The sequence below is a fragment of the Chryseobacterium sp. RLHN22 genome (assembly GCF_051011795.1).
In the GTDB taxonomy this organism is placed as follows: domain Bacteria; phylum Bacteroidota; class Bacteroidia; order Flavobacteriales; family Weeksellaceae; genus Chryseobacterium; species Chryseobacterium zhengzhouense.
Genome location: NZ_JBPCHW010000016.1, coordinates 1 through 104,341, shown reverse-complemented (window position 1 = coordinate 104,341; position 104,341 = coordinate 1). Strand labels below are relative to the sequence as shown.

Sequence of the window (104,341 nt, the reverse complement as noted above, 5' to 3'; positions counted from 1 at the left end):
AATGAGGTAAAATCCATTTTTCCAGTTTATCTTTGCTTATGAGTTCCAGATTTTAGTTCTTTTTTTTTGCAACTCTAAATTGCTAATTTTCTGGAAACTCTTTTTCTAAAAAAGTTTAAACAGGCTTTTTATCATGAATTCAGTTTTTTTTAAATAAAACATGATATATAATTTATTTTAAACTCCTCCTCAAAATTTCAGAAACCTTTTCAATTTCCTCTAACGTATTAAAATAATGAGGTGAAAGCCGTACTGCTCCGTCAACCTTTTTGTCTGTAAAATCAATCAGTGCAGAATGTTTATAGCTTGCAGAAAAGAAAACATTATTTTCTTTTAAAACAGTTTGGATATTCTCCAAATCATTATCCTGACCGCAAAAAGTAACGATAGCGCTTAAGTTTTTTCCGATATCTAAAACCTTAAAACCACTTTCAGCTAAATTTATTCGAAGTGTTTCGGCTAATTTTTTGTTATAATCTTCAATCTGATCTAAACCTATTGCATTGGCATATTTTACCGCTTCCATCATTCCTAAAACAGCTGCATAAGAAACTTCCCAATGCTCAAATCTCTTTGCAGTTTTAAACAATTCATAGTTATCGTATTCAGACCAATGCGCTCCTCTCATATCCAGCAAAACAGGAGCATAATCCTGTTCTAAAACTCTGTCTGACACATACAAAAATCCGCTTCCTCTCGGCCCTCTCATAAATTTTCTTCCGGTTGCAGTTAAAAAATCACAGCCTATTTTTTCAACATCAACAACCATTTGTCCAACTGACTGACAACAATCCGCCAAATATAAAACATCATATTGACGACAAATTTTTCCGACACTTCCAACATCCTGAATCAATCCTGAGTTTGTCGGAATATGTGTAACCGCAACCAGTTTTGGCTGATGTTGTTTAATTGAATTTTCAAGATCTTCTAAGTCAAGCTCGTTATCTTCCAGTTTTTTAATCCTGATAATTTTTACATTCAACCGTTTTTGAAGTGAAATAAAGGTAATCTGATTGGAAATATAATCATCAACTGTCGTAATAATCACATCTCCTTCTTTAAAAATAATGCTCGAAAGTGCCTTTGCAAATGCTTCTGTAGCACTTGTCATGAAAGCAATATTGAAAGGTTTGCAATTGATTAGTTCCGCTGTTTCTAAATAAAAATTTTCAAGTAATTCTGCATTTCTGTTGGCAATTTCATATCCTCCGAACTGTTCTTCCTGCTGAAGATAATCAATCATCGAATCTACCACAACATTGGGCATTAACGATGAACCTGCATTGTTAAAGAATAATTTTCCATCTGATAAACCTCTTATTTCCTGTCTTATTTTATCTGTATTCATTTTCTATTTCTAATGATTATATTTAAGTATAGAATCTGCGTTATCTGCAAAATCTGCGAGAGATAAAATTAAAATAAGTTCATACAGATTTTGCGATAGCGCAGATATACATTGAGATTTCAATTGACAATTTTATACAAAAAATCCCGAATTTGAAATATCGGGATTTATCTATTTCTAAATTTGTTTTATTTAATCTAAAACGCTCCAACCTCTTTTCGGATTGGTATTTGAAGAAACTTCCTGTTCGTTGACAATGATATTTTCTTTTCTCTGGCCAATGTAATCAAGCTCGCTCAGTTTTGAGAAAATATTTTCCAGACTTTTCAGCATCAGACTGATGTGTAAAAGCGGTTCGCCTGAATTGTGATGGTCGTAGTTTGTTTCTGCAACAGTTGAAAGCTGATTCAATAAGGTATGCGGTGCAATTTCACTCCATTCTAAGCTGTAATTCAGCATTTCTTCCAATTCTCCGGGAACTAAAATCTGAGTTGAATTGTACATTCTCAACGCTAATTTCGCAAAAGTTTCAATTAAAAAAACCGGTGGTTGATACGGAATGATATTCCTGAACTGAAAATACATATCTCCGAAAGTATTGACCAAAACATTACACAAAGCTTTTACATTCAATGCCAAAGAAGTGTTCTGATTTTTATGGGAAGCTTTCTGAATAATTTTAAATGCATATTGCTGTAAATTTCCAATCGATTTTGCAAATCCGTTGTAATAATCAATCAAAACCGGATGACTCTGAATTGACGTACAAGGCGGAATAAAATTGGTATTCACCTGCGCTATATTTCCTTTAAAGTCCACTTTTCCGACAACCAAATAATTTCCTCCGGAATAATTGCTGTTCAGTGAACTTACCGGAAGCAGTTCAATGTGATAATTTGAATGCGCATTCGGGTGTCTCGGCGGAATTTCTTCAGGGTCAATATCTCCGAAAGGTACTTTATCAAAGGGATTTACAGAAACCAAAATATAGTATTCACCATCCATTTGATTTTCATCAATATTTAAAGATTTAGCCAGAGATTTTACACTGACTCTTCGATCTTTTAATTCTAATCGATATCCCGCTAAAGTTACTGCACTACAATTTTTGATAAAAAGCTGTACATCATTGGTTGCCGTATTATGAACATCAAAAATGGTTTTATCAGTAAACTCGTTAGACAAAGGCAACAAACCATAATTATAATTGGTTATCGGTAAAGAGCTGGAGTCTCTTATCGTATCGATTAAAAAATTATCCTGATCATTAAGATGTCTCTGTGAGACTTTCATTCCATCAACCCAGTTGATAGCAAAATGTTTTATGGGCTGTATCATATTGTAATACTTTTATTTGTGATTTTGATTTTATTTTTTTCCTTCTTCTTCGTGCTGAATCACTCTCTTACAAATCACCACTTCGTTTTCTGAAATCGTGTTTGTCGTAATATCCTGATCGAAATCAATGTATTTTCTGAAACTGAAAAATGATTTCTTCGTATAGAAAATCCAGTAATAAGGTTGTCTCTGTTCATCTGTTAAATGAATAATTGATTTCGGATTTTTGTGATTGTAATCATCCACAACCCTGAAAAACCAGTCTCCGAAAGTTACTCCAGTTGGTAAAGTTTTAGCTTTAATTCTAAAACGATTTGCATCTTCAAGATTTTTACTCAATTCAACATTTAACACCATTAACCGATCAAAATCTACTCCATCAAAATCAGGCGGTTTCTGATCTGGAGAATATCTCCATGTTTTATAAATATCAACTGGGATACTGATAAACATGATATAACAATAATAGAAAACAAACGGTATGAAAAACGTAAGAACACTCGTTGCAGACATAACCGGATATCCTGTACCTCTACTGATCCATTCAAATATCAAAACAAAAAGATAAGCTCCAACCAATGCACAGGTAACAGATAAAACAGATTCAAACAAAATACTCTTTGTCTGTGATGTAAAGTGTTTTCTGAAAAAATTGTGCATTAAATTCACATGAATGATTCCGAAAATCAGATAAATAATCTGCGAAATTAAATACCAATATGGGTTGAATGAATTCCCATCAAAACCGAAAAATCCCGGCAGAGCCAGACACAAGCTGCAAAGAAGTACATAGATGATGATGACTTTAATCTTTATGGCAGGCTGACTTCTTCTGATGAGTCCCATTATAAACATCATGATAACAGCAAGAAGCGGCACCAGAATATACCTGAAAAATATACCTTTTACTGAAGAAATTTCCATTGATTTCTTTTAATATTTAGTTTGATTGATGAATTGTAAATATAATTAAAATATTTTACAGAAACGTAGAATAACCGAGCCTGTTTGCATTTCTTTGGTCGTCTTCCAGCACAAAAGAATAGTCTTTTTTTTCTGTGATAAAATTTTCTTCGATATCTACAGAAACAGGAAGGCAATAATCGTACAAAGCTTGCAAGACTTGCCGAAAAGGATTTCCCGGAATATAGTTTTTCACCTCATTATACGGAATCGGACCAATATTTACAATCCAGTTTCTTTCGCCATCCATGTGTTTTCCGCTTGCGATGTACGTGACTCCCAATCTTGAATTTCCCAAAAGAATAGAAGAATCATCTTCTTTCATCCTGTCGATTTCATTGGGTGTAAAAGTAATTTCCACAGGAACTTTTAGAAAAGCGGTCATACAACGTTCAAACCACCTTTTATCACCTCTGATATTGTGGAAAAACGGTAAAATATGAAGAAAAATATAAGCATTCTGCTTATCCAGCATTTTAATAATAGGCCACAGTTCGCTGAAAATATGGAGAAGAGAATCGGTTTCACTGGCCAAATCGAAGTCGTATTCTTTAAGCAAAGCACTGATTTCTGTAAAGAAAATTTCCAGTTCAAAAGGTCTGAAAAATTTTCTGGCATCTTCTTCCACTCTTTTCTGCTTACGGATTTCTTTTACAACGCTTTCTACATTCTTTCTTGAAGTATTGAGCGAAGGCGGATGAAAAAGTCCTTCCGGAAGATAATCGTAGATTCCTTCGCGATAAGTTTTGATGTTGAGAACTTCTTCGTCAAATCCTAAATAGTGGCTCGAAATACTTTTAATGTCTTTTAAATAAGCTCTATCGTTGATGCCTATTCTTTCAATAAAAATATTGCTTACAGATCGGTGATATTTCAAAAGATTTACGGCAACTGCTTCAGCTTTAAAGTCTGTCTGCAGCTTATTGTAATTCATTTCTATCGTGCTGTTGTCGTACATATTTATTTGTGTGATCTTATATTGGTATCGTAAAGATAAAATATCTCCGATTATTGAAAAAGAATTTAGTTTACTTTTTTTAGCTTAAAAATCTTTATCTGATCTAATTTACTGATTTTCTTTTGTATTAATCGTTATTAAATAAGTTGGTTTGTGATTTTACATAAAATTAACAGTGCAATAACCAATAAATCATCATTTTCAATCTTAATTTCGGTAAGGCTGACTTATCTTTGCAACTCGAAAATTAATTTAAGAAATGAAAAGTATTTATTCTAAAATTCTGCTTTTGGCATTCGTTGCAAGTTCGGTTTATTCGTACGCATGGGGATTAACGGGACACAGAGTGATTGCAGAAATTGCAGAAAACCATCTTTCTGGAAAAGCAAAAAGAGAGATCAGAAAAATGTTGGGGCAGGAAAGAATGGCATATTGGGCAAACTGGCCGGATTTTATTAAATCTGACACAACAGGAGTCTGGAAACAGGCTTCAGCCTGGCATTATGTAAATATTGATCCAAAGACGGATTTTACAGCATTTGAAAAAGATTTAAAAGCTCAGGCAGGATCAAATCTTTATTCTCAGATTAAAGTTTTGTCAAGTCAGATTAAAGATGAAAAAACTTCTGAAAAAGACAGAAAAATCGCTTTGATTTTCCTCATTCACATGATGGGAGATTTGGCACAGCCAATGCATACCGGAAGATCTGAAGATTTAGGCGGAAACAAAATCAATGTTACCTATTTTGGAGATAAGACCAATTTACACTCAGTTTGGGACGGAAAATTAGTAGATTCACAAAAATACAGCTATACGGAATATGCAAAACTTTTGGATATTAAAACGAAAGATGAAGTAAAGCAAATTCAGTCCGGAACATTGGAAAATTGGTTTTATGATTCTCACCAGATTGCCAATAAAATTTATGCCCAAACTCCGGATGGCTCAAAACTATCTTACGATTATCAGTATAAATTCAATGATATTATGGAAAGACAGCTTCTTTACGGAGGTTTAAGACTGGCGAAATTACTGAATGATTTGTTCTAAAAAAAGTGAATGGTCAATGGTGAATTTTAAAAGTTAATTTTTAATCATCACTAAAAATAGTAGAGCGGAACTTTGGTTTCGCTTTTTTGCTTTAACTATAATAATTTTTCACACACTTTGTCATGCTGAAAGCATCTCAACTTAGTATTAGAGATTCAAGTTTAGATCCTTACAGGATGACAAACTCTGTGGATATTTTATGAATGTTGAATTAAATTAAACCTAACAGGTTTTGAAAACCTGTTAGGTTTGAGCGTTGTTTGATTTATTTATTAGTAGGAAATTTATCATTGTAGATTGAAACTTCAGAAGTTTTAAAACCCCATCGTAACTAGCCCCGATAGTAACGACATCCTTTTTGGTGGCGGTCGGAACGAAGAGGAGACAGCTACCAAAAAGATACAGTGGATAGCGGGAAAAAGCTACAAATAAAAGATATAAAATTCTTAGTAAAAACCAATAACCCCTTTATCCTCAATATCAAGGGGAATAATTTACGACTATTTTTTGTGTTTTAAATTAAATAAATAAAAAATATTGTAACTGGTGTAACCTTTATATTGCTTCGAGCGTATAATATAATAGCAACTCTATTTTTGAGAACAGAATAAATGAGACAATTAAAAATAACCAAGCAGGTTACCAACAGGGAAACCGCTTCATTAGACAAGTATTTGCAGGAAATTGGTAAAGTAGAACTGATTACAGCAGATGAAGAAGTAGATTTGGCACAGAGAATCCGTGCGGGCGACAGAGCAGCACTGGAAAAATTAATTAAAGCCAACCTTCGTTTCGTAGTATCGGTATCAAAACAGTACCAAAATCAAGGTCTTTCTTTACCCGATTTGATTAATGAAGGTAACTTAGGACTTATGAAAGCGGCAAAAAGGTATGATGAAACAAGAGGTTTCAAATTCATCTCTTACGCGGTTTGGTGGATTCGTCAGTCAATTTTACAGGCTTTGGCAGAACAGTCGAGAATTGTAAGATTGCCGTTGAACAAGATTGGTTCCATCAATAAAATCAATAAAGCTTACGCTCACCTTGAGCAGGAAAACGAAAGACCACCTTCTCCGGAAGAATTGGCTGAAGTTCTTGACATGAGCGAGGAAGATATTAAAGAATCGATGAAAAACTCCGGAAGACACCTGTCTATGGATGCACCTTTGGTAGAAGGTGAAGATTCTAATCTTTATGATGTATTGCGTTCAGGAGAATCTCCAAGTCCGGATAAAGATCTAATGCTTGAATCTCTACAAATAGAGATCGAAAGAGCTTTAAATACTTTAACGCCGAGAGAGGCCGATTTGGTAAGATTATACTTCGGACTGAACGGAAAACACCCGATGACTTTAGAAGAAATCGGTGAAACTTTCGATCTTACAAGAGAGAGAGTTCGTCAGATCAAAGAAAAAGCGATCAAGAGATTGAAACACAATACCAGAAGTAAGATCTTAAAATCTTATTTAGGTAAATAATTTTAACGAATAATTTATAGGCGGAGCTTGATTTTCAGGCTCCGCTTTTTTATTTTTTGAACTATAAAGTATATTTATTAATCCTACGGATTTCACGGATTTGCACAGATGATTGTAATTATTTTTAATAGAAAAACTAAATACAGAATAAAAATCTGTGTAAATCTGTGAAATCCGTGGGAATTAAAAAAGGAACTCAAATTGAGTTCCTAAGTTTTAATAAGTCAAAGTAATTCCTGCCCCCCAGCCCATTTCATTATCATAATTTCCGGAAACAGACAAATATTTATGTAAAATATAACGCAATCCCGTATTGAATTCGCCATCAGAATTCACCGTAAAATTTCCTCTCAATCTACGGGAAAGAGGAATATCTTCTCTGCTGAATTCCAATAAAACTTTTCCGTTTTGATCAATACTTGCATCGGCAGTAATCAACATGGGCAGAACATACTGTGCCCCGACAATGAAAGCGGCTTTTGTTTTTGAGGCTTTTTGCTGTCCGAACCAGGTTTTCTTACCATGAAAATTCATTCCCATATCTTCCGCCATTTGTCGTTCCATAATTTCATGGTTTTTCTGAATTCTGAAACCTGCATAAGGCAATGCCCACTGGAATTTTCCTAAGAATCTTCCAACTTTAAAATTTCCATCAAAATGATTGAAATCCCAATTCGAATGAAACTCATTCAGGTTTGCCCATCTCGGCCCGAACATCGTCATTGTCTCTGCATGCAGCTTATTACTATTGATGTCAAGCATTGCCATCGAGCTGATCATTCTGTTGTCTTTCAAAAAGTTTTTCCAGGCTAACTTTCTGTTCGGCAGCTGAGGATTCGGTCTTGAGTTTTCATAGCTGAAAATTCTTCCCATTCCTGCCATCATATGATACAGAATATGGCAGTGGAAAAACCAGTCGCCATCCTGATTAGCAGCAAATTCAATGGTATTCGTTTCCATCGGCATAATATCAACCACATTTTTCAGCGGTGAATATTCTCCTTTAGAATTAATCAATCTAAAATCATGACCATGAAGGTGCATCGGATGGCGCATCATCGAATTATTATACATCGTAATCCGCAGAATCTCCCCTTTTTTAACCAAAATTTTATCCGTTTCTGTAACCGTTTTATTATCCAGCGTCCACAGATAATGGTTCATGTTACCTTCTAATCTGAAGTTTAATTCACGAACATTTTCCGTTGGAAGAATCGTTTTTTCAGGAGATTTTAAAATATTGTAAGACAATCTTTTAATCGATTTTTCCTCACCCATATTCATTTCGGAATGATTGGAATGGTCTTCTTCTTTTTCTTTTTCTTTCGTCTTAATTCCCATCATTTCGTTCATGTGTTTCATTGTCATTTTTCTTTGGCTTTCAGGAAGTTCAGGGTACATGACTTCATTCATATCCATCATCTGATTACTCATCGTCATGTTCATCGGCTTCATATTTCCGCTCATTTCCATCATTCCGTTCATCATTTTCATGCCTTCAAAAAGCTTTAATCTGGGTAAATTTGGAGCTTCAACTTTTTCACCTGAGCCTAACCAAAGCGAAGCGTGACCAATCCTGTCTTCCGAAGTAGCTCGGAATTCAAAACTTTTATTTTCAGGAATTGTGACTTCAATATCGTAGGTTTCAGAAACCCCGACAATAAGACGGTCAACTTCCACAGGGACAACATCATTCCCGTCATTACCGACAACTCTTATTTTTCCGCCTCCAAAATTCAGCCAGAAATAAGTTGATGAGCCTCCGTTTGCGACTCGTAGCCGAACTTTATCTCCCGCTTTTAATTGAGAATATTCGGAACTTGACTGTCCGTTAATGAGAAATTTATCGTAATAAACGTCGCTCACGTCCATGGCTTCCATTCTTTTCCATTCATTAAGAGCTTTTGTACCGAAATTTCCGGACTTTATCGCTTCCCAATAACTTTGTACTGCATTTTTTTTGATGGCATACCAATCTGTATTGGCCATGTGAAGACGTCTTGCAATCTGCATTGGATTTTCATCGCTCCAGTCACCTAACAAAACGGGAATTTCTTTAGTGTAATTTACTTTTGGCTCGCCATCTCTTTTATTAAAAACCAAAATTCCGTTCATTCCTATCTGCTCCTGCAAACCTTCGTGAGAATGATACCAATACGTTCCGTTTTGAGAAATTTTGAATTTATATAAATGTGTTTCTCCGGGTTTTACAGGCTTCGTCGTTAAATACGGAACTCCGTCATGTTCATTCGGTAAAATCACGCCATGCCAGTGAAAACCGGTGTTTTCCTTGAGCATATTGTGAAGATAAATTTCTGCGGTATCTCCTTCTGTAAAATATAAAGTCGGAGCCTGCAATTTTCCGTTAACAGCAATTGCACGGCGGCTTTTACCTGTAAAATTGACGATCGTATCTTTTACATATAAATCATAACGAACCGTTTTTCCGCCAAAACTTACTTTTCCATTTTCTGAATTTCTCTTTAAAACAGAACTTTTTGATTCTGGTTCAGATTGATTCTGAACCTTAGAATTATTCTCAACTTCCACCAAATCCATTCCACATTTCGGGCATTTTCCGGGTTTATCAGAAATCACTTCCGGATGCATTGGACAGGTAAATTTTTGAGCTTGAGACTGTGATTTAGGCTGAGATTTTAATTGTGTTAAAATTTTATCCTGAGTTTTATTTGCAGAATTTAATACAGACTTTGCAATAACCACTTTTTCATCTTTTCTCACCTTTTTGACATCATTCTTTTTCTCAATCTCAATCTTAGCCTTAACCTTATTCTTTATTTCTTTCGATCTTATCTCCGTTTTCTGTACAGATTTCACGTCCGGTTTCGCTACAACATTTGATTTTATGATAATCGTCTTTTTCCTCAAGGTCATCCCACATTTCGGGCAATCGCCCGGTTTTGAGGAAACCACTTCCGGATCCATCGGACACGTAAAATAGGTTTTTGTAGTTTGTGAAAAATTTAAAACAGAGAATAGAAGCATCAGAAATATTATTAGCTTTTTCATAATATTTCGAAGTTTTTTAAAGTTGTATAACTTGAATTTTAATGCTTTACATATTGAATTTGTCTAAACTCTTTTGAAGCTGTTTCCCGCTTTCCACTATATCTTTTGTTCCGCTTTGCTACACAAAAGGATGCCGTTGCAATCGGGGCTAAGGTTTTTGTCATTCATTAAAAATTTGGAAACTTCCATAACGCTTGTCATTATGTAGAAATCTAAATATGAATCTTTCCATACTGTTTTCTAATCCAAGCTATACAACTTAATATTTTAAATAAGATATAATTATTATTTGATTGTAGATTTCACGTTTCCACAAGAAAGCATAGATTTTCCGTAGTAAGGATTAATGATTTTAGGTTCGTCGCTTAGCCAGCTTCCGTCTGCCATCGGGCAATACTGAACGTAAATCGGATTTTCGGATAGCTTAAATTGTTTCGTTAGAGCAATCATATTATCAGAAAGGTTGAAAAAAGTTTCTCTTTGTGCGTTAATCGTTCTCGCTTCGGAAATAGCTGTCGCATCTTTTCTGAGAATATTTAAATTTCCTTCTGAAACCTGCTTATAATCAATTGCAGATGCCGTTTTGATGAATTCCGCAGCCGCTTTTGAAGTCTTATCTGCATCATCCGAGGCCAACGCTGATTTTATTGCAATATAGTTTTGATACAGTTTGGTAACCTGTGCATCTTTTTTAGACTGCGCTGAAATTGAAATAATTGAAAATAAAGAGAATACTGCTGTGATGATATATTTTTTCATTGTTTTAAATTTTAGAATTAATTTTATTGATTATTGACAGTCCTAATTTTAACGCAAAGAACTCAAAGATTTTCTTGAAATGATTGAAAATATTTTTAGTTCGCAAAGGCGTTTCACTCAGCAAAGAACATTACATTTCTTAATGGCTGGTTTTTAGGTCAGTTAAATTTTTAATTGTATCGCATAAAGCGACGAGGCGTGTCGTTTGTAATGATTTTAAAATCAAAACGACTGACAAATTTTAAATTCTAAAAGTACAATGATGAATAAAGATCGGAACCGACTGATTTTCCGGCGGCGCATTGATCTGAATCTGAATAAATTTTGCAGCTGAAAAAGATTGATCTGTAAAGAAAAATTCGTGTTTTGGAAGCTCGGAAATTTGTTGTACGAAATCAATTTTAAGAAAATCTGATTTTTGAGAATCATCAACTTTTATCAGTTTAATTTCTGTTTTGCAACAGTCTTTTTTGGTTTTCACACCGCATTTGCTGCAAATATCATCCATCTTCTGACTGACAGAAGCAAATTCATCCATGCAATAATGAACGCCGAATACCGCTCCGGAAGAAAAGCCGAAGTAGAAAACAGAGAACAGTATGGCAAGAATCTTTTTCATTACAAAGCAAAGTTAAAAATATATGGGGTATTCATGTTATAAAATTCTGTATAGTTTTTATAAAATTTTGGAAAACAAAAACTCCTGAAATGTCTCAGGAGTTTTTGTTTTATATCTTGTTTTATTTAATTCTAAATTCAAGTTTAACATTAAAGAAGCGCCCAGTTAAACGAACAGGAACCGGATACATGAAATTTGTATTGGCATCGGTAATCCATTGGTTGGCAACTGTGTTATTAATATTGAAAGCGTTGAAAACCTGAACCCCCAAAGTCAGTTCTTCAAAGTTGCTCAGGAAGCCGTAAGTTTGCTTTTTCTCTTTAGGATCTACGAATGCATAAGAAAGTCCTAAATCCACCCTCTTGTAAGAAGGCAAAGTTTTCTGATACTGATACGGATCTGTGAAAACTGGTGCTCCGTTTGGTAATCCCATTGCATAGGTTAATGTAAGATTTACGCGCATTTGAGGAAACCTCGGCATATAATCCTGATAGAACATCGCAAATCTTAACCTTTGATCTGTCGGTCTTGGAATATCTCCTCTTCCGTCAATATTTTCATAAACTCTTGCATAACTTGCAGAAAGCCAAGAATCTACTCCGGGAACAAATTCACCGAATAATCTTGTATCAATTCCGTAAGCATAACCTGAAGCATTATTTTTCCCGGAATAACGGATTCTTACATTATCCATATAATACGGAATAAGGTTATCCATTTTCTTGTAATATAATTCTGTCGTCAGTTTAAATGGTCTGTCCTCAAACTCAAATTCATATTCGTTAGCCAAAATTGCCTGAATTGAACGCTGAGACTTGATATTTGAATTAAAATTACCATTAAGATCTTTAATTTCTTTATAGAATGGCGCCTGATAATAAATACCACCCGAAAGTCTGAACCACATTTCAGAATCCCAGTCAGGTTTGATGGCAAACTGAGCTCTTGGTGAGAAAATTGTTTCATTATTAAAACTCCAGTGCGCTACTCTTGCACCACCATTCACTAAGACTTTGCTTGCTCCCCAGAAAAACTTCTGAGAATATTGTGCATAAGCCGATAACCTTGTTGGCTCAATATGATTATTTCCGGCAATACTGTAAAATAAATCCAAGTCTGAAGTATCCGGGAATCTGGGATCATCAATCGGTCTTGGTGTGCTGTAACCTGAAGAATCTACCAATTTCCATTCGTTTGTAAGATCTTTAAGGTTCTCTTTTTCATATTTAAAACCTAATTCAATATCCGTATTGACATTAGGTGAAAAACGAGTTCTGAACTGCGCTCCGTAAGTTCTTACAAATAAATCGTTTCTGGCATGTTCGATTTGCCCGCCCACATCATAGGAAGTGATCGGAGTTCCTGTAATCGGGTCAAAAGTCTGTAAAATATAGCTTGATGCAATTGAATAATATTCCCGTTCACGATTCTGATATGCAAAACTGTCTAAAGTAAATCTCCATTTATCCGAAGCTTTGTAGTTTGCAGAAACCGTTCCCATCATATTTTTATACTGGTCATTTTCTTTACCATTATAAAAAACTGAAAGATTGATTGGCTGATTTACCGTTCCGAAATCTACACTTCTTTCTTTCGGAACCATTTCATAATCATTTTTAGAGTAATATCCTATAAATGACAATGAAAGTTTGCTGTTCACATGATAATTCAGGTAAGACTGAAAATCGTAATAGACAGGATTAAAATCTGTATCTTCATTTAAAGTGTTAAGAACAAGATTGGTATTTCTGTATCTTCCTGAAAACAAAGCGGTAAATTTCTTATTTCCGTTTTCGTCTTCTTTTCCTGATGCAAAACCTGTTGTTAATCTGCCTCCGATCAAACTTGCTTCCCCTAAAAGTTCAAACTTTTTAGGTTCACGATAATAAATATTCAAAGCCGAAGACATTTTATCACCATATCTGGGTTCAAAACCTCCTGCTGAAAAGTTAACTGTAGAAACCATATCAGGGTTAATGATGCTTAAGCCTTCCTGCTGAGAATTCCTGATCAGGAAAGGTCTGTAAATTTCAATATCATTAATGTAGATAAGGTTTTCGTCATAGTTTCCACCACGTACCATATATTGTGAAGAGAGCTCGGTATTTGAGTTCACCGAAGGAAGTGTTTTAAGAAGTCCTTCAACACCGCCCGAAATACTCGAAACATTCTGGGCATCTTTAGCTGAAATTCTGACTGCGGTAACGTCGTTTGTTCTCCCGGTAACTTTTTTCTGGAAAACAACTTCCTCAATATCTTTAACCTTTGTAATGGTATCTCTTTTTCTTGACTGTGAGAATACCAAAACCGGTACTATAAGGCTTAGTGGTAAAACTAGTTTTTTCAAAAGGAATTTTTTAGAATTTCTAAAATTAAGTATTTTTTTAACAATTATAGTATAGATTCTCTAACTCTTGTGAGTTTTTGCAATAAATCTTCCAATAAATCTAATCTTAACATATTGGCTCCGTCAGAAAGTGCTGTTTCAGGTGTTGGATGCGTTTCGATGAAGATTCCGTCTGCTCCGACAGCAATTCCAGCTTTGGCTACGGTTTCGATAAGATCTGGTCTTCCTCCTGTAACTCCTGAGCTCTGATTTGGCTGTTGCAGAGAATGCGTGACATCTAAAATTACCGGAGCGTAGTTTCTCATGGTTGGGATTCCTCTGTAATCAACAATCAAATCGGTATATCCGAAAGAATTTCCTCTTTCAATGATGGCTACTTTTTCATTGTTTGAATCTGTCACTTTCTGCACCGCAAATTTCATTGATTCCGGAGAAAGAAATTGCCCTTTTTTCAACGTCACACATTTTCCGGTTTCTGCAGCAGCAACCAAAAGTTCTGTCTGACGCACCAAAAATGCAGGAATCTGAAGAACATCTACATATTGTGCAGCCAAAGCCGCATGTTCATTTTCATGAATATCTGTTGTAGTAGGAATATTGAAAGTTTCTCCAACTTTTTTAAGGATTTCCAGAGATTTCTCTTCACCAATTGTGGTAAAAGAGTCTACTCTGCTTCGGTTTGCTTTTTTGAAGCTACCTTTAAAAATATAGGGAATATTAAATTTATTGGTTAATTCAATTACTTTTTCAGCAATTCTTAATGCCATATCTTCGCCTTCGATGATGCATGGTCCTGCGATTAAGAAAAAGTTTTTTGAATCTTTGTGGTGTATGTTGTCTAAATATTGAATCATTGTTTTGTTTAAATTAAAAGTTCAGTAAAAATACTGAGAAAGTTTTATAATTGGAAATTATTTGGAGACTTAAAGAGAAACGATTCTAAGAATAAAAAATTGTTTTTTAGCCTTTAAAAAATTAAGATTGTTTGTTCCTTGTAATGACAATGGGAAACTAAAATTTCTTGAGAATCTTCTCAAAAGTATTAATATTTCTACTCGTAAACTGATCTTTCAGGCTTTTCTTGCCTAAAATCTTTCCAAAAGTAGAATCTAAAGTATTTCCTTTCGGAACCTGCCAATAAAATTGATTGCTAACAATCTCCGCTTTTTCGTTTTCGGTTTTAATAGAATTTTCAAATTCTTTCATCAGGGTGTTTTCTATATTTTCGTTTCCGACAAACGCGTAAGTATGAAAATCATCTTTTTTCTCAAATGGATTTTCAGTCCAGAATAATTCTGTTTCTTTTTCATTTTTAATAAAAAGAAAAGCCTCATAATTAAAATGCTCAGACATTGCTTTTTCTAAAATTACTTTCAATTCATCCGTTTTTTTATCCGAACTGAAAACAATATTTCCCGAAGCCAAAATTGAGATTACATTTTCCATTCCTGCATCTTTAAAAACCTGACAGACTTCTGCCATTTTCATATTGGTTCCTTTTACATTTACGCCGCGGAGAAAAGCACAGTATTTCATTAGGTTGAGGTTTAGATTGAGTTTGAGAGTTTGAGAGTTTTAGAATGAGTGAAATATACATAAAGTTGTAAACTTCCAGCATCAGACATCTATCATCCAGCCAAATTATTTTTTAATTCTTTCGTACAGATTATAGTCTGTTCCCGATGGTTTCAGTTTATAAATTTTTTCTAAAATCGGGTTATCATTTTTCAGATGATTTTTAATTCTGAATTCATTTAAAAGACGATAATTTGCCTTGTAATATTCTGCATCTTTTCCTTCAAATAGATTATTATAAGAAAGTAAATATTTGGGTTTTCTGTTTTTAACGGTATTTATCCAGTAATTCTTTTTGTCTTTCTTAATTTCTTCCTGAATCTGTTTATCGACCAAACCTACTTCATCAATTGTTTTTAACCCTGAAAAATACGGAATATAACCAGCCGGCTCAAGCAAAATCCATTGTTTTTTATCTTTTTCATACAGATTTAAAAATATTCCGATTGATCTTCTGTAATTCCATTCTCCGTTTCCTGTGGCAATAGAATGTAGTGTCTGGAAAGCTAACATCGGCAAAATATAGATGAGAATCAATAAAGCCAGCCAAAGATTTCTCTTTGCTTTCTGTTCGAGGACAAAAATCAGAACCGGTACGAAAAGTAGAATCTGCGGAACCCAATAATACCAATCGAAAAGGCTTTTTTGTGAAAGGAAAATAATCTGTTTACACCATGCAAAAAGGAAAATAATCCATAAAAAGTAATTTCTCTTTTCTCGTTGTCTGATTAAATAAATAAAACAAAGCAATTCAAAAAGCAAAATAACAATCGTTATTGGATTAAAATTTCCTGATAACTTCAGCATTCCCCAAAAATTCCCGTAATTTAGTTTAAAATATTCTATATTTTGTTGTGCTGTAAAGGTTTGATCGTAAGCTAATTTTTTAGCAACAATCGTATTATTTACTAGTTCGCCGAAATAAAACCAGTTAAATGAAACACAAACTGCAACTCCTAAAATTCCGCCCAAAATATAGCTCCATCTGATTTTTCTGTTCCAGAAAACATCCACTAAAAAGACAATTCCAAGAAAAATCACGGTATCTATTCTTGTAAATAAAATGAATACCGGAAGTAAAAGAAATGCCCATTTTTTTTCTTTTTTGAAACCATAATACAGCAAAGCCATTTCGAGAAAAAACAGAATTCCATATTCCATTCCGAGAATTGAAATCTTTATGGAGGGCGGTAAAATCCCAAACAGGAAAATAAAAATCGCTTTGTGCCAATTGTTCTTAAACAAAACATGAGAAAGAAATAAACTTCCAATCGTAAATAATGTCGTGTTAAAAATAAGCAACGGTTCTATGAAATTTTCTTTCCCAAAAATCAAATTGAAAATATAGGAAACAAAAACATACAAATGCGTTGTAGAAGCCGATATTTTTGTGTCTCCGTTGAAACCTATTACTCCATAATCCATTAGATTCTGAGCAACACGCCAAGTGATAAATGCATCCTCCTGAATATGGTGCGTCAATAAAAAATAAAGTTTTGCAATAATTGCAAAAAATACAGCGTAGATTGGGAGATTCTTGTTTTGAGATTCAGCCATTGTGCGTTTTTTAGTTGACAAATATAATTCTAAATTTCAGGAATATCAACATAAAAAAAACGGAACCGAAGTTCCGTTTAAGTATTGATTTTATTGGGTTGCTTTAATAATTGCGTTGGTAATCTGATCTTCTTTTTCTTTTGCGTAAGTAGAATCAAAAGGCTCCATCACATCAAATAAATATTGATAATAAGGGGTGATCTTCTGTACGTTTTCAGATTCTTTCATCGCTTTTTCTTTTCCTAATTGCTGAAGATCTTTAATAAATACATTAAACTTCTTATCAATCGGTTCAATAGATTTCACAAGGTAGGCATAAGCTTTGTTGTCTTGTCCAAGTTTTCTGTAAGCATCGGTAACAGAACTTACCACAAGTGAATATTCCATGGGTTTTGATCTCATCTGGCTTCCGGCAAAATGTTGTTCTGACTTACTTAATGAAAGATAATAATCGTATTCTTCAAAAATGCCTTTCTTCAGTACTTCTGCCAATTTCAGTCCTTTTTCTTCCTGGCCTGCAACAATGTATCCATACACCATAGAGCTTAACGAACGAGGGTCATTGTATTTTTCAGCAGGAATTTCTTTAGAAGCAAGATCCAATAGTTCAATTGCTTTTGCCTTTTGTCCTGATAATGCTAATGCTGCCGCCGCTCTGCTTGCCGAGCTTCTGTAGCTCATGATGTTTGAAGTGGCTGTTTCATCGAAATGTACATTCAGGTTCTTGAAGTTACCCCATCTGAAGTTTTTCACAACATTATAAAGCGAATTTGCATCTACTCTTCCCATTTCTCCGTCTGCACTTCTCGGCGTACGAATTGGAACCAATCTGTAGCTGAAACCATCAAACTGAAGATATTCTTCGAGATAGAAAATATTTTCTTTGTCGTAAACACCTCCCGAAGAGAAATTGATAGGTCTTTTCCAGTCGAAGTTTGCCAGAATATCAAACATCATCAAGTTGTTTTTATATAAAGTTCCTGCTTTATAGTTGACCACAATCTGATCAACTGTATTTGGAAGGTCTGAAGCATTGATAATTCCGGCTTTTACAGCATTTGCTTTATTTACAGGAATTACAAATTTATTTACAGGAAGGAAGTTGTATTTCTCATAACGTTCTTCGCCGAAGATCATTTTTAAAACTTCATCTTTTTCAGGAGATTTAATTTTAATAAAATCCATCGCTTCTTTTAATGTCATCGAATCCTGAGTGAGATATTTCTGGAACGGCGCTATCATCGATTCCGGAGCTCCAGCTTCCTGAAGATTTGCAATAATGTTTTTCCAGTCATTGTTTTTCATCAGATAAATCTGGTCGTTTACACCATCTCTGTAATCTTCGTGAGTAAGCTGACTAGGAATTGCATTTGCATTGTATGTTTTTCTTTTTACCTGATCGATGTTCCAAGGTGTAGAAAGCAATGTAAAGTTAACCACTTTCACATCATCACGGAATCTTTCGGTTTCCTGCATTGCCCAAACAGGATACGTATCGTTATCTCCATAAACGAATAGAATGTCTTCTTTTGGCAATGATTTCAATACTGAATAAGAATAATCATAAGCAGTATATCTGTTGCTTCTGTCATGAACATTATAATTCTGGAAGCCCATCATTAAAGGAACTCCCAATAAAATTGCTCCGAATGCGATATTTGCTCCATTTGATTTTACTTTAGATTGTAAAAACCAAAGAATTGCTGCTGCTCCTAAACCAATCCAGATGGCAAAAGCATAAAATGAACCCACCATTGCGTAATCTCTTTCTCTCGGTTCAAAAGGCTTTACTCCGGTATAGAAAATAATTCCGACACTTGTTAGAATAAATAAGGATAAGATGGCATAAAATCTTCCAAAATCTCTGCTAAACTGGAAATAGCAACCTAAAATTCCTAAAATTAAAGGTAAGAAGAAAAATGCAACCGTACTTTCATTTTTAAATTTCGCAGGCATCGCATCCTGATTTCCCCAAAGAGCATTATCGATTGGTGCAATTCCTGAAATCCAGTTTCCTCTTGTATTTTCACTATGTCCTTCAAGGTCGTTTTGTCTACCTACAAAGTTCCACATTAAATATCTAAGGAAATAATATCCGTTCTGGAAAGAGATAAAATAATCCATATTCTGCATAAAAGAAGGTTTTTGTACAGTAATAAGATTATAAGGTCTTACCTGAAGATAATCTGAAGCAGTGATTGATCCGTCTTCATATTTTGTTCTTAATTCATCAAAAATTTGCTTAGCCTCCGGACTATCTGCAACATCTTCATTTCCATAATTAAACTTAAAATCCGGTGCTCCGTACATAGAAATGTAATTGGCCATTACATCTTTATCATCGTTGAACATTCTAGGCATTAAGCTCACATGAGATTTATCGAAAACATAATTAAAACGCTCGCTTGTCTTTCTGTACGTTCCAGTTTTTTCGTCTTTTTCGTAAACTTCTCCTGTTTTAGTTGTTTTAAAGCTTCCGTCTTCGTTTTTTTGAATTCCGTTTGCATCAAGGAAGGCTGTATAGTTTTGTCCGTAAATTGTCGGCCAGTCTCCATACTGCTCTCTGTTGTAATAATCAAGCATACCGATTGCAGTATCCGGGTCATTAAGGTTCATTGGTGGATTTGCATTGGCTCTGATCGGAATAACCATCCAGCAAGAAAATCCGATTACCATATAAACAACCGATAATGCGACAGTCTGATAAATATTTCTTTTGGCTTGTCTTGCATATTTGATAATGAAATAGCAAAGCGCAACCATAATAATAAATCCGGCAATTGTTCCTGAGTGGAAAGGTAGACCCAAACCATTCACGAAGAATATTTCTAATTTTCCGAATAACGACATGATTACCGGGAAAATAATTTTAAATACGATAATTAAAATTCCTAATGTAATAAGGTTTGCAAAAAGGAAATTTTTCCAGGTGAATGTATAATTTCTTGCATAGTACACCAAGCAAACAGCAGGAATTGCCAACATACACATCATGTGAACACCTACAGAGAGTCCGAGAATAAAGAAAATGAGAATAATCCATCTTTCACTGTCTTTCTCCAAATATTCGTTTTCCCATTTGGTAATGAGCCAAACCAAAAGCGCGATAAACATCGATGCCATCGAATAAACTTCCCCCTCTACTGCAGAAAACCAGAATGTATCTGAAAATGTAAAACATAAAGAACCGATAACTCCTGCAAAAAGAATGGAGATCTCCTGATGCCTTGTGATTTCTTCAAAATCTTTGTTCAAAAGTCTTCTTACGAAATGAGTAATCGTCCAGAACAAAAACAAAATAGTAAATGCACTGAATAATGCTGACATGGCATTGATTACGATTGAATAATTTTCACCTTTTCCTAAAGCAAAAATGGCAGCTACTGCTCCCACAATCTGAAATAATGCAGCTCCCGGAGCGTGCGTTACTTCTAATTTTACTGCAGAAGAAATGTATTCACCGCAGTCCCAAAAACTAAAATTGGGTTCTATGGTCGATAAGTACGTGAAAAATGCAATAACGAAAGTCACCCATCCGAGAACGGTGTTCCATTGCCTAAAAGTCCAGTTTTTCATATAATAAAATCAATTATGCGAAAATAAGGTTTTTAGATTAGTTTATCTTGTTTTTAACAAAATTTAAAAATTTTGGCGTGCTTTTTGTCTGCTCCCGTAGGTTGGAAGTAAAAATAAATCACTTATTTACATAATTAGCGAACTTATAATTGACTAAAAGTTCAAAAATTATTTATTTTTTTGTATTTTTGCGGACAGATTTTTATTGAAAAATAACAAATAATGAGTAATGTTTACGATAATATTCTTGGCTTGATTGGGAGCACTCCTTTGGTAAAACTTAATACCGTAACAAAAGAAATTCCTGCAACCATTTATGCCAAGTTAGAATCATATAATCCTGGACATTCCACTAAAGATAGAATCGCACTTCATATTATAGAAAACGCTGAGAAAAAAGGTTTATTAAAGGAAGATTCTGTAGTTGTAGAAACCACTTCCGGAAATACAGGTTTTTCACTGGCCATGGTTTGTATCATTAAAGGATACAAATGTATTTTGGCAGTGAGCGACAAAACAAAACCTGAGAAAATTGCTTATCTTAAAGCTCTTGGTGCTACCGTTTATGTATGTCCTGCGAATGTACCTGCGAATGACCCAAGATCATATTATGAGGTAGCAAAAAGAATTGCTGCTGAAACTCCTAATTCGGTGTATATCAATCAGTATTTCAACGAGTTGAATATTGATGCGCATTATCAGACGACAGGTCCTGAAATTTGGGAACAGACACAAGGTAAAATAACACACCTTTTTGCTTGTACAGGTACAGGTGGAACTTTATCGGGTTCTGCAAAATTTCTGAAAGAAAAAAATCCTGATATCAAAATCATCGGCGTAGATGCAGACGGATCTATTCTGAAAAGCTACCACGAAACCGGAGAAATTCATAAAGAAGATGTACATCCTTATCAGATCGAAGGAATGGGAAAAAATTTAATTCCTTCTGCTCTTCTATTTGATAAAATCGATGAGTTTGTAAGAGTAAATGACGAAATGTCTGCTTACAGAACCAGAGAAATTGCTTTGAAAGAAGCAATTATGGGTGGTTACACAACCGGAGCTGTTACTCAGGGATTAATGCAGTATGCCAATTCTCATCAGTTTAACGAAAACGATCTTGTTGTTTTGATCTATCCAGACCATGGTTCAAGATACATCACCAAAGTCTACAGTGATAAATGGATGGCTGAACAAGGTTTCGTCAACAATTGTTTTCACAATTACGATGAAGTTTTCAAAACAGAAATCATCAAATAAAATTTTAATAAAGATACAAAGCAAGCCTTTTTTGTCATTCACAAAAGGCTTTTTTACTTAAAAATTACGAATATAATGTTGGATATTTTTGAAAGAATAAAAGAAAATCCAGGACCTCTGGGACAGTTTGCAGATTACGGTGAGGGATATTTTATTTTCCCTAAATTAGAAGGACCTATCGGGCCGAGAATGCAGTTTCAAGGGAGGGAAGTGATTTTCTGGAGTGCCAATGACTATTTGGGGATGTGTAATCATCCTGAAGTTTTGGAAGCAGATGCTAAAGCTGCAGCAGAATACGGAATGTATTATCCTATGGGAGCAAGAGCAATGTCGGGTGAAACGCATCAGCATTTGCAGCTGGAGAAAGAATTGGCAGAATTCGTACAAAAAGAATCAGCATATTTATTAAATTTCGGTTACCAAGGAATGGTTTCTACTATTGATGCTTTGGTAAGCAGAAATGATGTTATTGTTTATGATGTCGATTCTCACGCTTGCATCGTAGACGGTGTAAGGCTTCATGCTGGTAAGAGATTTACGTACAGACATAACGATATCGAAAGTCTTGAAAAAAATCTTCAGAGAGCAACAAAAGTAGCAGAAGAAACCGGAGGCGGTATTTTGGTAATTACTGAAGGGGTTTTCGGAATGAGAGGACAGCAAGGTAAAATCAAAGAAATTTGCGAATTAAAATCTAAATATCAATTCAGGCTTTTAGTTGATGATGCACACGGATTCGGAACACTTGGTGAAACAGGAGCCGGAGCCGGAGAAGAGCAAGGATGCCAGGATCAGATTGATGTTTATTTCTCAACTTTTGCAAAATCGATGGCTGGTTTCGGAGCGTTTATCGCGGGAGACAGAGAAATCATCAGATATTTGAAATTCAACTTAAGATCTCAGATTTTTGCTAAATCTTTAACAATGCCAATGGTAATCGGAGGCTTGAAAAGATTGGAATTGTTGAGAACAAGACCTGAAATCAAAGCTAAACTTTGGGAAAATACCAACAAACTACAAAACGGACTTAGAGAAAGAGGTTTCAATATCGGTGATACCAATACTTGTGTAACTCCAGTGATGATGCAGGGAACACCGGTTGAGGCAACTTTATTGGTAAAAGACCTAAGAGAAAACTATGGAATCTTCACATCTGTAGTGGTTTACCCTGTAATACCTAAAGGAATGATTTTACTAAGATTAATTCCTACCGCTTCTCACACCGATGAAGAAATCAACGAAACATTGGCTGCATTTGATGCGATTCACGATAAACTGAAAAGCGGATACTATAAAGAGCAGGAACAAAAATTACTATCAGAACAAGGTTTAAGTTTCAAAGAAATTTAAAAACTAGTCAATATTTTATATTTGCCACGAATGCACGAGTTTTATATTTGTGAATTCGTGGCAAAACTTTTCAAAATCAAAACAGCTTCTTCACGATTTCAGTAAATTTGCAAAAATTTTTCTTTTGAAAGACATTCTTCTCATCACTCCCCCTTTCACGCAGCTCAATACTCCTTATCCGGCGACAGCTTATATTAAAGGATTTTTAAATACCAAAAATATTTCAAGCTATCAAATCGATTTGGGAATTGATGTTATTTTAGAATTATTTTCAAAGAGCGGAATACAAAGAATTTTTGATAAAGAAATTGATGTACAGAATGTCGCAGAAAATTCACAACGAATTTTTGCTTTAAGAGAAGAATATTTAAAAACCATCGATCAAGTTATTTCATTTCTTCAGAATAAAAATCCGACATTGGCGAGACAGATTTGTTCGATGAATTTTCTTCCCGAAGCTTCCCGATTCAATCAGCTTGATGACATGGAATTCGCTTTCGGAAATATGGGACTTCAGGATAAGGCTAAACATCTGGCTACTTTATACTTAGAAGATTTATCTGATTATATTGTTGAAAACATAGATTCCGATTTCGGATTCAGCAGATATGCCGAAAGATTAGGAAAATCCGCCAATTCTTTTGATGAATTGTATCATAAATTACAAAGTGAGCAGACTTTTATAGATGATTTTACTTTAAAAATCTTACAGGAAAAATTAGAATTGGTTCAGCCAAAATTGGTTTGTTTTTCAATTCCGTTTCCAGGAAATCTATACTCAGCTTTTCGTTCGGCAAAATTTATTAAAGAAAACTATCCACACATCAAAACTGCGATGGGTGGTGGTTTTCCGAATACAGAATTAAGAGAAATTAAAGACCAAAGAGTTTTTGAATTTTTTGATTTTATAACTCTTGACGACGGCGAACTTCCCATTGAATTGGTTTATGAAAATGTCTGTCATTCTGAAGAAAATCAGGAATCACAGTTGAAAAGAACATTTGTTATTGAAAACCAGAAAGTTGTTTATAAAAATAATTCTACACGACACGATTACAAACAATCCGATATAGGAACTCCAGATTATACTGATTTACAATTAGATAAATACATTTCCGTTATAGAAATTGCCAATCCGATGCACAGTTTATGGAGCGACGGAAGATGGAATAAACTCACAATGGCGCATGGTTGCTATTGGGGAAAATGTACTTTCTGCGATATTTCTTTAGATTACATCAAAATTTATGAGCCCATTTCTGCCAAAATTTTGGTTGACCGAATGGAAGAACTCATCAAAACAACAGGCGAAACAGGATTTCATTTTGTGGATGAAGCTGCACCTCCCGCTTTGATGCGTGAAGTTGCTCTGGAAATTTTACGAAGAAATCTGGTTGTTACCTGGTGGACCAATATTCGTTTTGAAAAAAGCTTCACTCAGGATTTATGTTTTTTACTAAAACTTTCCGGCTGTGTTGCCGTTTCTGGCGGATTGGAAGTTGCGAGTGACCGATTGTTAAAATTAATTGACAAAGGCGTTTCAGTAGATCAGGTTGCAAAAGTGACAAGAAATTTTACCGAAGCAGGAATTATGGTTCATGCTTATCTCATGTATGGCTACCCGACTCAGACTGTTCAGGAAACAGTGGATTCTTTGGAAATGGTTCGACAGCTTTTTGAAATGGGAATTTTGCAAAGTGGTTTTTGGCATCAGTTTGCAATGACGGCACATTCACCTGTCGGACAAAATCCTGAAGAGTTTGGAGTAACTCCAATTTTACAGGAAATAAAGTTTGCCAATAATGATATCGACTTCACAGATAAAACCGGAATTGATCACGGAAAATTTAGTTTCGGTTTAAAGAAATCCCTTTTTAATTATATGCATGGAATTAATTTTGAAATTCCTCTGCAAGATTGGTTTGATTTTAAAATTCCAAAAACAACGATTCATCCTGATTATATTCATGACTGTCTTTTAGATGAAGACCAATTTAGCTTTAAAGGAAATTCAAAAATTATTTTTTTAGCTAAAAACGTAATCGCTGAGAATTACGTAAAAACAAAAAAACAAAACTCTTGGGCGTACACGAGAATTACGTTTCATTTAAAAACAAATATTGTTAAGATAGATTTAGAACAGGAAAAAGCAGATTGGCTGATAAAAATAATTTTAGAAAATACTTTTGAAAATCCGAAACGCATTACGCTTCAGCAACTTAAGGTTAATTTTGAAGAAAATTTTGATGATTTTGAATTGTTCTGGTTTTCAAAACCAATTCAGCAATTAAAAGAGAATGGAATTATTTTGAGTTTGTAAATTTTCAATTATCCTTCCTTTAATATAAAAATACCCGTCAAGTTTGTCATTCCGTAGGAATCTAGGCTTGAATTTTAGCGAAACGATACAGAGATTCCTACGGAATGACAAACGAAATGTAAATAATAAAACAAAAAAATCTCCTGAAAAATAATTTTCAGGAGATTTTCTTTTATAAGTTTTCGGCTAAAGCCAATTGAATTTATTTCCTTGTAAACGGGCTAAAGCCCGTTCCTATTGAATATTAAATTATAGAGATTTATTTTTATCTTTTTCAACCCCATCTTTTACAACTTCCCCAACTTCTACTTTTTCTCTGATTTTTATAAAATTCGGATCAAGAATCGCCATCCTTTCTGCAAGTGCTTTGTAAGTCGGAAATTTCAGAATTGAAGCTCGTCCCGACATTTCCCTGTATAAAGTAAAAACTTTACCACCTGCAGTGGTAATTCTTTTGGTCGTTGTACTGTATCGCCCAACCAACTTACTTTTAGCATCATACATTTCAATATCCACAAATGTTTTATCCGAAATGGTATCTTCAGAACCAAAACTTACGGGTAAATTTGTAAAATATCCAACCGGAATACCGTTGCTTAAAATTTCTCCAACATTGTTAACAGTAATATTCAGTTTATCAATTTTTGTTCGGATCGTATATGCTTCTTTCGTTTTGGTATCAAGTTTGCGCTTAGGCATATTTTTGAAAAGCTCATCTAAGTTTTTAATGTTGATTCCTCTTTCATCAATAATTTTCAAACCTTTGATACAGGTATAGACAGCCGATTTTTCATCTCCTGAAAATGCCGACGGAGAAATATAATCGATGTCTAAAGTTTTATCACGATTATAAACACGATTTAACTTGACATAACTATCCCGTACAGAATCCACTATGCTTTTATCAACAAACTCCATCGTAAAAATCGGAGTTTCCTTCAGATCCATAAAAGTATATTGACCAGATTTGCTTGTGATTTTTGCAACATGAATTCCGTCTAAACTTACAATGCCTCTTTTCGTTTTAATTAATTGAGCATTCAGAATGAAACTCAAAACTGTAAAGAACATGATTAAATTTCTTTTCATAAAATCAAATTTTTACAATGCATAAAAAAAGTGTAACAAAGTTACACTTTTCTTGAAAATATATTTAGCTATTCAATTTAACTATTCACAAAGGATGATTCCTTTATCATGATTAAATTCCACAACACCGCTTTTGATTGGGTAAGCAAAAACTTCGTTTTGATTTTCATTTTCTTTGGTAAAATTTTTAGCATACGCTTCGCCTACAGATTTTGTAAACAATTTTACTTTACCAAAAGATAATGAAGAAACAATTCCTGCGTGGTTTTTCATGATGTGAAATTCACCATTTTTTCCAGGCAATAATACTGAGTCTACTTCTCCTTCAAAAACTACGTATTCTGGTGTTAAAATTTTTATGTTCATAGAAACAAATTTGAAATTTGATGTTTGAAATTTGAAATTGCTGATCGAATCTCAAATTTCAAATCTCAAATTGTTAATTATTATGCGTTATCAGCTAACATTTTTTGTCCGGCTTCGATCGCTTCTTCGATCGTTCCTTTCAAATTGAAAGCAGCTTCCGGTAGGTGATCCAACTCACCATCCATAATCATAGTAAATCCTTTGATGGTATCTTTGATATCTACCAAAGATCCAGGAATACCTGTAAACTGCTCAGCAACGTGGAAAGGCTGAGACAAGAATCTCTGAACTTTTCTGGCTCTGTAAACTACTGATTTATCTTCTTCAGAAAGTTCTTCCATACCTAAGATTGCGATAATATCCTGCAACGCTTTGTATCTCTGAAGAATTTCTTTTACTCTCTGAGCACAGTTATAATGCTCTTCACCGATAATTTCAGGAGCCAAAATTCTTGACGTAGAAGCCAATGGATCTACCGCCGGGTAAATACCTAATGAAGCAATTTTTCTATCTAATACTGTTGTTGCATCTAAGTGAGCAAACGTTGTTGCAGGAGCCGGGTCAGTTAAGTCATCCGCAGGTACGTAAACTGCCTGTACTGAAGTAATTGATCCATTTTTAGTTGAAGTAATTCTTTCCTGCATCGCACCCATTTCAGAAGCAAGTGTCGGTTGGTAACCTACCGCAGAAGGCATACGACCCAAAAGTGCAGATACCTCAGAACCAGCCTGTGTAAAACGGAAAATGTTATCAACGAAGAAAAGTACGTCTCTACCTTGTCCTGTTTCACCACCATCTCTGTAGTACTCAGCTAAAGTAAGACCAGAAAGTGCTACTCTTGCCCTTGCTCCAGGTGGCTCGTTCATCTGTCCGAAAACGAATGCTGCTTTTGAATCTTTCATCGCTTCCAAATCTACTTTAGAAAGATCCCAACCTCCGTTTTCCATAGAGTGCATGAAATCGTCACCATATTTAATAATACCTGACTCTAACATCTCTCTCAAAAGGTCATTTCCTTCTCTCGTTCTTTCACCTACTCCGGCAAAAACTGAAAGACCTCCGTGCCCTTTTGCAATATTGTTAATCAACTCCTGGATCAATACCGTTTTACCCACACCTGCACCACCGAACAAACCGATTTTACCTCCTTTTGCATAAGGCTCAACTAAGTCGATTACTTTAATACCTGTAAATAAAACTTCTGCAGAAGTTGAAAGTTGATCAAATTTCGGAGCTTCTCTGTGAATAGGAAGACCTCCTTCCTTAGAAATATTCTGAAGCCCATCAATAGCGTCACCTACAACGTTGAAAAGTCTTCCGTTTACAGCATCACCAATTGGCATTGTAATTGGGTTACCATATCCGATAACTTCCTGACCTCTTGTAAGACCGTCAGTTGCGTCCATTGCGATACATCTTACTGTATCTTCACCAATATGCTGCTCTACTTCTAATACTACTTTTTCACCGTTTTCTTTTGTAATCTCCAACGCATCATAAATACTTGGAATAGCCTCTACATTTGTAAAAACTACGTCGATTACAGGACCAATAATTTGAGAAATTTTTCCTTTAATTTGGTTTGCCATTGCTAAATTTTTTCTTGGTGCAAATATAATGATTCTTGCTAAACCTGCAATTGCTAAAAAAAAGATTTTTATCATGCTTTTTTACTAATTTACCAATCTATAAGTTTATCAATTTACCAATAGATTTTTAGCAAAATATTTGATTTTGATACAATAATTGATTATCACATTGCTACATTTTTATATTGACACATGGGTTCATTGGTACATTGTTACATTATACCTATATTTGCAGTCAAAATTTTTTGTCTTGAAAGTTTTCAGAAATTTTAGCGATTATCATGCTGAGAAACCTTTAGCTTTATCTTTAGGAATGTTTGACGGGGTGCATCTTGGTCATAAAAGTATAATTGACGAGCTGATAAAAGTAAGTTCTAAAAATAATCTGGAGACTGCAATTCTTACTTTCTGGCCACATCCCAGATTTGTTTTTAATCCTAATGAAGATTTAAAGCTTCTCAATTCATTGGATGAAAAAACAGAGTTGATGGCGCAATACGCCATTCAAAACTTATTTTTAAAAGAATTTGACGAAGAGTTTCGAAATCTTACCGGAGAAGAGTTTGTGCGTCAGATTTTAGTTGATAAGTTAAATGTAAAATATTTAATCATCGGTTACGACCATTCTTTTGGTAAAAATAAAAGCGGAAATTTTGAATTGCTTCAAAAACTTTCAAAAGAACTGGATTTTGAAGTTGAACAAATGGAAGCGATTAATATTCACGAAAATAATATCAGCTCGACAAAAATCAGAAATGCTTTATTAAATGGAAATATTTTAGAAGCTAATGAAATGTTGGGTTACTCCTACTCCGTTTCCGGAACGGTTGTTCATGGGAAAAAATTAGGCAGAACAATTGGTTATCCAACCGCCAATATCGAAACTGAAAACCTGAAACTACTTCCTAAAAAAGGAGCTTACATTGTTGAAGTTTTTCTAAAAGATCAACAATACAAAGGTATGTTGAGTATAGGAACCAACCCAACTGTAAATGGGGAAAAATTAACCGTTGAAGTTTATATTCTTGATTTTGCTGGAGATATTTATGAGGAAAATATTACCGTAAAATTTAGAGATTTTCTTCACGAGGAAATTAAATTTGAAGGTATTGAAAAGCTTATTGAAAGATTGGATGAGGATAAAAGACTGACAGAAGGTTTTGAGTTTTAAAAATTTTTATTAATTCCCAAAACAATATGACGCGGAATTAACCTTTGTGTATATAAACTTTCACTAATATTAGATATCGAATATCGTTGAATACTATTCGAATTTAAAAGATTATTTCCCTGTATAAAAACACTCATATTATATTTTTTTGAAGTATAATTTGCTTTAATATCTAAAAACTGAGTTGTTTTCTGATCTGTATTTCCAAATTTATAGTATTCTAAAAACGATTCTATTCTCAATTGCGGATTAATGGTAAAATATAAATTAGCAAAACCTTTTTGATCCATATAATCATTAGAATTCACTTCAGAAGAAATAATATTGAATGCCCATTCATAACCCAATTCATAATTGATAAATTTTGTCCAGCCAGACTTCATTTCAAAACCGGCTTTCCAATTGGTAAATTTTGTTTTTATTAAGGGTTGATTACTCACACTGTTTTCATAATCTGATAACATATAAGAACCTAAAATACTCAATCTAGATTTCAAAAATTTCAAATATTTTCTCAATTCTAAATTTGAAGATAAATTACTGTTATTCTTCACCAAAATAGTTTGATTAAAAGTATAATTAGGATTAACAATCATATTATTTGACAGATAGTCTTCGCTTCTGAAAAAATTAATATTAAAATTCAGATATTGAGACATTTGCTCTCCAACGTTGTAACTAAAACCCAAATTATAATCTGGCAAAACAGTAAATGCGGTATTATTTTGTCTGAAATTCCGGTTTCCCTGATAAATATAATTGGTATAAACGTCATTGATAGAAATGGTTGAAAATTTTCTTTCTGCATTCAGATTAAAGTTCCCGGTTTTTCTGTTTTGGTATCCAATATTTGCAGAGGGAGAAATATAAAACCCATCTTGTTTATTTTGATTTAAATCAGAATGTATCATCTGACTTAATACAGTAAAACCATAACTCCATTTTTTACTTTTCTTACCATACTTGATTTGTCCGAAAACAGAATTCTGCAGATAATTTGTATTATTAATAAAATTTGATTGATTAAAGTTTACAATTTCATTGTTCAAATTAAAAACTTCAAGATTTGAATTTAGATAATCTTTTCTGAATTCATTTCCTAGTTGTAGCTCCAGACTATTTTCTTCAGCGTATTTTTTAAGATATGAAAATTTCAAACCTCCAAAATTCATTTTAGAATCGATGGTCTGATTTACTTTCTGGGCTTCTGGGTTATTAAGAATGTGAGAAAAAACGTTATTTTCATCAGTAAAATCATAAGGTCTGTTTTGGTAAATATATCTTGCTACCGCAACCAAAGCTTTAGAAGAATCGATTTTCTTGGTGAAAGTCAGCCTATTTTCGTTCGCAAAAAGCTCATTTTTTCCTACTTGATTATTCAGCTGTTCGTTGAATAAAAAAATATTATTATTATTTTCATTCAAGGATGAAATTTTATTGTAAAGTTGAATATTAGAATTATTTTTAAAATCTTTTGACAGTTCTAATTTTCCAACAATATTTCGGTTATTCTGTTTCCAAGTTTTGTCTTCGTTATTAACGAAATCCAAACCATCAAAATTGAATTTGTAGTATGAATTGATATAATTTCTGTTTTCTGTTTCGTTAAAAATGGTCACCAATTTTAGTTTCCAGTCAGTTTTAAAATTGTAGATATAATTAAGCGAAACTAATCTGTCATTATTAAAGTTGGTACGCTTATCATTAAACAGAAAATTTTTCTGATGAAGATTAACCGTAGAAAGTGTATTGATATTCGTTCCTACATTTTCGACATCATTTTCTGAACTCGGACTGATTAAATATTCCACACCATTCATTTCATTGAGCCCTAAATTATTGGCATTAAACAAAAGATAAACTTTCTTTTTCTTTGTAAAATTCATAACATTTAGCTTCCCTTGTCGCATATCTTCTTTGTAGCTTGTAGAAGCCAGCAATACATTACCAAACCATTTTCTTTTAGCGTCTTCTTTCAAGGTAAGATTTAAAGCAATACTTTCGGAATCTTCGATATTTTTTAAGAGTTTGTTCTTAGAATAATTTTTGAGAATCTGAATTTTATCTAATGGTTTTGAAGGCATACTTTGGGTAAGTGTTTGATATCCCCTTTCAAAAAGATCGTCGTTTTCTATCATCACTCTTGACACTTCTTTATTTCCAAATTTTATTTTACCATCACTAAGAACAGTAATTCCCGGAAGTTTCTTCAGAAGTTCTTCTACATTTTGCTCTGTTCCGTTGGAGAAATTTTTGGCGGAATATTCTACTATATCTTTTTTAATTTTTATGGGCGAAGTACGGTTTATCACAACTTCTTTAATTTCTTTTACTTTATCAGTCTCTAAAATAATAGTTTTAAAATCAAAGTTTTCACCTCTTTTAATTATAGAAACTGGAAACTTTTTAGAAATGTAACCTATCGCAGAAATCTGCAGATTAAACTGACCGAACTTATCGGTATTTAATAAAAAACTTCCGTCTTTATTGCTAAAGACGAAAGTAATAATGTTATCCTGTGAATCGGTAAGAATCACATTAGCTCGCAAAATTGGCCGCTTATTTTCAGATACAACTAACCCATTAATCTCCGTTTGTGCAGAAATTCTCAAAAATAATATAAAAAAGATTAACCATAATAATCTCATTAAGTCTGTTTACAAGCTTTGCAACCAAAAATTTAATAATTATAAAGCAAACAATAATTATTTGAATATTTATTCAATACTAAGTTCGAAACTAGCTGATCGTGGGGAGGGCATCTGGCCATGCGGTATGTTTTGGTTCATATTTGCTATTTGCTGGCTTTGCCATTCTTTAAGTTGTTCCGTATCAGCCTTAAAAACATCTAAATAAGAAACAGTTTCGGAATCATTTTCATTTATAAAGTATGATTCTAGCTTTTTAGGCAAAACATAATTTTTGTTCAACGAAATTTTAATTGCACTAAAATGAAAGTTTTTTTCAGAATCATAAGCTTCTAAAATAGCACCTGGTGTATCTTTCAGTTTCCAAGGAAAAATTGGATTTGGAATTTCTAATGTAAACCAAACCTCCCATTTTCTTCCTCTAATTTCTGCTGTAGCCTTATGACAATCGTACCCTAAAATATTTTTTGTCTCTTTTGTTGTGGTCCAAATAACTGGTGTTATTTTATCTACAGATAACTTATATTTTAGTCTTTCGGTTTTTCCAACAAATGAATTCTCTTGATAAAATAAATCTTTATTTCTATCATAATTCACTAGAAATTTTGGATGCTGTTTATGTGCTAAGTAGTTTAAATCTGCTTCTTTAACATCAATATCATCTGTTAACAAAGAGAGATTATTATTATCTGATGAAAAAGAAAATGATTTATAATTTTCTCCTAACCATAATAATTTATACTCTATACAATTTTGTAAAGTTACTTGTGAAAAGCAATTGAAACTTATAAAAAAAATAAATATTAAAATAATTTTTTTATTCATTTTATATAATAATTATTGATTATACTATCCTCCCGTTCCTGGTTCTGTTGGTTGAATAGAGTTGTATTTTTTTTCTGGACCAACCACCACAGTTACACGAGTTGTAATTCTTGTACCAGTTTGAACGCCTGAAGGACATTCTTGCCAAGTTGGCCATGAAGAAGCTCTTCCCTGAAGTGATCCGCATGTATCTACATAACTTGTTATTGTAGTATATTCACAAGCCCCCTTAGCTTTTTCTGAAACTTCTGATTTTTTTTCTTTTTTTTCTTTTAAATTATCAGAAGTTGTATTAGCCAAAGTAATCCCTGAAATTCCCGCTGTTAAAAACAGTCCTAAAATAATTTTTTTCATTGTAATAAATTTTTAAGTTAAAATTAAAATTTGTGTTTAAACTTTTTGCGCAATTCGGTTTGAACGCTTCAAAGAAAAATAAAAAAAATCGTACACACAATATTAATTATCACTTTTTATAGATAAATTTATTATGTTAAATAGCTTGTTTATGGTAGTTTACAAATATTTTTAATTCACTTCACTAAAATAATTCATATTTTTTCTCAGAAAATATTTATGATAAAATTTATTAATAGATAGTAAATATTTTAAGAATTTTCAATTTCTTCTTTCGCTTTTTTCGTCAGTGATTTAAAAACAAGATCATATGACTGATCGATCATTTTTAAAATCAAATCTCTTTTTAAGCCGTCTACTGAAACAGTATTCCAGTGTTTTTTATTCATGTGAAATGCACTTGTAATCTGATGATATTGTTCACGAAGCTCTAAACTCCATTCCGGATCGGTCTTTACATTGATGCTTAAAGGCTGTCTTTCCAATGACATCAACAAAAATATTTTTGTTCCAACTTTCATGACAAGCGTTTCGTTATCAAAAGGAAAGCTTTCGGTAACTCCTTTTTTCGCAAGACAGTAATCTAAAATTTCGTTGGCATCCATTTAGTATGAGTAATAAGTAATTGGTAATAAGTTATCCATGATGATTGATGAATTATAACTGATAATTGATAAAACATTTAGTCGAAACATCTTTTATCTTTTATCTTCAATAATTACCTCAAATTTAGTAAATTTAAGAAAGCAAAATATCATCTACAAACCACATTAATTATGAAAGCTCTCGTCATCGGCGCTACAGGTGCTACAGGAAAAGATTTGGTAAATCAGTTAGTAAACGATAAAGATTTTGATGAAGTGAATGTTTTTGTCAGAAAGCCTTTATCCATTCAAAATGAAAAGCTGAAAACCCATGTCGTCAATTTTGAAAATCCTGAAGAATGGAAAGATCTTGTAAAAGGTGATGTTGCATTTTCCTGTCTCGGAACAACTTTAAAAACAGCAGGTAGCAAGGAAGCACAGAGAAAGGTAGATTTTAATTACCAATATGAATTTGCAAAAGCTGCCAAAGAAAATAATGTAGATGATTATATATTGGTTTCTGCATACGGAGCAAACCCGAAATCTAAAATATTTTATTCTAAAATGAAAGGCGAACTTGAAGAAGCTGTAAAAAAATTACATTTTAACAAAATTACGATTTTCAAACCCGGAATGCTTGAGAGAAAAGATTCTGAAAGAACCGGTGAAGTTTTAGGAAGCAGAATCATCAAATTTGCCAATAAATTCGGGCTTTTTGAAAGCCAAAAACCTTTACCTACAGATATTTTGGCAAAAGCGATGATTAACTCTTCGAAGATCAAAAGCAATGGATATTCCAGTATAAAGCTGGGTAATATTTTCTGTTTTGCTGAAAAAAGTAATGATTAATTTAATAAAAAATCCGCTTCTTATTGAGGAAGCGGATTGTATATAAAAATAATTTTATTTATTATTTAGTAGCTGGTGCAGCTGCCTGAAGTGCAGCTTCTTTAGCTTTCAATTCTGCAACTTTAGCCTGATTTCTAAGCATTGCATAAATATCTTTTAAGACAGAAACTGCATCGATATTGTTAGGTTCTGCCTGATACCATTTTTCAGCATAAGGTAATGCTTTATTGAATCTTTCTTTTCTTGCTTCGATAAGCTCAGTTGCTTTATCAGGATTTGCTTTTCTAAGTCCGTTAATTTCTTCAACTGCTTTGGCATCATCACCAATTACAGTATAAACAAGATTCTGGTGTGCATTAGACATTTTAGGATTTAATTCCAAAGCTTTTGTAAAAGATGCAATCGCATCATTTACAGTTGCAGGATTTTTAGATTGTAAAACTCCTAAATTATACCAGTTAACAGCATCATTCGGATTTTTCGCCAATTGATCCTTCAGGTTTGTCATGAATTGGTCTGTTTTACCAGATGCATACAGAGCGCTTCCCTGATATTCTTTAAGTTTAGCATTATTAGGATACTTTGCCAAACCTTTTTCAATAATTGCCAAAGCTTCATCATTCTTTTTAGCATTCAAAAGCAATGTTGATAAAGTTTCATACAAATCCGGTTCTACACTCTTAGTCTGCTCAGTTTTGAAATCTGAGTAATCTTTTGAAGATGTTTTTTTCAGCAATTCCCAAGTTGCTTTATCATAGTTTGCTACCTGACCTGTTTTGTTATCTTTAGCTGTATAAGTAGTTTGAACTCCGGTGTATCCAGAATTAATAAGATCTGTATAGATTTTTATTGATTCATCAAGATTATTTGCCAATGCATAGCTCAGTCCTGAATAGTACATATACGTCTTATCATCCTGACCATTTGTTTTCAACAAATTATAAAGTTCTAAAAACTTTGGTGCTGCAACCGCATAGTTTTTAGCATTATATGCATCCATTGCTGCCTTATTAGTAGCCTCAACTTGAGCATTTACATCTTTTGCGTCCTTCTTTTGTGCGAAAGCAAAAGTCGATGCAACGATTGCTAAACCTAAAATTAGCTTTTTCATAATAAGAATTTTAATTAATTTAAATTATTCTTCAGAATCAGAATTTTCAGTTTCATCAACCGGATTTTCACTGTCTGAATTATTTTCTGTTTGTGGCGATGTATTTTCTTCAGTTGAAATATTTTCTATAGATTCTTCTCCTTCAATCACTTCTTCTTCTACATCCTTATCCATTTCAACTTTTGCGATAGCTGCAATTTCGTCATTCTTTTTAAGATTGATCATTCTTACACCTTGAGTATTTCTACCCATTACACGCATTTCATCCATATTCATTCTGATAGCAACACCGGATTTATTAATAATCATTAATCCGTCCTCATCAGTCACGTTTTGAATCGCAATCAAATTACCTGTTTTCTCAGTGATATTTAAGGTAATAACTCCCTTTCCACCTCTGTTTGTAATTCTGTAATCTTCTACTGCCGTTCTCTTACCGTAACCTTTTTCAGATACTACAAGAACCGTTTCACGCTCAACATCATTCACAACAATCATACCAATAACTTCATCATTATCCTCCATTGTTATTCCACGCACACCAATTGAACCTCTACCAACTTCTCTCACCTTTTCTTCAGGGAAACGAATACATTTACCATTCTTTGTGGCAATCATAATCTGAGATTCACCGTTGGTAAGATATGCACTTAGCAACTGGTCATTTTCACGAATTTCAATAGCGTTAATACCATTGACTCTCGGCCTTGAATAAGCTTCCAAAGAAGTTTTCTTGATGGTACCGTTCTTCGTAATCATCACCACACTCATCTGATTAATGTAATCTACATCTTTCAAATCATTGGTTCTGATGTATGCTTTAATCTTATCGTCCGGTTCAATGTTGATTAAGTTTTGTACTGCTCTTCCTTTTGCCGTTTTAGAACCTTCAGGAATTTCGAATACTCTTAGCCAATAACATTTTCCTTTTTCGGTGAAGAACAACATATATTGGTGATTCGTTGCAGACACAATGTACTCCAAGAAATCTGAGTCTCTCGTTGTAGCCGCTTTATTTCCTACACCACCTCTACTTTGAATTTTATATTCTGAAAGCAACGTTCTCTTCACATAACCCGCGTGAGAAATGGTGAGAACTACAGATTCGTTCGGAATAATGTCTTCAATAGACATTTCTCCTCCTGAATAGTCAATTTCAGTTCTTCTTTCGTCGCCATATTTTTCTTTTACTTCAAGCAATTCATCCTTGATAATTTGGAATCTTCGCGGTTCGTTTGATAAAATATCTTCCAAATCAGCAATTTCTTTCATAATTGCATCATATTCGTCACGGATTTTATCAAGCTCCATTCCTGTAAGACGGGCAAGACGTAAATCAAGAATAGCCTGAGCCTGGATTTCAGAAAGTTCAAATTCAGAAATTAAACCTTCTTTTGCAGCTTGTGGGTTTGAAGAATGACGGATAATTGAAATCGCTTTATCTAAAGCATCCTGAGTTCCGATCACTTTCATGAAACCTTCAAGAATATGAGCTCTTTCTTTGGCTTTTCTAAGCTCGTACTCCGTTCTTCTTACAATCACTTCATGTCTGTGTTCTACGAAGTGATGAATAATATCTTTAAGGTTCAGCTGTTCCGGTCTTCCATGTACCAATGCAATATTGTTTACACTGAAAGATGTCTGTAAAGCTGTATATTTATATAATAAGTTTAAAACAACATTAGGAATCGCATCATTTTTTAATTCATAAACGATACGAAGACCGCTCCTGTCAGACTCATCTCTGATTTCAAAAATACCGGGAATTTTTTCTTCCTTTACCAATTCGGCAGTTCGCGCAATCATTTCAGCTTTATTTACCTGATAAGGTACTTCTGAAACAATGATTGCATTTCTGTTGTGTACTTCTTCAAAACCAACTTTAGCTCTAAGAACTACTCTGCCTCTTCCTGTATGGAAAGCATCTCTTACTCCGTCATAACCGTAGATGATACCACCAGTCGGGAAATCCGGAGCGATGATGTGTTGCATGAGCTCATCAATCGTAATTTCCTTATTGTCAATATATGCACAGATAGCATCAATAGATTCTGAAAGATTGTGTGGCGCCATATTGGTTGCCATCCCTACTGCAATTCCTGAAGTTCCGTTTACTAAAAGATTGGGAATTTTGGAAGGAAGTACCGTAGGTTCCTGTAAACTGTCGTCAAAGTTATTCTGAAAATCTACTGTTTCTTTATCTAAATCTGATAAAACCTCATCGGAAATCTTTTTTAGTCTTGCTTCTGTGTAACGCATTGCTGCAGGTGGGTCACCATCCATTGAACCGAAGTTACCCTGCCCGTCAACCTGTGGATATCTTAAACTCCAGGATTGCGCCATTCTTACCATCGCATCGTAAACAGAAGAATCTCCGTGCGGATGATATTTACCCAAAACATCCCCAACGATTCTCGCAGACTTTAAATATTTTCTGTTTGAGAAAACCCCTAAACCATACATACCGTAAAGCACTCTTCGGTGTACAGGCTTCAGACCGTCTCTCACGTCCGGTAATGCTCTCGAAACAATAACCGACATCGAATAATCGATGTAAGATGATTTCATTTCATCAACAATGTTGATAGGAATTAATCTTTCTCCTTCTTTTTGCATATATAAGTTTTATTGTAATGATAATCAGACTTTTAAAATCATGTCTGAAAACTATTTATTTTGATTATTTAATAACGGGCTAATTTACAAAATTTTTGCCGATTTTTGCCTGAGAATTCAATCAAAATATCTTAAAAATATTAAAATATGAGTGTATTAAGCATTACCTTTCATTGTGTAAAAAACAATTTGGAAGAATGGGAAAAATATGTAGACGAAACGCTGATTCTGATGACCGAAAACCTGATGGACGTTAACAAATATATTTTGTCTGAAATTCACAGCGATTATATTGAAGAAGGAAAAAACTACAATCTCCTGCTTATTTTTGATGATGAAGAAAAACGCAGTGATTTTATAGATAGTGAATTACTTAATATTTCCGAAAGAATCGAAAAACAGTTCGGACAAAATGTAATGATCTTCAATACATTTCTCAATCCCAAGAAAACAAGAATGTAAAATAAAAGCTCCGATATGGAGCTTTTTTATGTTTAATGTCTGCCTCGATGGTGACCTTTGTGTTTTTTATGTCCATGACCGGGCTTATCATAATAATAAGCCTGCTTTTTAACCTGACCGGGAGCATAATGCCTTGCACTGCCACCATAAACTTTTTTCGCATGTCCCGGAGGAAGCCTTCTTCCGTGATGCTCATGTACAACACACGATAACAGAATAGTGCCCGCCACCACAATTATTGAAGTAATTTTTAATAACCCTCTCATAATCTTACTTTAAATTTTCAAATCTTATATTTACAATGATAATGCCAAAACAAAAAAATGAATTATGTTTTAGAAATAATACATCATCATAAATTTAATTTTATCATATTATTAAATTTAAATAAATCAAAAACTGTCTCAATAATGAGACAGCTTCTGTTTTTATAAGTTAACTACAATAACCGGTCTGCTTTGATAAACCCTTGGATGCTTATATCTTTTATAAGTATAGTGTCTGTACGGTCTTACCGGCTTATAATAATGTTTCTTGTAATGATGTCTTGGAGCTTTATAGTATACAACTTTATTATACTTCATTTTATGAGGTCCTCGGTGACCATGGTAATATCCTTTATGTGGACCATGATGACGTTTTTGTATAGGTGACGCCTGATAAAATGCAAAAGAAAAAATCAACAAAAACAGCCCGATTGCTTTAAATAATACTTTCATAATAATCAATTTCAAATTACAGAAAATTTTATCAAGACTAATGCCAATAATCTTTTATCATTGATTTTTTAATAGTTTTTATGATAATTTTATGCTTTTAAACAGCAATCTCAATAAATTATCTCCAAATAATAAAATTATATTATCTGTTTTGGTTTCTTGGATGGGCTTCTTTTAATTTTTCGATCTTTTTATCGTGACCGGGAGGCATCGGCCGACGACTTGATGTGGAAGACATGACGAAAACATTCCGATTAAAATGAAAGCTGCCATTGTATTTTTAATGAATTTCATAACGCTGCATTTAGGTTTATGAATTAAAATATACAATCAAAATGCCAATCATTATGTAATTTAAAATACATTTTTACTTCTTCGCTCCATAAAAATAAGATCTTTCCATTGACCATGGAGCTGAGCTACCTTTTCTCTTTTTCCAATAATTTTGAAACCATTTTTCTGGTGAAATCTTATAGCCATTTCATTTTCAGAAAAAAGATTGGATTCCAAAGTCCAAAAACCATGGCTTTCGCTGTCGACAATAAGTTTCTTCAGGAGCATTGTACCTAAACCTTTCCCGATATAATGATTGTCTAAATAAATACTTACTTCAGCAACGCCTTTAAAGAAATCTTTTTTGCTGATCATTTTTAAAGCGCACCAACCAACCACTTCACTCGCTTCATTCTCTAAAACCCATCTGCAGTCATTGTAATAACTGGAATTCCAGGCTTCAGCGCTTGGTAATTCTGTTTCCAGAGTCGCCATTCCGCTGTCGATTCCCTGCTTAAGAATTTCCAGTACTCTTATTTCATCCTCCGGAAGCATTTCTCTTATCTCGTAATTCATTTAATGATATTTTCTTTTACTTTTTCTTTTAATCCTCGAATAATGAGTCTGCTTATCTTTTTTGTCCTCAGAAATCACACTGATGTTTCCATCCACTTCAAGAATAGCAAGCTTCACGTTTTCCATGGTTTCCACACTATGTTCCCGGATGGCTTCATTCAGTTCATCAAAGGAAATTTTCACTTTTCTCAACGCAACCGGATCTTCCTTTCCATCTTTTACTAAAATTACAGGATCAGCTTCCATCAGGCTTGCAAAACTTCGATTCGAAAACATCAGTCTTTTCACAATAAAATTAGCTATGAAAAGTACCAAAGCTGCTATAATTCCGCCTTCCAAGGAAGTGTTTTGTCCGACCATTGCGTTTTGTACTGCATTAGAAATAAGAAGAAGTAACACAACATCTCCTGCATTGAGCTGTGAAAGCTGGTTTTTCCCAAACAGACGAATCGCAATCATCATAAAAAGATAAACGCAGATGGAACGCAAAACAACATCTAAAATGGGATTCACAACAATTAATATTTAAATCAAATTTATACAATTAGTATAAATAAAAAAACTGCTTTTTCAAGCAGTTTCATGGAGTAAATTATATAGTTTGTTTCTATTGAATTATCGGTTGCTGATGTCTACTCTTACAGGCATTACATAAGATGAAGCAAGCATATTTTCATTCAGTTTGCTTGGGTCAACTTTATATTGAAGATGAGATAAGACATTTTCAATTTCTTTGCTTACATTTTTGCAGTCTCCTTTTGAACGAACATTTACGATTTTACCATTTTCAGCAATATCAAATTTCACTTCAGAATTTACAACCCCTTGCTTATAATCCTGATTGGTAAAGTCGAAATTAGCAATGAGCAGATTTCTGATTTCATTAAAGGCATCATTTTTATTTAATAGAACTTCCTGGATCATGTTGCCAGAAGTAGTTTGAGCTTTCATATTGTTAACAACTGCTGTTAAACCGAAAATAAAAAGTGTTGCAACGAATATTTGAATTTTATTTTTCATAACTCTTTGGTTTTAAATATTATATTAAACTTAATTACTATTTCTTTACCAAAGATATATAAAATAATTTACAATAATTTTACATTGAGTTAACATTGAGTTAACATTAAAAATTAAAATACTGATTTTCAACAATTTAAATTTTTAAAATAATTGAAAAATTAACATTGGAATTGATTTTAAAGCATAAAAAAAGCTAAACATAAATTATTTAGCTAATATTTCATTACTTATAAGCCTTCAATTATTCTTTTGTTTTCTAATTCATTGATGATAAATTGAGCATCACTTTCACTGATATATTTATTTTCGTAGAGCCAATGTATCCTGCCAATCTGCACATGAACCGGAATCAAATTATCGACTTTATAGTAGGTTTTTAAATAATAATTCTTTTTGCTTTCTTTAATTTTCGAAATAAACGAATCAACTTCTATCATATCTTTTTTTGTATAGAAAAAGACAATTGGTTTTGTTGCTACCAAATTTTTTGAGCTTTCTTTTCTAAATTCATTATTACATAATCCTACAATCACTAATGCAGGAATCATTATTAAAGCAAAAACAAACACTCTCATTGATCCTGACAAATCAAAAGAATCGTTAATGATAATGTTTAGAAAAATACCGTTAAATAAAACAGATACCGCTATTCCTAAGAGTACAAGATCTTTAGTTTTTCTAAACACTATTTCATCATCCTGAATATCTGTAAAATAAACTCTGTATTCCTGCACTTCTTTAGCAAAATTATTTTTTACTAAAACTCCATCTTCCAGAATTTCAAAATATTTAGAATTTCTCCCGTTTTTTTGTTTTAAAATATTCATTTAAATAAAAGCTACAACTCCCTCTTCAAAAACTTCCCTGTCAAACTCTTCTTAGACTTTACAATTTCCTCAGGAGTTCCCTGCGCAACAATTTGTCCGCCGTGTTTTCCACCTTCCGGACCAACGTCGATAATGTGATCGGCCAATTTTATCACATCCATATTATGTTCAATAATGATGAATGAATTTCCTAATTCCACCAATTGATTAATAGCATCCATCAGTATTTTCACATCTTCAAAATGAAGTCCGGTTGTCGGTTCATCAAGAATGTATAAAGTATTTCCTGTTTGTCTTTTTGCCAGTTCCGTTGCCAGCTTGATACGTTGAGCTTCTCCTCCCGAAAGCGTTGTCGATTGCTGTCCCAACGTAATATATCCCAAACCGACATCCTGCAAAGTTTTCACTTTTGCAAAAATCTTTGGAATCGGCTGGAAAAATTCTACCGCTTCATCAATCGTCATATCCAACACATCGGAAATCGATTTTCCTTTGTAACGAACTTCCAATGTTTCTCTATTGAAACGCTTTCCGTTACAAGTTTCACAATGTACATAAACATCGGGTAAAAAATTCATTTCAATCACCTTTAAACCGCCTCCCTGACAAGTTTCACATCTTCCGCCTTTTACATTGAAAGAAAATCTTCCCGGTTTGTAACCACGGATTTTAGATTCTGGTAATTCTGCAAAAAGATTTCTGATATCCGTAAACATTCCTGTATACGTTGCAGGATTTGAACGTGGCGTTCTTCCAATCGGAGTCTGGTCTACATCTACGATTTTATCGATATGCTCAAGACCTTCAATTTTTTTGTAAGGCAAAGGCTCCTGAACGGCTCTGTAGAAATGTTTGTTCAGAATCGGGTACAAAGTTCCGTTGATCAAAGAAGATTTTCCGCTTCCTGAAATCCCTGAAACGACTACCAATTTTCCCAATGGAATATCAAGCGTTACATTTTTAAGGTTATTTCCTGTAGCGCCTTTTAATACGATATTTTTACCATTCCCTTTTCGTCTTTCTGCAGGAATTTCGATTTTTCTTTTTCCGTTGATGTATTGAGCGGTAATTGTATCAGCTTTTAATAAATCTTTCGGTTTTCCCTGCCAAAGAATTTCACCTCCGAATTTTCCGGCTCTCGGACCAATATCCAATACCTCATCGGCTTCCAGAATCATGTCTTTATCGTGCTCTACAACCAACACAGAGTTCCCGATATCACGAAGATTTTTTAATGAATTGATCAATCTTTCGTTGTCTCTTTGGTGCAATCCGATGCTTGGTTCATCCAGAATATAGAGAACATTCACTAACTGAGAACCGATCTGCGTTGCCAGACGAATCCTTTGAGATTCTCCTCCGGAAAGTGTTTTTGAACTTCTGCTCAAGCTTAAATAATCCAAACCAACATCCAGTAAAAACTGCAATCTGGTTTCGATTTCTTTTAAAATTTCGTGAGCAATAATTTTATTTTTTTCTGAAAATTTATCTTTAACATCAGCCAACCAATCTTTCAAATCAATTAAACTTAATGCATTCACCTCAGCAATATTTTTTCCGTCGATTTTAAAGCTTAAACTTCCCGGTTGAAGACGTGTTCCTTTACATTCAGGACAGGTTTCTTCTGTTGTGAAATGTCTTTCCAGCAAAATGGCTTCGTAAGATTCTCTTTCCTCAATTAGTTCTTCCATAAAAGGAATCAAACCATCAAAACTGATTTTGATTTTCTTGGTAATTCCTGCATATTTTAAATCTTTATTAAATTCTTTGTGACAACCGTTGTAGATATAATCCAAAGCTTCTTCCGGAATATCCTGAAAAGGAGTTGCTAAACCTAAACCAAAAATTTCAAGAATATTTTTAATCTGAGAAAGAATCCATTTATTAGACTTAATATCTTCCAAAGGCAGCAAACCTCCCTGATTGATTGATAATTTCGGATTTTCAACAAAATAATCGGTGTTGATTTTCTTAATAGTTCCTAAACCTTTACAGCTCGGACAGCTTCCTTTCGGAGAGTTGAACGAAAACGTATTCGGTTCCGGCAACGCCAATGAATGACCGGTTTCGGCATCCATTAAATTTTTAGAAAAATATTCAATCTCAGTACTTCCTAATTTTTGAATTCCAATTAAGCCTTCTCCCATTTCCATGGCTGTTCGCAACGATTTTTCCATTCTGGCTTCGGAGGCAGATTCGCCGATGATCCAACGGTCGATGACGATGTCGATGTCGTGGGTTTTGTAACGGTCAAGCTTCAAATCATATTCAATATCCTGCAATTCGCCGTCGATTCTTGCCTGTCCGTACCCTTTTTTTGCCATTTGCACAAAAAGTTCGTGATAATGTCCTTTTCTGGAACGAACAACAGGCGCCATTAACATGATTTTCTCACCTTTATAATTTTCCTTGATGGTTTCAAGGATCTGATCTTCGGTATAACTTACCAACTTTTTTCCTGTCGTCTGAGAATAGGCATCCGAAACTCTGGCAAATAAAAGACGTAGGAAATCGTACAGTTCAGTAACTGTTCCTACAGTTGAACGTGGGTTTTTATTAGTTGTTTTTTGCTCAATTGCAATTACAGGAGACAATCCTTCGATTTTATCTACATCAGGACGTTCCAGACCTCCCAAAAATTGTCTTGCATACGCAGAAAATGTTTCAATATAACGACGTTGTCCTTCCGCAAAAATCGTATCGAAAGCCAACGAAGATTTCCCGCTCCCGGAAAGTCCGGTAATTACGACCAATTCGTTGCGCGGAATTTTTACATTGATATTTTTTAAGTTGTGTTCACGGGCTCCGTAAACTTCTATATATTCTGTTGATTTACTCATAATTTGGGGTGATTTTACCTGAAAATCACGATGTGCAAAATTACGGAAATTTTGGGAATTTTCTGTGTTAAAATATGTTTGTTTAATTACCACAAAGTGCACATTATTTTCAGTTTAAAACAGTCTTTATTACAAAACAAATACCGATGAAACTTTCACCGGTATTTATTTTAATTAAAACTATAAGTATTTATTTCACAAACGTATTGTATGAATTCAGCACAGATTCATACGCAGAATCCATCTGCTGAATATTAGAGTCTGAGATCTGCTTGGTCGATTTTGAATCTCTGATGAGTTTTCTGAATTTGTCTAAGAAATCTGAAGCGTTTTTATTAACACTTTCAAATTGAGTTTTTTTGTAAACATACTGCGTTTCCTTCACATTAAACTCTTTTTTAGAATTTTCAGCAACAACTTTCTCAAATTCATCATATTTTTTCTGGGCTTCGGCTTCGTTAAAGCCATGTGTATATTGTTTATCCAAAACATCCATTACAGAATCCATAGAATTCATCAGTGATTTTGATGACACAATAAATTCTTTCATCGGATGGTCTTTCAGAATTACTTCTTCAGCAGCTTCGGTTGCCGGTTTTATCTTCGCTAAAATATTTTCTCCTGCAATGAAAAATTCCTTCGCTTCGGCTTCAATCTCTTTTTGTAAAGCTTCTGCCTTAGCTCCCTTGTCGTCTTTATAATCTTCAGAGGTAATGTAAGATTTCAACTCTTCATATTTTTTTTCGATGCTCTCTCTTTTTGCCTTGTAGGTATTAAAATCTGCCTCAATTATTGTTTTATCTTTTTCGAAGCCTGAAGGAACATTTTTTATTTTACTCAAAGAATAGTCCATCGAATTAATCACCAGCGGCATACTGTAAACTGTTTCTCCATGTGATTTTTTCACAGCTGATTCTGCATATTTTACAATATTCTCTATATGTCTGCTTGAACTTTTGTATGAATCAAGGAAGTCGTTGTTAAAGTCTATAATCGCCTGAGATTCGTTCTCTCCCGCTTTCATTACTGCATTTTCAATTTTATCCAGACCTTTCTTACAACTTATACTTGCTGCACTTAGCGATAAAGCCAGTGCAACCATCATTACTTTTTTCATATTTTATTATTTGGTTTAAAAATTAATTTTCAAAAAAATCGGTGTCTTCATTACTTATTTTCACCAGATATTCTATTCCGTCAATTGCTTTTGCAACGATTTGATTACGCAGAATATTTGCCATATTTTCCCAGTAAACTCTTCCGTAAAAAGAATAGTTGTTTGGAACGATTTCCACTTCCACCGTTCTTACAAAACCTTCTTTCGGTTTCGTGCTGATCATGGTGCCACGTTTTACACGAACGTCTTTCATTTCATCTTTAAGAACCATACGGCAATAGTTTTTAACATCTTCTAATGAAATAATTTTATCCCTCGTCGTTAAAGCATATTTATAAGCCTGAATACTGTCTGAACCTTTTTGTTCTTCTGCTCCACCAATTGTCTCAGTCAATAAAATCATTGACTGTGATTTCAACTGATTTGAAAGTTCGGTTCCGGGGCGCATGTGGTTTGCAAAAGTGCAGTGAGTCACCCAAAATGAAGCATACGTATGGTCTGTCTTTTCTACAGGTTCCATGATAACATAATTCAGCTCTTGTCTGATGCTTCTTTTTGCATTATTGACTTTCTGAACCATGGATTTCATCTTGTCGGACATTTCACCAAGAATTCCTTTCACATTATCCCTATTTAATAATGAAAATGCTGCAATCTCATCTCTTGTCAATTCCAGAACATTAGAAATCATATCGACTGCATTTCTGTTATTGAAGCGCTCCATTCCGCCTTTTCTTACCGTATACAAACCTTTTTTAAGATTATCAGAAGGTGTAAAAGGAATTTCGGTATATTTTCTTCCGTCTCCGTCCTGAACTTCATCCACGTACAGGAAATGTTCTGCGTCTTCCGTTACAAGAGGAATATTATTCCCCATAATGTCTAAACTGTATTCTGTTTTTTTCCAGCCCCGGTTGTAAACCGGAAAAGCATTCAGAACAAAAGTAAAATTATCTAAAATTTCTGCCGAAAACTGTGGTGGAAACTCAAAAGTTAACCACAGATATTCTTTTCCGCCTAAATACTTCTGAATTTCCTCTCTTCCATTTAAGAAATCTAAATCCTGGGGAAGATTTTTAGTGAACAAATCTCTCGAAAGTCCGCTAACTTCAATGAATCGATGATGATAGATACTTTTAATATCATCAATAATTTTAGTTTTTATCGACTGTTCGTGAAATATCTGTTCATACCCTTCAGCCTGTTGGTTTTTCACATAAGAAATTCCCTCTTTGATGAACATCGGATTTCCATCACTTGAAACCGTACTGTAAGGCAATAATTTGTAAACAAAATCAAGATGTTCAAATGCCGGATTTGAACAATACAAACTTATTGTTTTCGGAAATTTTTCGTTGGTATATTTTGAAACATCAATTCCGATCGTTACTTTACGGTAATCTTCTGTTCTACCCTGAAATCTTGAAATTGGAATCTTATTTAATCTTTCATCTAAACTGTAACACGTATTTCCTACAAACATAATCGCAGTCTGAGCTTTGTTTGTACGCACGCTTCCCACCGGAGTAAAAGGAATGTTCAGCTGTTTGTCTGATTCCGATTTTATGGTGGAATTCATGTGTTTTCTGAAGAAAAATTCAGTGTGTTCCAGTAAAATTTCCGACGATTCATAAGGCATTGTATAAGCCAATGCGTGAGCCGGAACCGGATGTGTATAAATTGATGGGGTTAATAATTTAGCAAGTTTCTCTAAAATCCTTGCGTTTACGGTCTGAATTTCATTATTCGCTTTAAAAACTTCCGTGCTGAACGCATCAATCAGCAACTTCACAAAAGGATCTAATGACTGTGGACTTTTCAATCCCCAGACTTTTGTAGCGTTCTGAAGCATTCTCGCTTTTACGGATTCTTTGGAATAAATATTCTGGTCTAAATTCATAAAATCTTTTTACAAATAAATATTTAATCGATGGACATCGGACTCAAAAAAAGCTCGGTTGAAAAACTGAAACGCTCTCCTGTAGCTTCCATTTTTGCGTTGATTCCTATTTTTACTTTTTTCTTGATCTCTGTGTGTTCTTTTGTATCGTAATTATGCTCTACAAACTGAATATGAGCATCGATTTGTGGATTTACAATCCGAGGTTCGTACTGTAAAATCTGCCTTTTAAGACTTTTGATGAAAACATTTTCCCAAACTGCTGATGTAACGCCGTTATCAAATTCAAGATTCCAGACATCGTTTCCGTAATTGTCATCGTATCTGTTTTCTCCTTTTTTTGTGGTAATTAAAAGCATGATGTTGTGGGCGATGCTTTCTCCCATGTCGCAGGTATCGATACTTCCACCTTCGGACATAAGCGTAGAGGGTACAAAAGGCATTCTGTAATTCGGTGTGTCCATAAGTGATATTTCGTTAATTCTCTTTGGTGTTATATAAAACGAAATACCAAATTAATCATTTTTGAGAAATAATGAGTTATGCTATCTTAAAATTATTGCTAAAAAACTGAGGTTCTTTGTTTAAATTTTATATTCTTGATTTTACTCATCAAAAAAATGAATGTTATGGTTAAAAACCGTTTCAAGGTTGTAAACCTTGAAACGGTTGATTATTAAAAATAAGTTCTTGCTCTTGCTTATAAATTATGAGATTGCTTCTTCGCTCCGCTCAATGCAATGACAGAGGAATTTTTTAGCCTCGATTGAACGGTGTGTCTGAGCTCTTTTGACTGTTTTTTCGCGGCGGCAAAGCCGCCGCGAAAAAACAATCAAAAAGCGAGTAGTGAAAGCGAGATTAAGCTCCTAAAATTTAAGAATCTGCTTTTTTATTTCTATTGATGAGGTAATAAACCGGAAGTCCGATAAGAACAATTAAAAATCCCGGCCAAGTATATTGCTGCTTATAAATCAACAATAATACACAGAAAGCAGTTCCAATGAGAAGATAAACTATTGGAGTAATTGGGTATAACCACGTTTTGTAAGGTCTTTCAAGATTGGGTTGCTTGATTCTTAAATAAATTACTCCGAAAACCGTAATCATGTAAAAAAGCACAATAACAAACGAAATCATATCTAAAAGATTTCCGTACTGTCCGCTCAGACAAAGAATTGATGCCCAAATACCCTGCATCCAAAGTGCATTTCCTGGAACTTGATTTTTATTGTTGTCGACAGCAGATTTAAAGAACAATCCGTCTTTTGCCATCGTCTGAAAAACTCTTGCACCCGCTAAAATCAATCCGTTATTACAACCGAAAGTAGAAATCATCACCAAAACAGCGATAATTACCGTTCCTGCACTTCCAAAAATATTCTGTGAAGCAGCAACCGCGACTCTATCATTGGCTGCAAAAGCAATCGAATCTCTGTCTAAAGCGTTGATGTAAACAAAATTTACGGCAATATATAGCAACATTACCGCAGAAGTTCCCAAAATCATAGCTTTGACAACATTCTTTTTTGGATTTTCGATTTCTCCTGAAACGAAAGTCACACTTTCCCATGCAACCGAACTGAATACGGAACCTACCATCGCAGCGGCTATTCCACCCATTAAAGTCATTCCTGAAATAGATTCCCAACCAGACTGCAGAAAATTTCCTTTTTTATCTTTGAGTAAATTATTAAATGAATCTGTTCCAAAGCTGAAGTTTTCTGACCAATGAGAAACATCCACTAATATAAAACCAAGGGCAATTAAACCTAACAATGCCAGAATTTTTGAACCAGTAAATAAATTCTGCAGAATTTTTCCGCTTTCTACACCTCTTGTATTAATATAAGTCAACAGAAGAATAACGGCAATTGCCAAAATCTGAATCCATGTAATCTGAAATTCCCCACTCTGAAAAATAGGTGCGGCATTATTTAGACTTGGAACAAGATAGGCAGTAAACTTACCGAAGGCCATTGCAACCGCTGCAATCGTTCCGGTTTGAATTACGGTAAACAAACCCCATCCATATAGGAAGCCCATTTTTTTTCCAAAAATTTCGGTTATGTAAGTGTATTGTCCGCCCGCTTTTGGAAATAAGGAAGATAATTCACCGTAGCTGATTGCTGCCGCAACGGTCATGATTCCGGTAATAATCCACACCACAATCAGCCAATATCCTGAGCCGAGATTACGCATCATATCTGCGCTGACGATAAAGATTCCGCTTCCGATCATCGAGCCCATGACAAGCATGACAGCATCCCAAAGCTTCAGTTTTTTCTGCATATCTAATTATTACGCTCAAATATAATTAAATATGCAATAGATTTAAGATTTTGTTTTAAAATTATAAGTGACCTGTTTTTTATCAAGTTTATAATCATTCTAAAATTCAAATTTTATTATTAATTTTGGAAAAATATAAATACAGAATCACCATATTTATATTTAAACAAAATCCTTATTCAAGTAAGGCGATTTATAGAATTAATAAAAAAAAACAAAACTTACATATGAAATTTAAGTCCATATTACTTATAGTGGCAGTGAGTATATCTGCGTTATCATTTGCCCAGGAACAGAAAAAAATGGGTCCGCCTGCCGGAAATGCCATCGTTGGAGATACTTATGGTTCGGCTGTTGAATCTAAGACAGAATCTAAAGCAATCTCTGTAGAAAAATTAAGCAAGAAACTTAAAAAAGAAAATAAAAAAGTTGAAAACGTTGCTATTAAGGGAAAAGTAGTAGATGTATGTGATAAAAAAGGATGCTGGTTAACGATTGAAACAGATGATAATTCTCAGTTTTTTGTAAAAATGAAAGATTATGCGTTCTTCGTACCTACGGCATTGAAAGGTAAAACAGTCGTTATGGATGGTTCTGCAGAAAGAAAAGTAACTTCAGTAGATGAGCAGAAACACTATGCTGAAGATGCCAAAAAGCCGCAGGCTGAAATCGATGCGATTACGAAGCCAAAAGAAGAAATCAGATTTGTAGCTAACGGAATTAAGGTTGTGAACTAAAGATTAAGTAATTTTTACTTCCTGTCATTCTGAATGAATCGAAGCGAAATAAAGTATCTATAGATTTTCCTAACGTTGAAATGACATTAAGTACAAAACAAAAGCGGAACAAGTTTGTTCCGCTTTTTTAGTCTTCTATTTTGAAATTTACTTCAGAATCAAGTTTAGGGTATTTTGTATCCGAAATAAATCTTTTCCCGGTACAGTCGATTTCCAGCCAGCCTTTTCTTTTTACTTCTCCTGCTTCTATCACAAAAGGGATAAAAGAAATATCATCTTTTCCTTCTTCGTAAATTTCTCTATACTGAACCGCAATATCCAAAATACATTCATGTTCTGTATTTAATTTTACATTTCGGTAAATAATATCATAATGTGTTTCCTGATTTTCCGGAATTTCCTGATACATTTCCCATCCTTCTATATCAGAATTTAAATCACTCATTGCTTTCAAGGCATAATACAAAGCAATTGTATAATATTTTCTTGTTTCTTTTCTCGAATAATCATCTACAAAATGCCCGCCTTCAAAAAGAATCGTTGGCATTCCGGCTTTTATGAAATTATCGCCTGTAGAAGTCGGATAAAACTCATCAGAATATCTCCCAATATGATTCGGGATTAATTTTTTTAAATGATTGTAAACGTCAGCAATTACCGCCATACATTTTTTTCTGTTTTCGGTAACGGTACGCTCTACATTTTCTGAAGGCGCCAAAAAGGAGAGCGTTGCCGGATGAATTCCGTCAGTTGTAAAAATTGTACGCTGTTCATGGAGATTTAAGGCATAATCATATTTCTTTGAGGCAGCCATATTTTTCAGAAACTTGATCTCTTTGCTTGCTTCATTATGAAAATCACGATTCAAATCAATTTCTGAAGCATTCAGCCTTGTCCATTTCTCAGAACCATCAGGATTTAACATAAAAATAAAATCTAAACTGATTTTACTGAACAAATCATCTTTTAGGTCAGGAGCATTATCTAAGCTTTTTAGTAAATCTATCATCGCATGAGTTGCGTTTGATTCGTTTCCATGCATTTGTGACCATGCTAATACATTGATTTTACCGGTTCCAATACTCAATTTATAAATAGGCTGATTTAAAAATGAAATTCCGATCTCCTGAATGTAATTGTTGAGATTCGTCTGTAGATAAGAAAATAATTTTTTAGGAGAAATATAACGATTAGGGAAATCAGAGTTTGCTGTGTAAAAATGTTCAAAATTCATTCAATAATAATTTACATTTTTCAAATTTAGCCATTTTAATTTTAAATCTAAAATTAACATTTGTAATTAAGTTAAACATTGTAAATTGCCACTTTGTCTGTTGATAAAATTGTGGATTAAGAATAATTTAATTACATGTATTTAAATATTTATAATTCAGTTATTTAAAAATTTTATATAAAGTATTAAAATATAATTACTTTAAGTGAATAAGTGTTTATTTTAGCTGAAATGAGCGTAATTAACTTAAACAAAACAAATGTGGAAAAGCATAGTAATAAATAATAATATACAAATGTTAATTGTGGATAAAGTAGAAAATTAGCTCTAAAATTTAGCTTGATTTGAGCTTTAACTGAAACTTATAACTTGCCATGTAAATCAGGAAAATTAGAGGAGATATATAATCTTAAAATATTGTTAAAAGTGTTTATTGACAAGCATTTTTCTACCTAATATTTATATAAAGCGAGAGAGGTATATCTAAAATTGAGGTTTAACAGCAATTTAAACCGTCTCCTACTCCATAAACATTTAAGAGGTAAATAAAAGTCCTATTAAAGGCATAAAAGAAGAATTTTGCTGTATAATGAAAGAAGTAATATATCCGTGATTTATCTTAATGATTCTACTTCATCCTTTACTTTAGGTGAAAAACTAAAGAAATTTAATTGTGGAAATTATCTTTAATAATTTACTTTAATAAATTTTATAAACATAATAAAGTGTTGATAATCAACCATTTAACCTCATTTACTTTTGTATATCTGATAACTTTATGTTATTTACATTTGTATTTGTGTTTTGTAAATTTAATATTTACATTTGTAAAATTAATTTTACAACTTATTTATGAGTTTAAATGAAAGAATTTCAAAAGTTATAGAGTACTCTGGTTTTACTCCATCCGAATTTGCAGATGAGATTGATGTGCAACGTTCCTCTATTTCTCATGTGACTTCCGGAAGAAACAAACCCTCACTGGAGTTTATCATCAAGATAAAATCCCGCTTCCCTGAGATTTTGTGGGATTGGCTGGTGAATGGTGACGGTGAAATGCTGAAGTCTGAACTTCCCGATATCGAAGAACAAACTCCAGAAGAAAAATTAAAACCGACTTCCCTTCCTGATTTATTTACGATGATGAATGATGACGAAGATTTTGGAAGTGAAGAAGAAATTATTGAGGAAGAAAAACCCATTTTTATAAGGCCTTCAGAATCGGTTAAAACGTATCAAAGTAAAGCCAACGAAAAAATAATCGATTCTCAGCAATTAGAGAAACCAAAAGAAGAAATTATCAATCAAGTAATTGATAATCAACAGAATAAAATAAAACGTATTGTTATCTTTTACGAAAACGGAAAATTTGAAAGTTTTGAACCATAAAATATTTTTGGAACAAAATTTAAAAATAAAAAAAGCTCAATCTATTACGATTGAGCTTTCTATTTATTTTTAAAAAATTATTTCTTTCTTCTATCCAATTCTTTTTTGATCAAACCTAATTCTCTTCCGGTTTGTCCCGCAACCGAAGTATTTTCTCTCGCCCTTCTTGTAAGATAAGGAACAACATCTTTTACAGGGCCGTAAGGAAGATATTTTGCAGCGTTATAGCCTTTATCTGAAAGATAGAACGTAATATTATCACTCATCCCGTAAAGTTGCCCGAAATAGATGTTTGGATGATCGTTTTCAAGTCCTTTTGCTTTCATTTTATCCATGACAAGCTCAGAAGAAATCTCGTTGTGAGTTCCGAAAAATGCAGAAACTTTATCCAAATGATTCATAACAAAATCAATTCCTGAATTATAATTTTTATCTGATGCCTCTTTCGTCGGCTGAATCGGGTCTGCATATCCTTTTTCAGCAGCTCTGGCTCTTTCTTTTTCCATGTAAGCGCCACGAACGATTTTATATCCAATGAAATAGTTCTTTTCTCTCGCTCTCTGAAGATGCGCTTCCATATATTCAAGACGACCCGTTCTGTACATCTGAATCGTGTTCCAGACAATTGGTTTTTCCTGATTATATTTCTCCATCATCTCTTCACAAAGCTGGTCTGCTGCATCCTGCATCCAGGTTTCTTCTGCATCTACCATCACTTTTTTGCTGTGTTCATGGCATAATTTGCAAACTTCATCAAACCTTTGCACCACTCTTTGCCATTCTTCTTTTTGACTTGAAGTTAACTCACTTCCTTTTCCAACCGCTTCATACAAATCAATTCTTCCGAAAGCTGTCGGTTTGAAAACGATAAACGGAATAGCCGGATTTCCCACAGAAAATTTAACGATATCTTTGATTTCTTTGCAAACCGCATCAAAAGTTTCTTCATCTTCTTTCCCTTCAATCGAGTAATCAAAGATACTCCCGACTCCTCTTTTGAAAAGCTGTTTTACCACTTTCATACTTTCCTCACGAGTTTCGCCACCTACAAACTGCTCAAACAGAGTGTTTTTTACTATTCCGGTAACGAACGGGAAATTATTATGAACGGTAAAATTCAGGACAGAAGTTCCAATATTGGTTAAAGCTGGCTGTTCGATCATCTTAAACATCCAATACGCTTTTCTCAACTGTGCATCGGTTTTATCAGCAAATGCAACTTTAGTATCGTTAAAAATGGGCATTCTTTTATGTTAAATTTAATTCTGCAAATGTAAGAATAACCAAAGCTTTTTTAAAGCTTTTTTTCTATAATTTACCTTCGATTCCGTTGAGCAGCATCGCAAGAATTCCAATAAAAACCCAAAAACGTAAAATATTGAGTGTGAAAAAATTAGTTCGTCTGGAAGAATTAAGCAGCAGATAAATACAGGTAATCATTATAAACAAACCGCCAATGAAATAATAAGCCATAAAACCTGAAATTCCGGTTTTAATGATAATTTTCATAGAGACCGCTATGGTAACGGTGAGCAGAGAGATAAGAATAATTCTGGTATTTTTACTTTTAAAATAATTCGGAATGGTAGTATATCCGAAAGTTTTATCAACACTTTTTGTTAATGTATCTTTCACAATATCAATACATAAAAGAATTAAAAAAAGAAAAATAGCCATTAAGAAAATTTTCTTCGAAAAAGTCTGATAATATACCATCATTCCGAAAAAAGGATACAGGGTTAAACTGACAAATGTGAGATTATTTAAAATTAAAATACGGCTCAGCTTATGGCTGTAAAACCACATAAAGAACTGATATACAATAAAGAATATCAAAACCCGATAAGAAATAAAAATTGCCACCCCCAATGAAATTACCGTTAATGCCAAATAAGCATAGAGAAAGTATTTCTGCTTGATAAAGCTCTGAATTCTTGTACGAAAAGGTTTTACAATATGATCTTTTTCAAAATCGTAGAACTGATTGATAATTCCACCTGCAAGAATGCTTAAAACGGTACAGAAAATAATACCATGAACTCTGAAGTCGAAAACAAATTTTCTGAAAGATTCTTCCTGATTAAAGAGGAAAAAAGTTGATACATATAATGCAAAAGTAAGCAATGCAGCCACAAAAAAACGTGCGCCCAAAAGAAAGCCCACGAATTGTGAAAATCTGTAAAATAAAGATTTTTGGATATAATTTTTCTGTTGGAAACTCTCTTTTTCAGAACCCATTCCCAACTTTTTAGAATCTGTAAATCACTTCTTTCTGGAAGTCACCAAGCATTTTTTCTGCCTTTTCGTAATCTTTTGTGAAACCTAAAATATAACCTCCGCCTCCGCTTCCGCAAAGTTTTAAATAATAAGCATTTGAATCTAATCCCTTTTTCCAGATATTAAAAATACTTTCAGGAATCATCGGACGGAAATGCTCGTAAGCCCAATGAGAAAGCTTTTTAAGGTTTCTAAAAAACGGATTCATATCTTTTTTAAGGAAAGAGTCGATACAAGCATTATTATAGCGAATAAACTCTTCTTTTAGCGTCTTACGGAAACCTTCCGTCTTCATTTTTTCGAAGAATATCTGAATCATTGGTCCGGTTTCTCCGGTAATTCCTGAATCGATTAAAAAGATTGCTCCTTTTCCTTCTTCACCTTTCGGAATGGCTACTTTATCTAAATTCTCTTTGTTTTCGATAAGAATAGGAAGATTCATGTAACAGATCAATGGATCCATCCCTGAGCTTTTTCCGTGGAAATAGCTTTCCATCTCACCAAAAACAGCTTTAATATTTTTTAGGTCTTCTTTTGAAATTGTATCAGGATTGTGTTTTATAAAGCAGTATTTTTCAAAAATAGCAGCAACCAAAGCTCCGGAACTTCCCACTCCGTAACCTTGAGGGATATTTGAGTCAAAGAAAAGTCCGTTTGAAATATCTTCTTTAAAACGGTTTACATCCAGTCTGAATTGCTCTGGAAGTTCTAAGTTTTCAAGAAAATTAGCGTATTTCTGTAAATGATTGTTCGACTTTTTTTCAAATTCAGAATCTGAATCGGAAAATTTTAAAGTACCCTTATAAAAACTGTAAGGAACTACAAGACCCTGTGAATCTTCGATCATTCCGTACTCTCCGAAAAGGATAATTTTAGCGTAAAATAAAGGGTTCGTCATTTTGTGTTAAATATCTTTATGCAAAGTTAGTATAATTCTGCTGAATATTAACAAATTTTAAGCCAATTATAACGTGTCTCTGTCTTTGATTTTCGGTACATTGAGGAAGCGGATCAAAATTAACCCTACAAAAAAGAAAATTGCCATCGAAAACGCTGCAAATCTCATTCCTGAAGCCGATGGTAAAGTCACATCAATTTTAGCGAAAATTTTAATTAAAGTATCGTATTTATCGATAAACAATGCAAATACAAATGTTCCTACGATAATCGCCAGTTTCTCAAGAACATCATAGAAGCTGAAAAACGTTGTATTTTCCATTGAATCTTCCGGTAAAAGCTTTGAATATGTTGATCTGGACATCGCCTGAAGTCCACCCATTACTAGTCCTACAACTGCTGCAACACCATAAAACTGATATTCTACCGTAGGATTTTCTTTATCTAAGAAAAATGCCCAGATACAAGCAACAATCCATAAAATTACCGCAATAGAAATCACGTTTTTGTTCCCGATTTTTCTTGAAAGTCTTGAAAAAATGACCGCACCGATAATCGCTTCGATCTGAATAATCAATAAAGTTCCGATCAGTTTATCCTGTGCTAAATTGATTTCACTTTTTCCGAAAAGTGTTGCCATCAGGAAAATAGTCTGCATACCAACACTGTAAAAGAAGAAACTCGAAAGGAAAAATTTAAGATTTCTATCCTTAAAGAGTCCTTTCCCGACCTTGAAAAGTTCTCTAAAGCTTTCTTTTGCAATATCTTTATAAAAGCTGATGTTATCTTTTAATACTTCAAAAAAACCACCTTGCTCTTCATGTCTTTTGAATATGTTTTTATAGTTTAATAATACCAAATCTTTCGGAAGTTTTTCTTTCACATCACCAAACTGCGGTAAATGCTTGAAAGTATACTGAGAGAAACCGAACCACCAAGCACCTGTAAGCAGGAAGGTAATTCTTGTAAATATTAATTTTTGTTCTTCTCCTTTAGCCAAAACCATAATCAGAACCAAGCAAAGAACAACCAAAACTACAGAACCTATATATCCGTAAACGTATCCTTTTGCAGAAAGTGCATCCTGCTTATCTCTTGTGGCAATATCCGGAAGAAACGAATTATAAAATACTAAACTTCCCCAAAAACCGACACTCGCCGTGATACTGAACAATAATCCTAAAAATACATTGTGCATCCCTGTAAACATTGCCAATCCCATACAAGAAGTCGCTCCCAAATAACAGAAAAACTGAAGGAAAGATTTTTTATTTCCGATCGTATCAGCTAAAGATGATAAAAATGGGGAAAGTAAAACCACGATCAGGAATGAAATCGTTAAAGAATACCCGTACACCGCATCCGGTTGATATTCTTTTCCTAAAATTTTGATCATGTGTCTTACCGGAACATCGATCCACCTTCCGGTTTCTTCCACATATTCTTTTTTCTCGTATATTGTTGTAATGATCGAATAATATATCGGAAAAATTGTAGAGGTAATAACCAAAGAATACACTGAATTTGCCCAGTCGTAAACTGCCCAGGCTTTCATGATTTTCGGATTATTCTTTATATTTTGAGTCGGTTGAATTTCAGTTTCAGACATTTTCAAAAGAATTAGTTGCACAAAAATAGAAAAACCGCTGAACATTCGGAGGTTTTTATTTTTTTTAGACTAAATTTTATTGATTTGTTAAAATTAAATTTGATGAAATGTTTAATGTTTATGGACAAAGGTGTCGCTCCTACGGAGCTCCGTTTTACTATGATTATATTTTGCTACAAAGGTTTTACTCCTCCGGAGCAATTACTTTGTAGTTAATATTTATTATTATCAGTTCAATAAATTTAATTAATCATAAAATTTATACATAAAAAAATCCGAAAACTTGCGCCTTCGGATTTTAAAGATTTATAAAACAATATTTTACAAATTCTCAATAACAATTGCAGAAGCACCACCACCACCATTACAGATTGCAGCAGCACCATACTTCGCATTATTTTGTTTTAAAACATTGATTAAAGTAACAATAATTCTTGACCCAGAACTTCCTAGTGGATGTCCTAAAGCCACTGCACCTCCGTTCAAGTTTACTTTAGCAGCATCCAATTCTAAAATTTTGTTGTTTGCCAAACCAACTACAGAGAATGCCTCATTAAATTCAAAAAAATCTATATCAGAAATTGCTAAACCAGCTTTTTTAAGAGCTATAGGTAAAGCTTTTGCCGGAGCTGTTGTAAAGTTTTCAGGTTCCTGAGCGGCATCTGCGTAAGAAATAATTTTAGCCAAAGGTTTTAATCCTAATTCTTCCATTTTTTCTTTAGAAACAAGAATTAATGCAGAAGCACCATCATTTAAAGTAGATGCATTTGCAGCAGTAACCGTACCTTCTTCTTTTTTGAAAACCGTAGGAAGTGTAGGAAGCCTGTCGAAATTTACTGCTTTATATTCTTCATCTTCAGCAAAAATTACTGGATCTCCTTTTCTTTGAGGAATAGATACAGGAACAACTTCTTCTGCGAATTTCCCTTCGCTCCAAGCTTTTGCAGATCTTTTGTAAGATTCGATAGCAAAATTATCCTGTTCTTCTCTTGTGATACTATAATCTGTTGCACATTTTTCTGCGCAAACTCCCATGTGAACTTTGTTGTAGACATCTGTAAGCCCGTCAAGAAGCATTCCGTCCTGCATTTTTACATCACCTAATTTCGTTGCATTTCTAGCGTTGTAATAGTGTGGAACCATCGACATGTTTTCCATACCACCAGCAACGATTACATCAGAATCACCAGCTTTGATAGACTGTGCAGCCATCATTACCGCTTTCATACCCGAAGCACAAACTTTATTGATTGTTGTAGAAGGAGTTTCGTTTGATAATCCTGCTCCCAAAGCAACCTGTCTTGCCGGAGCCTGTCCTTCACCTGCCTGCAAAACGTTCCCCATGTAGATTTCCTGAACGTTTTTAGGATCAAGATTTATTTTGTCTAATGCTCCTTTTACCGCTGTAGCTCCTAGTTTTGTAGCCGGAATTGTTGATAAACTTCCCATGAAACTTCCTATTGGAGTTCTTACTGCGGAAACAATGAATACTTCTTTCATATTTTCTTTTTTATACTATAGTTTAATTTTTATTTTTTGATTTTGTGAAAAGCATAATTAATGCTCCAAGAAATTCTACCAACCATCCCCATTGTAATTTTACCGTTCCTGCCAAAGCATTCGTCCACGATTTAAACGGTAAAAAACTAAAGTAGCTTGATGCCTGATATTTTATGGCAAATAATGTGAATACAAACAGGATCAGTAAAAATACAGCAAATGTATTGACAAGTTTTGGACGGTTATTCAGAATCGAAAACAATGCACAGATACAGAAAATCCAGCAGAAAATTGCCAAATAATGGTCTACATTCCAATAATTCCAGTTTCCAATAATGGGAACATGAACAAGCGGTAAAAAACTACCGACAACGACTAAAATTAATCCTAAAAGCTGTAAATTCTTCACTAATCTGTTTTTACTTTTAAATTGAGTTCCATAAAATGCAATAAATTAAGTTTTCAAACTGATAATTTTCGGATGCATTTTTTCTTTTTTTCTCAAATGCCAAAGTACAAAAAAAAACATACTTCAAAAAAGTATGTTTAATATTCATATTATCTATTATTTATCAGAAGGTTAAAGCCCAAAGATCTATTCCGATCTGTATGGATTTTTTGCTGTTAATCAACGCTTCATTGTTGAAAACAGACGTAAAATCTTTCATTACATAAATATTGAATCCGAAATATTCTATTGAAATTTTACCGCCGAATATAAAAGGATTCAAACCTCTAGAAACTCCTTCACGAATATACATTTTGTTTCCGAATTCGTTTTTGTACTGAAGGTGAAGTCTGTCATTTATTTTTACTCCCCCGTAAAGTCCTATTCCTACACGAAGCTGTTTTTTGGTATTATCGATGTATTTTATTCCGTTATAATCTTTGTATTTAGGATTTAATACAAAAATAGCTTCTACCGGAACATAGATATAGTCTGTTCTCAGCCATGCATTTTTAAAATTATTTCCTGTAAATTCGGTAATGTAAAGGTTTTTGTCATCCTGTGCAAAAATTCTGTTGTTTGTAGGAACAGTTGTATCAAATCTCCAACCCAAACCAAGGCGATAGAAAACAGGACTTGTAGTTTTACCCAGCTGATTTTCGTAACGTACAGAGAAGTTTGCGGTAAGAGAATTTTCAAGATCCTTACCTTTAGAAAAATCAAAAAAATTGCTGTCGCTATAATTTATTACAGAAATTCCTGCAACATAGCCAAAACTCTGCAAATAGTTTTTAGGATCTTCAGGTTCATCATATTGAGGCTGTTCGAAAGTAAGATCAAGTAACGCTCCTCGTGCGGTTCTGAAGAGATTATTTTTTGTTGTAGAGTTTTTTTTGAAAAGAGCCCTTCTTACAGTTTTCCCTGTAATTTCTTCATACTCGTCTTTTTGTTTGCTGATTTCATCATTAATAATGGCTTCATATCGAATTGCCGTTGTGTTTTTTTGTTCATTCATTTCACTTTCTGAAATCTCACCTGCCTTCATTTTCTTTTCAAGCACATCGAATTCAGCATTCATTTTATTGCGTTCTTCTATTACAAGACTGTCGATCTTATTTGTGTATCTTTCCATCTGTTTTCTCAGCGTTTCTTTATTTTGGGAATAGCTGAATGAGAACAGGATCATAAAAAATCCTGCCATTAATATTTTTTGTCTCATATGTAAATGATTATTATTCGTTTGTACTGTTTGAGCTGTTGAAAATGGTTATAACTTCAGGGGCATTAATTTTATTAATCATAATAATCCCAAGTCTTTTTGTATTTTCATTAGATTTATCATTTTTCTCTATGCTGTATTTTCGTTGGAAAATAAGATCATTTGCCGTAACGTATTTTACTTTTGAAGGCTTTTCTGTCACTACCAACTGAGGTGATTCTGTAGTCTCCTGCTTGATTTTGCCAAATTCAGCTTCTGGTTTAATGTCTATTTCAGGTATAACTGCTAAATTTTTAGAAACGGAAACTTCTTCTGTAATCGATCTTTCTTCAACTGCCTCCTCAGATTTTTTTATAGAATTTGCTTTTTCAGGTATCATTTTAATCCCAACATCATATTTTGTTTCTGGATTAGCTGAATTAGCGATAATCTCAGAAGCTTTTGATGGGTTTAAATTTTCATCTTCCGTACTTCTGACCGCAATTGTTTGTGTAGATTTTGAAAATTTACCAGAATTAAAATAAAAAATACTGCCAAAAGCGATCAACAACAGGACAACCGCAGCATACTTCCACCACTGAAATAAAGGTTTTCGCACCGTTTCATCACGCCCTTGTAACTGATCCTCGATTTGGTCCCAAAGATTGACAGAAGGCTTTATATTAAGCTCCTCGTAATCAGCTTTTAATTGTTTCAGTATTTTTTTGTCCATTTTCTTTTGATTTTAAATAATCAACAATCCATTTTTTGGCTTTGCTGAGCTGACTTTTACTGGTTCCTTCGGAAATGTTAAGAATTTCAGCAATCTCCTGATGCTTCCGTTCTTCAAATACGTAGAGGTTAAAAATCAATCTGTAACCTGTCGGCATATGAGAAAAAATTTCTTCTATATTGACCTCATTCAGACTTTCGTTTATTTCTTCTTCAGAATAATCGTCTGCAATTTCTATATCTGCATACAGAATATTCTTATTTTTCCTGACAAAGTTTATCGAATCATTGACCACGATTTTCCTCAGCCAGAATGGAAAAGATTTCCATTCTTTACAATCATTTATTTTGCTGAAACATTTCAAAAAAGAATTCATCAGAATATCTTCAGCATCGTGTAGATTATTAGTATAAGAATTTGCAATTGCCAGCATTTTAGCAGAAAACAATTCGTAAAGAGCTTTCTGGGCTCTCCTATCCTGTTTTTTGGCAAGTTTAAAATTCTCTTCTAAATGCTTCATTGATTAGTTTCTATCTATAAGACCGGGAAGTTTGAAAATGGTTGCCTAAAAGTAAAAAAAAATTGCACTTTTTTTCAAAAGTGCAATATCAATATATGATGAATCAGCTATTGAGCAAAAGAATATCTTGGGCCGCCTGCCTGGAAAATTGCAAGCATTCTGCTTTTTTGATCTGCAGAAAACATAAACATTGCCCTGTCATCAACATAATCCATGTAGTTCATTGTCATTTCTACAGGATTTCCTGTACATGTGCTGTAATGCGGATAAGCCGGAGCTCCGTAATTAGCTGTATTGTGTGATGGAGTATCATTACAATAGTCTGTTCCACAAGTTGCATCTCCCCAAATATGTCGTAGGTTCATCCAGTGACCTACCTCGTGAGTGGCTGTTCTACCCAAGTTGTAAGGATAGGTTGCTGTACCTGTTGTTCCTAAATATTTAGAATCAATAACCACTCCGTCGGTTGCACTTGATCCTCCAGGAAACTGAGCATATCCCAAAATACCGCCACCAATTGTACATACCCATAAATTAAGTTTTGTTGTAGGTGATATTGGTGATAAACCTCCCTGAGCAGATTTTTTCATTGCATCTCTGGTTCCCCAGGAAGTTTTTTTCGTAGACTTTCTTACTACCTGATCTAAAACGAATCTGATTCCCACATTTGCTTTTACATTAGAAAAAAGCGCAGGAACATTATTATAATCACTGTTTGTAGCATTAAAATCATTATTTAAAACATCAATCTGCGACTGAATCTGGGCCTGTGAAATGTTTTCTGCTGCAGTTCTGTATAAGACGTTTACAACAACGGGAATTTCAATAACACCGTTTACAAGTCTGGATTCAAAGTTTTCATTAAGTTTTCTTTGGGTAAAAACTTCAATATCCGAAATTCTTCTTGCCAATTCCGGATCTTTGGCCATCTGTTCTTTTAAAACCTCATCAGACGCACAACTTCTCCGAGCCGCAACATCTGTCGTATTATTTTCCTGTGATAGGCTTTCAATCTTCTCATCAGATTCACAGCCAGCCAAAATAGCAGAAACTATTCCCAGCATAAAAATTGTCTTTTTCATATTAATATCGTGTTAATTATGTTAAATATTTTAATTATTCACAAGTAAATAACAAAATTTAAACAAATATAACAATTATTTGATACCACAAAATATTTTATTAAAAAAAATATTAAAATTGTGAATTATCTTATGAAATTAAGCTTTCATACAAAAAATACACCTCTTTTGAAGGTGCATTTTAAATATATCTTATCAATAATAAGTTTAATGATTTACTTCTTTAATTTGATTAGGATCATGTTTATGTTTGAACAATACCCAAAAAAGAATTGCCAAAACCAATGCATATGCAGCGAAAGAAAGCCAGATATTATGCCAATCTTTCATCATCACAACTGCCGATAAGCTACCATCTGAATTGACAGTAGAATTGAAACTATTCTTCAGAATGTCTAAAAAAGACTGATTATCCGGTGTGGTCTGAAGATATGAAGATAATTCTAAAGCAGTAGTAAATTTGTGGGTAAAGAATTTGTCGATTGCCCATCCTGCGATATAACTTCCGAAAACAGCCCCAAAACCATTCGTCATCATCATAAATAATCCTTGCGCGGAAGAACGTATTTTTTTATCTGTGGTTGTCTCCACAAAAAGAGAACCCGAAATGTTGAAAAAATCAAAAGCCATTCCATAAACAATACAAGAAAGGATGATTAAACCTAATCCATAGCCTTCCGGAACACCGTAAGCAAAAAATCCGAATCTGAGAACCCATGCAAACATCGAGAAAAGCATGACATATTTAATCCCAAATCTCTTTAGAAAAAAAGGAATTGCCAGGATGAACAGAGTTTCAGAAACCTGAGAAATAGACATAATAATTGTAGATCTCTGCACTACAAAAGAGTCTGCATATTTCGGAAAATGAGAGAACTCACTCAAAAACACATCTCCATAAGCATTTGTAAGCTGTAAAGCAGCACCAAGCAACATGGAAAACAAGAAGAACAATGCCGTTTTATAGTTTTTAAAAAGTTTAAAAGCATTCAAGCCAAACTGCTCAGATAATGGCGCATCTTTATCGATTAACTTTTGTGGAGGACATTTTGGAAGCGTTAAAGCATAAATTCCAAGAATAATTGCTGCAACTCCTGCAATGTAAAACTGACCTTCTGTTGCTTTATTCCCTGTAAGATTGGTAATCCACATGGCAACAATAAAACCAACAGTTCCCCAAACCCTGATCGGAGGAAAATCTTTTACAACGTCTAAATTGCTATTCTTAAGCACAGTATAAGAAATTGAATTGGCAAGTGCAATGGTCGGCATATAAAAGCACATAGCAACAAGCATTACCGAGAAGAACGAGTTGGGATCTGTACTGTGTGGAAGTATAAAAAGCGTTATTCCGTAAAGAATCTGCAATGCTGAAAATATTCTCTCGGCATTTACCCAACGGTCTGCTATAATCCCGGTAATGGTCGGCATAAATATAGAAGCAATTCCCATTGTACCGAAAACCGCACCAAATTGCGTTCCGTCCCACTGCTTTGTACCAAACCAAAAATTCGCCATCGTAATCAGCCAAGCTCCCCAAACGAAGAACTGCAGAAAACTAAGGACGGTCAATCGTAGTTTTAAATTCATTTTTTAAGTATAATATCTCTAATCTATTTTCTTTTTACGCCTTTTGATTTCTTCCTGAATTTCAAGTGCAGTATCAAAATCTTCTTCTTTTACGGCATCCTCTAAAAGTTTTTGCAATTCTTCCATAGAAGCAGACTTAAGGTTGTCTTCAGCTGCTACAGTTTCTGAAAACGTCTGTTCTTCTTTTGCGACTTCCTCCAGTTCAAGCAAAATTCCCGCTTCATTTAAAACCTGCTGTGTCGTAAAAATAGGCGCATCAAAACGTACCGCCATTGCCACAGCATCTGAAGTTCTTGCATCCAGAATCAGCTCTTCCTGTGTTTCTGAATTTTTGAAGTTGATATTTGAAAAGAAAACGCCGTCTACAATCTGATAAATAATAACCGAAACCAACTGATAATTGGCAGAAACAATAAATTTTGTAAACAAATCGTGGGTAAGCGGACGCGGCGGATGAATGTCTTTTTCAAGGCCTAAAGAAATGGATTGTGCCTCGAAATTCCCGATAACAACGGGTAATTTAATATTAGTTTCTTCATGTTCCAAAAGTAATGCGTAAGCTCCAGATTGGGTCTGGCTGTACGATATTCCGCGTATGATGAGCTGTTTATAATCCATAACTACAAAGATAATCGTATTTTTTTATCTGTACTTTTTATTTTTAAATTTTATGACTGTTTTGTTTTGTTGTCTTTTTGTATTAATGTCTTTGCAGCCCGGCTTGAGCGGAGCTCTTTTTGTCGCGACCGAAGGGAGCGGCAAAAAAGCGGGAGCGGAAGACGGAAAAAGCTGCCCTAATACATATAGAGAAACTGCTTTAAATAAAACTCAACAACCGACAAAAAAAACTTCCGAAATAATAATTATCCCGGAAGTTTAATTATGGATGAAAAACTGATTAGCCTTTCAACGCCTTTATTTTTTCTGTCAATGCAGGGATGATCTGGAATGCATCACCTACAACACCGTAATCTGCCGATTTGAAGAACGGAGCCTCTGCATCACTGTTGATTACAACAATTGTTTTAGAAGAGTTTACACCCGCCAAATGCTGAATTGCACCTGAAATACCGATTGCGATGTAAAGGTTGGGAGAAATCGCTTTTCCTGTCTGTCCAACGTGTTCTGTGTGAGGTCTCCAACCAATATCTGAAACCGGTTTTGAGCAAGCTGTTGCAGCACCTAAAGTATTGGCAAGATCTTCTACCATTCCCCAGTTTTCTGGACCTTTCATTCCTCTACCTGCAGAAACCACGATCTCTGCTTCTTTAAGGTCTAATTTACCTGAACTCTGCTCGTGAGAGATTACCTTGGTATCTTCATTATCAACAGAAAGATTTTTCACTTCTTCAGAACCTGAAACTGCATTTTCTTTAACCCCGAAAGCGTTTTGAGAAACTGTTAAAATAACTCCTGCCCCTTCAGCTTTCGCATGCATGAAGCCTTTTCCTGAAAAAGCTTTTCTCTTTACTTGGAACGGAGACTGACTTTCCGGAGCCTCCAAAACGTTGGTAATTAAGGAATAATTCTTCATTACCGCCAACATGGGTGCTACAGAAGAAGCGTCTGTTGTGTGAGGGAAAACAATAATGTTTCCGTTTGCAACTTCACTTACCGCCTGTGCATAAGCTTTGGCCGAGAAATTTTTAAGACCTTCGTCTTTGATGCTGATTACATTTGTTGCTCCATATTTATATAAAATATCTGAAGCATCTGTTGGGTTTACAGAAATTGCCGTTACGGTATCTCCCGCCTGATCAGCTACTGCTTTAGCATAAGAAACCGCTTCGAAAGCCGCTTTTTTGTAAACTCCGTTTATATTTTCTGCGTATACGAATACTGCCATTTTAATTTTGTTTAAAGTTTAAGGTTTAATGTTCAAAATTTGAGATTTGAGATTTGACATTTGAAATTTGAGATTTAAATTCACAATCACAATACTTGAATCTTTTTACTTTTTACTTGGTTATTAAATAACCTTTGCTTCCTCGTGAAGAAGTCTTACCAACTCATCTAAATTATCCGGAGAAACCATTTTCACGGCTGCTCTTGGAGGAACTGAATCATAAGAAACTCCCTGAACTTTCACCTCAGATGAAGACGGTTCTACTACCTGTAGAGGTTTTGTTCTTGCAGACATAATTCCTCTCATGTTCGGGATAATCAAGTCTTTTTCGTCTACCAAACCTTTCTGACCAGCAATTACAGCAGGTAATTTTACTGAAATCGTTTCTTTACCTCCTTCAATTTCTCTTACCGCAGTCGCTTCGCTTCCATTTACTTCCAAACCAACTGATGCGTTTACAAAAGGCTGATTCAACAACTGAGCAACCATCCCAGGAACAGAACCACCATTATAGTCGATTGATTCTTTACCGCAAAGAATTAAATCGTAACCTCCATTCTGAGCCACAGCCGCAATTTCTTTAGCCGTTGAAAAACTGTCTTTAGGATCAAGGTTTACTCTTACTGCATCGTTTGCTCCGATTGCCAAAGCTTTTCTCACCACTGGCTCAGTTACAGCATCACCAACGTTGATTACTGTTACCGTTGCCCCCTGAGATTCCTGTAACTTGATAGCTTTTGTTAAAGCAAATTCATCAAGCGGATTGATTACCCATTGAATTCCGTTTTTGTCGAATGCAGACTTATCTGCCGTAAAGTTAATTTTTGAAGTAGTATCCGGAACACTACTGATACAAACTAATATTTTCATATGTTGCTTTATATTTTATTTTAATTGTCATATGTAACCTCACAGTTTCATACTTATTATATATATTTTCTGTTTTGCCTATTCATAATCAAGTGATTAAAACAAGCTTTTTTTGTTTGAGTTAACTTTGCTAATATAAATAAAAAATATATTATGCATGCATAATACTTATTTAATTATTATTCAGCGCATTATATGTTTTAAGAGTTTGGTTTTGTTGCTCTAAATTCTATCTTGCTCGGTAAAACTCTTGGATTCATTTTTAAAATATCCAATACGAGATTTCCCATATCTTCCGGCTGAATCTTCCAAGCATCTTTTTCGGAAGGAATGTTTCCGTTGAAATTTGTCGCTACAGAACCAGGCATGATTACGGTAGATTTGATATTATATTTTCTCAGATCGATCATCGCCGCCTGAGTAAAGCCTACGACACCGAATTTTGAGGCGTTGTAGCCCGTTCCGTTTTCGAAGAAATTTGCTCCGGCTAAACTCGAGACTGTAATATAATAACCTTCGGTTTTCTTTAATTCTTCTACTGAAGCTTTTAAAGTATAAAAAACTCCGGTAAGATTGGTTTCAATCATATCATTCCATTCTTCTGGTGAAAGCTCGTCAACAGGTTTAAAAATCCCCAAACCTGCATTTGCAATGACAAAATCTAATTTTCCAAATTTTTCGGTGGTTTTTTTAACAGCATCAGATTCGTTTTCAAGATTTTTAACATCAGAAACAATTCCTAAAACATTTGGAGAATATTGTTTCAATTCATTTTCAGCTTTTTCAACATCCTCTTTTTTCCTTCCCGAAAAAGCCACTGAAATACCATTTTCAAGCAAAATTTTTGCAATTCCGTATCCTATACCTTTTGTTCCTCCTGTGATATACGCAACTTTATTTTCTACCATTGATTTAATATTTAAAACTCTAAAATAACAAAAACGCCCCAATTTGGAGCGTTTTATTATACTAAGATTTATCAGTAAATTATTTTTTTATGAATTTCTCTGTAGAAATACCGTCTTTTGTTTCAATATTAATAAGATAAGTTCCTGCAGAAAGACCTCTTACATCAACTTTGTCACCTTCTAATTTTACATTTACTTTTCTACCAGTAAGATCTACTATAGAAACTGCATTGATTTTTGAATCTGCTTTGATGTTTAATACATCTGTAGTTGGATTAGGGTAAATTGAAATAGCATTTCTTTTATTTGCCTGAACAGTGTTTACATCGCTTATTGACAACGTAGAACTGCTTCCAAATTGTGCAAGAATATTATCAAATCCTACAGTGTTACTTACTGTATTTCCTGTTGCAGTAAGATTTTGAAGATAAATATCTTTTGCAACCATTCCTGTAATCTGATCAGGATCTGTACTGATAGATCCTCCGCCTCCTGGCCATGACCAAGACATTGCTCCGGTAGTTTTATTATATGTAAAGCTCACCGTTACCCAAGAATTTACCGGTAAAACAGGTGCTGTTGCATCTGCAAAAGCTAAGTAAAGAGTTGGTACACTGGTAGCATTATAAAAAGTTCCCAATCCGTTTAATTTTCTTGTAGCTACATTAAATGTAAAACCTCCAATAGTAGTACTAGTTGTAGCACTTCCTATTGTACCTACTACTGCAAATCTATATTCACCAGCCCCAGTAGATGAACCTGTATATATATCCGCTGTAGCTTGTATAATATTATTAGAAGCAGTAGCCGTAACTGTTGTTAATCTTGCTGCAATTCTATTATTAGGATTAGAAGTAGCCACGTATCCGTTTCCACTTGTAATGTTTAGTGACTGTCCATGTGCCGCATCAATAGTAGCTATTTGGTAATTTGCATTTGTCCCATTTAGAGTCAACCAAGAATTCTGACCTGCTGTTGCTCCTGTGGTATCAGTTCCTAAATTACCAGCAGTTAATGTATTAAAGTTTTCATTTACAAGTACTTGAACTTGTCCAAAAATCGTCATTGTTGCCGAAGCCAACAATAAAGAAGATAGAATTTTTTTCATAAAACTTAATTTAATATTTTAGCGTAAATATAATAAAAGATTAAATACAAAAACTAAAAAAAATGTTAAAAACAAAAATAATCCTCAAGAAAAACTTCTCGAGGATTATTATTTGGTAAATAATTCACTTTTGTTACTTTGAATAATTTTCAAAAAACAACGGAATGCTTTCAATTCCTTTATAAAAATTAAACAAGCCGTAGTGCTCATTTGGAGAGTGAATGGCATCAGAATCTAATCCGAAGCCCATCAATACGGATTTTGCTCCCAAAACCTGCTCAAACATTGAGGTTATCGGAATACTTCCACCACCTCTGTAAGGGAAAACTTCTTTTCCAAAAGCAGTCTGCATTGCATTTTTAGCAGCTAAATATTCTTTCGTATCTGTAGGTAAAACATAAGGCATTCCACCATGATGAGGAGTAACTTTTACTCTTACATTTGCCGGGGCAATTTTTTCGAAATATTTGGTGAACTTTTCTGTAATTTCTTCCGGAGTCTGATAAGGAACCAAACGCATTGAGATTTTAGCAAAAGCCTTAGATGGAATAACGGTTTTTGCACCTTCTCCTGTATAACCGCCCCAAATTCCGTTGCAGTCTAAGGTAGGGCGGATGGAAGTTCTTTCTAAAGTGGTGTACCCTTTTTCTCCCTCCACATCGTTTAAGCCAATGGATTTCTTGAATTCAGCAGGATTATCTTTCAGCTTGTTCATTTCAGCTCTTTCTTCGTCAGAAACAGTTTCTACGTTGTCATAAAAACCATCAATCGTAATACGCCCGTCATCATCGATCAATTTTGCAATCATTCTTGATAAAACATGAATCGGGTTTGGAACCGCTCCGCCATAAAGACCTGAATGCAAATCCCTGTTCGGCCCTTCAACTTCTACTTCCACATAGCTCAAACCTCTTAAACCTGTTGTAACAGTAGGTTGTTCGTTACTGTAAATATGCGTATCAGAAATTAAGATACAGTCGCAGGAAAGTTTATCTTTGTTTTCGTTTACCCAGCTTCCTAAACTTACAGAACCTACTTCTTCCTCTCCTTCCAAAATAAATTTCACATTACAAGGCAGAGTATTTGTTTTCATCATTGCTTCGAAAGCTTTAATCTGCATAAAAAACTGTCCTTTATCATCTGCAGAACCTCTTGCGAAGATGGCTCCATCAGGATGAAGTTCGGTTTTTTCGATGTAAGGTTCAAAAGGTGGTTTTTTCCATAATTCTAAAGGATCTGCAGGTTGTACATCATAATGACCATAGACCAAAACGGTAGGAAGTTTTTCGTCGATTAGTTTTTCACCAAAAACGATAGGATATCCTTTGGTAGCACAAACTTCTACATTGTCTGCTCCTGCGTTTTTAAGGTGTTCTGCACAAACTTCAGCACATTTTAAAACGTCGTTGCTGTAAGCCGGATCGGCAGAAATAGAAGGAATTCTAAGTAACTCAAACAATTCATCAACAAAACGCTGTTTGTTTTCGTTGATGTAATTTAATGTTTCTTGCATTGTAAATTAAATTTTGTTAAAATTAAAAAATTTGTCGGGTCACCACAAACAAAAAGGTTTATAATTTATTTTGAATGATTATATCTTTTAAAAACAAAAAATCCTGCAAAATTGCAGGATTTATATTTCTTTATTCCAGAAAAATTAGTGCTGTTCAGCAGAAGGTTTTTCCAAACCTGTAGTTTTAACGTCAGCAGATTTTTCAGTCGCTGTGCTGTCTGATTTAGGAGCAACCGCTGCCGGCTCGTAAGCTCCATGACCAGCTTCTCCATGTCCTTTCGAAAGATCTTCCTCATGACCGCTTGTTTGCTCATCATCCGAATATCTTTCTGTGCCTTCTTCAAGCTTGATAATATTTTTATTTCCTCCAGCCTGAATTTTCTTACAGCTTACCGCTACCGTTGCAAGAGCTAAACATAGAACTAATTTTTTCATATGCAGATTTTATTTTTTTAAGATCAGTAGGAATTATTCAATTCCTGAATTTTTAATTGCCCAAAAGTAAGAAATATTGCATTTTTCAGCAACATTTTTATACTGATTTTAATATTATTTTGCCTTTTTTGGATTGTGTAAAAATAAGATAGCGTTCTCCGCCGTCTTTCAACTTATATTTTTTTTTAATTTCTTCAGGTTTTAAAGGATAATTTTTCGAAATCAAATTAAACTGTTCATTCTTTTTAATATGCTTCGAATCAATCACTTCCATTTCGAAAATCCTTCCTGGAAAATCATCAATTTTTATTTCAGAAGTATACAGATGGGTGTTCGGATGAAGTTTTTTAAGGTTAAAATATTCAGAAATCAGATTAAAAATCCCTGCTTTCAGAATGGTATTGTTTGGAATATAAATGAATTTCTCCGGCTCAGAATATTCAGCAAATGCATTCATCTCATCATTAATTTTAAAACTGAATGTCTTTTCATCAGTTTCGAGATTCACACAAGTACATATCATTTCTCCTGAATACCTTTTGGAAAGAAAAACTACAATCTCCTTCACATCGTTTTTAACTGCAATGATTTCAATCTTTGAAATATTTTTTAAAACAGAAATCAGATATTTTAAATCAATTAAAGGAGAAAGCTTGATAATAACTTTATCTGAAATAGAAAGCAGTTTGTCCTGAATTTCCAAAATGTTTGGTGAAAGATCTTCCAAAAGGAAAACTTTGTTTTTATTCTGATCTCTTCTTGCCGGATCAAGGTAAATAACATCAAAAGTTTCTTTATTATGCTGAAGAAAATCTTCCAGTTTCTGATTGATGAACCTTGCTTTTTTACCTAAAACATTCCAGTTATGTTCAACAATTTCTAAAAGTTCATTATTCTGCTCAACCAAAGTAATTTCTTCAAAATTTTCAGATAAATAATAGGCATCGATCCCAAAACCGCTCGTTAAGTCGATGAATTTCTTGCCTCCTAAAATTTTTGATTTGTAGACTGCGGTTTTGTCAGAAGAAGATTGTTCCAGATTGAGTTGAGGTGGAAAAACAATTCCATCCAGCAAAAGAAAAGGAAATTTCTTTTGGGCAACCTGTTTTCCTTTGATCTGCTGAACGATTTCCTGTATCGAAACTTCAGGAAACGGAGATTTTTTTAATAACAAAGAATGCAAATCTGAATGTAGATTTGCATTGAAGTATTTTTGAATATCCTCTTGTAATATAAATTTATTCATACATTTCCGCCCAACGAACCGCATTTATTTCATTTGGGTTATATAATTCCTCAATCGATTTTTTGACTTCTAATTTTGGATATAAATTCACACCAATAAGTTTGATTTTTCCTTCCTGAACCCATTTTTGCTCTTCTATAGCCTGATCATAAATTTTTTTCTGGATAATTCCCTGTTTTAATAGTTCAAGATACCCACCGTTTTCTTCGATTTCAACAAATAATCGCCAAGACTTATCTGCAATCTTATTGGTAATGTCCTCAATATAATAACTGCCATTTGAAGCATCTTCAAAAACATTGATGATACTTTCATAAGCCAAAACAATTTGTTGCTTAAAAGAAATTTCTTCAGAATTGTCAGTACTTTTTTCAACCAGATAATTGTTGCTGTACACTGCATCTGCACCACCGATCATTGCCGAAGCCAATTCTAAAGTAGAGCGAATCAGATTGTTCTCGTTATCATAAATTGCTTTATTCCTTAATGAAGTTTCCGCAAAAACATAAGGGATTTCGTTTAAATCATATTCTTTTGAAAGCTGATTAAAGACCAGTTTAAAAGCACGAATTTTTGCCATTTCGAAGAAATAATTCCCTCCAACAGCAATTCTGAAAATTAATTTACTAATGATTTCAGCTCCGTAAACTTCAATTAATTCTTTAGTTTTTGCTAAAGCAACTCCTAGTTGTTGATAGATTGCCGCTCCTGCATTTTGATGAAGCGAAATATCTACACAAATATTTCTTTTGAAATCTTTTGCCAAAAGTTCCTTCACCAGCTGATCATTAATTTCAGCATTTTTTTCATCAAAAACATCAATCAGCGAAAAATATTGATCTTCATCCTGCGGGCTGATATGTTCTGCTAAATCTTTGTTGTTTATAAAAACCGTTTTTCCTACCAGGTTTTCAACATTTTTATTCAATAAAAATGCAAAAACATCGTCTTCCAGACTTTCATGGTAATTGGCAACTAAATGTGTACTTTCTTCAACTTTCGGAAGGTTCGACATTGGTTTTTCAACAGAATCATAAAAAGGTTTTACATCAATTCCTTCTAAATTTTCTTTTTTCAGAATAGTGTAAATATCCTCTGTTTTAAGCTGTTTTTTAACAAGATTTTCCCAGTTTGAGAAGGTTTCGGTATTTGACATTGAATATGTATATTTGTGATTGTCAATCGTCAGTTTTGTTTCACAAGTGAATTTTGAATTGACAAAAATTTGACAATTATATTTACATTTAAATTAAAAATTGACAGCGAAGCTAATTGACTATTCACAATTCACTTTAAAAAATTATTTTTTGGCAATATTTGCACTGTCTACAACGAGAATGAAAATTTCTTCGTTGGGCTTTTTCATAAAGTAATTTTCTCTGGCGTATTTTTCTTTTTCGGATTTATTATTCATCAGCTTCTTGTAGAATTTATCATTCTTTTCGTATTCTGATTTATAATAATCGAGCTGCTCTTCATATTTATTGATCTCGCCATTCAACTCATGAATTACCAAAAAAGAAGTTTTATCAAAGAAAATCATCCACACAAAAAAAAGAAAAATCGTAATCACATACTTATTCAGAATATACTGCTGAATAAATTTAAACGTCTCCGATTTTGGTTTGATGTCTTTTATAAGCTCTTTTTCTGCCATTTTTAGTGTTTTCTTAATGAATTTTTTATCACCGTAGTTAAAAAATCAATCGCGACAGAATTCTGTCTCATATTCGGAATAATTAAATCGGCTTCGTTTTTTGAAGGCTCGATGAATTCCTGATGCATGGGCTTCAGAGTCGTCTGATAACGGTGCAAAACCTCGTTCAGATCACGTCCTCTTTCCTGTGTATCTCTTTTAATCCTCCTGATCAGTCTTTCGTCTGAATCAGCATGAACAAATACCTTTAAGTCGAATTCTTTTAATAATTCTTTATTGGTCAAAACCAGGATTCCTTCCACTACCAAAACATTTTTGGGTTCTACTGTGACATGATCTCCGGTTCTTCCGTGCGTTACAAAGCTATAAATAGGCTGTTCAATCGGCTGGTTATTTTTTAAAGCCCGTACGTGTTCAATAAGCAAATCAAAATCAATCGACTTTGGATGATCATAATTTAAAGCTTCTCTTTCTGTAAGGGTAAGATTATGGTTATCATGGTAATAATTATCCTGAGAAAGCATATTCATTCCATCAATATCAAGCTGTTGGATGATCTTATCAACAACGGTAGTTTTGCCCGAACCAGTTCCTCCGGCAATTCCTATTACAAGCATTCTGTTTATTTCTTTAGAGTTTTTACAAAGATAGTATTTTATTTAAAAGTTGGATGCGGGAAGTTGGGTGATGGATGCCTGATTTTGGAAAAAAGTAAAGATCTAAGTTTAAACATTGAATTGAAAATTAGCAAAAAAAACTCCGACAATTGCCGGAGTCTGTTTTTATACGATTTCGCTTGTTAGGCTTCGTGAAATTAATTTTTCATGCATAGGCTTCAACAATTCCATAGACCCTGTTTTTACCGTGCATTTGCCTTTATAGTGTACAAGCATTGTACATTGTTCTGCCTGAATGAAATCATGTTTACAGATTTCAATTAACGCTTCGATCACTTCGTCAAAAGTATGAATATCGTCGTTATGCAGAATTAATTTATAAACTTCATCTGTTTCATCCAAAACCAAGACTTCTTCTTCATACTGTCTTTTTGGATTTTCATAATCTTTTATGCTGTTATAAAAAAACATTTACTTATTGTTTAAACGTCTAATTTATCTAAAATATCGTCGACTAAATTGCTGGGGCCATTATATTTTAATTCAACCATCTCGACGCTCTTATTATTCATTTTTAAGATCTTAAAATGATAATTTTCCAAATCAAATTCCTGGTTTTCTTCAGGAATATCTTCCAAGGCATGCAAAATAAATCCCGCTAAAGTATTATACTCACTTTCTTCTGATAATGGTAATTTTTTGGGCAAAGACTCGTTAATTTCATCCAAAGGCTGAGTAGCTTTTACCCAATAGGTGTTTTCACCGACTTGGTCAACTAACTTTTCTTCATCATCTTCTTCATCCTGAATTTCTCCTACCAATTCTTCTAAAATATCTTCAAGAGTAATAATTCCTTCAGTTCCTCCAAATTCATCAATAACGATCGCCAAATGCTGCTTTTTCTGCTGGAAAATCTTCAACAGATCTGAAATTTTCTTACTTCCTACCACAAAGAACGACTCACGCATCAGATTTCTTAAATCATCATGATTAAGTTCTCCTTTTCTTTTTACAAATTCCCTGATAATTTCTTTGGAATAGAAAACACCGATGACATTATCAATCGAATTTTCATAGACCGGGATTCTTGAATATCCGCTTTCCATGATCTTATCAATAATCGCATTCAGGTCATCAGAAAAATCGATAGAGGTTATATTCTGTCTCGGAACCATGATCTGCTTTGCCGAATGGTCGGTAAAATCAAATGCATTTTTGATGATTTCATAGTTTTCTTCTTCAATTTCTCCACTGTCTGCAGATTGTTTTACCAGAAGCTGTAGTTCCTCTGTAGAGTGAATTTCCTGTTCGGAAGCAGGATGTATCTTTATTAATCTTAAAAAACCATTTGACATTAAGTTCATCAACCAGATGAAAGGCTTGAACACTGTGTAAAAAACCCTCAATGGAACCGCAGTTGCCATAGTGGTTGATTCTGCTTTTCTAATGGCAATCGATTTTGGAATCAATTCCCCAAAGACAATATGCATTACGGTGATAATCAGAAAACTAAGAACAAGAGAAATTGTGGTAACTGTAGCTTCCGCAAGATTAATGTTTAATGAATGAAAAAGATTATCAATAACGTGATGCATGGCACTTTCACCTACCCAACCTAAAGCAAGAGAAGCCAAAGTGATCCCAAGCTGTGTTGCAGAAAGATATTCATCAAGATGTTTAATGATATGTTCAGCTTGCTTTGCCATAGAATCTCCTTCTGCAGCTTTTAACTGAATTTGTGAATAACGAACTTTAACAATTGAAAATTCTGCGGCTACGAAAAAGCCATTTAGTAATACAAGAAATAAGGCCAGCAAAAGCCTGACTATGTCCGAGTCCATTTAGAAAATTATAATTTATTATACAAATATATACAAAATAATAATAACAAAAAAAGCACCGATGATCTCGGTGCTTTATATTTTTTCAGTATTTTATTACGAATTTTTCAAAGCTTCTGCTCCTGAAACGATCTCTAAGATTTCGTTTGTAATAGCAGCCTGTCTTGCTTTGTTGTAGAAAATAACCAAGTCATTTTTCAAAGCCTGAGCGTTGTCGGTTGCTTTATGCATTGCCGTCATTCTCGCACCGTGCTCTGAAGCTACAGAATCTAAAACAGCTTTGAAAACCTGAGTTTTAATCGATTTCGGAATCAAATTATCTAAAATCTCGTTTCTGTTTGGTTCAAAGATATAATCTGTTTCTACTTCATTATCTTCAGTTTCAGCCATTGAAATAGGTAAAAGCTGCTCTGTAATTACTTCCTGAGTAGCTGCGTTGATGAATTTATTATAAATTAAATATACTTCATCAAATTGGCCATTCAAGAATTTTTTCATGACAGTTTCCGTAATGTTGGAAACCTTTTCGAAATTCAGATTATCAAAAACGGCACTTTCGTTTGAAAATACAGTACGATTTTTTCTTATTGCGTCGTAAACTTTTTTACCGATGGTAAGAACTTCAATTTCGTACTGAGAATTATTCTGAAACTGGTGGTTTAATTCTTTCACCACAGAAGAGTTGAAAGCACCAGCCAAACCTCTGTTTGAAGTTACAGCAATGAAAAGCACTCTCTTTACTTCTCTTTTTTGAGCATAAACAGAAACCTGATCAGGATCTGAGCTAGAATTTACATTCTGGATGATCTCCTGAAGTTTTTCAGAATAAGGTCTTAACATTACGATCGCATCCTGAGCTTTTTTAAGTTTCGCAGCGGAAACCATTTTCATCGCTCTTGTGATTTGCATCGTAGATGAAATTGAACTGATTCTTCCTCGTATTTCTTTTAAGTTTGCCATATTGGGTTAGTTGTTGGTTGTCGGTTGTTGGTTGTTAGTTTTTAGAAATTTCTATCAACTACCAACCAAAAACCATCAACTAATTTTTAGTTATATTTAGATGCTAAATCGTTAGCAGCCTGCTTAAGAACACTTGTGATATCGTTATCGATTTTCCCAGCTTTAATTGCAGCCATTGTTTCAGGGTGCTTAGATCTAAGGAAAGAGATATACTCAATCTGGAATTCTTTTACCTTGTTGATCGGAACATTTCTCAATAAGTTCTCTGTACCTGCATAGATCATAGCAACCTGGCTATCTACAGGAAGTGGAGAATTTACTGGCTGCTTCAACAATTCAACGTTTCTCTCTCCTTTAGAAATAACTGCTAAAGTAGAAGCATCAAGATCAGAACCGAATTTAGCAAACGCTTCCAATTCTTTATATTGAGCCTGGTCTAATTTAAGCGTACCAGAAACTTTTTTCATTGATTTGATCTGAGCATTACCTCCAACTCTCGATACAGAAATACCTACGTTGATTGCAGGACGAACCCCTGAGTTGAATAGATCAGACTCTAAGAAAATTTGTCCGTCTGTAATAGAGATTACGTTTGTTGGAATATATGCAGAAACGTCACCTGCCTGAGTTTCAATAATCGGAAGTGCCGTTAATGAACCGCCACCTTTTACCAAAGGTCTTAAAGATTCAGGTAAATCGTTCATCTGGCTTGCAATAGTATCATCAGCGATAATTTTTGCAGCTCTTTCCAATAATCTTGAGTGAAGATAGAAAACGTCTCCAGGATAAGCCTCACGACCCGGTGGTCTTCTCAATAGAAGAGAAAGCTCACGGTAAGCAACCGCTTGTTTAGATAAATCATCATAAACGATCAAAGCCGGTCTTCCTGAATCTCTGAAATATTCTCCGATAGATGCACCTGCCATTGCAGAATATACCTGCATCGGAACCGGATCTGAAGCGTTAGCTGCTACAATTACGGTATAAGCGAGCGCCCCTTTATCAGATAAAGTTTTTACAATCTGAGCTACTGTAGAAGCTTTTTGCCCGATTGCAACATATATACAATATACTGGCTGACCAGCATCATAAAATTCTTTTTGGTTGATGATCGTATCAATCGCAACAGTCGTTTTACCTGTCTGTCTGTCACCAATGATAAGCTCTCTCTGACCTCTTCCTACCGGAATCATAGAGTCAATTGCAACGATACCTGTTTGTAAAGGCTCAGTTACCGGTTGTCTGTAGATAACTCCGGGAGCTTTTCTTTCTAATGGCATTTCGTATAAATCCCCAGTGATAGGACCTTTACCATCGATAGGGTTACCAAGAGTATCTACTACTCTACCCAACATCCCTTCTCCTACTTTGATAGAAGAAATTCTGTTTGTTCTTTTTACGGTATCGCCTTCTTTTACAGACTTACTTTCACCTAAAAGAGCAACCCCCACGTTGTCTTCTTCAAGGTTTAGTACGATACCTTCTACATCACTTGAAAATTTCACCAACTCACCGTATTGTACGTGTTCTAACCCGTATACACGAGCGATACCATCACCGATGGTAAGAACTGTACCTACTTCTTCAACGTTTGATTGAGTATCGAAGTTGGCCAATTGCTGTTTTAAGATCGCAGATACTTCTGCCGGATTTATTTCTGCCATTGTATGGTTGTTTTTCTTTTTAAATAATTAATTATTTTCCTAAACTAATATTAAAACCGTTTCTTGGTCTTGACTCTTGAATAATAACTGTTTGATTATTATTTTTAATTCTTTTTGAAAAGTCATTGCCATATTTATCAACTAAAATATTTAGTTTATCTAAATTAAATGAAAAATCAGAATTAAAAATATTAGCTTTATAAATAACTTTCAAAATATCTTCAGGTAACTGCCTTATTTCAATTGTTTTATCTGTTCCAATAAATTTTACACGAAAATAATTTGGATTATTAGAATCATTATTGAAAATCATATTACTAGTTAAATCCTGAATAATATACTTTATGAATATTATTTCGTTCTTACTATTATCATAAATTGAATAATCTGAAACATTATCTTTCTCAGCAAATAACCATTCTTTGTTATCAACAAAGACAATGTTCTTCTTAATTTTAATTTTTTGCCCAAAAGCAAAGCAAGAAACGATAAGCAAAGCTCCTAATAATATTTTTTTCATCGTTATTTGTGTTTTAATTTAACTGAAAGTCTTTTTTAATCTTATTCAATTTTGATTTTACCGAGGCATCAACCTGCTGGTCTCCTACTCTTAAAATATAACCTCCTAAAATAGCAGGATTTACATTGAGTTCAAGATCAAATTGTGCGTTTTGGTTGACAAGATCTGTAGATCTTAAGATTTGCTGAATGTTTTCATTAGAAATCTGGGTTGCCGTCGTCAAAGTAATTCTCTGAACTCCTTTGATGTCTTCAACTTTATTGATGAATTGCTGAGCAATATTTTTAAGCTGATTTTCTCTTCCGTGTTTGATAATCAGCTTAATTAAATTCTGAGAAACCGGTGAGAAACTTTTAAAAATTTCGCCGGCAACTTCAGTTTTCTTTTTTGCATCAATGTAAGGTGTCAGAAAAAACTTGTTCAAATCTGCAGATTCAGACATGATCTTTACAACATCTTTCATTTCTGAAAAAACAGCATCAGTTTGTCCGGATTCGTTTGTGAAATCCAGCAGACCTTGTGCGTATCTTTTAGCTACTTTAGATGTAAGCATTCTTAGTTAAGATTTGATTTGTTTAAATAATTCTGAACCAACTCATTCTGAGCTTCAGTGTTGTCCAACTTTTGTTTCAGGATAGATTCTGCAATGTTTACAGATAAAGTACCAATTTGAGATTTAATGTCTGCCATTGCAGCATTTTTCTCAGCATTGATTGTCTGTCTTGCAGCTTCGATTAATTTATCTCCTTCAGACTTAGCAGCTTCTTTAGCTTCAGCTACAATTCTGTCTTTAATTTCTCTGGCTTCTTTCAAGATCGCATCTCTTTCGATTTTAGCTTCACGCATAATTCTTTCGTTATCCGATTTAAGAGTTTCCATCTCTTTTTTAGCCAATTTAGCCTGATTAAGAGCATCCTGAATATTATCTTCTCTTGTTTTTACTGCACTAAGGATTGGTTTCCAAGCGAAAGATCTAAGAAGAACTACTAATAATAAAAATACTACAGCTGTCCAGAATATGTTACCAATTGAAGGAGTTAATAATTCCATTTTATATCAATTATTTTTTAATTTGTTTTAACTTTTTTAAAAGAATTCTACAAACCAACCGTTTGTAGAATTCTGTTTGTTTACTATCCGTTTCCTAGTAACGCTACTACGATACCGAATAGACCAGCACCCTCAATAAGAGCTGCTGCGATAATCATTGCAGTTTGGATTTTTCCTGATTGCTCTGGCTGTCTTGCAATACCTTCCATTGCGCTTCCACCAATTTTACCAATACCTAATCCTACACCTAGAACTGCTAAACCAGCTCCGATTGCTGCGATACTACCTGTCATAATATTATAATTTAAAAAGTTGTTTTATAATTTAATTCTAATTAATGATCGTGGTGTGGCTCTTCTACAGCCGACCCGATAAATAATGCGGTCAACATGGTAAAGATATAAGCCTGTAAAGCCGCTACCAATACTTCCAATACATAAATGAATAATGATAAACCTAATGACACCGGAGTAATTGCATAAGTCTGCATAATGAAGATTAATGCGATCAAACTCATGATAATGATATGTCCTGCAGTCATGTTAGCAAAAAGACGGATCATCAATGCAAAAGGTTTAGTAATAATTCCTAATAATTCTACCGGTACTAATATAATATATACCAAGATTTTTCCAGCGAATGGCATGTTGCTTCCCAATGGATCAAACATGTGCATCCAATATGTTTTTCTACCGCTTAAGTTTACGATTAATAAAGTAAATACTGCAAGAACCATTGTAAATGCAATGTTACCTGTTGTATTTGCAGCTCCCGGAAGCAATCCTAAAATATTTAGAACCCAAATAAATAAGAATAATGTAACCAAATAAGGAACGTATTTTCTATATCTTACAGATCCGATGTTCTGTAAAGCAATATCGTCTCTTACAAAAACCACAATCGGCTCGATGAATTTTGCAATTCCTGAAGGAACCTGAGATTTTTTATAACTCGCTGCAGAAGCAAAACCAATGATTAATAAAATCACCGCTGCCAAAATCATCTGAGCAACTACTTTAGTGATAGAAAAATCTAATGGCTGAGCATTCGTTGGATGACCGTCATGCATTTCTAAATCACCAGCAGCATTTGTAGAATAAATTTTGTTATGGTGTACTTTGTAGAAGCTTCCGTCTACTTCAGCAACCTTCTCTTCTTCGTGTCCGAATTTTTCAGAACTGAAAACTTTTAAACCGTTATCCCAAAGAATTACAGGTAAAGAAATTCCTACAGAATTGTGACCCTCACCCCAAAGATGCCAATTGTGTGCATCCGAAATGTGGTGCATAATAAATGGAACCGGATTGTACTTTTCATCCTTTGCAGTTTCCGCAGTACCTTCGTGAGTTTCTGCAAAAGAAAAGCAGAAAACAAGAAGATAAAGGGCGATTAACAGTTTTTTAAAACTCATGACTAGACTTTATTTCTAAAATTTTTGCAAAAATATAAATTTTTATTCGATTTTTAGTAATTCTTCAATTTTATATTACATGATATTAGTCTTGTTTTTTGACTAACTTAAGTACGAAAATTACTTCCACCAACAGGTAAATCCAGTACAGTACGAAGTAAGGCACAATATTCAGTCTAAATTCTTTCTGAAACACAGCAATATAACCCATTGCGAAAAATTTAAAAACGACGAACCCAAGAAAAATAAATCCTATGATATTCTTTTTTTCGAGTGCAAAAACAATCAAAATCGTTAACAAACTAATCAGCGTAATAAAAAATATAAGAACATGGATTTTATAATTGAGCACCACAACATTATTTTCCGCCAGCTGCCACTGCAAAACAAACAGCACTGCAGAAATCAGCAGAAACAATCCCAATCCTTTTAAAACAACAATCATTTTTTCCATTGGCTGCAAAACTAACAAAATTTATCAATATGCTCATGTAATAAACAGAATTGTTATTTTAATGATTTGAGTCTATTCTTTTAACTAAAAAACATTTTAATACACTTAAATTTGAATTATATTTGAATAAAAAAACATAATGACGTGATGAAAATATTCTTACAAATACTTTTATTTCTAGTAAGCACTACGTTGCGCTCTCAACAAAACATTTCCAGTAAACAGATTAATGAGAATCTCGACATCGGAGAATTTACAGAATCTTCTGCTGATCAAAATTTATTAAAAGGAAACGTATTTTCTGTAAAGAGTTACACTTCAGATAAAAATCAGAAAAAATCAAAAAATGATAAAACATTTGAAGGCAAAACTGTGTATTTAAAAGATTTTACCATTTATCGAAAAGACAGAAAAAGAATTTTTCGGAAAGAAATTTCAGGAAGTGAATTTTCAGTATCAAAATATTACTACAACGAATCTTCCGGAAATTTAGTTTTAAAAGAAGATGAGTATGACAGAGAATATGGCAGATCAAAATATTCAAAGTGGTTCTTTTATGATGAAAACCAAATTATTTCTGAAAAAATCGGTTTAGAAAAAAGTGAAAATAAAACATCTTTCAATAATTATACAACTTATAAGACTAAAGATTCCTCAAACCAAAGAAAAATTACAATCACTACCATTGATTCAGACAGTGTTTCGAGTCCTGATAATGTGTATATTTTTAATCAAAAAATTTTAATTAAAATAATGCCGCTTTATCAGTCTAAAATTCGAAAATTATCTCTAAAAAATGGTAGTTACCAAGTCGATGAGATTGAAAACTATGTTATCGAAGGCAGAAAAGTTTATTTTAAATACGATAAAAATGGTCATCAAATCTCAGAAACATGGTATAATCAGGAAGGTTTGGAAAATAAAAATGAATTCAGCTACAATGATGATTACACCGAAAGTGTAGAATCTCAATATCATCTCAAAGGAACAGAAATATCATCAAAAACGAAGAGAAAATACGACCAATACGGTAATCTGCTTTTTGAACAAACTACTTATTATGAAGGTTCAATAGGCAGTATCGAAGAATCTGAATATCAATATGACAAAGAAGGAAACTGGATCGTTAAAAAAAGATTTTATAGTGCAGCAGATCATGGCATTATTGGAAAGAAAAAACTTACTTCAGTCGAAATTCGGGACATAGAATATTACACGGAAGACAAGCAACAACCCAACAATGAACTTCCTCGAGTTCCCGAAATTATTAATCAGATAAGAACAAATATTCCAAAGATTGCCAAAAAGAATGACAGTTATTTAAAAGATAAAAAGAGAGCAATTGAAAGCGAATCTTATTTAGCAGAAATTACGTTAAAAGAATCTGAAAACATTAAAGATTTCACTCCTGAATATTGGGAATTGAAACAAATCGCTTACGGAAATCTTGATGAGGACGACACCGAAGAAGCTGCTGCAGTTTACGAAATGCCGAACATCAACCGTGAAGATGCCGAACAAGTACTCGCTATTTATAAAAAAGAAAACGGGAAGTGGAAAATCACTCATCAAACTTCTGCACCATTACTTTCTTCTCAAAGCGGCGGAATGATGGGAAATCCTTTCCACGGTATTTCTATTTCAAAGAAATGCATCGTTATCAATCATTTTGGAGGAAGCAGAGATAAATGGGAATACACGCATCGTTATCGTTTTCAGAACAGCGATTGGTATCTTATCGGTGCATCGGCCAGCTTTGGTGCACCATGTGATTATTGGGTAAAATTCGACTACAACATCAGTACGGGTGATGCTACTTACAAAAAAACTGTTGAAAATTGCGAAAACGGAGAAAAGAAAATCATTCAATCACAAAAATCGAATAAAAAAATTTCAACTCCAAAAATGGACTCTGTAACTCCCGGTGATTCTACTTTTAAATTCCCGAACATTAAAGATGAGATTTATTATTAAAACAGACTAAACTTCTACACAATGATAAAACTTCTGCAATACTCCACTTTTGTTTTCTGTTTTCTATTTCTTGCCTGCAGTAACGATAAACAAATTAAGAAAACCATAACTTCAAGTAATAAAACTGAAGAAGAAAAAGCGATTCCCTACGATTCTGATGCTAAAACCATTCACATTTTTGTGGCTTTGTGTGATAACAAATATCAAGGAATTGTACCTGTTCCCGAAAAAATTGGAAACGGACAAGATCCGGATAATAATTTGTATTGGAGTTGTGCTTTTGGAGTACGTTCTTATTTCAAAAAAAGCAAAGAATGGAAATTTGTAGAAAGCAGAAAATTAAAATCTGTAAAACTTGAACGCATTATTTTTAGACATACTACAAAAAATTATTACCTGATTGCCGATGCTTATGACGGAAAATTCATCAAAGAATCTACCATTGATTTTCTGAACAGCAGCAGCGGAAAAAACAAAGACACTCTGAAAATTGGTAAAACAACAATCGGAATTGGCGGAAATTCAAAACTATTGGCTTACGTAGGACACGACGGTTTAATGGATTTTCAACTAAACGAAACTTTTGAAAACACAGATAAACAAAAACGCGATATTATTATTCTGGCTTGTTACAGCAAAAAATATTTCGCACCCCATTTAGAAAAATCCAACGTTAACCCTTTGGTTTGGACAACCGGATTGATGAGTCCGGAAGCTTACACTTTACATGATGCAATTTCGGGTTATTTATTAAATGAATCAAATGAACAAATCAGAACCAGAGCCTCAAAAGCCTATTCAAAATATCAAAAATGCAGTGAAAAAGCAGCTAAAAATCTTTTGGTAACAAATTTTTAATACAAGAAATACTTGAGAAAGAAATGATATTAAAAAATATACTCTAAAACATTGCAAACCAAAAACATTCAATACTGCTTTTATAGCTGAATGAAATTCACTATTTTTGCACACTATAATTTACAATTAATATGTTTAATAGTTTACAGGATAAATTAGACAAAGCCCTTCATAATATTTCCGGACGTGGAAAAATCACCGAAATTAACGTTGCGGAAACCGTAAAAGAAATTCGTAGAGCATTGGTAGATGCCGATGTTAACTATAAAGTTGCTAAAGATCTTACCAAAAGAGTTCAGGATAAAGCTTTGGGACAAAACGTTCTTACTTCGCTTACTCCGGGACAGCTGATGACGAAAATCGTTCATGATGAATTGGTCGATTTAATGGGTGGTTCTCAGGAAGGAATTAATCTTTCAGGAAAACCGTCTGTTATTTTGATTGCCGGTCTTCAGGGTTCGGGTAAAACAACTTTCTCAGGAAAATTGGCTAATTATTTAAAAACTAAAAGAAATAAAAAGCCTTTATTGGTTGCCTGTGACGTTTACCGTCCTGCTGCAATCGATCAGCTGAAAGTTTTGGGTGGACAAACAGGAGTTCCTGTTTATACTGAAGAAGGTAACATGGATCCTTCCGTAATCTCTCAAAACGCTATTAATTTTGCTAAATCTAACGGTCATGACATCGTCATCGTCGATACAGCAGGTCGTTTGGCAATTGATGAGCAGATGATGAAAGAAATCAAAACTGTTCATTCTACTATCAAACCAAACGAAACACTTTTCGTAGTAGATTCAATGACAGGTCAGGATGCTGTGAATACAGCAAAAGCCTTCAACGATACTTTAAATTTTGACGGAGTTGTTTTAACGAAATTAGACGGTGATACCCGTGGTGGAGCAGCTTTAACGATCCGTTCGGTTGTTGAAAAACCAATCAAGTTCATCTCTACAGGTGAAAAAATGGAAGCTTTAGATCTTTTCTACCCGGAAAGGATGGCAGACAGAATCCTGGGGATGGGAGACGTTGTTTCCTTGGTAGAAAGAGCTCAGGAGCAGTTTGACGAAGAAGAAGCAAAAAAACTTCACAAAAAAATCGCTAAAAACGAGTTTGGTTTTGATGATTTCTTGAAGCAGATCAACCAAATCAAAAAAATGGGTAACATGAAAGACTTGATGGGAATGATCCCGGGAGTTGGAAAAGCTATTAAAGACGTTGAAATTAGCGATGATGCATTCAAACATATCGAAGCGATTATCCATTCTATGACTCCGGATGAGAGAAGAAGACCTTCAATTATCAATACACAGAGAAAAAACAGAATTGCAAAAGGAGCAGGTAGAAAAATTGAAGACGTAAATGCATTGATGAAGCAGTTTGACCAAATGGGAAAAATGATGAAGATGATGCAAGGACCACAAGGAAAACAAATGATGCAGATGATGAGCAAAATGCCAAATATACCTGGAATGGGTGGAATGTTTGGAAAATAATTTTTGCAATTTGCTAATGGCTTTTTGCTGTTGGCTTTAAATAAATAAAACTCTCAGATTTTCTCTGAGAGTTTTTTGTTTGAAATTATTATATGTAAAGTTGATAGGATTGCATCCTATCCTTTAGAAAATCGTCCCTTCGGGACTCTTTTTAAATGATTATTAAACTTTCCTTTCTAAATTTGAAACCTTAATCGGCTGATAAACCACCGGAACATATTCCACCAAAACATCATTACGGTCTAATCCGAAAGCATCTTCATCTTTCTGAGCGTAATTCTTTAGAAGGAAATAGGAATTAAGAATAATACCTTCTTTCAAAGCAAATTCATTTTCCACAGAAAGAAATTTCTCAATCAGGATAAATTTAAAATCGATGGTCGGATTATATTTTGTAGAACCATTGTTTCTTAAATGTAAATTAAGTTCTTTATTGGCAATCAGATCATCAATAATTTTCTCGAAATACAGTTCGGTCCTTGGCTGAATTCTGAAACCGATATTCAGCACAATTTTGATCACTTTATCATCCACCAATTCAGAAACTTCATAATCTAAAGTATAAGGATGATTGGTTCGGTTGATATGGAAAAACCAATACACATCGGCTCTTTTAGGTTTTTTGTCGAAAATGGAATTGATAATTTTTTCTTCAATCTGATCTCTCCTATCGGCTTTCGTCAGATAAATAAGATGCGTTGTGTATTTCGGAATCGTTTCATCATGGCTCAATTCTATGATCTGATTCGCAAACTTTCCGAGATCTGTAAATTTGGTATATCGATTGTTGATTTTTCGTCCAAAATAACTGATGTACATGACCATAAAGAAAATTCCGCCAACGAAAACGGTGATGTAACCGCCTTCCTGAAATTTCACAAGATTCGCAATGAAAAATGAAATTTCAATAATGATGAAAACAGAAAGCAATAAAAAGACAAAAACTTTATTCCATTTTAATTTATATACCAGAAAGAATGAAAGTAAAAATGTTGTCATCATCATCGCCAAAGTAATGGCTAAACCGTACGCGGCTTCCATTTTTGAAGACGTCTGAAAATATAAAACCACAAGGAGACATCCTGCCCACAAAATATTATTTACACTTGGAATATAGATTTGGCCTTTTGTTTCTGTAGGTTGTTTTATCGCTACTCTCTGCCAGAAATTTAGACTGATTGCTTCATTAATCAAAGTAAATGAACCACTGATTAAAGCCTGAGAAGCCACAATTGCTGCCAAAGTAGAAATAATCACTCCCGGAATCAGAAACCACGAAGGCATCATTTCAAAAAACGGATTTCTTCCTTCCAATAAAGGATTTCCCTGATGAAGCAGCCAGGAAGCCTGTCCGAGATAATTCACAATCAGGCAAACTTTTACAAATCCCCAAGTAATTCTGATGTTTTCTCGCCCGCAGTGTCCCAAATCCGAATACAAAGCTTCTGCTCCTGTTGTACACAAAAATACCGCTCCCAAAAGCCAGAAACCTTTTGGATATTGTGACAAAAGTTCGTAAGCATAATACGGATTTAAAGCTTTAATGACAGATGGATAATGTACAATCTGACTTAACCCCAAAATCAGCAAAACCGTAAACCAAACCATCATAATCGGACCAAAAGCCCGCCCGACGTTCTGAGTTCCGAAACGCTGTAAAAAGAAAATCAGCGAAATGACCGCAATCACAATCGGAACGACGGGAACGTGCTCTACTCCTTTGATAATTCCTAATCCTTCAATCGCTGAAGTTACAGAAACAGCGGGTGTGATAATTCCGTCGGCTAACAATGCAGCCGCACCAATCATTGTGGGAATCACAATTTTTCTGCCATATCTTCTGACTAAAGAATAGAGTGAGAAAATTCCGCCTTCGCCTTGGTTATCGGCTTTCAGCGTAAGCCAGACGTATTTAACGGTTGTTTGTAAGACCAATGTCCAGAAGATGCAGGAAACACCGCCCAAAACCAATATTTCACTGATATTCCTTTCGCCAATAATGGCTTTAAAAGTGTACAGCGGACTTGTCCCGATGTCGCCATAAATAATTCCCAAAGCTACCACCAATGAAGCAAGCGTAACTTTTTGTTTGATGTCTGTTTTCACAAATTTCACATTTAATTTCAGGTACAAAATTGCTCTGAAATCTGTTGGTAAAATGTAAATTTTTGGTGGGGTTGTGTAAAGATTTTATAAAGATGAGGAATTTCTTTGATATTGAATTTTTTAAAAGATTGTTTATTAATTTTAGAAGATTAATATTGAAGTAAAAAATATTACTTAATATTGTTACCATTAATCATCATACGATTATAAAATAACTATAAATGAACTGTATATTTTGTAAAAAAGATTCAACCAATTCTAAAAGTGTTGAGCATATTATTCCCGAATCATTTGGAAATAAAAAACATATATTAAAAAAAGGAATGGTGTGTGATAGTTGTAATAAATATTTTTCTACAAAAATAGAAAAGGAAGTTTCAGAACTTGACTTTTTCACTAATATTAGATTTAGGAATTTTATTCCTTCAAAAAAAAATCGAATTCCTAAGGGGAAAGCTATTTTACCAAAAACTAAATATTTAGCAGAAGTTGATTTAAATAAGGGCATTCAGGTAACTCTTGATTCCGAAAGTTTTAATTTGGTAGAAAAAGGCGAAATTACAAGTCTTACAGTCCCTTATAAATATGACTATCCTAAAGATAACATCAGTGTATCAAGGTTATTAGCAAAAATGGCTTTTGAAATGCTTGCTTTAAGAGTAATCAAAACGAATAAAGATTTGATTGATTTTGTTAACGAACCGCAATTTGATAAAATAAGAAACTATGTTCGAAGTAATCCAAAAAATGAAAACTGGGTTTATTCTTCAAGAAAAATTTATAGTGAAAATGAAAAATTTTATTTGAAAGATGGAAAATCAGTTGATATGATTTTTGAATGTGACTTTTTACCGACTAATCGACAAGAGCTATACTTTGTATTTGTTTACAAAGGAATTGAATTTGTAATTAACATGGCAGGTTCATCAATAGATGGATATTTGGAGTGGTTAAAATTACACAATGACATTAGTCCGCTCTACAGAGAGGGAAGTAATTTCGGATACGACTTAACACCAGAGTTTTTGAAAAATAATTGATAAAAATTTTAAATATTAATAAACCTCACTTCCCAAACCGATATCCCACTCCACTTTCCGTAATAATATACTTTGGCTGATTGGGATTGTCTTCAATTTTCTTGCGTAAAGTTCCCACAAAGACTCGTAAATATTGAGTTTCAGTTTGAAAACCAACACCCCAGATTTCTTTCAAAATAAACTGATGCGTTAAAACTCTGCCTTCATTTCGGGCAAAAAGTGAGAGCAGATTAAACTCTGTGGAGGTCAGTTTCAGGACTTCATTGTTTTTCTTTGCGGTGCGGGAAATAATATCGATTTCCAGCTCACCGATTTTGATGTTGGATTCGTCGTTTTCAGTGGTGTTTCTTCGGATAGCGGCACGAATTCTCGCCAGAAGTTCAGCAGTACGGAAAGGTTTCGTTAAATAGTCTGTAGCACCGTTATCCAAAGCCGAAACAATGTCTTCCTCATTATCAATCACCGAAAGAATAATAATCGATTTATTGTACCATTCCCGAAGTTCTTTCAGCACGATATGTCCGCTTTTATCGGGTAATCCGAGATCAAGAATAATCAGTTCAGGAGGATGATGCGCTGCCGAAATCTGTGCTTCCTTTCCTGTACTTGCCAAACGGACTTTATAGTCGTTGCTTTCTAAAGTAATCTGAAGCAGTTTTCGGATCTGTGCTTCGTCATCGACGACCAAAATTTCGTGCTTATTCATTTTTAAGATGATTTATATAAGAAGTTTCTGCAGGAATTTCAACTGTAAAAATTGTTCCATTGGGAATATTATTCTGCAATGTAATCGTTCCGTTTTGCGCTTCTGTAAAACCTTTTACGATGGATAGTCCCAATCCACTTCCTCCGGTTTTGCTATCGGGTAATCTTCGGAATTTATCAAAAATTAGTTGATGTTCGCTTTCGGGAATTCCATTTCCATTGTCTGAAATGATGATTTTGCAGTTTTCAGATTCGTGGGAGATTTTAATTTTAATAACAGAGTTTGGCGGTGTGTATTGAACTGCATTATGTAAAAGATTCAGCAAGATCTGTTCGGTAAAACCAATATCCAGTTTAAAAAGCGGCAGATTTTCATTAACTGTGTAATTCAAATGATGCCCGTCACAAATATCAATCTTCTGAATCACAGAATTCACCAGTTCATTCATGTCACACCAATCGGATTTTGGCTTTAAAATCCCACTTTCAATCCGGCTCATATTCAAAATATTTTCAACCTGCCTGTTCAAACGAACGGTGGCGATATCGATGTCATTTAATAGATCCAGTCGTTGTGTAGAATCTAATCTATCATTAGAATCTTTCAGGGTATCAACAGTCCCTAAAATCGTTGCAATCGGAGTTCTTAACTCATGAGATAAGGAATTCAAAAGTGTATTATACAATTTTATCGTTTGCTCTTTTTCTTCTTTGTCTCTTGCTTTTCTTTCGGCCTGTCTTATTTTAAAAGTTAAAACAGCGTTCAGCAATGCTACAAAAAAATACGAGAGAAACATCAGAAGATCTTCTGTACTGCTTATATCTAAAGTAAATTGAGGTGGAATAAAGAAATAATTCCAGATCACAGCACTTAAAAAAGCTGCTAAAAGTACGGGCAAAATATCAAACAGCATCGCAACGACAGATACGGTAAGCAAAAGAATTAATGCCACAATTCTGTAATTTATTTCGTCTCTTATCAGAAAACAAAGCACAGAAACCGTGAGTACGGAAAGTGTACTTAATGCATATTGACGGTATTGTACAGTTGCAGTAGTTTTCAAATCTAAATTAAAAAGAAAATCAAAATTAGGTATTTAGGCATAAAGATTTTATAAATATTTAAAACAAAAAATCCCGAGAAAATTCTCAGGATTGTATTCAATTTAATGTAGAGATTATTTATCTGATTTCTGAGCTTTAGACTTGATGAAATAAGAGAAACCGATGTTTGCTCCGAAAGTTTTCACGTTTGTTTTAAGTTCTGTTCCGAAATAAGTTTCTTTGTTTGAAAACTGATCGTAAGAAAGTCCCAAGTTAATACCTAAAGACTGAGTCGCCATATAAGTAACCCCTCCTTTCACTTTCCAAGCCAAACCATCTGTGGTAGTTTCCATAGATTCTGATACTCCCATAACATCTACATTGCCTTTGTTTTTAGCCGATGCATAACCGATTCCTGCTCCCAAGAACGGAACAAACTTAGAACCGTTTGCAAAGTAATATGTAGCAGTTGGCATTACAGCAAAGCTTGTAGTTGAAGATTTTGCACCTTCAAATTTTGTAGTAGCCGTTTTAAAATCAAGATCGATCCCAACAGCCAATTTGTCGATCACAAAATAGCCTACAGAAGGATTGAATGAAAACGTACTTACTTTAGGGCCATCTGCAGATTCTCCTTCAGCTTTGTAAGTAGTGTTCACGCTGTTGAAACCCATTCCGGTATTTCCGCTGATTACCCAGTCTCCTTTAGTCATTTGAGCATTTGACAGACCGAAAAGTGCTATTGCACCTACTAGTAATGATTTTTTCATAGTGTATTGATATTTGAGCCGCGAAAATACAAAAAAAATCCTGAGAAAATTCTCAGGATTTAGATTTATTTTATGTTTGCTAAATTATTTAGCGAAAACATATTTTACACCGATAGTAACAGTAGATAGGTTTGCTCCAAAGTTGAAGTTCTCAACACTTTTAGCACCATCAAAATCGTATTTTTTTGTATTATAACCGAATTCTCCGATTGTCGCTTCGATTGTCCAGTTTTTGTTTAAGAAATAATCTAAACCTGGCTTAATAGAAACACCTACTGAGGTAAATTTAGCTTTATCTTCACTGATTGTTGTAGTAGTTGTAGTTGCAGGAGTAACGTTGTTATTTACAGTAGTTACGCTCCCTTCTTCTTTACCGCTACCAAATGCCATAGGAACAGATAACTGACCGAAGAAATACAATTTATCTCCTAAAGTCCAGTATTTTCTTACAAATGGCTCAACAATAACAGCATTGTCAATGTTTTTTCCTTCGCTTGTAACAAATACATTTGGAACAGGACTAGTTGTATTTTCAAATGATTTGTTAGTATGCTGAAAACCAACACCTAAACCAACTGCTAAATTTGGCGCAACAAAATATCCTACTGTAGGAACAATAGTTACATTTGTATTTTTGCTATCATCATTATTGTCATTTTGCTGTGAAAACTGAGCTTGACCTGATAAATAAACAGTTCCTTTAGCAATTTGCGCATTAGATAAACCGAAAAGTGCAACAGCACCAGCTACTAATAATTTTTTCATTTTTTAATAATTTTATACTTTCTTGACTGCAAATTTATAAGGGTCTTTTCTAATATTAAAATTTGTTAACATGATTAATATCACTGTTAAATAAAGGCTTTTTATTAATTAAAATCGCATTACAGAGATTTAATTGCCTTTTTTTCAACAATAGCCCCAAAAAAACTCCAATTTTTCAACTGGAGTTTAATATGGTCTATGTTATAGATATTTTTACTTTCCTAAAAAGAAATTTACGCCAAGATTGATAGCGCCAAAGTTCGAATCGATTCTTCGGTCTCTGTCTCTATCCCAGTCGCCTCTTTCACTTCCAATGTTCTGATATCCTAAGTATAGCTCCGCTTTAGGTAACTGAAATCCTACTTTAGGATAAACATACAATCCACTATCAATACCATCCTTAGTAGAAATAGCTCCTCCTAAATCAAGACCAACAAATAACGGAATACCATTAAATTTGTACTTTCCTGAAGCCGCCAATGGAATAAATCCGAAATCTTCCCATCTGTCTTTACCAAAAAAATGTGAATATCCGGAAGTAACACCTACATCCAGGCCTTTCATTACCGTCCACATATAGGCTGCATCAACACCCAAAGTAAAGGCTGCTACTTTTGATGCATCACCTACAGGTGCGCCGATATGACCACCTAATTTAAATCCTGACTGCGCTTGTGCAGCACCAAATAATGCAAATGCACCTAATAATAGTAATTTTTTCATTTTAATAATTTAAATATGTTATTAACTCAATGATTTTTCTCTTACAGCAAACACAATGCCGCGCATATATTTTCCAAATAAAAAAGCAAGACAAAATGCCTTGCTTTATAAATATCTGAAAGATAAAGTTTAGTTCCCTCCGAATTTGAAACCTACACCAACCTGGAAGAAGCTGTTTTTCAAAGTTTCGTTACCTTCAGGATTTTTAATAAGGTTTGAAACCCCTAAATTATATCTTGCATCAAAGAACAAACCGTTTTCTAAAGTATATTCTGCACCTACAAATGGAGCTAAATTTAGCTTATTCATCTCATTTTTCACATCTTCAGAACCGCTTTCTGATTCAGTCTGAGTTTCACCCATAAATGACACTGTCGCATTAGAAGTATAATCTACCTTTGCTGAAGTAATAATTCCAACATTAAGTCCTAAAGCAAAAGCTAAGTTCTCAGTAGCAAAATATTTTGCACTTACTGGAATCTGAACACTTCCTAATTTAAAGTCAGTTTTTTCTGATCCAGTAACCTGAGCACCCATATCTGCATATGAGAATGATTCTTCCTGCTTACCTCCGATTGGCGAATACAAAACTTCTCCCTGAACACCAAACTTATCGTTGAATTTATATTCGACAAAAGCTCCTGCATAAAAAGTAGATTTTGAATCAAATTTGTATGATTCCCCGTCGCCATCTGCCTTAAGCATCGATAATGAATATCCCGCTTTTGGACCAAATTTAAATTCCTGCGCATTTGCAAAAGTCCCCATCATGGCAACAGAAGCAATAAGTAATAATTTTTTCATAGTTTAATTAATTTTTTAACAAAATTTTAAGAGTTCAAATATATCACTTTTTATAGAACTGCAAAATATTTTTAAAATTTATTAAACTTTTTACAAAATTATTCCCTGTTACGTTTCTCTTCTTCATTATAGGCCAAGATGATTTTCTTCACTACAGGATGTCTTACCACATCTTCTTCTGTAAGGTAAACAAAGCCGATTTCTTTTACATCTTTTAAAATTCTCATTGCCTCTTTCAGACCAGAATGTTGTTTTGGCGGTAAATCGATTTGAGTAGGATCTCCTGTAATGATAAATTTAGCATTCATCCCCATTCTCGTTAAAAACATTTTCATCTGGGCATGGGTTGTATTCTGTGCTTCATCCAGTATCACAAAGGCATCATCCAGCGTTCTCCCTCTCATAAAAGCCAGCGGAGCAACTTCAATTACCTTCTTTTCCATGAAGCCTTCGAGTTTCTCATGCGGAATCATGTCGCGAAGAGCGTCGTACAAAGGCTGTAAATACGGATCCAATTTTTCTTTCAGATCGCCCGGTAAAAAACCAAGACTTTCTCCTGCTTCTACGGCAGGTCTCGTTAAAATGATTCTCTTAACTTCCTTGTCTCTCAAAGCTCTTGCAGCCAAAGCAACACTGGTATAGGTTTTTCCGGTCCCAGCTGGTCCGATGGCGAAAACCATATCTTTTTTTTCAGTTTCTTTTACCAGTTTTTTAAGATTTGTGGTTTTAGCTTTGATTATTTTTCCGTTAACCCCTTTTACAATGATGTCCTGATCGAAAACAAGCTGTTTTTCGTTTTCATCTTTTATATTAAGGAGGTTTTCTACATCTTTCAGCCCGATAGAATTATTTTTAGAAATAAAAGCAACAATATCATCCAGTTTTAGTTTAAATATATCTAAAGCCTCCTGATTTCCCATTGCAAAGATAAAATGGTCACGACCCGTGATTTTAAGTGTCGGAAAGCTTGATTTTATTAAATTGAAATATTGGTTATTAACACCGTAGAAGTTTTTCGAATCAATACCTTCTAATTCATACGTTAATTCAAACATGCAAATATTTTTATTTTAGATTTTAAATTTAGAAGTTTTTTTTCAATTTTAAATCAAATTCTTATCCACAATAGCCGCTTGTTTCTTTTTATTTTAGATAAATTTGCAATTCTATCCCTTTTATTCATGTCAATTATTACCCTTACGTCAGATTTCGGAAATTTAGATTACAGAGTTTCGGCTATGAAAGGAAAAATTCTGTCTTTAAATCCTGAAGTAAAAAGTATTGATATTACCCATGATATCCAGGCATATAACCTTATCCAGACGTCTTATATAGTAAGAAATGCTTACCAATATTTCCCGAAAGGAACCATCCACATTCTTTCTGTAGACAGTTTTTTTCACAAATCAAGAAAAAATATTCTTTACAAAGCAGACGGACACTATTTTTTGGCAGCAGACAACGGATTATTAAGTTTAATCTTTTTTGATATTAAACCTGAAGCCATTTATGAAATCACTTTAAACAACAGGTTTGATGATATTGTGAACTTTACTTCAACCGATGTTTTCGTTCCCGCAGCTGTTCATCTCGCAAATGGCGGACTTCCTGAAGTAATCGGTAGGAAAATAGATTCTGTAAAGCAGCTATTATTTCCTAAACCGGTTTATAATGAGTCTGAAAAGATGATTATCGGAGAAGTAATGTATATTGATAATTTCGGAAATATAATTTCAAATATCAATAAAGATCTTTTTGAAAGTTTAGCCAAAAGTTTTGAAAATTTCACCATCAAATTCAGAAATTTAAGCCTTTCAAAAATCTATTCCAGCCATACTGAAGTTGTAGTTGATTGGGAAAGAGAAACTGAATACCATGGGCAATCTGCAGCAATTTTTAACGACGGAGACCAACTGGAATTAACGATTTACAAAGGCAGTAAAAAAAACGGAGCCAAAACCCTTTTCGGACTGAACGTTGGAGAAAATATTTACATCGAATTTTTCTAAAATTATCTATTTCATAAAAAAACCGATTTTTTTTATATATTTGTCAAAATCTAAAATTTAAAAATGGCAGAATACAAATTATTGCTTCCTTCGATGGGTGAAGGCGTGATGGAAGCTACAGTTATCACTTGGTTATTCAATGAAGGCGACCAGGTAAAGGAAGATGATTCGGTAGTAGAAATTGCAACAGATAAGGTAGATTCAGACGTTCCGACACCAGTTTCGGGGAAAATCGTAAAAATTCTCAAGCAGAAAGACGAAGTTGCAAAAGTAGGCGAAGCCATCGCTATTTTAGAAATTGAAGGAGAAGGCGAAAATACAGCTTCCGAAGAAGTGAAAAATGAAGCTCACGTATCTACTCCAGATGCTGAAACTTTAAAAACGATTGAACAACCGTTACAGGTTGCCGCTTCAACAGAATTTTCAGGAGATTTATACCTTTCTCCACTTGTAAAATCAATTGCACAACAAGAAAATATTTCTGAAACTGAATTGAAATCTATCAAAGGAAGCGGTTTAGAAGGAAGAATTACAAAAGAAGATATTTTAGCATACGTTTCCAACAGAGGAAATCAGCCAGCTCCGCAAGCCGCTCCTGCGCAACAGACTGCTCCTGCTCCAAAAGCTACAGCAAGTTCAACTCCGACAACAACTATTTCGACTTCTGCAGGTGATGAGATCATTCCAATGGACAGAATGAGAAAGATCATTGCTGAAAACATGGTGAAAGCTAAGCAAATTGCTCCTCACGTAACTTCTTTCATCGAAACTGATGTGACCAACGTTGTGAAATGGAGAGCAAAAAATAAAGATATTTTCGAAAAACGTGAAGGCGAAAAATTGACTTTCATGCCGATTTTTGTAAGAGCTGTTGTTAAAGCGATTCAGGATTTCCCTATGATTAACGTTTCTGTAAATGGTGAAAACATCGTTAAAAAGAAAAACATCAACATCGGTATGGCAACTGCTTTACCAGATGGAAATCTTATTGTTCCTGTTATCAAAAACGCAGATCAGTTATCATTGTCAGGATTAGCAAAAGCGATTAATGATCTGGCTTACAGAGCAAGAAACAAAAAATTAAGACCTGAAGATACTCAAGGTGCAACTTATACAATTTCTAATGTAGGAAGCTTCGGAAACCTTATGGGAACTCCGATCATTCCTCAACCTCAGGTTGCAATTTTAGCAATCGGAGCAATTGTTAAAAAACCTGCAGTTCTTGAAACCAAAGACGGTGATGTAATTGCAATTCGTCAATTAATGTTTATGTCTCACTCTTACGATCACAGAGTTGTAGACGGCTCTTTAGGTGGAATGATGTTGAAGCACGTTCACGATTATCTTCAGAACTGGGATTTGAACACTGAGATATAAGTAATAAATAATTGGTAATGAGCAATTGCCTATCAATATATAAAACCTTCGATTTTTCGGAGGTTTTTTGTATAAATTTTTACAATTAAATTTCATTGTTGAATTATACTAAAAGCTTTTATATTCTCAAAATTTAATTTAGATTTGAGGTATGCGCAGAATTTTGGTTTACATCCGAAAAGGGCTTAAAAAGTCCTTTGACAATATCCGAAACGAACAGTTGAAGCACAATTTGCTTCAGGCAATCCCGTTTTGGATAGGCTCTGTAATTACCGGTTTTTTTGCCGTGATGTATGCCAAAATATTTTCTTGGGGAGAAAGCCTGTTACACTTCATTTTAGACTGGCACGACTGGATGATTTTCGTAATTGCACCGATCGGCTTCGTTCTGTCTTGGTGGTTGGTAAAAGAATTCGCACCCAATGCTAAAGGAAGTGGAATTCCACAGGTGATGGCAGCTGTAGAGTTGGCAAATCCTAAAGAGCACAAAAAGATCAGAAGTCTTTTAAGTTTAAAAATTATCGTATTTAAAATAATTTCATCTGTAGTTTTGGTTATCGGAGGCGGAGCGGTCGGACGCGAAGGACCAACCATTCAGATTGCAGGCTCTATTTTCAGAAAAGTAAACGAATATCTTCCCGATTGGTGGCCAAAAATTTCTAAAAAAAACATGATTATGACTGGAGCGGCAGCAGGACTTGCAGCTGCTTTCAATACTCCTCTAGGCGGAATCGTATTTGCTGTTGAAGAATTATCTAAAACACACATCAATTATTTTAAAACGGCTCTTTTTACGGCGGTTATTATTGCTGGCTTAACGGCACAAACTTTAGCAGGTTCATATTTATATTTAGGTTATCCGAAGACAAATGATGTTTCATTGATGGTCATGTTTCCTATTGTGCTTGTTGCAGGAATTGCCGGAATTCTGGCAAGTCAGCTCTCAGTAACAATGCTTAAAATGAATGACTGGAAAAAAAGAAAATTAAAAACCGACCGTGCAAATGTTCTATTTTTAATTGGTTCTGCACTTTTAATTGCTTGTGTTTCATTCTTTATCAGCAGAGAAGTTTTAGGTTCAGGAAAAGAAATTATGGAGCGTGTACTTTATACTCAGGATAAACATGAAGACTGGTATATTCCTATACTAAGAATGTTTGGTCCTGCCCTGTCTTTCACTTCTGGTGGTGCGGGAGGAATTTTTGCACCGGCTTTGACAGCAGGAGCAAGTATCGGTTCTGTAATCTCGGGAATTATTGATTTAACTCCGAACGAAACCAACGTTGTTATTCTTGGCGGAATGATTGCTTTTCTTACAGGCATTACCCGTGCTCCTTTTACTTCTGCAATCATTGTTCTGGAAATGACTGACAGACATTCGCTGATTTTTCATTTGATGCTTGCAGGAATGGTTTCCTCCATTACTTCTATTTTGGTAAGCAGGCATTCTTTATATGACGTATTGAAAATCAATTTCTTAACAGAAATTAGAAAAAATTAAAATTTACTTAAAAACACATTGATCAAATTCACTTAAAAATGAATTTTTAATTATTTTTCATTAACTTGTCTGAGAATTCAAAATAACTCTTATGAAAAAACAATTACTCAATGTATTATTATTAGGACTTCCTGTATTTGGTTTCAGCCAGATATTCCAGGAAAATTTTGATGGAAATGGTCAGGGAATTTCAGCTTGGACTATAATTGACTCGGATGGATTAACACCTGCAGCAGACGTTAATTTCATTACTAATGGATGGAACAGGATCGATAGAGATGGCACTGAAGGTGATTTTGGCGGTCCTGCAGGCAACTATGCAGCCATGAGTACATCGTGGTATACTCCTGCAGGTACATCCAACGACTGGTTAATATCTCCTACAATTCCAGTTTCCGGAGCTTCACCAACTTTGTATTGGGATGCAAAAGCTCAGGACAGCACTTATCCTGATGGTTATAAAGTTATGCTTTCTCCAAATGGAGGAAACACGATTGCTGACTTTACAGTAGAATTATTCAGTACAACCGGCGAGAACGCAGCATGGACAAGCAGAGCAGCCAGTTTGACCCCTTATATAGGCCAGAATGTAAGATTTGCATTTGTAAACAACAGCAATGATAAATTCATGCTTTTAGTTGATAATATCAAAGTTGATTACACTTTTGTTGCACCACCTTATTGTGGACCTTTATCTTTTGAAAGCTTATTTGGAGATGGAGATGAGCCAATAACTTTAGTAAATTTTGCCGGAATAAATAATGCAACTAATGATGAAGAATATGTAGGAAATTCCCATGAATTCTTTTTAAGTCAAGTAGCAAATGTAACACAAGGAGAAACCTATAATATCACATTAAAAGGGAATACCGCCGGAGCTAATTATACAAATAAATTTGCCGTTTTTATAGATTGGAATCAGAACGGAATACTTAATGACGCAGGAGAAGTATATGAAGTAACACAAACAATTACAGGATCAACAGGATTGGACGCAATACAGGCAGTACATCCTATTACAGTTCCAGCAACAGCTCTTGATGGAAATACAAGAATGAGAATCAAAAAAGTATTTGATGATACCGATTTACTAAATCCGTGCGTTGGCAACACTTATGGACAGGCAGAAGATTATACAGTTAATGTCAATTCACAACTTGCTGTAAATGAAACCATAAAGAAAAACTCTTCTTTAAAAGTTTATCCAAACCCTGTATCGGATATTTTAAACATCAGTTCAGATTCAAAAGTAAAACTTGTTAAAATTTATGATGCAAGTGGTAAAAATGTTTTAGAAACTGAAAAAAACAATATTAATGTTTCAGGATTAACATCAGGAACATACATTGTCTCTGTACAAACAGAAAATGGAGTTCAATCTTCAAAAATTATAAAAAAATAACAACTTTTTTATTAAAGTTTTCTGAAGACCTGCTTTTTGTGGGTCTTTTTTTAATTATAACGAAAGCTATATTGCATAATAGAAATAATATTCCTACTTTTGCACCTCGAAATAATTAACAAATTCATTTAACATTATGAACAATTACGAAACTGTTTTCATTTTAACTCCCGTTCTATCTGAGGCTCAGGTGGAGGAAGCAGTGAACAAGTATGTAGATCTTATCAAAGAAAAGAACTGCGAAATCGTTGCTAAAGAAAACTGGGGATTAAAAAAATTAGCTTACCCAATCCAATTGAAAAAGAACGGATTCTACACTTTAATCGAATTTAAAGGTGAAGGTTCTGTAGTTGCTGATTTAGAATTAGCATTCAAGCGTGACGAGAGAGTAATCCGTTACCTTACTACAAAACTAGATAAGCACGCTGTAGAGTATGCTATCACTAGAAGAACTAAAGTAAAAGCAGCTAAAGCTTAATTATTAACCCAATTTTTTAAAAAAGACAAGACATGGCAATAGATGATATGGCTAAACAAGCCTCAGCTGGAGGAGAATCTGAAGTAAAATTCCTTACTCCGCTTGATATCAATACAAAATCTGAAAAGAAATATTGTAGATTCAAAAAATTCGGAATTAAGCACGTTGATTACAAAGATGCTGACTTCCTTTTACAGTTCGTAAACGAGCAAGGTAAAATTTTACCAAGAAGATACACTGGAACTTCTTTGAAATACCAAAGAAAAGTTTCTGCTGCTATCAAAAGAGCTAGACACTTAGCTTTGATGCCTTACGTAGCTGACTTATTGAAATAAAAAATTGCAATTAGCCATTAGCTTTTAGCTTTTGGCTTTTTGTTGCTGAATACATAATAATTCTAACTTGATTTAGATTTCAGATAATAGATTTCAGATAACAGACAAAGTCTTATTTCTAACTTCTAACATCTAATTTCTAACATCTAAAAAAGGACAACAACAATGAACATTATTCTTAAAAAAGACGTAGAAAATTTAGGTCTTGAATTCGACACAGTAAGCGTAAAGCCTGGTTATGCAAGAAACTTCTTGATTCCTCAAGGATTTGCACTTTTAGCTACTCCTAAAAACATCGCAGCTCTTGAAGCTACTTTGGAAGCTAGAAAAGAAGAAGAAGCTAAATTAATCGCTGCTGCAACTGCTGTAGTTGATCAATTGAAGAAAACTTCTATCACTATCCCTGCAAAAGTTGGTGCTGGTGACAAATTATTCGGTTCTATCAACAATGCTGATTTAGCTGAAGCTCTAGGAAAAGCGGGTGTATCTGTAGATAAAAAATACATCAAAATCCCTGGAAACACGATCAAAAGAACAGGAAAATTCACTGCTCTTGTTAGACTTCACAGAAACGTTGAGTACAATTACGAATTCGATATCGTATCTGATGCTCCGGTTGAAGCTCCAAAACCAGCTGCTCCAAAAGCTAAAGTTGAAGAAACTCCTGCTGAAGAAGCTTAATCTTAACAACAAGACGAGATTTTTCTCAACATACAGAACCACTTCTTTTGAAGTGGTTTTTTTATGTCATTGTAGAAAAACGCAATCTTTAAAAATGTCTTAGAATTTATTTTTTTTTGAAGCTATTTCCTGCTCTCCGCACTCGCTATTTTTATAGGATTTGGCTCGGCGGCGAAGCCGCCGAGCCAAACCCTCCAAAAAC

95 protein-coding genes are annotated in these 104,341 nt (G+C 34.1%); 22 read left to right on the top strand and 73 right to left on the bottom strand.

The annotated features are described in order from the left end of the window. Positions 1-172: 172 nt before the first annotated feature. The 4 genes from ACR1PN_RS15445 to ACR1PN_RS15430 form a co-directional block, all read right to left on the bottom strand. The gene (locus ACR1PN_RS15445; protein ID WP_433980770.1) at positions 173-1,351 is read right to left on the bottom strand and encodes an aminotransferase class V-fold PLP-dependent enzyme; all 1,179 of its coding nucleotides are present in this window, start codon (positions 1,349-1,351) and stop codon (positions 173-175) included. A gap of 192 nt (positions 1,352-1,543) precedes the next feature. Then, positions 1,544-2,689 (bottom strand): hypothetical protein, encoded by a 1,146-nt coding sequence (locus ACR1PN_RS15440; RefSeq protein ID WP_433980769.1) that lies wholly within the window; start codon positions 2,687-2,689, stop codon positions 1,544-1,546. 30 nt (positions 2,690-2,719) lie between these two features. Beyond that, positions 2,720-3,613, bottom strand: a complete 894-nt coding sequence (locus ACR1PN_RS15435) for a TssN family type VI secretion system protein (protein ID WP_433980768.1) — start codon at positions 3,611-3,613, stop codon at positions 2,720-2,722. Between the two features lie 55 nt (positions 3,614-3,668). Beyond that, on the bottom strand, positions 3,669-4,610 hold the full coding sequence (locus ACR1PN_RS15430) for a type VI secretion system baseplate subunit TssG (protein ID WP_433980767.1): 942 nt from the start codon (positions 4,608-4,610) through the stop codon (positions 3,669-3,671). Between the two features lie 259 nt (positions 4,611-4,869). Between ACR1PN_RS15430 and ACR1PN_RS15425 the strand changes: the two genes are divergently transcribed. Both ACR1PN_RS15425 and ACR1PN_RS15420 read left to right on the top strand, forming a co-directional pair. Then, positions 4,870-5,661 (top strand): S1/P1 nuclease, encoded by a 792-nt coding sequence (locus ACR1PN_RS15425; RefSeq protein ID WP_433980766.1) that lies wholly within the window; start codon positions 4,870-4,872, stop codon positions 5,659-5,661. Positions 5,662-6,272: 611 nt separating this feature from the next. Beyond that, positions 6,273-7,139: a sigma-70 family RNA polymerase sigma factor gene (locus ACR1PN_RS15420; protein WP_027385416.1), complete on the top strand. Its 867-nt coding sequence runs from the start codon at positions 6,273-6,275 to the stop codon at positions 7,137-7,139. A gap of 216 nt (positions 7,140-7,355) precedes the next feature. On the opposite strand, the gene ACR1PN_RS15415 is transcribed toward ACR1PN_RS15420, so the two are convergent. From ACR1PN_RS15415 to ACR1PN_RS15380, 8 genes are all read right to left on the bottom strand, one after another. Next, entirely contained in the window at positions 7,356-10,169 is a 2,814-nt protein-coding gene (locus tag ACR1PN_RS15415; RefSeq protein ID WP_433980765.1) for a multicopper oxidase domain-containing protein, read from the bottom strand. Positions 10,170-10,454: 285 nt separating this feature from the next. Beyond that, positions 10,455-10,928, bottom strand: a complete 474-nt coding sequence (locus ACR1PN_RS15410) for a DUF3347 domain-containing protein (RefSeq protein ID WP_433980764.1) — start codon at positions 10,926-10,928, stop codon at positions 10,455-10,457. A 241-nt stretch (positions 10,929-11,169) separates the two neighbouring features. Next, on the bottom strand, positions 11,170-11,547 hold the full coding sequence (locus tag ACR1PN_RS15405; protein WP_433980763.1) for an HYC_CC_PP family protein: 378 nt from the start codon (positions 11,545-11,547) through the stop codon (positions 11,170-11,172). A 121-nt stretch (positions 11,548-11,668) separates the two neighbouring features. After that, positions 11,669-13,894: a TonB-dependent receptor plug domain-containing protein gene (locus ACR1PN_RS15400; protein ID WP_433980762.1), complete on the bottom strand. Its 2,226-nt coding sequence runs from the start codon at positions 13,892-13,894 to the stop codon at positions 11,669-11,671. Between the two features lie 44 nt (positions 13,895-13,938). Beyond that, positions 13,939-14,748 (bottom strand): 3-deoxy-8-phosphooctulonate synthase, encoded by an 810-nt coding sequence (gene kdsA / locus ACR1PN_RS15395; RefSeq protein WP_433980761.1) that lies wholly within the window; start codon positions 14,746-14,748, stop codon positions 13,939-13,941. Between the two features lie 157 nt (positions 14,749-14,905). After that, the gene (locus ACR1PN_RS15390; RefSeq protein WP_433980760.1) at positions 14,906-15,430 is read right to left on the bottom strand and encodes a DUF1697 domain-containing protein; all 525 of its coding nucleotides are present in this window, start codon (positions 15,428-15,430) and stop codon (positions 14,906-14,908) included. A gap of 105 nt (positions 15,431-15,535) precedes the next feature. Continuing rightward, positions 15,536-17,026: a hypothetical protein gene (locus ACR1PN_RS15385; RefSeq protein WP_433980759.1), complete on the bottom strand. Its 1,491-nt coding sequence runs from the start codon at positions 17,024-17,026 to the stop codon at positions 15,536-15,538. Between the two features lie 90 nt (positions 17,027-17,116). Further along, positions 17,117-20,602, bottom strand: a complete 3,486-nt coding sequence (locus ACR1PN_RS15380) for a glycosyltransferase family 117 protein (protein WP_433980758.1) — start codon at positions 20,600-20,602, stop codon at positions 17,117-17,119. 222 nt (positions 20,603-20,824) lie between these two features. On the opposite strand from ACR1PN_RS15380, the gene ACR1PN_RS15375 reads away from it, so the two are divergent. From ACR1PN_RS15375 to ACR1PN_RS15365, 3 genes are all read left to right on the top strand, one after another. After that, positions 20,825-21,862: a PLP-dependent cysteine synthase family protein gene (locus ACR1PN_RS15375; protein WP_034675990.1), complete on the top strand. Its 1,038-nt coding sequence runs from the start codon at positions 20,825-20,827 to the stop codon at positions 21,860-21,862. A gap of 75 nt (positions 21,863-21,937) precedes the next feature. Then, a complete protein-coding gene (locus ACR1PN_RS15370) occupies positions 21,938-23,212 on the top strand; it encodes an aminotransferase class I/II-fold pyridoxal phosphate-dependent enzyme (protein ID WP_433980757.1) in 1,275 nt (424 codons plus the stop codon). Between the two features lie 124 nt (positions 23,213-23,336). Continuing rightward, complete coding sequence (locus ACR1PN_RS15365) at positions 23,337-25,532, top strand: B12-binding domain-containing radical SAM protein (RefSeq protein ID WP_433980756.1); 2,196 nt, start codon at positions 23,337-23,339, stop codon at positions 25,530-25,532. Between the two features lie 249 nt (positions 25,533-25,781). Here the strand turns inward: ACR1PN_RS15365 and ACR1PN_RS15360 are convergent, their stop codons facing one another. From ACR1PN_RS15360 to atpD, 3 genes are all read right to left on the bottom strand, one after another. Further along, complete coding sequence (locus ACR1PN_RS15360) at positions 25,782-26,621, bottom strand: hypothetical protein (protein ID WP_433980755.1); 840 nt, start codon at positions 26,619-26,621, stop codon at positions 25,782-25,784. Between the two features lie 81 nt (positions 26,622-26,702). After that, complete coding sequence (locus tag ACR1PN_RS15355) at positions 26,703-26,987, bottom strand: FoF1 ATP synthase subunit delta/epsilon (protein WP_433980754.1); 285 nt, start codon at positions 26,985-26,987, stop codon at positions 26,703-26,705. 80 nt (positions 26,988-27,067) lie between these two features. After that, entirely contained in the window at positions 27,068-28,576 is a 1,509-nt protein-coding gene (gene atpD / locus ACR1PN_RS15350) for a F0F1 ATP synthase subunit beta (protein ID WP_378178892.1), read from the bottom strand. Positions 28,577-28,826: 250 nt separating this feature from the next. Between atpD and ACR1PN_RS15345 the strand changes: the two genes are divergently transcribed. Further along, entirely contained in the window at positions 28,827-29,747 is a 921-nt protein-coding gene (locus tag ACR1PN_RS15345; protein WP_433980753.1) for a bifunctional riboflavin kinase/FAD synthetase, read from the top strand. Here the strand turns inward: ACR1PN_RS15345 and ACR1PN_RS15340 are convergent. From ACR1PN_RS15340 to ACR1PN_RS15325, 4 genes are all read right to left on the bottom strand, one after another. Further along, the gene (locus tag ACR1PN_RS15340; protein WP_433980752.1) at positions 29,744-32,395 is read right to left on the bottom strand and encodes a carboxypeptidase regulatory-like domain-containing protein; all 2,652 of its coding nucleotides are present in this window, start codon (positions 32,393-32,395) and stop codon (positions 29,744-29,746) included. The genes ACR1PN_RS15345 and ACR1PN_RS15340 overlap by 4 nt on opposite strands. A gap of 69 nt (positions 32,396-32,464) precedes the next feature. Next, positions 32,465-33,220 (bottom strand): GLPGLI family protein, encoded by a 756-nt coding sequence (locus tag ACR1PN_RS15335; protein WP_433980751.1) that lies wholly within the window; start codon positions 33,218-33,220, stop codon positions 32,465-32,467. A gap of 24 nt (positions 33,221-33,244) precedes the next feature. Continuing rightward, entirely contained in the window at positions 33,245-33,574 is a 330-nt protein-coding gene (locus ACR1PN_RS15330) for a hypothetical protein (RefSeq protein WP_433980750.1), read from the bottom strand. 251 nt (positions 33,575-33,825) lie between these two features. After that, positions 33,826-34,179, bottom strand: a complete 354-nt coding sequence (locus ACR1PN_RS15325; RefSeq protein ID WP_433980749.1) for an MmcQ/YjbR family DNA-binding protein — start codon at positions 34,177-34,179, stop codon at positions 33,826-33,828. A gap of 171 nt (positions 34,180-34,350) precedes the next feature. Here ACR1PN_RS15325 and ACR1PN_RS15320 point away from each other — a divergent pair, with 171 nt between their 5' ends. Beyond that, positions 34,351-35,007, top strand: a complete 657-nt coding sequence (locus ACR1PN_RS15320; RefSeq protein WP_433980748.1) for an NAD(P)H-binding protein — start codon at positions 34,351-34,353, stop codon at positions 35,005-35,007. Between the two features lie 61 nt (positions 35,008-35,068). On the opposite strand, the gene ACR1PN_RS15315 is transcribed toward ACR1PN_RS15320, so the two are convergent. Together ACR1PN_RS15315 and gyrA are read right to left on the bottom strand one after the other, a co-directional pair. Next, on the bottom strand, positions 35,069-36,118 hold the full coding sequence (locus ACR1PN_RS15315; protein ID WP_433980747.1) for a tetratricopeptide repeat protein: 1,050 nt from the start codon (positions 36,116-36,118) through the stop codon (positions 35,069-35,071). A 24-nt stretch (positions 36,119-36,142) separates the two neighbouring features. Further along, positions 36,143-38,734 carry a DNA gyrase subunit A gene (gyrA, locus tag ACR1PN_RS15310; RefSeq protein WP_378177932.1) on the bottom strand — a complete coding sequence of 864 codons (2,592 nt, stop codon included), beginning with the start codon at positions 38,732-38,734 and terminating at the stop codon, positions 36,143-36,145. 147 nt (positions 38,735-38,881) lie between these two features. Here gyrA and ACR1PN_RS15305 point away from each other — a divergent pair, with 147 nt between their 5' ends. Further along, on the top strand, positions 38,882-39,196 hold the full coding sequence (locus ACR1PN_RS15305) for a DUF4286 family protein (protein WP_378177935.1): 315 nt from the start codon (positions 38,882-38,884) through the stop codon (positions 39,194-39,196). A gap of 32 nt (positions 39,197-39,228) precedes the next feature. Here ACR1PN_RS15305 and ACR1PN_RS15300 read toward each other — a convergent pair whose 3' ends face one another. The 11 genes from ACR1PN_RS15300 to ACR1PN_RS15250 form a co-directional block, all read right to left on the bottom strand. After that, positions 39,229-39,462 (bottom strand): hypothetical protein, encoded by a 234-nt coding sequence (locus ACR1PN_RS15300; protein WP_433980746.1) that lies wholly within the window; start codon positions 39,460-39,462, stop codon positions 39,229-39,231. A gap of 162 nt (positions 39,463-39,624) precedes the next feature. Further along, positions 39,625-39,915: a hypothetical protein gene (locus ACR1PN_RS15295; RefSeq protein ID WP_433980745.1), complete on the bottom strand. Its 291-nt coding sequence runs from the start codon at positions 39,913-39,915 to the stop codon at positions 39,625-39,627. Between the two features lie 354 nt (positions 39,916-40,269). Beyond that, the gene (locus ACR1PN_RS15290; protein WP_378177947.1) at positions 40,270-40,764 is read right to left on the bottom strand and encodes a GNAT family N-acetyltransferase; all 495 of its coding nucleotides are present in this window, start codon (positions 40,762-40,764) and stop codon (positions 40,270-40,272) included. Continuing rightward, on the bottom strand, positions 40,765-41,277 hold the full coding sequence (locus ACR1PN_RS15285; RefSeq protein ID WP_433980744.1) for a DUF421 domain-containing protein: 513 nt from the start codon (positions 41,275-41,277) through the stop codon (positions 40,765-40,767). Positions 41,278-41,379: 102 nt separating this feature from the next. Then, on the bottom strand, positions 41,380-41,784 hold the full coding sequence (locus ACR1PN_RS15280) for a hypothetical protein (protein ID WP_378177953.1): 405 nt from the start codon (positions 41,782-41,784) through the stop codon (positions 41,380-41,382). Positions 41,785-42,014: 230 nt separating this feature from the next. Beyond that, on the bottom strand, positions 42,015-42,614 hold the full coding sequence (locus tag ACR1PN_RS15275) for a hypothetical protein (protein ID WP_433980743.1): 600 nt from the start codon (positions 42,612-42,614) through the stop codon (positions 42,015-42,017). 11 nt (positions 42,615-42,625) lie between these two features. Further along, a complete protein-coding gene (gene uvrA / locus ACR1PN_RS15270) occupies positions 42,626-45,454 on the bottom strand; it encodes an excinuclease ABC subunit UvrA (RefSeq protein ID WP_433980742.1) in 2,829 nt (942 codons plus the stop codon). A 190-nt stretch (positions 45,455-45,644) separates the two neighbouring features. After that, complete coding sequence (locus tag ACR1PN_RS15265; protein ID WP_433980741.1) at positions 45,645-46,571, bottom strand: DUF3829 domain-containing protein; 927 nt, start codon at positions 46,569-46,571, stop codon at positions 45,645-45,647. A gap of 22 nt (positions 46,572-46,593) precedes the next feature. Next, on the bottom strand, positions 46,594-48,471 hold the full coding sequence (locus ACR1PN_RS15260; RefSeq protein WP_433980740.1) for a type VI secretion system baseplate subunit TssF: 1,878 nt from the start codon (positions 48,469-48,471) through the stop codon (positions 46,594-46,596). A 23-nt stretch (positions 48,472-48,494) separates the two neighbouring features. Continuing rightward, on the bottom strand, positions 48,495-48,935 hold the full coding sequence (locus ACR1PN_RS15255; protein ID WP_433980739.1) for a GPW/gp25 family protein: 441 nt from the start codon (positions 48,933-48,935) through the stop codon (positions 48,495-48,497). A gap of 409 nt (positions 48,936-49,344) precedes the next feature. After that, a complete protein-coding gene (locus tag ACR1PN_RS15250; protein WP_433980738.1) occupies positions 49,345-50,760 on the bottom strand; it encodes an APC family permease in 1,416 nt (471 codons plus the stop codon). Between the two features lie 227 nt (positions 50,761-50,987). Between ACR1PN_RS15250 and ACR1PN_RS15245 the strand changes: the two genes are divergently transcribed. After that, positions 50,988-51,497 (top strand): DUF4920 domain-containing protein, encoded by a 510-nt coding sequence (locus ACR1PN_RS15245; RefSeq protein ID WP_433980737.1) that lies wholly within the window; start codon positions 50,988-50,990, stop codon positions 51,495-51,497. A gap of 127 nt (positions 51,498-51,624) precedes the next feature. Here the strand turns inward: ACR1PN_RS15245 and ACR1PN_RS15240 are convergent, their stop codons facing one another. Continuing rightward, complete coding sequence (locus ACR1PN_RS15240) at positions 51,625-52,731, bottom strand: M14 family zinc carboxypeptidase (protein WP_433980736.1); 1,107 nt, start codon at positions 52,729-52,731, stop codon at positions 51,625-51,627. Positions 52,732-53,583: 852 nt separating this feature from the next. Between ACR1PN_RS15240 and ACR1PN_RS15235 the strand changes: the two genes are divergently transcribed. After that, positions 53,584-54,120: a helix-turn-helix domain-containing protein gene (locus ACR1PN_RS15235; RefSeq protein ID WP_433980735.1), complete on the top strand. Its 537-nt coding sequence runs from the start codon at positions 53,584-53,586 to the stop codon at positions 54,118-54,120. Positions 54,121-54,197: 77 nt separating this feature from the next. Here the strand turns inward: ACR1PN_RS15235 and ACR1PN_RS15230 are convergent, their stop codons facing one another. The 12 genes from ACR1PN_RS15230 to ACR1PN_RS15175 form a co-directional block, all read right to left on the bottom strand. Beyond that, the gene (locus tag ACR1PN_RS15230; protein WP_433980734.1) at positions 54,198-55,364 is read right to left on the bottom strand and encodes a proline dehydrogenase family protein; all 1,167 of its coding nucleotides are present in this window, start codon (positions 55,362-55,364) and stop codon (positions 54,198-54,200) included. 64 nt (positions 55,365-55,428) lie between these two features. Then, entirely contained in the window at positions 55,429-56,358 is a 930-nt protein-coding gene (locus tag ACR1PN_RS15225) for a UbiA family prenyltransferase (RefSeq protein ID WP_433980733.1), read from the bottom strand. 10 nt (positions 56,359-56,368) lie between these two features. Continuing rightward, positions 56,369-57,295 carry a mevalonate kinase family protein gene (locus ACR1PN_RS15220; protein ID WP_433980732.1) on the bottom strand — a complete coding sequence of 309 codons (927 nt, stop codon included), beginning with the start codon at positions 57,293-57,295 and terminating at the stop codon, positions 56,369-56,371. Between the two features lie 66 nt (positions 57,296-57,361). Beyond that, the gene (locus ACR1PN_RS15215) at positions 57,362-58,903 is read right to left on the bottom strand and encodes an MFS transporter (RefSeq protein ID WP_378177994.1); all 1,542 of its coding nucleotides are present in this window, start codon (positions 58,901-58,903) and stop codon (positions 57,362-57,364) included. A 321-nt stretch (positions 58,904-59,224) separates the two neighbouring features. Next, positions 59,225-60,403 (bottom strand): acetyl-CoA C-acyltransferase, encoded by a 1,179-nt coding sequence (locus ACR1PN_RS15210; RefSeq protein ID WP_433980731.1) that lies wholly within the window; start codon positions 60,401-60,403, stop codon positions 59,225-59,227. 22 nt (positions 60,404-60,425) lie between these two features. Further along, the gene (locus ACR1PN_RS15205) at positions 60,426-60,812 is read right to left on the bottom strand and encodes a hypothetical protein (RefSeq protein WP_433980730.1); all 387 of its coding nucleotides are present in this window, start codon (positions 60,810-60,812) and stop codon (positions 60,426-60,428) included. 163 nt (positions 60,813-60,975) lie between these two features. Next, entirely contained in the window at positions 60,976-62,052 is a 1,077-nt protein-coding gene (locus tag ACR1PN_RS15200) for a hypothetical protein (protein WP_433980729.1), read from the bottom strand. 31 nt (positions 62,053-62,083) lie between these two features. Continuing rightward, positions 62,084-62,782, bottom strand: a complete 699-nt coding sequence (locus tag ACR1PN_RS15195; RefSeq protein WP_433980728.1) for a hypothetical protein — start codon at positions 62,780-62,782, stop codon at positions 62,084-62,086. After that, on the bottom strand, positions 62,748-63,302 hold the full coding sequence (locus ACR1PN_RS15190) for an RNA polymerase sigma factor (protein WP_433980727.1): 555 nt from the start codon (positions 63,300-63,302) through the stop codon (positions 62,748-62,750). Before ACR1PN_RS15190 ends, ACR1PN_RS15195 begins: the two co-directional genes overlap by 35 nt. 107 nt (positions 63,303-63,409) lie before the next feature. Then, positions 63,410-64,384 (bottom strand): zinc metalloprotease, encoded by a 975-nt coding sequence (locus ACR1PN_RS15185; RefSeq protein WP_433980726.1) that lies wholly within the window; start codon positions 64,382-64,384, stop codon positions 63,410-63,412. 207 nt (positions 64,385-64,591) lie between these two features. Beyond that, a complete protein-coding gene (locus tag ACR1PN_RS15180; protein ID WP_433980725.1) occupies positions 64,592-65,974 on the bottom strand; it encodes a nucleoside permease in 1,383 nt (460 codons plus the stop codon). Positions 65,975-65,992: 18 nt separating this feature from the next. Continuing rightward, positions 65,993-66,592: a bifunctional nuclease family protein gene (locus ACR1PN_RS15175; RefSeq protein WP_378178125.1), complete on the bottom strand. Its 600-nt coding sequence runs from the start codon at positions 66,590-66,592 to the stop codon at positions 65,993-65,995. Positions 66,593-66,644: 52 nt separating this feature from the next. Between ACR1PN_RS15175 and ACR1PN_RS15170 the strand changes: the two genes are divergently transcribed. After that, positions 66,645-66,854: a hypothetical protein gene (locus ACR1PN_RS15170; protein ID WP_433980724.1), complete on the top strand. Its 210-nt coding sequence runs from the start codon at positions 66,645-66,647 to the stop codon at positions 66,852-66,854. Positions 66,855-66,872: 18 nt separating this feature from the next. Here the strand turns inward: ACR1PN_RS15170 and ACR1PN_RS15165 are convergent, their stop codons facing one another. The 20 genes from ACR1PN_RS15165 to ACR1PN_RS15070 form a co-directional block, all read right to left on the bottom strand. Beyond that, positions 66,873-67,820 (bottom strand): electron transfer flavoprotein subunit alpha/FixB family protein, encoded by a 948-nt coding sequence (locus ACR1PN_RS15165; RefSeq protein WP_433980723.1) that lies wholly within the window; start codon positions 67,818-67,820, stop codon positions 66,873-66,875. 123 nt (positions 67,821-67,943) lie between these two features. Continuing rightward, a complete protein-coding gene (locus tag ACR1PN_RS15160) occupies positions 67,944-68,690 on the bottom strand; it encodes an electron transfer flavoprotein subunit beta/FixA family protein (protein WP_378178134.1) in 747 nt (248 codons plus the stop codon). 200 nt (positions 68,691-68,890) lie between these two features. After that, entirely contained in the window at positions 68,891-69,598 is a 708-nt protein-coding gene (locus ACR1PN_RS15155) for an SDR family oxidoreductase (protein WP_433980722.1), read from the bottom strand. A gap of 79 nt (positions 69,599-69,677) precedes the next feature. Then, the gene (locus ACR1PN_RS15150) at positions 69,678-70,706 is read right to left on the bottom strand and encodes a T9SS type A sorting domain-containing protein (RefSeq protein ID WP_433980721.1); all 1,029 of its coding nucleotides are present in this window, start codon (positions 70,704-70,706) and stop codon (positions 69,678-69,680) included. Positions 70,707-70,839: 133 nt separating this feature from the next. Beyond that, positions 70,840-72,219 (bottom strand): dipeptidase, encoded by a 1,380-nt coding sequence (locus tag ACR1PN_RS15145; protein ID WP_433980720.1) that lies wholly within the window; start codon positions 72,217-72,219, stop codon positions 70,840-70,842. Between the two features lie 144 nt (positions 72,220-72,363). Continuing rightward, positions 72,364-72,654, bottom strand: coding sequence for a hypothetical protein (locus ACR1PN_RS15140; protein ID WP_433980719.1), 291 nt, complete (start codon positions 72,652-72,654; stop codon positions 72,364-72,366). Between the two features lie 97 nt (positions 72,655-72,751). Next, on the bottom strand, positions 72,752-73,900 hold the full coding sequence (locus tag ACR1PN_RS15135) for a class I SAM-dependent methyltransferase (RefSeq protein ID WP_433980718.1): 1,149 nt from the start codon (positions 73,898-73,900) through the stop codon (positions 72,752-72,754). Continuing rightward, on the bottom strand, positions 73,893-75,056 hold the full coding sequence (locus ACR1PN_RS15130) for a methylmalonyl-CoA mutase family protein (protein WP_433980717.1): 1,164 nt from the start codon (positions 75,054-75,056) through the stop codon (positions 73,893-73,895). Before ACR1PN_RS15130 ends, ACR1PN_RS15135 begins: the two co-directional genes overlap by 8 nt. A gap of 144 nt (positions 75,057-75,200) precedes the next feature. Next, complete coding sequence (locus ACR1PN_RS15125; RefSeq protein WP_433980716.1) at positions 75,201-75,557, bottom strand: FtsB family cell division protein; 357 nt, start codon at positions 75,555-75,557, stop codon at positions 75,201-75,203. Between the two features lie 2 nt (positions 75,558-75,559). After that, positions 75,560-76,174, bottom strand: coding sequence for a uridine kinase (gene udk, locus ACR1PN_RS15120; RefSeq protein WP_378178161.1), 615 nt, complete (start codon positions 76,172-76,174; stop codon positions 75,560-75,562). Between the two features lie 165 nt (positions 76,175-76,339). Beyond that, positions 76,340-76,645 (bottom strand): ATP-dependent Clp protease adaptor ClpS, encoded by a 306-nt coding sequence (locus ACR1PN_RS15115; RefSeq protein WP_378178164.1) that lies wholly within the window; start codon positions 76,643-76,645, stop codon positions 76,340-76,342. Positions 76,646-76,656: 11 nt separating this feature from the next. Next, positions 76,657-78,015, bottom strand: a complete 1,359-nt coding sequence (locus tag ACR1PN_RS15110; RefSeq protein WP_378178167.1) for a hemolysin family protein — start codon at positions 78,013-78,015, stop codon at positions 76,657-76,659. 96 nt (positions 78,016-78,111) lie between these two features. Continuing rightward, on the bottom strand, positions 78,112-78,975 hold the full coding sequence (gene atpG / locus ACR1PN_RS15105; protein ID WP_378178170.1) for an ATP synthase F1 subunit gamma: 864 nt from the start codon (positions 78,973-78,975) through the stop codon (positions 78,112-78,114). Between the two features lie 86 nt (positions 78,976-79,061). Further along, positions 79,062-80,639 carry a F0F1 ATP synthase subunit alpha gene (atpA, locus tag ACR1PN_RS15100; protein ID WP_378178174.1) on the bottom strand — a complete coding sequence of 526 codons (1,578 nt, stop codon included), beginning with the start codon at positions 80,637-80,639 and terminating at the stop codon, positions 79,062-79,064. A 31-nt stretch (positions 80,640-80,670) separates the two neighbouring features. Continuing rightward, a complete protein-coding gene (locus ACR1PN_RS15095; RefSeq protein WP_433980715.1) occupies positions 80,671-81,159 on the bottom strand; it encodes a hypothetical protein in 489 nt (162 codons plus the stop codon). 13 nt (positions 81,160-81,172) lie between these two features. Continuing rightward, positions 81,173-81,712: an ATP synthase F1 subunit delta gene (gene atpH, locus ACR1PN_RS15090; protein ID WP_433980714.1), complete on the bottom strand. Its 540-nt coding sequence runs from the start codon at positions 81,710-81,712 to the stop codon at positions 81,173-81,175. Between the two features lie 2 nt (positions 81,713-81,714). After that, positions 81,715-82,209, bottom strand: coding sequence for a F0F1 ATP synthase subunit B (locus ACR1PN_RS15085; RefSeq protein WP_433980713.1), 495 nt, complete (start codon positions 82,207-82,209; stop codon positions 81,715-81,717). Between the two features lie 83 nt (positions 82,210-82,292). Next, positions 82,293-82,502 (bottom strand): ATP synthase F0 subunit C, encoded by a 210-nt coding sequence (atpE, locus tag ACR1PN_RS15080; RefSeq protein WP_034675836.1) that lies wholly within the window; start codon positions 82,500-82,502, stop codon positions 82,293-82,295. A gap of 41 nt (positions 82,503-82,543) precedes the next feature. Continuing rightward, entirely contained in the window at positions 82,544-83,620 is a 1,077-nt protein-coding gene (atpB, locus tag ACR1PN_RS15075; RefSeq protein ID WP_378178187.1) for a F0F1 ATP synthase subunit A, read from the bottom strand. A gap of 85 nt (positions 83,621-83,705) precedes the next feature. Continuing rightward, positions 83,706-84,065, bottom strand: a complete 360-nt coding sequence (locus ACR1PN_RS15070; RefSeq protein WP_378178190.1) for a hypothetical protein — start codon at positions 84,063-84,065, stop codon at positions 83,706-83,708. A gap of 156 nt (positions 84,066-84,221) precedes the next feature. Between ACR1PN_RS15070 and ACR1PN_RS15065 the strand changes: the two genes are divergently transcribed. The 3 genes from ACR1PN_RS15065 (at position 84,222) to ffh (ending at position 88,399) form a co-directional block, all read left to right on the top strand. After that, positions 84,222-86,048 carry a hypothetical protein gene (locus tag ACR1PN_RS15065; RefSeq protein ID WP_433980712.1) on the top strand — a complete coding sequence of 609 codons (1,827 nt, stop codon included), beginning with the start codon at positions 84,222-84,224 and terminating at the stop codon, positions 86,046-86,048. 21 nt (positions 86,049-86,069) lie between these two features. After that, on the top strand, positions 86,070-86,906 hold the full coding sequence (locus ACR1PN_RS15060) for a hypothetical protein (RefSeq protein ID WP_433980711.1): 837 nt from the start codon (positions 86,070-86,072) through the stop codon (positions 86,904-86,906). 131 nt (positions 86,907-87,037) lie between these two features. Next, positions 87,038-88,399, top strand: a complete 1,362-nt coding sequence (ffh, locus tag ACR1PN_RS15055) for a signal recognition particle protein (RefSeq protein ID WP_433980710.1) — start codon at positions 87,038-87,040, stop codon at positions 88,397-88,399. Between the two features lie 162 nt (positions 88,400-88,561). Here ffh and ACR1PN_RS15050 read toward each other — a convergent pair whose 3' ends face one another. Next, positions 88,562-90,505: a KUP/HAK/KT family potassium transporter gene (locus ACR1PN_RS15050; protein WP_433980709.1), complete on the bottom strand. Its 1,944-nt coding sequence runs from the start codon at positions 90,503-90,505 to the stop codon at positions 88,562-88,564. A 221-nt stretch (positions 90,506-90,726) separates the two neighbouring features. On the opposite strand from ACR1PN_RS15050, the gene ACR1PN_RS15045 reads away from it, so the two are divergent. Then, entirely contained in the window at positions 90,727-91,545 is an 819-nt protein-coding gene (locus ACR1PN_RS15045) for an HNH endonuclease (RefSeq protein WP_433980708.1), read from the top strand. 25 nt (positions 91,546-91,570) lie between these two features. On the opposite strand, the gene ACR1PN_RS15040 is transcribed toward ACR1PN_RS15045, so the two are convergent. From ACR1PN_RS15040 to ACR1PN_RS15010, 7 genes are all read right to left on the bottom strand, one after another. Further along, positions 91,571-92,251 carry a response regulator gene (locus tag ACR1PN_RS15040; protein WP_433980707.1) on the bottom strand — a complete coding sequence of 227 codons (681 nt, stop codon included), beginning with the start codon at positions 92,249-92,251 and terminating at the stop codon, positions 91,571-91,573. Further along, entirely contained in the window at positions 92,244-93,314 is a 1,071-nt protein-coding gene (locus ACR1PN_RS15035; protein ID WP_433980706.1) for a sensor histidine kinase, read from the bottom strand. Before ACR1PN_RS15035 ends, ACR1PN_RS15040 begins: the two co-directional genes overlap by 8 nt. A 114-nt stretch (positions 93,315-93,428) precedes the next feature. Further along, positions 93,429-94,064, bottom strand: a complete 636-nt coding sequence (locus ACR1PN_RS15030; protein WP_433980705.1) for an outer membrane protein — start codon at positions 94,062-94,064, stop codon at positions 93,429-93,431. Between the two features lie 84 nt (positions 94,065-94,148). Next, a complete protein-coding gene (locus tag ACR1PN_RS15025) occupies positions 94,149-94,829 on the bottom strand; it encodes an outer membrane beta-barrel protein (protein WP_433980704.1) in 681 nt (226 codons plus the stop codon). 213 nt (positions 94,830-95,042) lie between these two features. Continuing rightward, positions 95,043-95,552, bottom strand: coding sequence for a hypothetical protein (locus ACR1PN_RS15020; RefSeq protein WP_378178220.1), 510 nt, complete (start codon positions 95,550-95,552; stop codon positions 95,043-95,045). 129 nt (positions 95,553-95,681) lie between these two features. Continuing rightward, positions 95,682-96,356, bottom strand: coding sequence for a porin family protein (locus tag ACR1PN_RS15015; RefSeq protein WP_433980703.1), 675 nt, complete (start codon positions 96,354-96,356; stop codon positions 95,682-95,684). Between the two features lie 98 nt (positions 96,357-96,454). After that, positions 96,455-97,411, bottom strand: a complete 957-nt coding sequence (locus ACR1PN_RS15010) for a PhoH family protein (RefSeq protein WP_378178226.1) — start codon at positions 97,409-97,411, stop codon at positions 96,455-96,457. Between the two features lie 126 nt (positions 97,412-97,537). Here ACR1PN_RS15010 and ACR1PN_RS15005 point away from each other — a divergent pair, with 126 nt between their 5' ends. From ACR1PN_RS15005 to rplI, 7 genes are all read left to right on the top strand, one after another. After that, the gene (locus ACR1PN_RS15005; protein WP_378178229.1) at positions 97,538-98,365 is read left to right on the top strand and encodes an SAM hydrolase/SAM-dependent halogenase family protein; all 828 of its coding nucleotides are present in this window, start codon (positions 97,538-97,540) and stop codon (positions 98,363-98,365) included. Positions 98,366-98,428: 63 nt separating this feature from the next. Continuing rightward, the gene (locus ACR1PN_RS15000; RefSeq protein ID WP_433980702.1) at positions 98,429-99,742 is read left to right on the top strand and encodes a dihydrolipoamide acetyltransferase family protein; all 1,314 of its coding nucleotides are present in this window, start codon (positions 98,429-98,431) and stop codon (positions 99,740-99,742) included. 151 nt (positions 99,743-99,893) lie between these two features. Then, complete coding sequence (locus ACR1PN_RS14995) at positions 99,894-101,243, top strand: chloride channel protein (protein ID WP_433980701.1); 1,350 nt, start codon at positions 99,894-99,896, stop codon at positions 101,241-101,243. 91 nt (positions 101,244-101,334) lie between these two features. Beyond that, the gene (locus ACR1PN_RS14990; protein WP_433980700.1) at positions 101,335-102,645 is read left to right on the top strand and encodes a choice-of-anchor J domain-containing protein; all 1,311 of its coding nucleotides are present in this window, start codon (positions 101,335-101,337) and stop codon (positions 102,643-102,645) included. Between the two features lie 136 nt (positions 102,646-102,781). Beyond that, positions 102,782-103,123 (top strand): 30S ribosomal protein S6, encoded by a 342-nt coding sequence (gene rpsF, locus ACR1PN_RS14985; protein WP_072956175.1) that lies wholly within the window; start codon positions 102,782-102,784, stop codon positions 103,121-103,123. 32 nt (positions 103,124-103,155) lie between these two features. Continuing rightward, positions 103,156-103,458 carry a 30S ribosomal protein S18 gene (rpsR, locus tag ACR1PN_RS14980; RefSeq protein WP_027382072.1) on the top strand — a complete coding sequence of 101 codons (303 nt, stop codon included), beginning with the start codon at positions 103,156-103,158 and terminating at the stop codon, positions 103,456-103,458. A 165-nt stretch (positions 103,459-103,623) separates the two neighbouring features. Continuing rightward, the gene (gene rplI / locus ACR1PN_RS14975; RefSeq protein ID WP_433980699.1) at positions 103,624-104,139 is read left to right on the top strand and encodes a 50S ribosomal protein L9; all 516 of its coding nucleotides are present in this window, start codon (positions 103,624-103,626) and stop codon (positions 104,137-104,139) included. Positions 104,140-104,341: the final 202 nt, after the last annotated feature.

What these genes read in the sequence shown, in the direction of transcription:
- ACR1PN_RS15170 (WP_433980724.1), top strand. Translation starts at nt 66,645, where the DNA reads ATGACTGTTTTGTTTTGTTGTCTTTTTGTATTAATGTCTTTGCAGCCC.
- ACR1PN_RS15355 (WP_433980754.1), bottom strand. Translation starts at nt 26,987, where the DNA reads ATGAACATAAAAATTTTAACACCAGAATACGTAGTTTTTGAAGGAGAA.
- ACR1PN_RS15300 (WP_433980746.1), bottom strand. Translation starts at nt 39,462, where the DNA reads ATGAGAGGGTTATTAAAAATTACTTCAATAATTGTGGTGGCGGGCACT.
- ACR1PN_RS15110 (WP_378178167.1), bottom strand. Translation starts at nt 78,015, where the DNA reads ATGGACTCGGACATAGTCAGGCTTTTGCTGGCCTTATTTCTTGTATTA.
- ACR1PN_RS15420 (WP_027385416.1), top strand. Translation starts at nt 6,273, where the DNA reads ATGAGACAATTAAAAATAACCAAGCAGGTTACCAACAGGGAAACCGCT.
- ACR1PN_RS14990 (WP_433980700.1), top strand. Translation starts at nt 101,335, where the DNA reads ATGAAAAAACAATTACTCAATGTATTATTATTAGGACTTCCTGTATTT.
- rpsR (WP_027382072.1), top strand. Translation starts at nt 103,156, where the DNA reads ATGGCAATAGATGATATGGCTAAACAAGCCTCAGCTGGAGGAGAATCT.
- ACR1PN_RS15290 (WP_378177947.1), bottom strand. Translation starts at nt 40,764, where the DNA reads ATGAATTACGAGATAAGAGAAATGCTTCCGGAGGATGAAATAAGAGTA.
- ACR1PN_RS15230 (WP_433980734.1), bottom strand. Translation starts at nt 55,364, where the DNA reads ATGCCCATTTTTAACGATACTAAAGTTGCATTTGCTGATAAAACCGAT.
- ACR1PN_RS15005 (WP_378178229.1), top strand. Translation starts at nt 97,538, where the DNA reads ATGTCAATTATTACCCTTACGTCAGATTTCGGAAATTTAGATTACAGA.
- ACR1PN_RS15375 (WP_034675990.1), top strand. Translation starts at nt 20,825, where the DNA reads ATGAGTAATGTTTACGATAATATTCTTGGCTTGATTGGGAGCACTCCT.
- ACR1PN_RS14995 (WP_433980701.1), top strand. Translation starts at nt 99,894, where the DNA reads ATGCGCAGAATTTTGGTTTACATCCGAAAAGGGCTTAAAAAGTCCTTT.
- ACR1PN_RS15440 (WP_433980769.1), bottom strand. Translation starts at nt 2,689, where the DNA reads ATGATACAGCCCATAAAACATTTTGCTATCAACTGGGTTGATGGAATG.
- ACR1PN_RS15195 (WP_433980728.1), bottom strand. Translation starts at nt 62,782, where the DNA reads ATGGACAAAAAAATACTGAAACAATTAAAAGCTGATTACGAGGAGCTT.
- ACR1PN_RS15125 (WP_433980716.1), bottom strand. Translation starts at nt 75,557, where the DNA reads ATGGCAGAAAAAGAGCTTATAAAAGACATCAAACCAAAATCGGAGACG.
- ACR1PN_RS15445 (WP_433980770.1), bottom strand. Translation starts at nt 1,351, where the DNA reads ATGAATACAGATAAAATAAGACAGGAAATAAGAGGTTTATCAGATGGA.
- ACR1PN_RS15275 (WP_433980743.1), bottom strand. Translation starts at nt 42,614, where the DNA reads ATGAATATTTTAAAACAAAAAAACGGGAGAAATTCTAAATATTTTGAA.
- udk (WP_378178161.1), bottom strand. Translation starts at nt 76,174, where the DNA reads ATGCTTGTAATAGGAATTGCCGGAGGAACTGGTTCGGGCAAAACTACC.
- ACR1PN_RS15030 (WP_433980705.1), bottom strand. Translation starts at nt 94,064, where the DNA reads ATGAAAAAATCATTACTAGTAGGTGCAATAGCACTTTTCGGTCTGTCA.
- ACR1PN_RS15220 (WP_433980732.1), bottom strand. Translation starts at nt 57,295, where the DNA reads ATGACGAACCCTTTATTTTACGCTAAAATTATCCTTTTCGGAGAGTAC.
- ACR1PN_RS15255 (WP_433980739.1), bottom strand. Translation starts at nt 48,935, where the DNA reads ATGGACACACCGAATTACAGAATGCCTTTTGTACCCTCTACGCTTATG.
- ACR1PN_RS15130 (WP_433980717.1), bottom strand. Translation starts at nt 75,056, where the DNA reads ATGTCAAATACCGAAACCTTCTCAAACTGGGAAAATCTTGTTAAAAAA.
- ACR1PN_RS15405 (WP_433980763.1), bottom strand. Translation starts at nt 11,547, where the DNA reads ATGAAAAAGATTCTTGCCATACTGTTCTCTGTTTTCTACTTCGGCTTT.
- ACR1PN_RS15235 (WP_433980735.1), top strand. Translation starts at nt 53,584, where the DNA reads ATGAGTTTAAATGAAAGAATTTCAAAAGTTATAGAGTACTCTGGTTTT.
- ACR1PN_RS15115 (WP_378178164.1), bottom strand. Translation starts at nt 76,645, where the DNA reads ATGTTTTTTTATAACAGCATAAAAGATTATGAAAATCCAAAAAGACAG.
- ACR1PN_RS15140 (WP_433980719.1), bottom strand. Translation starts at nt 72,654, where the DNA reads ATGAAAAAATTAGTTCTATGTTTAGCTCTTGCAACGGTAGCGGTAAGC.
- ACR1PN_RS15045 (WP_433980708.1), top strand. Translation starts at nt 90,727, where the DNA reads ATGAACTGTATATTTTGTAAAAAAGATTCAACCAATTCTAAAAGTGTT.
- ACR1PN_RS15065 (WP_433980712.1), top strand. Translation starts at nt 84,222, where the DNA reads ATGAAAATATTCTTACAAATACTTTTATTTCTAGTAAGCACTACGTTG.
- ACR1PN_RS15415 (WP_433980765.1), bottom strand. Translation starts at nt 10,169, where the DNA reads ATGAAAAAGCTAATAATATTTCTGATGCTTCTATTCTCTGTTTTAAAT.
- atpE (WP_034675836.1), bottom strand. Translation starts at nt 82,502, where the DNA reads ATGACAGGTAGTATCGCAGCAATCGGAGCTGGTTTAGCAGTTCTAGGT.
- ACR1PN_RS15135 (WP_433980718.1), bottom strand. Translation starts at nt 73,900, where the DNA reads ATGAATAAATTTATATTACAAGAGGATATTCAAAAATACTTCAATGCA.
- ACR1PN_RS15390 (WP_433980760.1), bottom strand. Translation starts at nt 15,430, where the DNA reads ATGAAATACTGTGCTTTTCTCCGCGGCGTAAATGTAAAAGGAACCAAT.
- ACR1PN_RS15060 (WP_433980711.1), top strand. Translation starts at nt 86,070, where the DNA reads ATGATAAAACTTCTGCAATACTCCACTTTTGTTTTCTGTTTTCTATTT.
- ACR1PN_RS15335 (WP_433980751.1), bottom strand. Translation starts at nt 33,220, where the DNA reads ATGAATAAAAAAATTATTTTAATATTTATTTTTTTTATAAGTTTCAAT.
- ACR1PN_RS15315 (WP_433980747.1), bottom strand. Translation starts at nt 36,118, where the DNA reads ATGAAAAAGCTAATTTTAGGTTTAGCAATCGTTGCATCGACTTTTGCT.
- ACR1PN_RS15020 (WP_378178220.1), bottom strand. Translation starts at nt 95,552, where the DNA reads ATGAAAAAATTACTATTATTAGGTGCATTTGCATTATTTGGTGCTGCA.
- ACR1PN_RS15265 (WP_433980741.1), bottom strand. Translation starts at nt 46,571, where the DNA reads ATGAAAAAAGTAATGATGGTTGCACTGGCTTTATCGCTAAGTGCAGCA.
- ACR1PN_RS15175 (WP_378178125.1), bottom strand. Translation starts at nt 66,592, where the DNA reads ATGGATTATAAACAGCTCATCATACGCGGAATATCGTACAGCCAGACC.
- atpG (WP_378178170.1), bottom strand. Translation starts at nt 78,975, where the DNA reads ATGGCAAACTTAAAAGAAATACGAGGAAGAATCAGTTCAATTTCATCT.
- ACR1PN_RS15410 (WP_433980764.1), bottom strand. Translation starts at nt 10,928, where the DNA reads ATGAAAAAATATATCATCACAGCAGTATTCTCTTTATTTTCAATTATT.
- ACR1PN_RS15260 (WP_433980740.1), bottom strand. Translation starts at nt 48,471, where the DNA reads ATGAATTTAGACCAGAATATTTATTCCAAAGAATCCGTAAAAGCGAGA.
- ACR1PN_RS15000 (WP_433980702.1), top strand. Translation starts at nt 98,429, where the DNA reads ATGGCAGAATACAAATTATTGCTTCCTTCGATGGGTGAAGGCGTGATG.
- atpD (WP_378178892.1), bottom strand. Translation starts at nt 28,576, where the DNA reads ATGGCAAACCAAATTAAAGGAAAAATTTCTCAAATTATTGGTCCTGTA.
- ACR1PN_RS15155 (WP_433980722.1), bottom strand. Translation starts at nt 69,598, where the DNA reads ATGGTAGAAAATAAAGTTGCGTATATCACAGGAGGAACAAAAGGTATA.
- ACR1PN_RS15185 (WP_433980726.1), bottom strand. Translation starts at nt 64,384, where the DNA reads ATGAAAAAGACAATTTTTATGCTGGGAATAGTTTCTGCTATTTTGGCT.
- ACR1PN_RS15210 (WP_433980731.1), bottom strand. Translation starts at nt 60,403, where the DNA reads ATGAAAGAAGTATTCATTGTTTCCGCAGTAAGAACTCCAATAGGAAGT.
- ACR1PN_RS15165 (WP_433980723.1), bottom strand. Translation starts at nt 67,820, where the DNA reads ATGGCAGTATTCGTATACGCAGAAAATATAAACGGAGTTTACAAAAAA.
- atpA (WP_378178174.1), bottom strand. Translation starts at nt 80,639, where the DNA reads ATGGCAGAAATAAATCCGGCAGAAGTATCTGCGATCTTAAAACAGCAA.
- ACR1PN_RS15425 (WP_433980766.1), top strand. Translation starts at nt 4,870, where the DNA reads ATGAAAAGTATTTATTCTAAAATTCTGCTTTTGGCATTCGTTGCAAGT.
- ACR1PN_RS15040 (WP_433980707.1), bottom strand. Translation starts at nt 92,251, where the DNA reads ATGAATAAGCACGAAATTTTGGTCGTCGATGACGAAGCACAGATCCGA.
- ACR1PN_RS15200 (WP_433980729.1), bottom strand. Translation starts at nt 62,052, where the DNA reads ATGGCAGGATTTTTTATGATCCTGTTCTCATTCAGCTATTCCCAAAAT.
- ACR1PN_RS15095 (WP_433980715.1), bottom strand. Translation starts at nt 81,159, where the DNA reads ATGAAAAAAATATTATTAGGAGCTTTGCTTATCGTTTCTTGCTTTGCT.
- ACR1PN_RS15320 (WP_433980748.1), top strand. Translation starts at nt 34,351, where the DNA reads ATGAAAGCTCTCGTCATCGGCGCTACAGGTGCTACAGGAAAAGATTTG.
- ACR1PN_RS15150 (WP_433980721.1), bottom strand. Translation starts at nt 70,706, where the DNA reads ATGAAAAAAATTCTATCTTCTTTATTGTTGGCTTCGGCAACAATGACG.
- ACR1PN_RS15340 (WP_433980752.1), bottom strand. Translation starts at nt 32,395, where the DNA reads ATGAGATTATTATGGTTAATCTTTTTTATATTATTTTTGAGAATTTCT.
- ACR1PN_RS15010 (WP_378178226.1), bottom strand. Translation starts at nt 97,411, where the DNA reads ATGTTTGAATTAACGTATGAATTAGAAGGTATTGATTCGAAAAACTTC.
- uvrA (WP_433980742.1), bottom strand. Translation starts at nt 45,454, where the DNA reads ATGAGTAAATCAACAGAATATATAGAAGTTTACGGAGCCCGTGAACAC.
- ACR1PN_RS15085 (WP_433980713.1), bottom strand. Translation starts at nt 82,209, where the DNA reads ATGGAATTATTAACTCCTTCAATTGGTAACATATTCTGGACAGCTGTA.
- ACR1PN_RS15280 (WP_378177953.1), bottom strand. Translation starts at nt 41,784, where the DNA reads ATGAAAAATAAAATTCAAATATTCGTTGCAACACTTTTTATTTTCGGT.
- ACR1PN_RS15430 (WP_433980767.1), bottom strand. Translation starts at nt 4,610, where the DNA reads ATGTACGACAACAGCACGATAGAAATGAATTACAATAAGCTGCAGACA.
- ACR1PN_RS15250 (WP_433980738.1), bottom strand. Translation starts at nt 50,760, where the DNA reads ATGCAGAAAAAACTGAAGCTTTGGGATGCTGTCATGCTTGTCATGGGC.
- ACR1PN_RS15305 (WP_378177935.1), top strand. Translation starts at nt 38,882, where the DNA reads ATGAGTGTATTAAGCATTACCTTTCATTGTGTAAAAAACAATTTGGAA.
- ACR1PN_RS15330 (WP_433980750.1), bottom strand. Translation starts at nt 33,574, where the DNA reads ATGAAAAAAATTATTTTAGGACTGTTTTTAACAGCGGGAATTTCAGGG.
- ACR1PN_RS15160 (WP_378178134.1), bottom strand. Translation starts at nt 68,690, where the DNA reads ATGAAAATATTAGTTTGTATCAGTAGTGTTCCGGATACTACTTCAAAA.
- ffh (WP_433980710.1), top strand. Translation starts at nt 87,038, where the DNA reads ATGTTTAATAGTTTACAGGATAAATTAGACAAAGCCCTTCATAATATT.
- ACR1PN_RS15295 (WP_433980745.1), bottom strand. Translation starts at nt 39,915, where the DNA reads ATGAAAGTATTATTTAAAGCAATCGGGCTGTTTTTGTTGATTTTTTCT.
- ACR1PN_RS15215 (WP_378177994.1), bottom strand. Translation starts at nt 58,903, where the DNA reads ATGTCTGAAACTGAAATTCAACCGACTCAAAATATAAAGAATAATCCG.
- ACR1PN_RS15145 (WP_433980720.1), bottom strand. Translation starts at nt 72,219, where the DNA reads ATGCAAGAAACATTAAATTACATCAACGAAAACAAACAGCGTTTTGTT.
- ACR1PN_RS15245 (WP_433980737.1), top strand. Translation starts at nt 50,988, where the DNA reads ATGAAATTTAAGTCCATATTACTTATAGTGGCAGTGAGTATATCTGCG.
- ACR1PN_RS15360 (WP_433980755.1), bottom strand. Translation starts at nt 26,621, where the DNA reads ATGAAAAGAAATTTAATCATGTTCTTTACAGTTTTGAGTTTCATTCTG.
- ACR1PN_RS15025 (WP_433980704.1), bottom strand. Translation starts at nt 94,829, where the DNA reads ATGAAAAAATTATTAGTAGCTGGTGCTGTTGCACTTTTCGGTTTATCT.
- atpB (WP_378178187.1), bottom strand. Translation starts at nt 83,620, where the DNA reads ATGAGTTTTAAAAAACTGTTAATCGCCCTTTATCTTCTTGTTTTCTGC.
- kdsA (WP_433980761.1), bottom strand. Translation starts at nt 14,748, where the DNA reads ATGATTCAATATTTAGACAACATACACCACAAAGATTCAAAAAACTTT.
- ACR1PN_RS15015 (WP_433980703.1), bottom strand. Translation starts at nt 96,356, where the DNA reads ATGAAAAAATTATTACTTATTGCTTCTGTTGCCATGATGGGGACTTTT.
- ACR1PN_RS15180 (WP_433980725.1), bottom strand. Translation starts at nt 65,974, where the DNA reads ATGAATTTAAAACTACGATTGACCGTCCTTAGTTTTCTGCAGTTCTTC.
- ACR1PN_RS15385 (WP_433980759.1), bottom strand. Translation starts at nt 17,026, where the DNA reads ATGGCTGAATCTCAAAACAAGAATCTCCCAATCTACGCTGTATTTTTT.
- gyrA (WP_378177932.1), bottom strand. Translation starts at nt 38,734, where the DNA reads ATGCAAAAAGAAGGAGAAAGATTAATTCCTATCAACATTGTTGATGAA.
- ACR1PN_RS15240 (WP_433980736.1), bottom strand. Translation starts at nt 52,731, where the DNA reads ATGAATTTTGAACATTTTTACACAGCAAACTCTGATTTCCCTAATCGT.
- ACR1PN_RS15325 (WP_433980749.1), bottom strand. Translation starts at nt 34,179, where the DNA reads ATGGATGCCAACGAAATTTTAGATTACTGTCTTGCGAAAAAAGGAGTT.
- rpsF (WP_072956175.1), top strand. Translation starts at nt 102,782, where the DNA reads ATGAACAATTACGAAACTGTTTTCATTTTAACTCCCGTTCTATCTGAG.
- ACR1PN_RS15370 (WP_433980757.1), top strand. Translation starts at nt 21,938, where the DNA reads ATGTTGGATATTTTTGAAAGAATAAAAGAAAATCCAGGACCTCTGGGA.
- atpH (WP_433980714.1), bottom strand. Translation starts at nt 81,712, where the DNA reads ATGCTTACATCTAAAGTAGCTAAAAGATACGCACAAGGTCTGCTGGAT.
- ACR1PN_RS15435 (WP_433980768.1), bottom strand. Translation starts at nt 3,613, where the DNA reads ATGGAAATTTCTTCAGTAAAAGGTATATTTTTCAGGTATATTCTGGTG.
- rplI (WP_433980699.1), top strand. Translation starts at nt 103,624, where the DNA reads ATGAACATTATTCTTAAAAAAGACGTAGAAAATTTAGGTCTTGAATTC.
- ACR1PN_RS15070 (WP_378178190.1), bottom strand. Translation starts at nt 84,065, where the DNA reads ATGATTGTTGTTTTAAAAGGATTGGGATTGTTTCTGCTGATTTCTGCA.
- ACR1PN_RS15225 (WP_433980733.1), bottom strand. Translation starts at nt 56,358, where the DNA reads ATGGGTTCTGAAAAAGAGAGTTTCCAACAGAAAAATTATATCCAAAAA.
- ACR1PN_RS15190 (WP_433980727.1), bottom strand. Translation starts at nt 63,302, where the DNA reads ATGAAGCATTTAGAAGAGAATTTTAAACTTGCCAAAAAACAGGATAGG.
- ACR1PN_RS15380 (WP_433980758.1), bottom strand. Translation starts at nt 20,602, where the DNA reads ATGAAAAACTGGACTTTTAGGCAATGGAACACCGTTCTCGGATGGGTG.